This is a genomic window from Enterococcus sp. DIV1206, from assembly GCF_051712485.1.
GTDB classification, from domain to species: domain Bacteria; phylum Bacillota; class Bacilli; order Lactobacillales; family Enterococcaceae; genus Enterococcus; species Enterococcus faecalis.
Genome location: NZ_JBIOOZ010000001.1, coordinates 2470001 through 2585343 on the forward strand (window position 1 = coordinate 2470001; position 115343 = coordinate 2585343).

The window sequence follows — 115343 nt, forward strand, 5'->3', positions numbered from 1 at the left end:
GCTTTCGCTGCGGCTCCGTCTCTTCGACTTAACCTCGCATGCAATCGTAACTCGCCGGTTCATTCTACAAAAGGCACGCCATCACTCATTAACGAGCTTTGACTTGTTGTAGGCACACGGTTTCAGGATCTATTTCACTCCCCTTCCGGGGTGCTTTTCACCTTTCCCTCACGGTACTGGTTCACTATCGGTCACTAGGGAGTATTTAGCCTTGCGGGATGGTCCCCGCGGATTCCGACGGAATTTCTCGTGTTCCGCCGTACTCAGGATCCTCCTAGGTGTTGTTAGCATTTCGTCTACGGGGCTTTCACCCTCTTTAGCGGAATTTTCCAAATCCTTCAACTATACTAACAGACTACCATATTGGAGTCCTACAACCCCAACAAGCAAGCTTGTTGGTTTGGGCTCTTCCCGTTTCGCTCGCCGCTACTCAGGGAATCGAATTTTCTTTCTCTTCCTGCAGGTACTAAGATGTTTCAGTTCTCTGCGTCTACCTCTAATCAGCTATGTATTCACTGAAAAGTAATATCCTATAAAAGATATTGGGTTCCCCCATTCGGAAATCTCTGGATCATAGCTTACTTACAGCTCCCCAAAGCATATCGGTGTTAGTCCCGTCCTTCATCGGCTCCTAGTGCCAAGGCATCCACCGTGCGCCCTTATTCACTTAACCTTATCAACCTTACGGTTGGGTCTTGATCACTTCTTCTAGCGATAGAAGGTTAATCAATAAATAAGCAATTGAACTTATTAAAAAACTCATTCAACGCGGTGTTCTCGGTTTGTTTTGATTCTTTTTACTTCAATATCCAGTTTTCAATGAACGAATCTGATAGCAAAAGCTATCAATGGAGCCTAGCGGGATCGAACCGCTGACCTCCTGCGTGCAAAGCAGGCGCTCTCCCAGCTGAGCTAAGGCCCCGAATTTATTTGATTGAGAGTAGACCTCTCAAAACTGAACAAAGTAAAGACGAAATGTGTATTTCCGTAATATTCCTTAGAAAGGAGGTGATCCAGCCGCACCTTCCGATACGGCTACCTTGTTACGACTTCACCCCAATCATCTATCCCACCTTAGGCGGCTGGCTCCAAAAAGGTTACCTCACCGACTTCGGGTGTTACAAACTCTCGTGGTGTGACGGGCGGTGTGTACAAGGCCCGGGAACGTATTCACCGCGGCGTGCTGATCCGCGATTACTAGCGATTCCGGCTTCATGCAGGCGAGTTGCAGCCTGCAATCCGAACTGAGAGAAGCTTTAAGAGATTTGCATGACCTCGCGGTCTAGCGACTCGTTGTACTTCCCATTGTAGCACGTGTGTAGCCCAGGTCATAAGGGGCATGATGATTTGACGTCATCCCCACCTTCCTCCGGTTTGTCACCGGCAGTCTCGCTAGAGTGCCCAACTAAATGATGGCAACTAACAATAAGGGTTGCGCTCGTTGCGGGACTTAACCCAACATCTCACGACACGAGCTGACGACAACCATGCACCACCTGTCACTTTGTCCCCGAAGGGAAAGCTCTATCTCTAGAGTGGTCAAAGGATGTCAAGACCTGGTAAGGTTCTTCGCGTTGCTTCGAATTAAACCACATGCTCCACCGCTTGTGCGGGCCCCCGTCAATTCCTTTGAGTTTCAACCTTGCGGTCGTACTCCCCAGGCGGAGTGCTTAATGCGTTTGCTGCAGCACTGAAGGGCGGAAACCCTCCAACACTTAGCACTCATCGTTTACGGCGTGGACTACCAGGGTATCTAATCCTGTTTGCTCCCCACGCTTTCGAGCCTCAGCGTCAGTTACAGACCAGAGAGCCGCCTTCGCCACTGGTGTTCCTCCATATATCTACGCATTTCACCGCTACACATGGAATTCCACTCTCCTCTTCTGCACTCAAGTCTCCCAGTTTCCAATGACCCTCCCCGGTTGAGCCGGGGGCTTTCACATCAGACTTAAGAAACCGCCTGCGCTCGCTTTACGCCCAATAAATCCGGACAACGCTTGCCACCTACGTATTACCGCGGCTGCTGGCACGTAGTTAGCCGTGGCTTTCTGGTTAGATACCGTCAGGGGACGTTCAGTTACTAACGTCCTTGTTCTTCTCTAACAACAGAGTTTTACGATCCGAAAACCTTCTTCACTCACGCGGCGTTGCTCGGTCAGACTTTCGTCCATTGCCGAAGATTCCCTACTGCTGCCTCCCGTAGGAGTCTGGGCCGTGTCTCAGTCCCAGTGTGGCCGATCACCCTCTCAGGTCGGCTATGCATCGTGGCCTTGGTGAGCCGTTACCTCACCAACTAGCTAATGCACCGCGGGTCCATCCATCAGCGACACCCGAAAGCGCCTTTCACTCTTATGCCATGCGGCATAAACTGTTATGCGGTATTAGCACCTGTTTCCAAGTGTTATCCCCCTCTGATGGGTAGGTTACCCACGTGTTACTCACCCGTCCGCCACTCCTCTTTCCAATTGAGTGCAAGCACTCGGGAGGAAAGAAGCGTTCGACTTGCATGTATTAGGCACGCCGCCAGCGTTCGTCCTGAGCCAGGATCAAACTCTCATAATAAAAGTTAGAACAACCTTACGATTGTTAAGCTCAATTTGTTTGCTAGCATATTGCTTGCTTGTTAAAAATGTTTGTTGTCTTGAATTGAATCAAGACGCCCTACACATTTGGTTCGTCTATTCTTTGTTCAGTTTTCAAAGGTCTACGTTACCTCGCAGCAACTTTTATATCATAACAAACTTTCGTTTGAATGTCAAGAACTTTTTTAAAAAAAGTTTTTTTAAGTTGTTTTGCTCGGTTGTTGTTGTCTGTTGTGACAACTTCTATATCTTATCATCTCGTTTGTTATTTGTCAACAACTTTTTTGTTGTTTTTTCAAACTTTTTTCGAGAGATTTGAAATCAAGAATTGTTATTTAATTATTGATTTCTGAATCGCTCAGCTGTGTGACTCGCCTTGCGACATGTAATAATATATCAAGATTTTGATGTTTGGTCAACACTTTTTTTCAAAAAAATTAAAAGAAGTTTTCAATCTGTTTTCATTCTTTTCAATTATTTCGTTTTTAAACTTTTTAAATCCTAATTGTTTATCAAAACAGTTTAATTCCTTGCTAAAAATCGAACAATTTGAATCATATATTTGAAATAGTTCGATTAACTTTTTTACGTACAACTAAAAAAAAGAAAGAATCTGTTCGATTATCGACAGATTCTTTCTTTTTTGTTTAAAACATTGGGACACCTTCAATATGATATTTTGACCAAATCGTTTTTAATTCTGCAGGTGCTACCCATGTATAGTCTTTATCCATTTCATTTTTAAGTGCTTGTTCATCCATCTCGAAGACAAACAGCGGAACATTTTCTTTATTGATATGCGCGTTAGTTAATTCTACTAAGCTAATTGAAGTAACGTCCAATTGAACCTCTTCTTTGAACCATTGTAGCATACTAGCTAAACCCGTCATCTCATCAGAAACTTTTGCCATCGCAAACTCAATCGCTTCACCTATTGGATGCATCAAAAATTTTTTACTACCATCGTTTAAGTTCAGTATGATTGTTCCAGCGACTTTTTTGTTAGACACGACATCCACCTCAATTAATTTTTAGATTCACTAACAAAAGAAATTGTAACACACTTTCTGAAAAAATACAGAATTATTTTTCAAGCAATTTATCCATGGCTTCATCAATCCATTCTGGAAGTTCTTTGTCTAAGGTTGCAAAGCCAATTTTTTTATTCTTATCCGTAAAATATTTTTTGCGTCGATGGTTCACTGAATGAACTTTGTCTTCAAGGGTTCGTAAAGATAAGCTAATCTTTTGAGAATATTCATCAACATCAATAACTTGAACGGTTACTTTTTGTCCAACGGTTAAGAGTCCATGGATATTTTTAGTAAAGCCAGCTTGTACTTCCGAAACATGAATCAGTCCTTGTGTTTCTTCGTCTAAAGAAACAAATGCGCCATATGGTTGAAGTCCGGTAATTGTGCCAGAAAGTACCATACCAATTTTGTACTTCATCAAATTTCCTCTTTTCATACGATAAATTTCTTTTTCCGTTTCTACTCATTTAAAATAATAGCATTTTTTCAACGTTTGTGCATTATTTCTTCCCTAGTTGTTAAAACTATTGTTTCATCTTTTAAGCAAAATCTACTATACTATAGGAAGTAAGACTTTATATAGAAGAAAAGGAGTTATCTTATGTTTAATTTTAATGAAACCATTGATCGTCGCCACACGAATTGTGTTAAATGGGACACCGTTGAAACGAGTTACCACGAAAAAGATTTACTACCTTTATGGGTTGCTGATATGGATTTCAAAGTGCATCAGCCTATTCTTGATGCTTTGTCACAAGTTATTGAACAGGGCATTCTAGGATATGCGATTGCACCTAATGAACTGTATCAAGCAATTCAAGATTGGCAACGGCAACACCATCAATTGATTGTTGAAAAAGAAGAAATTTTGTTTAATAGTGGCGTGGTACCCAGTTTGGCCACAGCCGTTCAAGCGTATACAGCACCTGCTGATTCTGTCATGATTTGTGATCCAGTCTACCCCCCTTTTGCAGATGTGGTAAAACAAAATGAGCGTAGACTTGTGCGCCATTCTTTACTAGAAGTTAACGGACATTATGAAGTTGATTTGGTTAAAATGGAACAACAGATAATCGAAGAAAAGGTGAAACTGTTACTTTTTTGTAATCCCCATAATCCTGGTGGACGTGTTTGGACAAAAGAAGAATTGCTAGCAATTGGCCGTTTATGCCAAAAACACCAAGTAACTGTGGTTAGCGATGAAATTCATCAGGATTTGATTTTCAAACCGCATACCTTCACTTCCTTCACTGTCGCTGATGAAGCATTTAAGGAATTCACTGTTACCTTAACCGCGGCAACGAAAACCTTTAATTTAGCGGGGATTAAAAATTCAATGCTGTTCATTCCTAATGAAAAACTACGGCAATCTTTCGTATCTTTACAAGACAAAAATCATCAAGGCGGTATCAATACTTTTGGCTACGTGGGAACGGCAGCTGCCTATCAAACAGGGGAAGAATGGCTAACGGCGTTACTGGATTATTTAAAAGAAAATATTGATTTTGCCCTTTCCTTTTTCCGTGAAGAGATGCCTAGCGTTCGTGTAATGGAGCCTGAAGGAACCTATCTTTTATGGTTAGACTTTAGTTCTTATTCGCTAACGGATCGGGAACTTCGCGATACCTTAATTCATAAGGGGAAAGTGGTTCTAAATCCAGGAATTAGTTTTGGTCCCCAAGGTTCTCAACACATGCGTTTAAACTTAGCTTGTTCAAAAGAAACTCTCGAAGAAGGCCTTTTACGTATCAAAAAAGCCTTTAATTAAAAACAGCTGTCCTAGTTTTTAGGACAGCTGTTTTTAATTCTTTCTTTTGCGTTTAGCTAAATAAACTCTGACGAACCAGATACCTGAAAATAGAAGTAAAATTTCTCCAATTATTATTGTATAAAATCCTGGTTCATGAACGATTCCTTGCTGATCTACATACGTAAAAAACGTTCCTATAAATGGGAGTATTACTGCAAACAAAGCCAAGGCCATTGGATATCTGTATTTTTCTAACAAATTTGCTTCCTCTCCTTCTATTCTTTCACTCAGTATCCTATAAAGACTTCATTAAAAGAAGCGATTTGGACGCTTTTAAAAAAAAGTTAGTCGTTTTAAGAAAAAAATAAAGAGTACCAACGAATTTGTCCCTCGTTGGTACTCTCTTTTTCAATTGGTTAAACTTATTCACCAATGATTTCAACTGTGTCCATCACGACGTCAAATGTTGGACGGTCTTGGGCATCCCGTTGGACTCCACCAATTTCATCCACTACATCCATACCATCAACCACATGACCAAAAACAGTATGACGGAAGTCTAACCAAGGTGTTCCGCCTTGTTTGTAAGCTTCAATAATTTCTTCTGGAAAACCAGCATCTTCTAACTGACTCATCATTTGAGCTGGAACATTTTGATTAGTAACAACAAAGAATTGGCTACCATTTGTGTTAGGACCAGCATTTGCCATTGACAATGCGCCACGCAAATTGAAAACATCCCGAGAAAATTCATCCTCAAATGCTTCTCCATAAATACTTTCGCCGCCCATTCCTGTTCCGGTTGGGTCACCGCCTTGAATCATAAAATCAGGGATCACACGATGGAAAATAACGCCATCATAGTAGCCCTTTTTCGCTAATTCAACAAAATTTTCAACCGTTTTAGGCGCTTGTTCTGGGAATAATTGAACAGTGATGTCGCCGCGGTTTGTTTTAATGACCGCTTTTGGGCCTTTAGCATTTTCTAAATCTAATTGTGGAAATTGTGACATGAGAATGTCCTCCTAGATAATTATTTTATAGTTCCATCATATCGAAAAATGCTGAAAATTGCTATGATCTTTTTCCAATGATTAAAGAATGCTTTGATTCGTTAGCCAAACTTGCTTTTTTCGAAAAGCCGTGCTATTTTGTGAAGTGTTCGCAAAACGATCAATAGTTGTCTCAACCCTAAATGAATTAGGAGGAATTTTCAAATGTCTGATGAAAAAGATATTTATGATTTAACAATTATCGGCGGCGGTCCTGTTGGATTATTTGCCGCTTTTTATGCGGGAATTCGTAAAGCGAAAACGAAAATCATTGATAGCCTGCCGCAATTAGGTGGTCAGCTAACAATGCTGTATCCCGAAAAATATATTTATGATATTCCTGGATTCCCTGCTATTAAAGCCGGTGAGTTAATTGCCAATTTGGAAAAACAGATGCAGCCATTTCAGCACGATGTTTGCTTGGAAGAAGAGGTCACACACCTTGCACAGGAAGCAGATGGACTTTTGCGCTTAGAAACAACTAAAGGCACACATTATTCTAAAACGGTTATCTTTGCGATTGGTAACGGCGCTTTCCAACCTCGACGTTTAGCTATCGAAAATGTTGAAGCCTTTGAAGGTGAGTCAATCCATTATTATGTGACTGACATGAAAAAATTCGCTGGCAAAAAAGTTGCGATTGCTGGTGGCGGCGATTCCGCAATTGATTGGGCTTTAATGCTAGAAAACGTCGCAGAAGAAGTATCTATTATCCATCGTCGCCCACAATTTCGTGGCCACGAACATAGCGTGGAACAACTGGAAAAATCTAGTGTTTCTATCAGAACTCCTTATATCATTAGTGATATTTTAAAGGAAAATGAAACGTTCACAGGCATCCAATTAACGGAGACAAAAGGTGACCAAACATTGGATCTCCCTCTGGATGATTTAATTATCAATTATGGCTTCACCTCTTCTTTAACACACCTCAAAGAATGGGGATTAGACGTTTCTAGAAATGCTATTAATGTTCATTCCGATATGTCAACTAACATTCCTGGTGTATACGCTGTAGGGGATATCTGTTCCTATGAGGGAAAAGTGAAATTAATCGCTACAGGATTTGGTGAGGCACCTACTGCCGTAAATAATGCTTTACATTACTTACGGCCCGATGCTCGACGTCAACCAGTTCATAGTACAAGTTTATTTGAAAACGGCGTACCTAAATAAGGTTAGCACTGGACTTTAGCAGTTTTTAAGCCAAGGACAAAAATCTAAATCGGATTTTTGTCCTTGGTTTTCTGCTTTACTGAAAAGCCTTTCTTTTTCTCTTTTAAATTTATTTTTGATACAATAAAAAGTGCTAGGAGGAAGAAAGATGAACCAACCAATTATTTATTTAAATGAAGTATTCAACGAAGAACAACTGGAACAAGTGAAAGCTGTGGCACCCAATTATCTAGTTAAAACATCTACCGATTATTTATCCTCTGCTGAAGAAGAGGCCATCGAAATTATGTTAGGCTGGCATAAAGAAATTGGTCCGCGTTTATTAGCCTCTGATACTAGTCACCTAAAATGGATTCAGCTCATTTCTGCTGGTGCTGATTATATGGATTTTGATAAATTAAGAGAAAAGGGCATTCTGTTGTCTAATGGTAGCGGAATCCATAGTGTTTCTATCTCAGAACATGTTTTAGGCGTTTTATTAGCACATACCCGCGGACTGCAAGAAAGTATCCAACAACAAATGCAACACACATGGAATCAAACAGCCCCTTCCTATCAACAACTTTCTGGGCAAAAAATGTTAATCGTAGGCACCGGGCAAATCGGACAACAATTAGCTAAATTTGCTAAAGGTTTAAATCTTCAAGTTTATGGCGTGAATACCTCTGGACATGTGACGGAAGGCTTCATTGAATGCTATTCACAGAAGAATATGAGTAAAATTATCCATGAAATGTCCATTGTTGTGAACATTCTTCCTTTGACTGAAACAACAAAACATTTATACAATCAGGCACTTTTTGAAAAAATGGCTCCTGAAACAATTTTCGTAAATGTTGGTCGCGGCGCCTCAGTAGCAACGAACGATTTGATAACTGCCTTAAACAATAAAACCATTGCTTTTGCTGCCTTAGATGTCTTTGAAGAAGAACCTCTTCCCGAAGATAGCCCTTTATGGGAGATGAAGAATGTTTTATTAACACCTCATATTTCTGGCATGACACCGAAGTTCAAATCAAAATTACTGGCGATTTTTATTCCAAACTTAAATCAATTTGTGACGGATCAGACCCTCGTCAAAAACCAAGTTTCCTTAAAAAAAGGCTATTAACTCAAAAAAGGCCTTCAACCATCTTTCAAGTAATTGCATGGTTGAAGGCTTTTTTTGCTATTTTTTACCAGATAACCTTGAAGTTATCATTTGTCGACGCTTGAATGATTGGATGTTTTTTTAAATATTCTGCAATCAGTTCCGTCATATCAATTTGGATTTCTCGAATAATTTTTTCAGGTTGGAACATTTGATAGTTTCCGCCACCGACTGCACGGTATTGATTTGTCACGATTTCCAAAACATCTTCTGCTTGCACTGCATTACCATGATAATTAAGTTTCGTCACTCTTTCACCAAACGGTTGTCTTAAATCAAGCGTATACTCAATGCCTTCATACATATCATAATTATAGTATTGTGGTTTTGGATCAACATATTTCGGGTTAAAAATTGGTTGGCCTTTTTCTAACACAAAATAAGTAGCGCTTTGTTCTAACGCTTCACGGAGGTCTTGTCCAGTGACACGCAATACAGCCAAGGTATTTGGATAAATATAGTTAGTAATGATATCGCGCATCGTAATTTGGTTATTAAACCCTTTGCCTTCATTGTTAAAAAGTGCAGTCCCTGAAATATCCGTTCCGCTTGAAGCCATTTGGACGTTATTAATAAATTCTATATATGGATGTTCTTTGAGGCGTACGGCATTCGGATTTTGAATCGTCATATCCCCTTCCACATTTCCCACTGGTTGATCAAGCCACTCTTCTACCTCGTCATGTAACGCTGTTGTCAAAGCTAAAACTTCTGCATCTGGTTGTTCGTTTCCAACAGGATGAATAGCTGCGTCACTTTCAATAACGCGATAGCCTTTAGCCATAGGTTCAATTTCTAAAGTAATTTCTCCAACAAAAGCTCCTCGAAAACCTGGTTGAATCACAGGTATTCCATTCAGTTTTGTAGCAATTTCTCGATGTTGGTGACCCGTGACTAAGGCATCAATCCCAGGAACTTTTTCCAATAAATCGTAGCCTTCATTTTCTCCTGTTAGTAATTCCGTGGGTTCCCCTGTTTCTAAATCTTTTTCAAAACCGCCATGGTAAGCGACAACAACTAGGTCTGCTTCTTCCCGCAGTTTTGGCACGTATTCCGCCGCTGTTTCAACGACACTTTTAAACGTTAAATCTTTGACTGTTGCCGGCTGTTCCCAATGAGGAATATATTGGGTCGTCACGCCAAGAATGGCTACTTTAACCCCTTGTTTTTCTATGATGACATACGGCTGACCGAAATAAGGTTGTCCATCTTTACCAAGAATATTGGCAGCTAAAACTGGCTGTTGATAACTGGCAATTGTTTCCTTTAAATAATCTAATCCGTAATTAAATTCGTGGTTACCTAAAATGCTAACATCATAATTCATTTGATTAATGATTTTAGTGATGGCTTCCACTGAATGTGTTTCTGCTTTTCTTACGTAGTAACTAAGCGGCGAACCTTGAATAAAATCCCCATTTTCAATTTGAAAAACTGGTCCTTTGGCAGACGCCCGTAACTTTTTCAGCATGGTTGCTGCTTTTGCGGTTCCAAAAGGTAAATCCATCTTTTTTTCACTATAACTTGTTGGCATAATGTACCCATGCATATCACTTGTTGCTAAAATTTTTATTTGCATTTTGTTTCTCTCCTTCTTCCGCCCAAAAGAACAGGAAGGTTAGAACACGAGCCATAACGACTCAGATCCCAACCTCCCACGTCTGTTTATTTATTGATTATTGGTTCCATGCTTGTTCAAATTGTGATGTTGCATCTTTCAATAATTTTTTCGTGTCTTTATTTGATGAAGCAAAAATACTTTCCATAATTGTCCGCATTTCATTATAGGCTGAATCAGCATTTTCTTCTACTGGGATAGCGAATAAATCTTTTACTGCGTTTTCAAGTTGTGCAGGTACTTTGGTTGTCTTAGAGTTTTTGTACTCATCACTGTGTAAAACAGATTCTAAAATTGGCATATAACCTGTTTGTTGTGCCCAGTACAATTGTGAATCAGGAGTAGCTAAGAATTTCATGAATTCAAATGCCGCTGTCCGTTGTTCTGGCGTAGCACTATCGAACATATAAATATCTGTTCCTTGTTGTAAGTTGATTTTTTCAGGACGTGGTGCAACACCGTATTCATAGCCACCAGCTTCAGCATCTTTTTGAACAAAACCAGCACCAGCAATACTGCCGACAAACATTGCTACCTTTTTGTTTGCAAATGGGCCAGATAAATATTTATCTGAACCAGCTGTGCGGAAGTAACCTGCTTCGATACCATCACGGTAATAGTCCACGACTTCTTGTGAATCTTTGCTTGTTAAATCTAAATCTTTATTAAAATCAACGCCTTTGTTTTTCATTCCAATTGCGTAATAGTTATTTAACGAGTCAAAACCAGCACCAACGACTTCTTTGTTGGATTTTTCGTAAATTGTTTTAGAAGCTTCTTTTAATTCCTCTAATGTTTTCGGTACTTCAACACCATATTCTTTCAACAAATCAGCATTATAGAATAACATTTCTGTCGATTTATTAAATGGAATGCCGTATTGTTTGCCGTCGATTTTGGCGCCGTCTAACAATACTTCACGAATTGGTTCTGCATCTTTCCAGCCGATTGTGTCATCATCCATATATGGTTTTAAGTCCACTAACATTTCATCTTGTGCAGCATTCCATAACCAGCCTGGGTACGCTTGCGTAATTGTTGGTAAATCTTTTGGTGAAGTTAAAGTCGAATTGATTTTGGCTTGTAAATCAGGGTAAGCAGATTGATTTTGTAATTCCACTTTAATTTTTGGATTTTCTTTCATGAAGTCTTTCGTTAATTTTGTTAACGCTTCTTCTTGAACCCCATTCATTGCATGCCAGAAAGTGATTGTCGTATCTTCCTTCACTTCTTTCACAATATCGTTTGATTCTTTGGCCCCATTACCGTTACCACAAGCCCCCAATGCGAAAATAGCTGCGGTTGCTAACACTGTTGTTGCTAGAGTTTTGAACTTCATTTTTTTCTCTCCCTTAAAAAAATTTATAAAACAATTTGCTCGCCACGTTCTGGCAATATTCTTTCACCATACGGGTTTTCCAGTTTTTCTGGTTTTAACGTATGGATTGGAACCAATACTTGAGGTTCAATCAATGCAATAATTTTATCCAGATCTTCTGGAATTGCATGTCCTGAACAAGCTAAACGGACAAAAGTAATGTCTTTTTTAGCCAACAAATCTAAAAACACGCGATACTGTGGATCAAAGTCCCCTAACGGTTGCGCATCACTGTGAATGTATAAACTACCTTCTTGGAGGTTGTCAAACTGGTTCACAACTTGCCACAAATAGTCTGTTTTGTCCTTTAGTAACGTGTCATACGGGATTTCTAACGCTGGATTCAATTCTGGTATTTTACCAGATTCAGCATAATAATAACGAACTTCTATTCCAAATACTTCAAGTAACAACGCAGCCATATTTGCTTCTAAAACGACTGTACGTGGTGACTTTTCAATAATCTTAGCAAAACGTTCCACGTTTGCTGGATAACCATTAAAGGTAATTTGTCGATTCGGGTTTTCTAGTTCTAAACGAACCAAGTGCTGAACAAGATCTTCTTCACTGACAACCGCTATTTGGGCTGGATCTGGTTCACGTTCTGGGAAGCTAATGCTTACGCCTTCCATCATTAATAATTCAGTATGTTTAGCTTTTTCACAAAAAGCTAAAGTCTCTTCACGATTATGGCCATGTAAGCGCAAATCACCTGTGTATGTGATGAAATGGTCAGGCGTGCGAATCAGTAATGCCGAAGCACCGTACGCATCATGATCAACAGGCACGATTTCCACTGAAATTTCGCCAACTTTAATCACATCGTTTTTATTAAGACCAATCATTTCTCGGGTAAAATTCTTTTCTTCAAACGGTGATGGAATCAAAAAATCACCTTTGCGATTTAAACTATTTAGAATCATCTTCGTTTCTTTTAATGTGTACAACGGAACAGCTGGGTCTAAATAATTAATCATGCGCGAATGATCTAAATGGGCATGAGATAAGAAAACAGCGGTGTGTTGATACTCTTTGTCTTCTGCACCATGATATTCATAACCTAAACGTGGATCATATAAGTCTTTTAATTCTGGCACTAAACGATTATTAATTAAGGTTTCAATGTGATCATCGGGCAAATCTAATTCTGGTCGAAATTCTGTACCAAAATCAAAGAAGATGTGGGCATCTTTATACGCCACTTCAATCACGGTTCCTCCAATTGTTAAAATGCCACTGTGAAAAGTCACAGTTGTTTTAGCCTTTGATTCCATTTTTTGCAACTCCTCTGATAATTTCTTTTCTGAAAATCAAGTAAATAATTAAAATTGGAATAACGGTTAATGTTGCAGCAGCCATTTGCAAATGTACGTCACTACCGCTCTCTGTCGCAAAGGCCGATAGTCCATTATTCAATAGACGGTATTTTTTCTCGTTCGTCACCAACAATGGCCACAAGAAAGAATTCCAACTAGAAATGAATGTTAAAATCCCTACTGTTACCAACGCTGGTTTTGACATTGGTACTAAAATACGCCAAATATATTCTAAATCACTAGCGCCATCAATCTTGGCAGCCTTGTAAAAAGTATCAGGAATACCTTTTAAATACCCGTTTAAATAGTAAATATAAAAAATACTAGTTAAAAATGGAATAATTAAGGCGCTGTAAGTATTTAACAAACCTAATTGCGCAATCGTTTGATAATTGGTAAAAATAATAGATTCATACGGAACCATTAACAACGAAATCATCAAAGCAATGACCACATTTTTAAAACGGAACTTCAAACTCGTTAATGCGAATGAAGCTAACACGGCGGTGACTACCGTAGCAATCGTTGTAACGCCTGAAACAAAGACTGTGTTCAAGAAATACCGAAGAAAGGGTGCTTTTTGAAAGACCTCTGTGTAGTTTTGCCATTGTGGTTGTTTCGGAAACATGGTTGGCGGCATGCTGGTCGCTTCAGAGTAACTCATTAAACCAGCTAAAATCATATAGACAAATGGAAATAACGTAATAACGGCTAAAATGCCTAAGAAAACAAATGCGATAATCGTTAAAACTTTTTTCATTGGCTTATTGCCCCACTTTCTTTAAGAGTTTATTTTGTAAGAAAGTGACCACTAAAATAATCACAAATAAAATCACTGTGGCGGCCATCGCAATTCCGGGACGCCCTGCAATGTGGAATTTGTCATAAATATAGTACACTGCGGTTGTGGCACTGTTGGCAATCCCCGCACGACCACCGAATAAAGCATAAACTTGTGTATAAACTTTAAAGGCGCCAATTAAATTGACCGTTAATAAAAAGGCAATGGTCGGGACTAGCTGCGGAAACGTAATACGTCGGAAAATTTCGCCGTCTGAGGCGCCAAACATTTTTGCAATTTTAAAATGTTCTTCATCAATATTTCTCAAGCCCGCCAACAAAATAATAATATTAAATGCTAAACTCGTCCAAACCCCAAAAATAATCAATGTCGGCATACTCATTTGAACATTATCTAGCCAGTTGACAGAAGGAATGCCGAAAAAGCCTAAGACGTAATTGACAATTCCATAATCGCCATTAAAGAAGTAACGGAAGACAATCCCAATGGCAATCGTACTCGTTACATAAGGCATAAAGAAAATCGTTTCAAAGAAACTCTTATGTTTAACTTTTTCAAAGATAATCCAAGCAATTGCTAGGGAAATTATCAAGGCAATCGGTACCACAGCAAATGCATAGAGCGCTGTATTTTTTAACGCTTTATAGAAGATTGGATCATTCAATACACGTTGATAATTTTCTAAACCAGCGTAGCGTTGGTTAATTAAGGAACCTTTTTGGAAGCTCATCCACAAAGAACGAAACAGCGGATAAACGCTAAACAGTAAAATGATTCCTAATGATGGCAGAAGGAAGAGCCATGCTTTTGGTTGATTTTCTGGATTGTATTTTTTCATTAGTAAACCCGGTCTCCCGCTTCGTTAAAGATAAATACTTTTTTATATGAAAAATCAAAAGATAAAGTGTCTCCTTCTTCAATCGCTTCTTCTACACTTACAATTGATTTCACTTGTTCATTTCCTAATGTAAATCGTAAAATACGTTCTCGACCAATCAATTCCACTAAATCTGTCGTTGTGGTAAAGAGACCTGTTTCAGTTGGTACCACATCTTCTGGACGAGAAGCAAACGTATATTTCCCGTCAGTCATTGGCATTTTAAAGCGTGCTTGCTCAAAACGCTCAAGCGGAATTTCAAAACTTTCGTGGTACATTTTGCCGTCTTTCACTTCAACAGACAATAAATTAATAATTGGGTTACCTATGAACTGAGCAACAAATAAGTTATTTGGTTCTAAGTAAAGGTTTTGAGGTTCATCATTTTGTTGAATAACCCCTTCGTTTAATAAAATAATTTTATCACTGATTGATAGCGCTTCCTCTTGGTCGTGCGTTACAAAGATTGTTGTAATGCCTACTTCTTTCACCAAGCGGCGGATTTCTTCACGAATTTTCAAACGCAAACGTGCATCCAAGTTACTTAAAGGCTCATCTAATAATAAAACATCTGGTTTTTGAACTAACGCCCGGGTAATCGCAACACGCTGTTGTTGACCACCAGAAAGTGTGCCTGGCTTTTTATGGCTTAACTCTTCAATATTCGTTAGTTTCATATATTCTTCGGCAATAGCTTGTGCCTCTGCCTTGGGAACTTTCTTACTTCCTACCGTCAAAGGAAACATTACGTTTTCTAGAACAGTCATATGTGGATATAAGGCATAGTTTTGAAAAACGAACCCGATGTTCCGATCTTTTGGTGCTGTTTTGACAACCGACTGCTGTCGAAACTGAATATCTCCATCACTTGGATGTAATAAACCTGCAATTAAGTTTAAAATTGTGGATTTCCCACACCCACTTGGTCCTAACAAACAAACCAAGTCCCCTTGCTCAATCGTAAAATTGACCGATTTTAACGCTTCAAACCCATTATCGAATACTTTTTTCAAGTCGATAACTTCTATCATGACCCAACCTCCAAAAAAACATTTAATAGCATACCTTTTGATTTTAACATTTATTTCTTGCAACCGCGAGAGCAAAGCTGTTTCATTAAGATAAAAATAGGTAAAGTTAATGTATTTTTTATGTAAAAAATGTTGTTTTTCTGAAAAGTCTATTCACACTTTTTTTAATGCGCAACAAAAAAACAGAGAATTTTTCTCTGCTTTTTTGGTTATTTTTTAGAATCTTTTTCTGATTCCTTTACAATATAAATTGGTCGTTTTTTCGTTTCTAAGAAAATTTTGCCGATATATTTGCCAATAATTCCTAAACATAATAGTTGCAAACCACCTACAAAAAGTACAATACAAACCATTGAAGGCCAGCCGCTTGTTGGATCACCATTAACTAATGTTCGAAAGATAATCACTAACATTGCTAGTGCAGAACCAACACACGAAAAGGCGCCAACGTATGAAGCAATATTCAATGGTGTTTCTGAAAAATTGACAATCCCGTCAATTGAATAACTTAATAGACTCCAGAAAGACCAAGAGGTTTCTCCAGCAATTCGTTCTCGATTTTTAAATTCAATATATTCTGTTTTAAAGCCGACCCAACTAAAAATCCCTTTTGAAAAACGATTATACTCAGATAACTCTAAAATCGCATCGACCATTTGTCGGGTCATGACACGAAAGTCACGGGCACCATCCACCATTTCCGTCTCAGCAATTCGATTAATGAGTTTATAGAACATCCGTGCAAAAAAGCTACGAATGGGCGGTTCGCCGTCTCTTGTTATGCGTCGTGTGCCAACACAATCTAAATCTGTACTGGTTTCAATCATCTCAATCATTTGAGGTAATAACTCAGGCGGGTCTTGTAAATCAACGTCCATGACTGTCACTAAGTCACCTGTTGCTTCTTTTAAACCAGCGTATAAGCCCGCTTCTTTCCCAAAATTTCGTGAAAAAGAAAGATAACGGACCTTCTCTGGATGTTCGCGATAAAGCTGTCTTAAAACAGCTAACGTATTATCTTTTGAGCCATCATTCACAAATATATATTCTACTGAATGAGATAGTTGCTGGCTAATTTTTTCTACTTCTTCAAAAAACAGCGGAATCGCTGCTTCCTCATTATAACAAGGGACAACAATTGATAGCATTTTATTTCCTCCACACTTCAGTTAATTATCATTATACCATATGATAGCCTTATTAAATAACGATATCCAATTAAGAATAGCTTAATTAAATAGAAAGAACCTGAGAAAAAATCCAAAACGATTTTTTCTCAGGTTGACTAGCGGTTAAACGAAAGCAACAGAAATAGTCCTACGCACTACTTCAGCCTCTTTTGTTTAGCACTAAAATTATTTTGTTAAATCTTCTTGGTTTGCTTCAAATTGATAACGCGGTTCATCATTCTTTTCATCATAATCAACAAGCAAATCATACCCTTTAAAGAACCAATCATCTGTTTCTTCAATAAAATAGGTAATCCCATCTAGGTTCTCTTTAATCATTGGCTCATCTGGCGCTTCTACAGACATCGCAATGGAAAAACCATCATGAACAGGTGTTTTTCCATAAATTTTTCCGAAAAAACGAATGCCTGTCTCAGGCTGAACCCCGGTTTCTTCTTTAAACCATTGTTGGGCTTTCGGTGTCACTTCTAATTTCATTCTTTGTTCCTCCTTCACATCTCTGTCGCCATTTATTGTAGCACAGCGCAGTGCTTTTAGAGAATAAAGTGCTTAGCCATTCATTTTTTCATCTAATAAATCAACGTCTGCGGTATCACCGATAACTAATAAATTGTCGTTTTCTCGAACAATTTCAGAAGCATCTGGCGAAGCAATTACTTCTGTTTTCGAGCGGCGAATCGCTACCACAGTTAAACCAAATCGTTGACGGAAATTTAATTCTGCTAAGGTTTTATTGTAAAATTTAGGATTGGTGACCCGAACCTCAGCTAATGAAAATTCGCTAGATAATTCAATATAATCTAAAATATTGCGTGAAACAAGTTTGTGAGCAATTCGAATACCCATATCCCGCTCTGGGTGAACGACCATGTCTGCCCCAATTTTATCTAAGACACGGGCATGATATTCATTGACTGCTTTGGCTAAGACATTGGGAACCCCCATCTCTTTAACCATTAATGTTACTAAAATACTCGCTTGAATATCTTCACCAATTGCCACCACTACGTGATCAAAGTTCCGAATCCCTAAAGAACGCAACGTCATTTCATCTTGAGCGTTAGCCACCACTGCATGCGTTGCAATATTCATATATTCATTGACACGGTCTTCACTGCTGTCAATGGCCAAAACTTCTTGACCAGCTTCCACCAAAGTTTGGCATATGCTGCCGCCAAAACGTCCTAAACCAATAATTGCAAAATTTTGTTTCATTTCTTCTGACCGCTCCTGTCTGTTCGTTAAAATTAGTATAACAAATCCATAAATAAATTCCTAGAAGGATTTCCTAGAATTTATTTATGGATTTATCTGATATTTATTTGGCTAAACCATGTTGAAAAGCATAAATCGCCGCTTGGGTCCGATCATCCACATCTAGTTTTGCTAAAATGTTTGAAACATGTGTTTTAACTGTTTTCAAAGTGATAAAGAGTTCATCAGCTATTTCCTGATTACTTTTACCTTGTGCAATCAACATTAAAATTTCGTGTTCTCGATTTGTCAAATCTTCATGCAACACCGGCTCTTGTTTTTTTGTTAACCGTTCCATCATCTTATGCGTCACTTCAGGTTCCAACACACGCTCTCCGCGATAAGTCGCCCGAATTGCATCAGCAATCTCATGTGCTGTTGATGTTTTTAATAGGTAGCCCGCTGCACCAGCTTCAATCGCCGGATACACTTTTTCATCATCAATAAAACTCGTCACAATAATAATCTTGGCTTCTGGCCAATCTTTCAAGATCGCTTTTGTTGAATCAATGCCGTCCATTTCTTCCATTACCAAATCCATCAAAATAACATCTGGACGTAGTTCCAATGCTTTTTCATAGCCAATCTTACCATTTTCTGCTTCGCCTACGACTTCTATATCCTCTTGAATAGATAAATATGATGAAACGCCTAAACGGACCATTTCATGGTCATCCACTAACATTACTTTGATCACTTGCAGTTTCCTCCTTTATGACAGGAACTTTAATTTCAACGCTGGTTCCCTGCCCTTTAAAACTAATAATTTTAACTGTACCGCCCATGCCGACAACACGTTCTCGGATATTATTTAAGCCATAACTACCGGCTTTATTACTTTGTTCCTTCATATCAAAGCCGACACCGTCATCAACAATACGCAATAACACGTTTTTATCGACTTGGTGTAAGTATACCTCTAATTCCTTTGCTTTGGCATGTCTTAAGGTATTTGAAAGTAACTCCTGCACAATTCGGAAAAGATGATCCTCAATGCTGCTATTTAAATGAACATCTTCAACATCCCAAATCAATTCAATTTTAATTTTTGTTTGTAGTTCTTTCAGTAATTGTTCAATACCTTTACGCAAACTTTTTCCTTCTAGACTGATAGGACGCAAGTGCAATAGTAACGCGCGCATTTCCGATTGGGAGGCATTAATGATTTCTGCCACCATGGCTAGTTGTTTACGATATGGTTCCGGGGTTTCTGTTCGTTGTGCTTGTTCATTTAAGGCAGACAACATCATCATGGCTGCAAAAAGTTGTTGACTGACTGAATCATGCAACTCCCGCGCCAAACGATGCCGCTCGTTCTCTAAAATTTCTTCTTTTGTTTGCCCATCCATTAATTGCGGCCGACTGTTTAATAATTGCAATTCTTTAGACATCTCTAATAATTTATTTTTAATCGACCAAATATCTTGTTCGACTTCGGTTAGATAATGATCTTGATTTTCACTGGTCGTTGGTTTGTTTAAGACTGGACTTTCATAATTACCATTGGCCAATAACCGAAGTTTTTCTTCAATCCGTCCATATTGCCCTTTTTGAACCAATGAAATCAGTAAAAAGGTCAATAAGCCTATTAGTAAGGATATGAGAACAATGTGCACAATTAGTGGTAGATAAAAGACTTTTCTCTGAAGAAGCTCTAATAACCACCGGTTTTGTTTAATCGAATGAAAATATGAAAACAATGTAATTAAGATAACAATAAAGGTGCTAAGGGACGCATATAATGAAATCATGCGTCTTGAAATCCGATCGGTCATACACGGATCACCTCAACATCTCCTACTAAAGTGTTCGTCATAATTTTCAAACGACGAAGATTGGTATCGTAATCATTGCTGTAAATTTTTAATGATTCGTTTTTCAATTGATATTTTTCTTCTTCAAAACGTACCGTTCCGTAAAAAGTTGAATGTTCTAACAAAATAGCTACACCTAACGGCACTAGAATTCGCGTGCGGCCAAAACCTTTACGAATAATAATAATATTGTCTTCTTTCGGTAGTAGCGTATTACCTAAATCAATAATGGTGTCCCCAGAGATTAAATCAATATTGATATCGTCCCATTCATAGATATTGTTACCAATGCGTTCGTTGGCAAACCAGCGGCGTTTAAATCGTTTGCCATTTTTAGGTTCTTTTGCCGCCGTCTCCACCATAATCATTTGTTTTTTTCGCCAAGGTGCTCGCTCAGCTATATCCACGCCTGAAATCTCAAAGCCTTTTAAGCCGATAAAGAGTACGCCAAAAATCAACATAAACCAAACAGCCGTGCTGTTCATTGCACCAATGACAATAAAAACAACGCCGAGGACGAATTGAAAGTTGTTAAAATGTGTTTTAGATGCTTTCCTGGAAACGTAGGCCACAAGTAAAACGCCAATTGTTAATAAAACAGCTAATCCAGGATTATGTACAATTTGCCATAACGCCAGAATAAAAAGTAATGCTTCTGCGACGATAAAAAAGCGCCAAGGGTTATTCATAGATTTGCCTCCTCCCTATGTCATTTATTTTACTCGTTTATTTTATTTAATCATAGTGGTTTGCGCCTCAGGTTACCATAGGACTTTAGCCCTAAATATCTTAGATTGCGAAAGGACAGGCCTTGGAAGCTGCCTGCCCTACTCAATTATTTAGTTTGCTTCAACTTTTGTAATTTTAACTGTCATGTCGCCACCAGGTGTTGCAATAATCACTTGGTCGCCTAATTGTTTACCAATTAAGGCTTGTGCAATCGGTGAATCGTTAGAAATTTTACCAGAAAATGGATCGGCTTCGGCACTTCCTACGATTGTGTATTCCTCTTCTTCTCCATCAGGCAATTCTTGGAAAGTAACTGTTTTACCGATGGAAACTTCGTCTTGGTCCACGCCATCATTATCGATGATTTCTGCAAAACGAATCATATTTTCTAACGTTGTAATACGTCCTTCAACGAAAGCTTGTTCATCTTTAGCTGATTCATACTCTGAGTTCTCTGAAAGATCCCCAAAGCTACGAGCGATTTTAATACGCTCTACGATTTCTTTACGTTTAATTGTTTTTAATTCTTCTAGCTCTTGTTCTAATTTTTCTTTTCCTTCAAGAGTCATTGGATATACTTTTTCTACCATGTTAATTCTCCTTTTTCGCTTAACGATACGTAGTTCTTGGTTGGTTATTGAAAAAAATTCCGCTTTCAATCCACAAAAGAGTACCACGCTTTTTCTAAATTGTAAATATAATTATTGAATTTTTGTGATTTTGCTAAATTTTATTTATATAAATTTCTAGTTGCTACTCTTTCCCTCTGTTAAACAGATTACTTTTTGAGTATCTAAAAGCTTGGTGAATCATACAAAATTGATTCACCAAGCTCTTTTATGTTTTCATTTTATTCACTACTTGAATTATTGACATACTGATCTACTAATACTTGATGTTCTTCATATGTTTTTGAGAAGTATACTTTTCCTGTAGAAATATCTGCTACAAAGTATAAATAGTCACTTGGTGTCGGATTCAAGACTGCTTTAATTGACTCCTCACTTGGGCTATCTAATGGTCCTGGTCCATAACCAGTATTTTTATACAAGTTATAAGACGAGTCCACTTCCAAGTCAGCATACGTTACAGTTTCTTTGTGTTCTCCTAGAGCATACAAAATAGAAATATCTGATTGGATCGGCATATCGGCAGCCAAGCGGTTAAAGAATACTTGCGCAATTTGTTTGCGGTCTGCTTCTTTGACTCCTTCTTTTTCAACCAATGAAGCTAACGTTAAGACTTGCTGATTGGTTAAATTCTTTGCATGAATTGTCGGCGTATATTGTTCCATTACTGTGTTCATTTTAGCAACCATCTGTTCGACAAATTCAGGAAGTGTTGCTTTTTTGTAGTAATCATAAGTCGCCGGGAATAAATAGCCTTCTAAGCGATAACGAACACCTTCTGCGGTTGCAGCACTTTCAAGTAAATCAGGATACTTAGCCTTCATTTGATTGAAGAAGTCTTCATTTTTCATTAATGCAATGAAATCTGCTTTCTTGAAATCCGTATTTTTTTCAATAGCTTCGCCAATTTTATCTATATCGTAGCCTTCAGGAATCGTTACTTTGCCATCTGCGATTTTAGTTGGTTCTGGCGTGCCCCCTTCTTTTAGCATTTCACCAATTTCATCGAGTGTCATGCTTGGAGACATTTGATAATAGCCCGCTTGAAAATCTGTTAAGTTTTTAAATTTTACGTAGTAGTTAAAAACCATTCCGCTTTTAATGACGTTGCTTTCTTCTAAAACCGCAGCAATTTGCTTATTAGAAGATCCTTCTGGGATATGCACTTGAACAAGCTTCTTATTGTTCTTGTCTAGTGGTTGTAGCCCAGCGTCTACATATTTATAAAAAGTAAACCCAAAGATTGCCATCATTAAAACCAATACAGAAACTACAATTAACACGATACGACCGACTAAACGATCTTCTTTTTTACGTGTTTGTTTTTTTGTATTTGTTGGCTTTTCGTCTGTTTCAATCGGGGTTGGCTCTTCGACTGTCTGTGTTGTCTTGTCTTTCCCACGTCTTCGAGCAGCTCTAGAACCTGCACGTGTTTGTGTTGTGCGGCTCGCTGTTTCTTGTGATTCATCAGATGAAGGTTGGGGAGACCTATCATTTTTTTCAGAGGAATCAGGTTGATCGCCATCATTTCTACCTTTTAAAGACCCAGTTACTTGATCTCTAAGCGAAGATTTGGGATCTTGGTTATTTTGGTTATCATTAGCCAAAACTAACCCTCCTTACTATTCTATCGTTTATGACTGAAACTATTATACATGAAACCTCTTTAAAATTAAATGTTTTTAATAAAAAGACCGTCATTCCCCGATAAAAAATTCATCATTGACAACGTTTAAAGCCTATGATGGCGCTTTTCTATTGAAACGATAATAAATCTTAAAATCCTCCTAAATTTATCGAAAATCCATTTTCTATTAAGAATTTTGTAGCAAAATAGCACCTAAGCCTTTAGGTGATTGTACTAGGAATGTCGCTCCCGCCTCTTGTAATTCTATTTCTTCACCAAATCCATACAAGACACCTATACTATCTAAGCCATTTTGTTGAGCACCAAGAATGTCATGATTACGATCACCAACCATGATAATCGCTTCTTTGGTTGGGTCTAATTGAGCTTCCGTTAATGCATACTGAATCACATCTGCTTTTTTAGAACGATGACCGTCCATACTCGCTCCATAGATGCCTGTAAAATAACGATCTAAATCAAAATGAGTAATAATCTTTTTTGCAAATTCTTCTGGCTTGGAAGTCGCAATGTATAACTTTGCTCCCGCTTCCTTTAACCTTGTTAGTACCTCTGGGATCCCTGGATACACATGATTTTCAAACATACCTTTTCTCTGATAATACGCTCGATAATGACTCACGGCTTGTTGCGCTGCTTCAGCTGAAGGCGCCATGTGCAAAAACGACTCATATAGAGGCGGCCCTATGAAAGAACGTAACGTCTCCTCGCTAGGAGCTGGCCAGCCTAATTGTTCTGTTGCGTATAAAATAGAACGCATAATGCCGCTACCAGAATCCGTAATTGTGCCATCTAAATCAAATAAAATCGTTTGATACATCTTCACTTCACTACTTTCTAGCATTTTTTTGTCTAATTGATTCTTCAAAATTAAGATACGCAAAAGAAGCACCTTTTCAGCGCTTCTCTGCCTTTTTATTTATTTTGCTGTAAACGTATCTGGTTTTTTATCTGATTGCTGCATTTCATAGGCAATGGCTTCAACGATTCGGCGGCTAGCTTGACCATCCCCATACGGATTTTGTGCATGCGCCATCGCGTGGTAAGCATCAGAATCAGTCAATAATGTTTTCGCCTCTTGATAGACTACTTGTTCGTCTGTACCAACCAATTTCAATGTTCCTGCCGCTACGCCTTCTGGACGTTCCGTTGTATCTCGTAAAACTAAAACTGGCACACCTAAGGAAGGAGCTTCTTCTTGCACACCGCCAGAATCAGTTAAAATTAAAGAACTTTTCGCTGCAAAATTTTGAAAATCTTTGACATCCAATGGTTCAATTAAATGCACACGAGCTAATTCACCTAAGTGTTCCGCTACTATTTCACGGACTTTGGGATTTTTGTGCATAGGGAAAATGACTTCAATTTCTGGATGTTCCATTACAAGTCGACGAACAGCTTTAAACACATTTGCCATTGGCAGGCCTAAATTTTCACGACGATGCATTGTAATTAGCACGATGCGTTGGTCTGTAGGGATTTTTTCCAATAAATCATTTTGATAGTGGGCATCAACGGTGTACGCCATCGCGTCAATCGCTGTATTGCCAGTCACATAAATATGTTCTTCTGGATGATTTTCTTTGATTAAATTGTCCTTACTTTGAGTGGTTGGGGCAAAATAAATATCAGTTAACACGTCTACCAGTTGACGATTCATTTCTTCTGGAAACGGAGAATATTTTTGCCAGGTCCGCAATCCTGCTTCCACATGTCCCACTGGAATCTGTTGATAAAAAGCAGCCAATGCAGCCGCAAATGACGTGGTTGTATCGCCATGAACCAAGACAATATCCGGCTGTTCTGTCACAAGAACCTCAGTTAATAAATTCAAAACACGACTTGTAATATCTGTTAAGGTTTGCCCATCTTTCATGATATTTAAATCATGATTCGGTGTAATTTGAAAATCTTCTAACACTTGATCCAACATTTGGCGATGTTGCGCTGTTACGACTACTACAGAGTCAAATCCTTGACTTTGCTCTTCTAAAACTTTGATTAAGGGCGCCATTTTGATTGCTTCTGGCCGTGTTCCAAAAACCGTCATTACTTTAATTTTCTTCATCATTTTCCTCCTAATTCTATGTTAGTTTCGGGTATTTTTGTTGGCGAAATTCTTCTGCTCGTTGAACGTAATGTAAGGCGTTCGTATGATTACTGGCTATTTCTGCTGCCGTTAACGGACGGATAACCTTCGCGGGTCGACCAAATGCTAAAACATTTGGCGGGATAATTTTGCCTTCTGTCACTAAAGAACCCGCACCAATCAGGCTGTTTTCTCCAATAATAGCATTATTTAGAATCGTTGAACCCATGCCAATCAAAGCACCATCACCGATTTTACAACCGTGTAACATGCATTGATGGCCCACCGTTACATACTTGCCTACAATTGTCGGGGCATCTTCATCAACATGAATAATCGTGCCATCTTGAATATTACTACCTTCACCAATGGTAATTGTGTTACTGTCACCTCTTAAGACCGACTGAAACCAAATATTACTATCCTTCGCTAGTTGTACGTTTCCATAGACATCTGCACTAGCAGCAATAAAATACTCTTTTTTCAAACTCTGTCACCTCTTTTCATTAAGTATAGACAAGAATCCCTCACTTTCATAGTAAAAAAGACAAGAAAAGAGCGTGGGACAAAAATCACTTTGGATTTTTGCTCCACGCTCAAAAACTGATAAACGGCGGGAACAAAAGCAACTCCTTCGGAAATAAGCCGGAATTCTCCAAAAATTACAGAACAATTTTCGGAAATTCCTTCTTATTTCTCGGAGTTAAACGCTTCTGTCCCGACCTCTTTTTATTCCTCATAGTCGCCTTCTTCAGCAAATTGACTATTGTATAGTTTTTCATAGAAGCCACCTTGTTCCAGCAACTCATGATGCGTACCTTTTTCAATGATTTCTCCTTGTTTCATAACAAGAATTAAATCAGCTTCACGAATAGTTGATAGGCGGTGGGCAATAACGAAACTCGTTCGTCCTTCCATAACACGATCCATTGCTTTTTGAATTAAGGCTTCCAAGCGTGTATCGACTGAACTAGTCGCCTCATCTAAAATCAAAATTTTCGGATCAGAAATTACCGCTCGGGCAATGGTCAACAATTGTTTTTGACCAAGGGAAACGTTATCTCCCTCAGAATTGATTTCCATTTCATACCCATCTGGCATTGTCCGAATGAAGTGATCCACATTGGCCGTTTTCGCTGCATCCACAACTTCATAATCCGTGGCATCCAACTTCCCAAAACGAATGTTATCTGCAATGGTACCTTTATACAACCAAGCATCTTGCAATACCATTCCAAATACAGAACGGACATCACTACGGTTCATTTTTTTCGTGTCAATACCATCAATTTTAATGGCGCCTTCTGTTACATCATAAAAACGCATCAGTAAGTTGATTAAGGTTGTTTTCCCAGCGCCAGTTGGTCCCACAATCGCAACCATTTGGCCCGCATCAACTTTAAAGTTCAAATTACGAATTAACGGTTTTTCTGGGTCATAACTAAAGCTGACATTTTCAAATTCAACAGAGCCTAAAATAGGTTCTGGTAAAGGAACATCTTGTTCGTTAAGTTCTTCTTCTGGTTCATCTAGGATTTCAAAAATCCGCATGGTCGAAGCTGAAGCGCTTTGTAAAGCTGCAGACAACTGCGTAATATTCCCCATTGGTTGGCTAATTTGCCAAATATATTGAATAAACGCTTGTAACTGCCCCACTACGATCACACCAGCAACCACATAGTAACTACCAAGGACAGCTACCCCGATATAGGTCCCATAAGCGGTCATTTGAACCAATGGCAACATTAATCCTGAGATAAAGGATGCTTTGAAACCAAAACCATTTAAACGATGATTGACTTGTTTAAAGCCTTCAAGGGTTTCTTTTTCCCGACCATATAGTTTTAAAACACTGAACCCAGTCATATTTTCTTGGACATAACCATTTAAGTCTCCTAAAGAATTTTGCATTCCTTGGAAATATTTCTGGGAGATTTTAACAATTGTTCTTGAAATAATCAGAGACAACGGAATCATAATCACTGAAAAAATCGCCATCAGCGGATTGATTAAGAACATCATCACTACCGCCATCACAATACCTAAGACTGCCGAAACAATATTGATAAAACTTTGTTGCATCGCATTGCTGACAGCATCCACATCGTTCGTCACCCGTGACAAAATATTTCCTTGTTGGTTCTTATCAAAATAAGAAACTGGCAAACGATTGATTTTTTCTTCAATATCTCGACGTAAATCGCGCATGGATTGTTGAACGACATTCGTCATTAAAAAGCCTGACAAAAATTGTGCCACACAATAACCTGTTCCCACAACTAAAATCCAAATTAAACATTGGATTACATAATCAAAATTAATGGATTCGCCAGCCGCAATATTACGGCTAATTTCTGTCGTTGGTAATCCAGTCAAATAAGGCAACGCTGCATTAAAGGCAACGGTTAATATTGTAAATAAAATAACTAAATAAAACGTCACTCGGTACGGTTTAATATAGCGACCGATTCGTTTCATAGAAGAAAAGGCGTGTTTCATGCTAATTCCTCCTCTGACAATTGAGAAGCCGCAATATCATAGTAAATTGGACAAGTCTCAAGTAATTCACGATGTGTGCCAATTCCGACCACGTCGCCTTCGTTTAAAACAACAATGCGGTCCGCATGCATAATTGTTCCAACACGTTGTGCCACAATTAAAACAGTGGATTCTGTTGTTTCTTTTTTCAGACGCGCTCGTAAATTTGCATCTGTTTGATAATCTAACGCAGAGAAACTATCATCAAATATATAAATTTCCGGATTGCGAATAATCGCCCGTGCGATAGCTAAACGTTGTTTTTGACCACCAGAAAAGTTCGTGCCACCTTCTGAAAGAGGTTCATCATAGCCTTGCGGTTTTTGTGAAACAAATTCTGTAGCTTGAGCAATGTCAATTGCTCGTTCCATTTCTTCTAACGTCGCATCTTCCTTACCGTAGCGAAGGTTATCAGCAATTGTACCAGTAAAAAGTAACGCTTTTTGTGGAATATAGCCAATCTTATTGCGTAATGCACTAAGTTTGTACTCTTTTACGTTCACTCCATCGATTAAAATTTCACCTTCTGATACATCATAAAACCGTGGAATCAATTGAATTAATGTTGATTTCCCACTACCTGTGCTCCCAATAAAGGCCACTGTTTCACCAGGTGACGCCTTAAAACTTACATTGCGGATGACTGGGCTTTCCGCATGTCCAGGATAGGCAAAGGTTACATTTTTAAACTCTAGATAGCCTTTAGTAGCTGTTTCTGTTACGCCTTCTTCTTCACGAATAGCTGGTTCCATGTCTAAGGCTTCTTGAATCCGTGAAGCCGAAACCGCAGCCCGAGGATACATCATAAAGACACTGGCAAATAACATAAACGAGAACAGCGCATGGAAAATATATTCAATAAAAGCTATTAAATTCCCAACTTCTAAATCCCCGTGGCTGATTTGAACAGTCCCGCTCCAAATGATTAAGACCATCACAATATTAAATAAGAAAAAGAAGCCTGGTTGGGCTGCTGCCATTAAACGAAACAGACTTTTTGAACTTTTAGTGTAAGTTTCATTGACTTTATTAAAACGAGATTCTTCAAATTTTTCATTAACAAATGCACGTATTACCCGCAATCCAGAAAGATTTTCTCTTAAAATCCCATTGATTCCATCTAAGTTCTTTTGTTGCTTTTTAGATAACGGTTCTGACAAACGAGCAATTCCGACAACTGCTAGCAGCAGAAAAGGCAAGGCACCTAAAACGTACATTCCTAACGACGGACTCGTTCGCATCACCATGTAAAGACTGGCAATAAACATCACTGGCGTCATAAAGCCAAGACGTAAAATATTTCCCATGAAGAGCATAATTTGGTATGCATCATTGGTCGTTCGCGTAATTAAGGAAGAAACCCCAATACTTTCATATTCACTGTGTGAGAAAGTTTGAATCTTTTCAAATAAATCATCACGAATATCACGAACAATGTTTGTTGTAATTCTGGCACCAAAGTACCCCAGCAAAATATTCATTGCGACACCAATAATCGTAATTACAACCATCCAAATCCCTTGCTGATAAATATAGTCCATATCTTTAGGAATAATTCCTTTGTCAATCATTCGTGCTAAAATAGTCGGCAAGCCTAATTCAATTAAAATAAAACCAAACACACAAATAAAATCAGCGAAAAGTAATTTCTTATAACGCATTGTGTAACGCCACATTAACTTCAATTAATCATCTCCTTCTTATCTTACTTTAAATTTTCTAGTACCCCCACTGTATCAAAAAGAAATCGGTAATACAAGCTGTCTGACTAGAAAAAACAGCCTTTCTCTTTCTATCCTTTCTCTTTTAGATTTTCTAAAAAATAGATAATTTTAATGATTTACTTATACGATTAAAATTGCTACTTCCTTTTGATTGTGCCATAATTGGGAAAAACTGAAAGGACCCTTTGAATGAAAAAATTATTCTTCATTTTTCTCGGTTCCTGTACGTTTGCTTTAGGCACGTTAGGAATCTTTTTGCCGCTTTTACCCACCACTGGTTTTTATTTATTAACGGCCTTTTTTTGGATGCGTAGTTCAGATAAACTTTATAACAAATTTTTAGCTTCTTCTTATTATCAAAAATATATCCAAGAAGCCTTCTTTGAGAAAAAAATTACTCGTAAAGGCAAATGGAAACTATTTATTTCCATGTTTCTTTTATTTGCCATTCCGTGTTTAATTGTCCGAAATACGTTGATGACCACGACTTTAGCGATTGTTTATTTAGCTCACGTGATTGGCTTAAGTTGGTATTGGCGTCCTAAAAAAAAGGCACTCGAACTTGATCAAGAATAAGGCGAAACAAGAAGTTTGTTTTTTTTAAAAGTCCAGTGAGTGTTTCTATACTTCCTTATCATTCTATGATAAAATAAGCTTAATTGTTGTTATTCACAACACACGGGACGGTTGAAAAAAGAACACATAAAATCAAATACCCAGAATGAAGCAAAGTCGAGGCTTCATTTCATCATTAACAGATGTTTTTGATGAGCATTCTTTTTTAGGTGATCAGCACCTCGTTTTGTTGTGTTTAATTTTCTGTCTTAAAATGAAAAAAACTATAAATTGCTACTATTAGTAGCTGAAGGAGAAATGAATCGATGATTTACAAAGTATACTATCAAGAAACAAAAATCAGAAACCCAAAAAGAGAAGACACAAAATCTCTTTACATGGAAGCCGATAGCGATGTAATCGTGCGCCAATTAGTTGAAGAAAATACCCCATACAATATTGAATACGTTCAATTATTAGACGAAAAACATCTTGCTTACGAGCAAGAACATGCGGACTTCACTCTAACGGAGTTTTAACATGAAAGTAAACATAAAAAATAACGAAACTGGCGTTTTTGCAATCGGTGGTTTAGGCGAAATTGGAAAAAACACATATGGGGTACAATTCCAAGATGAAATTATCATTATTGATGCTGGGATCAAATTCCCAGAAGATGATTTACTTGGGATTGACTACGTGATTCCAGATTATAGCTACATCGTTCAAAATTTGCATAAAGTCAAAGCACTCGTTATTACCCACGGTCATGAAGACCATATTGGTGGCGTTCCTTATCTTTTACGTCAAGCGAATATCCCAATCTATGCGGGACCACTAGCCTTGGCTTTAATTACCAACAAACTAGATGAACATGGTTTATTGCGAGAAGCGGAATTACACGAAATTAATGAAGATACGGTGATTCGTTTTAGAAAAACAGCGATTAGCTTTTTCCGGACGACTCACAGTATTCCTGATGCCTTGGGCGTTGTGGTTAAAACGCCTTCTGGTAACATTGTCGCAACAGGTGACTTTAAGTTTGACTTTACACCCGTTGGTGAGCCAGCCAACTTACACAGAATGGCGAAATTAGGTGAAGAAGGCGTCCTTTGTCTTCTTTCAGACAGTACCAATGCTGAAATACCCACCTTTACAAAATCCGAAAAAACAATTGGGACCTCTATTTTAAAAATCTTTGAAAAAATTGATGGTCGGATTATCTTTGCCAGTTTTGCTTCAAACATTTTCCGTTTACAACAAGCTGCTGATGCAGCCGTGAAAACAGGTCGCAAAATTGCTGTTTTTGGTCGTAGCATGGAAAATGCCATTGTCAATGGCGAACGCTTAGGCTACATCAAAGTGCCAAAAGGAACGTTTGTCGATGCGGCGGAACTGAATCAATTGCCAGCAAATGAAACAATGATTTTATGTACTGGCTCTCAAGGAGAACCTATGGCCGCGCTTAGTCGGATTGCTAACGGTACACATCGCCAAATTAGTATTCAACCAGGCGATACGGTTGTTTTCTCAAGTTCACCAATTCCTGGGAATACGACAAGCGTTAACCGTTTAATCAACTTATTATCTGAAGCCGGTGCAGAAGTTATCCACGGAAAAATCAATAATATCCATACTTCTGGTCACGGTGGACAAGAAGAGCAAAAATTAATGCTTCGCTTGATGAAGCCTAAATATTTCATGCCTGTTCATGGTGAATTTAGAATGTTAAAAATCCATGCTTCGCTCGCTCAAGATACAGGGGTTCCTGAAGAAAATTGCTTTATCATGGGCAACGGCGATGTCTTAGCTTTAACGGCTGATAGCGCACGTCCTGCTGGTCACTTCAACGCTAACGACGTGTACGTTGATGGAAATGGTGTCGGTGATATCGGGAATGTTGTTTTACGGGATCGTCGTATCTTATCTGAAGAAGGTTTAGTTTTAGCGGTAGCAACGGTTGATATTAAAAATAAAGAAATTATGGCTGGTCCAGACATTCTTTCCCGTGGTTTTGTCTACATGCGTGAGTCTGGTGATATGATTCATGAAGGCCAACGTCTTTTATTCAATGCTCTACGTGAAGCAATGAAAGATAAAAACTGTACCGAAGCAAAATTAGGCGAAGCCATGACGACCGCTTTACAGCCTTTCTTGTTTGAACAAACAGAACGTCATCCAATGATTCTGCCAATGATTATGACTGCCACAGTTAGTGATCAATAAAGCTCTCATTTAATAGAGAAGAAAAATGTTTGTCCATTTTTCTTCTCTATTTTTTCTAACAAAAAAACACCTAACGCATGTTAGGTGTTTTTGGATTATTTTTTATTAGTTTTTTTCTACGTTAACTGCTTGAGGGCCACGGTCTGAATCTTCAACATCAAAAGTCACTGCTTGACCTTCTTCTAAAGTTTTGAAACCATCACCTTGGATAGCTGAGAAGTGTACGAATACGTCGCTTCCGTCTTCGCGTGAGATAAACCCAAAACCTTTTTCTGCGTTAAACCATTTTACTGTTCCTTGTTCCATTCTTTTGTTCCTCCTCGTGCATTTGCACATAAATAGTCGTAACTTTGCTCGCTTCCAATAGAATATTTAAAAAAATTTAAAAAGTCTACATAATTCCAAACAAGATTACCCTTTCATTTTACACGTGATAAAATATTTTTGCAAGAATTGTCCTCATTCTGAAGCAAAAAAATTCTCTTCTCTCAAACTAATGTATCCGCTATCACCAACAATAATATGATCCAACAATTGAATCCCCATCATTTCGCCACATTCTTCCATTCGTTTGGTAAATTGAATATCTTGTGGAGACGGTGTCGGATTGCCAGATGGATGATTATGAGCTAATAGTATGCGAGCAGAAGAATATTTAACCGCTTCCCGAAAAATTTCGCGTGGATGAGCAATACTTTGATTCAGTGAACCTTTGAAAATCGTTTTCTGTTGGATAATGTCATTCTTGGTATTCAAGTAAATACAAATTAAATGTTCTTGTTGCAGCCCCTTCATCTCTTGGAGTAATCGTTGAGCGACTTGTTGACTGGACGTAACTTTACCAAATTTGATTTGACTACTTTGATAAATTCGACACCCCAATTCAATGGCCGCACGTAATTCAATGGCTTTCACTTGGCCAATGCCTTTAATAGCCATTAACTCGTTCAACGTGGCTTGCTGCAAATAAGAAAGTTGCTTAAACTGTTTTAATAGCGTTGCGGCAACAGTCATCACGTCTGCTTCTTTTGAGCCAGTTCGTAACAGAATCGCCAACAACTCTTGATTCGATAATGCTTTTTCTCCTATCGCTAAGAGCCGTTCTCGTGGTAAACAATCACTCGGCATCTCGCGAATAAATAGATCCGATACTTGCATAAAAAACCTCCTTTGCTAGTCATTAATAAACTACGCAAAGGAGTGTTGTTTTTATTATTTTAAATAATGTGGCGCTTGATGTAAACTCTCCAAGACATGTAATGTTTTCTCTTGGATAACTTCAGTTGGTTGCAATAAATCAGGTACCATGATCACTGGAATGCCCGCACTATGAGCCGCACTTACCCCATGAAATGAGTCTTCGAAAATCAAGGTTTTCGGGGCTTCTGTTCCTAAAAGTTGACGAGCTTTTTGAAAAATTTCTGGGTCCGGTTTTGCTCGTTTAACATCCTCTGCTGAAACGATCCCTACAAAACGATCCTGAATCCCAGCATGGCTTAATAACATTTCAATTGCTGGACGGACGTTACTTGAAGCAACTAATCGAGGAATTTTTTGATCATCTAAAAAGTCAAGGAATTCCACCACCCCTGGTTTTAAAGGGACGTTACCAGATCGAAACTCTTGCAGGGTATCCTCATAAGAACGGCGGATAAATTCTTCCACTGTGTCGTGACCATAGGATGCATAAATACGTCGGTAATTCTCTTGTACTTCTTCATCGGAAATCCCAACATAGTCTAAATAGACTTCTTTACTATATGGTAACCCCATTGCATCTGCTACTTTTTGAGTAGATGTATAGTAAATCAACTCCGTATCAAAAAGCAACCCATCCATATCAAAAATTACGCCATCAAATTTCTTCATCATTTCCTCCTATAGTTAAAAGTAATTCTCTTACTTGAGAAACAAAATATAATGAACCTGTTACTAATAATAAATCATCTGTCGACATTTTTTCTAAAATTTCGCCTAAGCCAAATTGCCATAAAGACACAATTTCTGTTAAATCGTCTTCATATTTTTCCATTTCTGTGAGTGCAATAGCTTTAGGGTAATCAAAGCTAGTTAAGTAAAGATGCGCATTCGGTACTTGCTTTAAGTCCTGAATCATCTCATCCACATCTTTAGTTGCTAAAGCTGAAAATAAAATATGAATCGTGTGTTGTGGAAACTCTTTGCGCAAGTTTTCAACTAAGCGTTTTACTGCATGCTCATTGTGGGCACCATCTAAAACAATCAACGGTTCATCACTAAGACGTTCCATTCGAGCTGGCCATTGCGCTTTAGCTAACCCTTGAGTAATGTCTCGTTCTTTAAACGGCAAATGTTGTAGTTGGCAATACTTGTCAAATAATTGAATAGCTACCGCCGCGTTTTCTACTTGGTGACGCCCCAACAAGGGAACTTTAATTTTTGTCAGTTTGCCCATTTCTCCATAGAAATTAAATACTTCCCCCCATTGTGTATCAGGATGTAGATATTCCACTTGATACTCTTTGCCAAAACGAAAAATTGGACTCTGTTTTTCTTGTGCGACTTTTTCAATGACTGCTAGCGCATCAGCACAAATATTGCCTGTTACTACTGGGACTTTTTCTTTAATAATACCCGCTTTTTGATAGGCAATTTCAGCAATTGTTTCACCTAAAATTTCTGTGTGATCCTTCCCAATTGTTGTAATTCCCGTCAATAATGGCTTCACGACATTGGTGCTATCAAGTAATCCACCTAAGCCAACTTCAACAACTGCGATATCCACTTGTTCATTCACGAAATAGTCCAAGGCCATTCCTGTCAATGTTTCGAATTCTGTAATTCCAGCCACTTCAGTGATCTGGTCTAATTCTTTAATGATTGGTTGATACTTTTCCACATAGGTAATCAATTGTTCGTCTGAAATTGGTTGACCATTTATCGCAATTCTTTCATTAAATGATTCAATATAAGGAGAGGTAAAGGTTCCGACTTTCAAGCCCATTTCTTCTAATAGACAGCGTAAATATGTCACGGTTGAGCCTTTACCATTGGTTCCTGCGATATGAATCGTTGGCACTTTGTTTTCTGGATGATCAATTTTTTCTAATAACGCATTGATCCGATCCAAACCAGGTCTTGAACCAAAGGGTAACCGGCTATGAATCCATTCAATGGCTTCTTCTATTGTTAATTGCATCTTGTCCAACTCCTTGTCTTCTTCTACATTATAACTAAGTTAGGTGACTTTTTCACTAATAACCAATTGAAACTTTTTCTTGAAAACTTTTTGCATTTTTCATAATTTTGCGTTATTAGCGGATATATTAATGAACTTATGGTAAACTAACATTCTGGATGGTTCATTCCAGCCAGCCAATTAAAAACTATTTTTAGAGCGTTCAACACGCTTATTCATGATTTTTTTATAAAGGTGGACTTATTTTGATGAAAAACAAATCGAAGCTTTTATGGTTAGGAAGTTTTTTCTTGCCGTTTTTACTTCTGTTGCTTGTATGGATGACATTACAACTTGCGCCTTTTGGTGACAACAACTTATTAGTTAGTGATTTAGGCACACAATACATGCCTTTCTTGAGTTTTTTAAAACGCTCTTTTCACGAGGGAATAACTACATTCTACTCTTTTTCCAATGAGATTGGTGAGTCGATTGTTCCTTTGGCAGCCTATTACTTACTGAGCCCTTTTAATGTGTTGGCTTTCTTTTTTCCTTATGAACAATTACCTATAGCAATTTTATGGATTATTACCTTAAAACTTGCCTTGATGGGCACGACGATGTTTAGCTATTTAAAATACACCTATCAAAAAGTTGATGGCACCACGTTACTTTTTTCAACGTCCTATAGTTTCTGTGGCTTTGTCACCGTCTATAGCCAAAACTTTATGTGGTTGGATGCACTAATTCTATTCCCGCTTATCTTATTGGGACTCCAACGTTTATGGGATCAACGAAAATGGGGCTTATACAGTATAACCCTATTTTTAGCGATTGTGACAAATTACTACATGGGTTATATGATTTGTCTCTTTGCTGTTTTGTACAGTATCTATTGGTTCTTTAAAAAGAATACCCAAACCCATGCTATTCGGCAATTTTTTAAACAAAGTCCGTTATTCATCCTCGTTTCTTTTTTAACAGGAACCGCAACTAGCTTTTTATTATTACCTGCAGCAGAAGGGATGCTTTATACAAAAAAAGCAGATTTTGATGTCTCGACGTTCTTTTTAACGCCTAAGTTCAACACTTCGTTTTTCTCGCAATTAGGCTTAGGTTCTATTAATTATGAGTTGCGTTTAGACCATTTACCAACCGTTTTTGCTGGATTATTTGTGACACTCCTCTGTGTTGCCTATTTTCAAACGAAACAAATTGCGTTAAAAGAAAGAATAGCTTCAGCAATTCTTTTATTCATTCTCTTTTTAAGCTTTTGGTTAGAAGCCTTTAATACTGTCTGGCACATGTTTCAAAGCCCAGCTGGTTTCCCTTACCGAAATGTCTTTATTTTTAGCTTTTTATTGATTGTCTTTGCCTATGAAGTTTGGCTTAAAAAAGTGACCATTCCTTGGACCGCACCTATTATTTTTAGTCTGCTGTTAGTCATTGGCTACGGATCTTTGTATTATGGTCCACAAAAGAATCTCTTAATTTCGATCAATTATTTATGGCTAAGTTTACTTTTTATTTGGTTGATTTTCGTTTGCTTGCGTTTAGCACACAAAAAGGCCTTAAGAAACTATGTAGTCGTGGCTTTATTCTTACTGGTCAGCACAGAATTAACAACGAATTTCTGGATTTCTTTTAAACACATGCCCTTTGGTAGCCAAGCGACATTTGCCCAAGATTACCGAAAACACAGCCAATTAATCGATGAAAAAATGGCCTCAGCACCAGAACTTTATCGCATGAAACAAGTCATTCCTTCCAAAGAAACAGGGTTCCGTGAAATCAATAACGGCTACAACAATCCTTTACTTTATGGCTATGCTGGCGTTTCTAGCTATACTTCGACTTTAACTGCCACTACCCAAGACACATTAAGTGCGCTAGGTTTATATCGAAAAAATGATCGCCGGATTGCCTATGTGGATAATTCACAACTAACCAATTTACTTTTAAATGTGAAATATGACTTTTTACCAATTGAAAAACCTACGAGTGAAAAATTGCTAAAAACAGTTGGTTCCACGAAAATCATGGAAAATGATGAAGCGATCGGTATGGGCTTTTTGGCGCCAACCGCATTAACCAAGTTAAAATTAGCAAAAAATAATCCTTTAGATGCCCAAGAAGAACTCCTGCAAACGCTCGTGCCGACGGATAAACCTTACTTTAAAACAGCTTCGTTGATAAATGAACCTCATCATACTAACGAAACAATTGAAGCAACCTTTAAAGTGAATAGCACTGGTGACTTGCATCTTTATATTCCGAATTTAAAATGGAAAAAAGTTACACAATTGAAGGTAAACCAACAAGTTATCTCGACGCCGATTTATATTGCAACCAATCAACTGTTCAATTTAGGGCATTTTGAAAAAGGAACTACCGTGACCCTGTCACTAACTGCTGAACAAGTGGTTGATTTAACTAATTGGCAACTTCAAACTTTAGACCAAACAGCCTTTAATCGTGCGGTTGACAAATTACGCCAACAAGCTCTTCACGTGAATGCAACTAAAAAAGGCCATTTAAATGGCGCACTGAATGTACCTGGAAATGACACTCAGTTACTGTATACGTCCATTCCTTATGACCAAGATTGGCAAGTCAAATCGTCGCTACAAAAAGAACCATTAAAAACACAACGCATTCTAGGTGGCTTTTTAGCTGTTGAAGTCCCAGCTGGCAAACAGCAGTTAACCTTTACCTATCATCCAAGAATGATTTATCTCGGTACTGCCGTCAGCGGAACGGTTTTACTGGGAGCGGCTGGTTATCTTGGCTTTAAAAAATACCGTCGAAAACGTCAGGAGGCCACTCATGACTAATCAGAAAAAATTTTTAAATGGACTCATTCGGTGGTTACCCCTAGTTGGACTGGTGCTTTTCTTCGGCTTAATTTTATGGGGATATTCCAGAGGAATTTTTCATTCTGTTGCTTCCTTGCAAGCTTTTATTAAACAGTTTGGTAACTATGCGGTTCTATGTTTCATTCTTTTACAAATCGTCCAAGTGATTATCCCTATTCTACCTGGAGGAATTTCTTCTGTTGCAGGAATGTTGATGTTTGGCAATTTGCAAGGCCTTTTGTATAGCTATCTTGGATTGATTATTGGTGAGTTTATTGGCTTTTTACTGGTTCGTTACTATGGACGTAGCTTTGTAAAAATAATCCTTTCACCCAATAAATACAAAAAATTTGAAGAGATTTTAGACAAAAATGAACACAATGTCAAAAAGCTCTTAATCTTTACTATGTTAGTCCCCTTCGCTCCAGATGATATTGTTTGTTTAGTGGCGGGAATTACAGATATTTCTTTAAAAGAATTCATGAAAATTGTTCTTTTATTAAAATTCTGGTCTGTGGCTACTTACAGCTACTTAATGTTGTATTTGTTTCAATTATTTGGCAAATTATAACAAAAAGACAACAAAACCAACGTTTGGTTTTGTTGTCTTTTCTTTTTTAGATTGAACGTAATTGGGCAATCCGTTCTTTGACAGCCTCTTGTTTTTCAAGGTAGTCCTTTTCTTTTGCACGTTCTGCTTCCACGACCTCATCTGGTGCATTTGACACAAAACGTTCATTTGAAAGTTTGCCTTGCACACGTTTGACTTCTTTTGTCCATTTGTCTAATTCTTTTTCTAAGCGAGCAATTTCTTCCTCGATATTAATCAACCCAGCTAATGGTAGGAATAGTTCTGCGCCTGTTAATACAGCGGACATGGCTAATTCTGGCGCTTCTATTTCACGACTGATGACTAATTCCTCTGGGTTACAGAAGCGTTCTAAATAGCTAGTATTAGCTGTTAAAAATTCTTCTACTTCTGTATCGTTTGTTTTAATTAACAAGGTAATTGGTTTAGAAAGTGGTGTATTCACTTCTGCTCGAATATTCCGAACCGAACGAATAACTTCTTTCAGAACTTCCATTCCTCGAGCTGCTGCTTCATCGTTAAATTCTTCATGAACAACTGGGTACTCTGCCACAACCAATGACTCACCTTGATGCGGAATTTTTTCCCAAATTTCTTCTGTTACAAACGGCATAATTGGATGCAATAAGCGTAAGATTTGATCCAATGTGTACACCAAGATGCTCCGTGTTGTTTGTTTAGCTGCTTCATTTTCTCCGTAAAGAATCTCTTTACTCATTTCAATATACCAATCACAGAAATCATCCCAGATAAAGTTGTATAATTGGCGACCTGCTTCACCGAATTCAAAGCGATCAAATAATTCTGTCACACGGGCGACTGTTTCGTTTAAGCGCGTTAAAATCCAACGATCAGCGACAGTCTTTTCACCACTAAAGTCAATATCTGCAGCAGTCATACCTTCTACATTCATGATAACGAAGCGACTTGCATTCCAGATCTTATTGATAAAGTTCCAAGAAGCATCCATTTTTTCATAACTAAAACGAACATCTTGACCTGGAGCTGAACCATTTGATAAGAACCAACGCAATGCATCTGCGCCATATTTTTCGATGACATCCATTGGATCAATCCCATTCCCCAATGATTTACTCATTTTGCGTCCTTGCTCATCACGAATTAAGCCGTGAATTAAGACATTTTGGAAAGGACGTTCACCTGTAAACTCTAAGCTTTGGAAAATCATACGACTTACCCAGAAGAAGATGATGTCATAGCCAGTAACTAATGTGCTTGTTGGGAAGTAACGTTGATAATCTTCGCTTGCTTCATCTGGCCAACCCATCGTTGAAAATGGCCATAATGCAGAACTAAACCATGTATCTAAGACGTCACTATCTTGAACCCAGTTTTCACTGTCGGCTGGCTCTTCCATCCCAACATACATCTCGCCCGTTTCTTTGTGATACCAAGCAGGAATTTGATGGCCCCACCATAATTGTCGCGAAATAACCCAATCATGTACATTTTCCATCCAACGTAAAAATGTTTGATTGAAGCGTGGTGGATAAAATTCAACAGCGTCTTCTGTTTCTTGATTTTTCATTGCTTTTTCAGCTAGTGGTCCCATTTTTACAAACCATTGGGTCGATAAACGAGGTTCCACGACAACGCCTGTTCGTTCTGAATGGCCCACGCTGTGATTCATTGTTTCGATTTTAATTAAGCGACCTAGTTCTTTCAAGTCAGAGACAATCGCTTTACGTGCGGCAAAACGATCCATTCCTTCGTATTTTCCAGCCAGTTCATTCATCGTGCCGTCTTCGTTCATAACATTTACTCGAGGTAAGTCATGACGATTACCGACTTCAAAGTCATTTGGATCATGGGCAGGTGTGATTTTTACAACCCCTGTTCCAAATTCCATATCTACATAGTCATCTGCAATAATTGGAATTTCTTTATCGACTAATGGCAAGACAACTGTCTTACCAATAAGTTCCTGATACCGTTCATCTTCTGGATGGACCGCAATCGCCGTATCTCCCAACATTGTTTCAGGACGCGTTGTCGCAATTTCAACAACGCCAGAACCATCTGATAATGGGTAGCTCATGTGGTAAAAAGCTCCTTCAATATCTTTATGGATTACTTCAATATCAGACAATGCTGTTTTCGCTTTTGGATCCCAGTTAATGATATATTCACCACGGTAAATCAAATCTTTCTCGTAAAGAGAGACAAACACTTTACGAACGGCCTCAGATAGCCCTTCATCTAAAGTAAAACGTTCACGGCTGTAATCTAAAGAAAGGCCCATTTTTGCCCACTGTTCACGAATGTGAGAAGCATATTCTTCTTTCCATTCCCACACTTGATCAACAAATTTTTCACGACCTAAGTCGTAACGTGAAATTCCTTGTTGTGCTAGTTTCTCTTCTACTTTTGCTTGCGTGGCAATTCCGGCATGGTCCATTCCTGGTAGCCATAACGTATCAAAGCCTTGCATTCTTTTTTGGCGGATAATCATATCTTGTAATGTTGTATCCCAAGCATGCCCTAAGTGTAGCTTCCCTGTTACATTAGGTGGTGGAATAACAATTGAATAGGGCTTCGCTTTTTTGTCGCCACTTGGTTTAAATAAATCTTGATCTAGCCATTTTTGATAACGGCCAGCTTCGATTTCTGTCGGTTGATATTTCGTTGGTAAGTTTTTTTCTTCTGACATTTTTTCCCCTTCTTTCTTAAAATACGCGATTTGGAGCGGTAATTATTTTACAAATGAGTTTTTTTGGGCTAAACACTAAAATACGCCCTAAAATACTTTCGTATTTTAGGGCGTAGATTCATCTTATTTACGCGGTACCACCTAAATTGCATTTGAATTGAATTCATTCAAATGCCACTCATTCGTGAGATAACGTTCACGAAACGAATCGTTTTACTAACGTACTGTGTTCAAACCATTGACTCACAAGCTACCTTCTCACTGGTTGTGTAAAAGTCTTGCACCTGAACGACTTTTTCTCTAAAACGACGCCAATGATACTCCTCTTGTTCGCTGTCTTTGCTTCATTCTACAATGAAGCGCAAGCAAAGTCAATTTGTAATCTAGAGGGATTACACTTTTTTTGCAGCTTCTAACGCTTGTTGATAATCGGGTTCCGACGAAACTTCTGAGACGATTTCTTCATAAACTAACGTTCCTTCTGGGTCAATCACAAAAATAGCACGTGCTAAACGGCCCATTTCTGGAATATACAAACCATAAGCTGCACCAAATGAGTCTTCAGTATCATGAAGCATTTCCATTTCGACACCCTCAGCGGCACACCAATTTGCTTGTTCTTCAACTGTGTTATTGGAAATCGTGATAATCTGAACACCGTCTAATTTCGCCGCTTCTTGATTGAAACGTTTCGTTTGCAGTGAACAAACACGTGTGTCGATATCAGGAACCACACTAATTAAAACCGTTTTACCTTTATAATCTGCCAAGTTGATTTCTTGGTTGTTTAAATTTTTCAAAGAAAAGACGGGGGCTTTTGTGCCAACTTTAGGCTGCTCACCTGTCAATTCTAATACGTGCCCTTTTCTTGTAACATTCATTCTGAAATCCTCCTTTTCCACTTTCAATAATAAGTATAGTAGAGGATTTTTATGAAGACAATTTTATTGCTTTGGGCTATTTGCTAGTGAAAAAGTTTCATTAAAATAAATCAGTGTTTGCAGTTCCGTTGTTAAATCAATATACTGCACACTAACGTTGGCTGGCACACTGACACGGTCTGGCGCAAAATTTAAAATCGCAGTCACACCCGCTTGTACAATTTTGTCGATAGCTTTTTGGGCATGGTGACTTGGTACTGTAGAAATGGCTACCGTGACCCCTTCTTGTCGAACGAATGCTTCTAACTCAGACATATCATGAACTAATAATCCATTAATCGTGGTGCCAACTAAAGCCGAATCATTATCAAAAGCACAGACAATATTCAAATTCTCGTTGCGTCTAAAATTATTTTTTAATAATGCCTTGCCTAAATTGCCACAACCAATCAGAGCAATTCTTTTTTCTTCTTGCGTATTTAAAATATTACTAAATACCTCAATTAAATACGGCACATCGTAACCATAACCGCTTCGGCCCAGTTCACCAACGTGGGAAAAATCACGCCGAATCGTTGCAGAAGGAATCTGGATCATTTCACTAAACTCTCGTGATTTAATGCGTTTAACACCAGAATCCCCTAACATTTTTAAATAACGTAAATAAACCGGCAAACGTTTTGCCGTTGCTTTAGGCATTTTTTTCTCCATCCTCTGTCCTCCTTGTTACCTACTTCACATATTCAGTTTATCACGGTTCCCCTCTCCGAGCAACTTGTTTGTGAAATAAGTACAAAATAAATACAGTGACGTCTAAGCGACCGTCACTGTATTTATTTCTTATAGGAAATCTGCAAATTCGTCTTCTTGTTTATCTTTCGCTGTTTCTGCTGAAATCTCTGTAATTTTGAGTCCTTCTAAGGCCCGAGCCATTAAACCTTCCAAGTCTAAGCGCGCTTCATAATCTTGCGCTTTATCCAAGCGAGGTCGTGTTTTCGGTTGCGGTGGCGCAAAAATTGTACAACAATCTTCGAAGGGTTGGATGGCTAATTCAAACGTGTCAATTTTTTCGGCAATTTCGATAATTTCTGTCTTATCCATTGAAACAACAGGTCGAATTATCGGTGTTGAGGTAACCTCATTAATTGCTACCATACTTTGAAGTGTTTGCGAAGCCACTTGTCCTAACGATTCACCATTAATAATGACTAAACCTTTCCGCATTTCACGAATTGCATCTGTTAAGCGTAACATTAAACGTCGTGTAATGGTCATTAAGTAGCCTTGGGGAACAACTCGTTTTATTTCTTCTTGAATTTCTGTAAAGGGCACTTCAATAAATTGAATAGTTCCTACATAAGGGACTAATTTTTCAGCTAAATCTTTAGCCTTTTGTAACGCTTGTTCACTTGTATAAGGCGGACTAGCAAAATGGACAGCTTCCACTTCCACGCCACGTTTCATAGCTAAATAACCAGCAACTGGTGAATCAATGCCTCCTGACAACATCAACATACCACGACCACTGGTGCCCACTGGCAATCCACCCGCACCGCGAATCGTTTCATAAGATAAATACGCCGCGTCTTTACGAATTTCAATTCTTAAGTTAATATCAGGCTTTTTCATTTGTACTCGAATTTCCGGAATGGCTTCAATAACAGCCCCACCTAATTCTTGATTCAAGCCATTTGAATCAAGTTCAAATGAATGGTCCGAGCGTTTAGCAGTAATTTTGAACGTCTTACCTGGCGTATAAACTTCCCGAACAACCTCTTGAACCATTGCACGAATCGCTGGCATTTCTTTTTCAATACGAATACTTGGCGAAAAATTTTGAATCCCAAACACTTTACTTAGTTTCGGAATCACTTCTTCACTATCTTCCCCATTTAATAAAATATGCATTCTGTCTCGATCTGCATGGATTTTCAATGCTGGAAAATCAGCTAACGCACGTTTCACATTTTGTGCTAACTGCATGATAAACGTTTTACGATTTTTTCCTTTAGTTGATAATTCGCCATAGCGAACCATAATTTCTGTATATTTCACTCAATTAATTCCTCTCTGTTCCTGTATCTTCACAGGTCAATGTCTTTGCAAATTATACATCAAATAAGGGGCGTTTTTCTAGTGCTTAGTCGAAAAAAATAGTTGATTCATAAGTTCATTGTCTTATGAATCAACTATTTGATAACTTTCTCTCTTGCTTATTGCGCATTCAGGATCCACATGAATCCGACAAAAACAAAGAACAAGCCATACATAATTGGCGAAACTTCTTTCCCGCGTTTTGCCGCAATCATTGTAATTGGATAGAAGATAAAGCCTAAGGCAATCCCATCTGAAATGCTGTATGTCAATGGCATTCCTAACAAGATTAAGAAGGAAGGAATCGCAATTTCCATCTCGTTCCATTTAATTTTGCTTAAGGATTGTGCCATCAAAACACCAACAATAATCAACGCTGGTGCTGTAACTTGCGAAGTGACAACTGCTAACAAAGGAGAAAATAGCAAGCTGAAAATAAATAAAATCCCGGTTGTAATAGCTGTGATTCCTGAACGACCACCCACAGCAATCCCCGCAGATGATTCAACATATGCACCAACTGGCGATGTCCCTAGTAGAGAACCAGCTAACATCGCTGTTGAATCAGCGGCTAAAGCTTTCCCCACACGCGGCATTTTATTGTCCTTCATAAAACCTGCTTGATTGGCTAAGCCCACCAACGTACCAGCCGTATCAAAGAATGTTACTAATAGGAACGTTAAAACCACGACCCACATTTGAATCGTATTGATATCTTTCACATGTCCTAACGCCACTAAAAATGTTGGTTCTAAACTTGGCGCGCTTGAAATAATCTTATCAGGCATTGGAATAACCCCTGTCGCTAAACCAACAATCGTTGAAATCGCCATTCCAATAAAAATACCACCTGGTACTCGACGAACTAACAAAATTGCAGTTACGACTAAGCCGACAATGGTGACCCACGTTGAACCAACATTCAAAGGTCCTAAGCCAACAAGTGTCGCATCATTAGCCACAATTAAGCCACCTTGGCTTAAACCAAGAAAAGCAATAAACAACCCGATTCCACCTGAAATAGCAAATTTCAAGTCTGCAGGAATTGCATCAATAATTAGCTCGCGTAATTTAAAAATTGTAATTAAAATAAATATCAATGAAGCCACAAAAACGCCTGCTAATGTCGTTTGCCAAGGAATCCCCATACCAACAGAGACTGAATAAGCAAAGAATGCATTAATTCCTAAAGCTGGTGCTGTCGCAATCGGATATTTCGCCAACACACCCATTAAAATACAACCTAAAGCACTCGCTAAAGCGGTGGCAGTAAAAACAGCGCCTTCGTCCATGCCAGAAGCACCAAGTACGGTTGGATTAACGAACAAAATATACGCCATTGAGATAAATGTGGTGAAACCAGCTAACATTTCTCGTTTCATATTCGTATTCAATTGTTCAAGTTCAAAATATGAACTTATTTTTTCTTTCATGTTCCGTCCTCCTAAAATCTAAATATTTTACAATGTTCGTAAAATATTCAATTTATTAATGAAACAACGTGTTTAATCATATAATAAACCAACAAATAAGTAAATATCAAATTCTAAATTCTGTAAAAAACGAACAATCACGATTAAAAAAAGTATTCCTTTCTAGGAATACTTTTTAAATTAAATCGTTTGTGTGGTCGGGCGAACAACCATTTCACTGATTGACATACGATCTGGCGTGTCTATGGCAAAGACCACTGCTTGCGCAATGTCTTCCGCCTTTAAGCCCCAACTTAACTGTTCTAGATGTAACGTTTCAGCTACTACTCGATTAGAAATTGTTTGATAAAGTTCTGTTTGTACAGCACCTGGTGAAATAATCGTTGATTTAATGTTATTCTCTCTTTGTTCTTGTCGCAATCCTTCCATAATTGCTCGAACAGCAAACTTTGTTCCACAGTAGACAGCCGAATCTGGATAAACGACATGTCCTGCCACAGAATCAGTAGCAATAATCTGCCCTGATTTTTGTTCAACCATAATTGGAAGAACTGCCGCAATGCCATTTAAAACACCCATAATATTAATATCTAGCATTTGACGCCATTCTCCTTTTGGTGCTTCAATAAGAGGCGCCGTTGGCATAACTCCTGCATTGTTAAAAAGAACATCAATTCGTCCATATTTTTCCATTGTAAGCTTGATTACACGCTGAACTTCCTCTTCTTTCGTTACATCTGCTTGTTGCACGAGAATCGTTGCTTCAGGAAGTTCTTTTTTTATAGCAATTAAACGTTCTTGTCGACGTGCTGCAATGACTAACTTCGCTCCTTTTCTGGCAAGTAAACGGGCTGTTGCCTCACCGATGCCACTGGAAGCGCCCATGATAACAATAACTTTTTCTGATAATGATTTCATTATATTTCCTCCTTATCTTCCTGAATCCAACGAATAATTTTAGCTGGTGTTCCTGCAACAATAGCGTTAGCTGGCACATCTTTAGTTACAGTCGCATTAGCTGCTACGATAGCATTTTCACCAATCGTAATACCTGGTAAAACAGTGACACCCGCACCTAACCACGCAAATTTTTTAATGGTAATTGGTGCTAGCAATACGCCTCGCCGTTTCATTGGCATTTCCGGATGATTGACACTTAAGAGATTAACGCGCGGACCAATTAAAACATTGTCTTCAATTATAATGCCCCCTAAATCAACAAACATAGCTGCCCGATTAATAAAAATATTTTTACCAAAATGTATATTGCGTCCAAAATCTGTATAAAAAGGCAATAAAATCGTAACGGTTTCGTCAATTTTGTCTTGGATAATCGTGGCAAGAAGATTCCTTACTTCATTATGTGTATAGGCTTGTTGATTTAATTCTATTAAATAGCGACTATTTTCCTCTTGAATCTGATGAATAAGTTGAAATAGTGGTTCATCTTTATCAATGCTACCTGTTGCAATTAGTTCTTGGAGATTTTTTGTAAGCATTCCTAATCGCCTCCTTTTGCTAAATTTATCGTAATACGTGACAACTCCTCTGTCTAATACTTATAATAAATAGATAAGTATGCGTTTTAGTTATAGGAGGGAAAGTAATGGAATTACGAGTGATTCACTATTTCTTAGCAGTGGTCCAAGAAAAAACGATTAGTGGCGCAGCCAAACAATTGCATGTATCACAACCAACATTATCTAAGCAATTAAAAGAATTAGAGGAAGAATTAGGCGTGACATTATTTATACGAGGAAATCGACAAATACAACTAACACCTGAAGGAGAATATTTAGCTAAACAAGGGCAAGATATTTTAAGCTTAGCGAATAAAACAGTCACCAACTTGTCGCAAAATGAATTCATTAATGGCGAAATCACGATTGGTGGCGGCGAAACAAAAGCTATGTCTTTTTTAGCGAATGCACTACAACAAATAACAAGCCATCACTCAGCTGATATTCACCTTCATTTATACAGTGGGAATGCAGATGATGTAATAGAACGGCTAGACAAAGGATTATTAGATTTTGGTTTAATTATTGAGCCTGCACCTAAACAAAAATATAGCTATTTAACATTACCAATTGTAGATACATGGGGCTTAATTACTGTAAAGGACCATCCCTTAGCCACTAAAAATGTTATTACTGCAGCCGATTTAAAAGAAGAACCTTTATTTATTTCTCGACAAGCACAAGTTCCGAGCCAACTCTCTGATTGGCTCGAAGCAAGTCTAGATCAGTTCCGAATCGTTGGGACCTACAACTTACTTTACAACGCTTCACTGATGGTAGAAGCTGGGCTAGGTAGCGCCCTAAGCATTGATGGTATTCTAGAAACAAAGCAAACAAATTTACGTTTTATCCCGCTATATCCTGCTTTAACAGCCAAAATTAGTTTAATTTGGCGCAAAAATACGGTTCTTTCCACAGCTGCTGCATTATTTTTAGAACAAATAAAAAAAAGTATTCAACGCCCTGAATAATAGGTCGTTGAATACTTTTTTAAATCATCACTGTGATCGTAGCTGCTGCCAAAATCAAAACTAAGCCGATAATCGTTACGGTCATTTCCTTGGCTGTTTTCTTTTGACCTAAGAACCAAATACCTGTCAACGTTGCAAGCACAACTGATGTTTGGGATAGAATAAAGCCCGTTGCCAAGCCGTTCATATCTGGCTGCGCTGAAATTAAATAAGTTAACGCTGCAAAGGCGAAGAAAAAGCCTGAAAAAATTTGTTTGTAAGAAACAGCTTCTATAAATGGCGATATTTCCCCACCCTTAATAGTGACAACTGCTGAGTAAATAACTGCGACAATTACCATGCCTATTGCTTGTGGTAAAAAGGCATGCATGCCATCAATTGCCGTCGCTTGGGGTGCTGCAGAGTACGCCCAATAGCCGATTTCACCAACGGCTAATAGAAGAACTGCTTTTTTCATAATCCCAGCACTCTCAGCGGACTCCGTTTCCGACCAGACCGTCATTTTGGCACCAATCATGATTAACACTAAGGCAAATGCGCCTAACAATTTGGCTGTCGCACCTGGCCAGTTTCCTAAGAAAAAGACACCCCAGAGAGAAGCACCTAAAAGTTGGAACGCGGTCGTTACTGGCATAGCACGTGATGACCCAATCATCGTGAAGCATTTAAACGTAATGATTTGCGCACAGGCCCAACCGACACCAGATAAAATTGAAAAGAATAAATCCATGCCCGTTGGAAAAGCTAAACCATTAATCATTGAAAAAATAGCGGCAAAAATTAATGTTCCTAAACTGGTCCCGAGAATTTGATTCACTGGACGACCACCAATTTTGGAAGCGATTGTTGGGAAAAGCCCCCAACCTAGAAGCGGTCCTAAACCGATTAATAATGCAGTCGCATTCATCTCTATTTCCCCTCTCTCGTTTAAAAGACAACGTTACTTTCTAATAAAATATTTGCGTAAGGGGTCATTTCCCCTGTCCGAATAAATGCATGGCAGTTGTTTAATTCTTGTTTCATTTCTGTATGAGGAATAAAACTGATGGGAGTTTCTGGTAAACGAGTTTTAATTGCTGTCAACATATCAGGATTTTCTGTTTTAATTTCTTCTGCTAAATAAATTCGTTGAACTGCCAATTCCTCAAGAACATTGTTTAAAACTTCCATAAAACTAGGGACACCATTGGTAACTGCTAAATCAATTTTTTCTGTAGTTCGAGGCACTGGCATGCCCGCATCACCAATACTTAATTTATCAAAATGACCCATTTGTGCGATAACGCGGGAAATATCTGAATTAATAACTTTTGTTTTTTTCATGTCGCTCGCTCCTTTTTATTTGTCTGCCAATTCGTGTTGATAAGGAATCGAAGGTTGGGCTCCAAAACGTTGAACAGTCAGTGAGGATGCCTTGTTTCCATAACGAATAGCTTCTTCCAAATTGCTAAAGTCTTTCTCTAATATACTACTTAATGCGCCAATAAAAGTATCGCCAGCAGCCGTTGTATCAACCGCTTTCACTTTAAAAGCAGGCACAATACCACTTCGTTCATTGACGTCATAAAAGGCTCCTTTACTACCTACTGTAATAATTACTGCTTCAATCCCTAATTGATGAAGTGCTTCTGCGGCTTTACGCATACTCGCTTCATCTGTGATTTTAATGCCTGTTAAAATTTCGGTTTCTGTTTCATTTGGTACAATCATATCTGTCACGTTTAGTAATTCTTCAGGAACTTGTTCTAACGCAGGTGCGGGATTTAAAATCGTTTTGACACCTGCTTTTTTAGCAATTTTAAACGCTGCAATCGTACTATCAATCGCACTTTCAAATTGGGCAATCACAAAATCACTTTTTTCAATAATTTCTTGATGTTCCTGGACTTGTTTTGGCGTAAAGGCGTTATTGGCTCCCGCGTAAATCATAATGCTATTTTCACCAGCGTTATCTACCATAATAAAGGCTTGGCCAGTAGCTGTTTTCTCTAAAGTGGTGACCCCAGTTAAATTAATTTCATCTTGACTCATTAAATCAGTCATCATAGCTCCAGCGCCATCATTTCCCACAGCACCAATAAAATATGTTTCTGCACCTGAACGTTTCGCTGCGACTGCTTGGTTCGCTCCTTTACCACCACCCGCTGTAAAATGTTCAATGGCGTGAATTGTTTCGCCTGGTTTTGGCATTTCTTTGACTCTTAATGTTGTGTCTAAATTGATACTCCCGATAATTGTAACCGCGTTCATTTTCATCCACCTCAATAAAATTTATTTTTTCATTCTAATTAAAACGTTTTAGTAAAACGTTTTAATTCCACAACAAAAATATAGCACACCTTGAAAGCTATTTCAAGGGTGCTGTCGAAAATCGTTCAATCAGTTGGACCGGTAAGGTTTGCTCCTCCCAATCTTTTGCAGGCTGATGGATTCTTTCCAATAATAAAGTCGCCGTAGTTTGCCCCAATTGAAAAACAGGTTGAGCAATTGTTGTTAGCGGCGGCGAAACATACTCGCACATATCAACATTGTCATAACCAATAATACTATAATCCTCAGGAATTTTTTTGCCCGCTTCTGCTAATCCTCGATATAAACCAAAAGCAATTTCATCATTGATAGCAAAAATTCCGGTGCTCTCTGTTTTTAAAATTTCGGGGACAGCTTGGTAGCCGCCGGTTTTTGATAATTCTGTTTCGATCAACTGGACCTTTTCCGTATAAACAGAACAAAAACCTTTTAACCGTTGCTGAATATTGACTGGCGCATGTGGTGGCATTACCACGACGACCTGTTCATGTCGTTGCTCTTGTAAATGCTTTGCTGCTAGTTGCCCACCTCTATAATCGTCTGTCAAAACAGCGTCGCTAAAGCCTTCTGCTTTTTTTTGGTCAAGTACAATAAACGGAATCTTTTTCGCACGTAGCGTTTCATTAATCGTTTGATTGGAAATTTCAGAACTTGCAATCACAAAACCATCGACACTGCGACGAATCAACTCTGTTAAATATTCATGTTCTCTTGTAACATCTTGGTCCGCATTGCATAACATCAGTATAAAATTTTCTTTGTATAAAACACTTTCAATTCCTCGAATCAATTGCGCAAAAAATGGGTTGGTAATATCAGGTACGATTACGCCAATCGTCTTACTTTTTTTCATCACCATACGTTGCGCAAAATAGTCGGGTTGATAGTTTAATCGCTCTTTTGCAGCTAATACTTTTTCGACCGTTTTCCCACTAAACCGTGCCCCATTCCCGTTTAAAATTTGTGAAACGGTAGTAATAGAGACACCTGAGTCATTGGCAACATCTTTAATTGTAACCTTTTTATTTGTCATCCTACTTCTCTCCTTGCCGTGAACGCGCCCATTCACCGGACCTCTTAATCTCATTTAATTTACTACAATCATTTACTTTACGCAACCACAAATAAATACGTACATTCGTTTAAACCGTCCTTTCATCCCTTCAACAAATTTCGTTGTTCTACTTTTAAAATGTTATACTGTAGAAAAAATGATTTACTTTTTGCTGAATGGAGGGCCCTAATTGAAAAAGAAATCGATTGGTTTGTTGTTAGCTAGCGCATATTTGTTCCACGCACGTTCTCGTCAAAAATCCTTAAAAGCCTGTCTTTTTGAAGATTCTTTACGTCTTTCCCAAATTGCTCGACTTGAACGAAATCCGAAAGTCACCAAGGCTTTTTATCATTGGCAACGATCATTAAATGAACAAGTAACTTTGCCAAAACATTTACGTCATCTTTTTCCTCTTCAAGAAATAACTCAATTTCCTACGATGTATCGCATGTCAAACTCCGTTATTGCACCTACCAAGAAAGCTGTACTGTACCTGCATGGTGGGGGCTTTACATTGAATCTCGCCTATAGCCAATTAGACTTTAGTTATAAACTAATTGAAGATCTCTCTTTTGCAACAGATTATTTTATCCCTGTATATCCATTAGCACCAAATAAGTCTTTTGCTGATATTTATAATCATTGCTATGCTGCTTATCAAGAAATTTTACAGCATTATGATCCCGAAGATGTTATTTTATTAGGTGATTCTGCTGGTGGCACATTGGTTTTAAACGTATTGCAGAATTTAGCCACCGATTTCCCTGAACGCTTACCCAAAGCTGCTGTTTTAATTTCTCCTTGGTTAGATGGACATTTAGACATTCCTGTTGCCAAAAGTTATCAAAAAAAGGACAAAATGATTGGCATGAACTATTTACAATTAATTGCCCAAGAGATTGATGACACGGCTAATCACTCCACGCTTTCTTTAAATTGCTTGTCCTTTGATTATCAAAAATTTCCGCCACTTTTTTTCGTGGGCGGCACACATGAAGTTTTTTGTCCTTCCTATCACCAATTTTTAAAACAATTAGGGCCACGACCACAAGATACTTGCCGATTGGTGCCTGGCATGCAACACGTTTTCGCAATGAAACAATACTTGCCAGAAGGACGACAAGCGCGGAAACAAATTGCACAGTTTATCCAAGAACAATGGTAAAAGGCAAATGGGACAGAAGTCAAAACGACTTCTGTCCCACTTGCCTTTTTAGAACAAAGCACTTAGTTTTCTTCGGCGACTTTTTTCTCCCGCATAGTCAAAACAGCGCTAGCCAAAAGAACAACCACTACAAAAGCAATGATTCCTCCTACTAAAAGACTCGGACCTGCCTCACCTAATTTGCCTAAAAATAGGCCTGGGATTAAATAATCTGTATCCGCAAACGTTGAGGATGCTAACTGTAGATCACCCAAGACTGGTAAAATGAATAACGGTAACCAACTAATTAATAAGCCATTAAACGCAGCCCCTAAAATCGCTCCCCGACGTCCCCCTGTGGAATTTCCAAAAACGCCTGCCGCGGCACCACAGAAAAAGTGCCCGACAACACCTGGTATAATCACGGTGGTATTCAGACCAACCATCGCTAACATTGAAATAGTTCCCACAATAAAGCTCACAAAGAACCCAATCAAGACAGCATTTGGCGCATAAGGAAAGATAATGGGAACATCAAGTGCTGGTTTAGAATTAGGCACTAATTTTTTAGCAATTCCTTGGAAAGCTGGCACAATTTCTCCTAAAACCATCCGCACACCCTGTAAAACCACTACGAAACCAGCCGTAAAGGTTCCTGCTTGAATTAATGAAAAGATGATCGCATTTTCGCCATTGCTTAACTCATGCTCGACATAGCCTGTCCCAGCCAGCAAAGCCAAAATCACATAGACAATCGACATCAAAATCATAATTGAGATGGTTGAGTCTCTTAAAAAACCAAAACTTTTAGGAATTTTAATATCTTCCGTTGACTTTTCTTTATTCCCAAAGACTTTTCCAATAAAGCCACTTGCCGCATAACCAATATTCCCTGTATGCCCCATTGCTACTTTATCATTTCCAGTAATTTGTTTCATAAAGGGCTGACAAAGAGCAGGTGTCACTGTTAATAAAGTTCCTTCAAATAAACCACCTAAAAGAATCATTGGTAAACTAACGCTAAAACCGGCCCCCACTAAAATAACGGCTGTCAAACACGAAACGTACATCATCGCTTGACCTGTCAAAAAGATATATTTAAAACGTGTAAAACGCGCCAACAGAATATTAACAACCATGCCTACCAACATAATCAGAGCAGTTGGTGTCCCATATTGTTGCAAGGCAATCGCTACAACTGCTTCATTACTAGGCACCACGCCTTGTGTATTTAATGCGGTTTGAAACATCTCCGCAAAGGGCGTTAATGAGTTCGCCAATAGCCCTGCGCCACCAATTAAAACTAAGAAGCCGACGAATGTTTTCAACGTTCCTTGAACAACATCAGAAAATTTCTTTTTCTGTAAAACTAATCCCAACAAAGCAATTAATGAAACCAGAATCGCTGGCTGGCTAACAATTGAAACAAATAAATTCAATAAAGTTTCCATGTTTTTCCTCCTTCTTATTGATGTGCAATGCCATTGTCATCTAAAACTTTCAAGACTTTCTCCTTCGTTTCATCGTAATCAATAATCGCATTTAAAGGAATGATTTTTTCAGCAGGAATTGACCCTAAAGCATCTTGCAATGTTTTTTCGACAAAGAAGTAATCAGCCATATCACCACTGGCACTCCCGACATCTGTGTGATCAATTTGAAAATTATCTGTATCAACACCGACTTCCTCTAAAATTTGTTGGATATTCATTTGCACCATAAAACTTGTTCCTAAACCACTTTGACAAACTGTAAAAATCTTCATCTTATTTCTCTCCTTCTTGGATAATTGATAGTATTTCTGGGACGGTTTCAGCCGCCACTAAGCGATGTAATGATTCTTTTTTTGATAGAATTTTTGTCAGACTAGATAAGGCCCGTAAGTGTGTTTCGTTATCTGAAGCAGCTAAACAAATAAAAAGGTGAATTTCATGCTTAGGATCTTCTAATAAATCGACACTTTTTTGGATTTTTAGTAATGACATGCCTAACTGATTAACGCCATCTTCTGGTCGCGCATGAGGCAATGCTACGTCTGGACAGATATGGATAAATGGCCCAAACGATTCGACTTTTTGAATCATTGCATCAATGTACTTTTCCGTAATACTGCCATTTTTTAATAACGGCTTGGCAGCTTCTGTGATTCCCGCTCGCCAGTCTGCAACTTCAGGCAGGACTTGGACTGTTTCTGTTGTTAATAATTCCGATAACATTGGACGCAGATCCTCCTCTTTTTCTAAAATTTTGTTCATTTTACGATGCAAGACACGATATAACTGCGCTTCTGTGACTCCTTTTTTTAAGGAAATGTAAGGTTTTAACGCATCTAAAATATCTTTAACATCTGGCATGGAAATACCTGGCAATAACCAATCTGATTGAACTTGGTGCATCAATTGATTTTTCTCCAAAGAGCTCATAATGGGCTTGGTAAGATAAACCTTTTTGGCTGTTTCAATAGGGACCGTTGAGAAAATGATGTCATAACTTTTTTCAGATACATTCTCTATTTCCCTCACCGCATTCGTTTCTTTAAATTCAATCATTGGAAATAGCCGACGCAATTCCGATTGCAAAATCAACGAAGAACTGATACCACTGGGACAAACAATTAGCGCTTTTAGCTTTTCTTGCCGCTGTTCATTTTTTTGCCCGAAAATTTCTCCACCAAATAATATGGTGAAAAAACCGATTTCCTCTGGCGGGATTGAACGTTTCGTTAATTTTTCTAAAGGAGCTAACGCTTGTTCACAAAGATGATAAAGCGACCGATACGATTGTCGAATATCCTTGATTAAAACATTCGGCAAGTAAAAGCCATAGTTAATCCGAAAATAAGCAGGAACCAGATGATAATACACATTCATGAGCAATTCACGAGGCTGTTCAAATTGAACAACGGCCAACAATTCCATTTTCCGAATAATTTCACCAGAAATATCTAATAAAAACTCTAACTTCGTATCTCGCAATTCTCCTTGCAAGGCTGTCATTAAACAAATCGTGAAAAAAAGACTCTCAGTTTCTGCATTCGCCACTGGCCCAACTAAATCACTTAAAATACGACGACTGACGGGATAAGCGCGTAAGGACTGAATTAACTGGTTCTCAGGCCAGACGACTGTTTCATATTTGCCTAATCTTTTTTGAGAAAAAGCAAGAAAGTAACTAATTTCATCCAATCTGCTGGGTACCAGTTGAAGCTGCGCTTCCTGGACGGCTAATTGAATGCCGTCACGCATTTTTGCGTATTGGCTCATTTGATGCTGACTGAGCCAGCAAAATAAAGCAAAGGTGCCCGACTTTTGTTGTAAGAGGCGGGCAAGCCAATTTTTCCCGAAACGACGAATCCGAAATTCATCTCCTTCTAGGTAAAACCCTCGTTTTCGTTCGTAGGATAAAGCAATATTTTCAGTTGCTAGTTGGTGTCGTACTTTTTTGATGTCAGCTAAAATAGTACCTTTCGAAACATCTAAAAAATTTTGGTAATGATACACCGATAGTTCTTCGATTTCTGAATAAGTGAGCAAAAAAATAAGTGCTTGTCTTTCTGTTTCGCTATAAATCACTTGACGTTGTTGAAAAAGTTGTTTTCCCCATTCATTTGCGGAAAGGTTTGGAATGCTGACGATATTCTGTTGAACTTCTCCGCCTATTGTCGAAAGTTGCGTCACTAATTCTCGTTGCGAAAGATCGGTTATTTGTTGAGCCAAAGAGAGCGCAATTTTTTGCCCTGCATACTCGTCAAGGAGATAACTTATTTTATAATTCACAGCTGTGTCCTCCTCCTGTAATTATCATATAATGATAGCGCTTTATTTTCTATCTAAGTTGGGTACAAATGTCTACTGTACTTTTTTGATAAATTGTACCGTTCTTTATTTTAAAGTTAACAAAAACCCGTTGCAAGTTTCTCAAAAACTTACAACGGGTTGTCTTTATGTTAATTGTGTTTGTAATGCGATATTCAGCAAGATAGCTATTGCTACCCAGCCACCACACATCACCAGAAGCAGCCAACTAAACATTGATTGTTTTACTAAAGACTGCTTAGGCTTTGCTTGATGAACAAAATTCATGCTATTTACTAAGAACAGTAAAAATAAAGCAAAACAAAGGACGGCCAAGCCAGCACAAATCCAAATCCACATCGTAATCTCCATCTATATTCCTCCTTCTACAATTGACTCTGTTTATAAAAACAGCACATTATTTTTCCTTTTTCCTTTTTTTATTCAAATAATAGAAACTTATTAGTACTACGAGTAAACATGCAATACCAAGGCTGTAAAGCCACGTGCTATTTCGTTCACCTGTCCTTGGTAAGGACGTCTGTGCAGCTGTGGGATTCGTCTTAGCAGTGGTTTTTCTGCTCACTTTGTCTTGTTGTTGTGACGTTTTTTTACCTTTATTAGTGACTGGTTGTTCTGTTGACTTAGTGCCACCTTTCGTTTTTAGAGGTGCCTTCCCTCCATAAAACGTCACACCGATATTCGTTTGTCCCGCTTCTTCTGCAAAGCTCTCAGAAGAAGCGGTCAGAATCGCAATGCTGACGGTTAAAAGTATTCCCAATGTCACCAGAAGTGATCCTTTACTTTTCGCTGTCATCATCGCGCACTCCTTGTCTATTTTTCAAGGCTGCCTGTTTTTCTTGTTGTAAATAGGCTTGTTGTTTTAGTATCGCTTTCTGTTGTGTAAAACGCCAAATAGCTAGAATTAGACTCACAATTGTTGCAGCTAACAATCCATAAAAAGCTTGATTCCACCAAGTCGGTAGGACCAATTTCACTACTGCTTCTTTGTTTAATTTCTTGGCTTCTTGACTACTGATGGTAAATTCTTGCTTAAACGGCCACACTTGTTGTTCATCTTCTTTCAAGACCGCTTCTCCTTCAAAAATATAGGTTCCTGGACGTACATCTTCTTTTCCAAAATCTAAGTGGAAGTTCATCGTTGAATTCGGTGCAAAACGAACACTTGGTAAAATCCGTTTGGCATATTCTTTCGTTTCGCCTTTTTTCGTTACTTTTCCTTCTAAACGTACTTCAGGAAAAATAGCGGATGTCGGATTCTGAATAACCGCTTGGACCGATTTATTTCCTAAAGCAATGGTCGGAACTAATTTAACTAATTGAAGAGTCTCTGCTAGATACATCGGTGTATCTTCTGACATTCGTAAAGCAATTGCTACATTAAATCCATATCGACTGGTTAAACCCGTTGATTTTCCTTTTTCTTCCTTTTCATCTTCTGCAAGCGAAGCATAAACACCACCCAAAACTAATCCTTGGAAACCATTCGCTGGAATTTCGACAGTCATTTTGGCTGTTACGGTTTTCTTAGCGGGAACTTTTACATGTTCCTCAGGTAATTTAATTAATGTTGTCAATGGTACTTTTAAACTTGAATCTGGTTTTTTCTCAAAATCATTGTACACAATTAAACCATTGTCATTCGTCACAGCATTCGCCAAATTTAAATCAATCGTTAATTCTTCATTTGTTTTATTAATTAATGACAGTTCTACTTCTTGTTTCTGTCCTGGTTTCACAATGAGATCGTAGTAGGATTGCGTATTTTTCGCTTGATTCTCTGGAATATTGGGTTTAACTGTAAATTTTGTATTCATGTTGTCATCCGCTTCTTCTGCTTGTACAGCAGAAGGGATGCTTAATGCCATCACACAAATAAAAACTGTGACGATTAGCCAGCGCATTGTCTTCATTATTTGTTCCTCCTATGTATCGAAAAGGAGCCGTGCACCAGTGCGCAGCTCCTTTTCTAGTAATGCAGTATTCTCGTTAGTAACTGTTTATGGCGCAGCCACTAATGTCCAAGTTACGTTACCTGTATACGCACCATTTGTAATTTTTGAACTAGGTGTTGTAATGTTTAATTTTACATTTGATAATTCAGAATCCCATGTACCTTGACCTTTACCAACTGCTGCTGTAGCAATTGATACAGCTGCTCCACCTACTGGAATAGTTGTTCCAGCAAATTCAGGGCTTCCTGGGTCTGCTGCAAAGGCAGCCACATCACGTGAGTATGTTTTTGCTGTTTCATCGTATTTAGCTACCGCACCTGTTTGCGCAAAGGTAATTGAACCTTCTAAAGTAGCAGTACCATTTTTCATTTCAGCAACGCCTGCAGTAACTGACCAACCAGCTTGTGTTCCACGAACATCCCCGACCGCATAACGTTTTGTTTGTGTACCATTTGCATCTAATGAAATCGCTGATAAATCAGAACTAACTTCTGTCGAAGCAAATTTGAACTCTGTTGGAACATATAACAAATCAAAATTTGTATTCGAGCCTGGTTCTGGTTCTTGTGTGCTTCCGTCATCTCCATCACCATTACCACCTGGCAATGAACCACTTGTCATCTCTACGTTTGCTGGTGTTGTACCAGTCGTTGTTGCATGTGCTGCTGCAGGAGCGATGCTTGCCCCTAAAATTACCGTTCCTGCAAATAAAGTTACCAATGTTTTTTTCTTCATTTTACTCTCTCCTTTATTATCTTGGTTGATTAATGAATAAAAAAGTGAAAAACTTTTCTATCTCAGTAGAACGTAAACTAAGTATAGCGAAAAAAAGACTGCTTGTGATTTCAAATTTTAAACACCTCATGCAAAAAAAATGAATTTACTATAACATCACGGTTCCAACGACTTTTCGTGTCTTTGAAAACGTAATTTTCAAAAGAGATATTGTTTTTCCCCATTTATAAAGTGGTAATTTTATAAAAAAACAGCGAGAAAACGTCAAAACATTAGTAATGAACACTAACATTTTGACGTTTTCTCGCATTTATTAAATCAAAATTTCCTCAATATTTTAAAAAAAAATAGTGAAAACTAAAATTATATCGTTTTCATAGACAAAACGTACATTTTTTCTTACGAAAATTGATAATCACTCGCTGACTATTCTCTAATCAACGCTTGCGTTGTACAACGGAAAGAACCACCTAACATTCTAGAAACATGGTAATCAATTGCCTCAACTTTGATACCTTTTGCTTCTATTTGAGGAATTAAGGTTGTAAACGATTGGTCCGTTATATACGTTTCTTCGTTAAGCGGTAGACCATTTGTCACTAAATACGCTGCTTCTTGCAAAGTAACGTGAATTTTTTCCCAGTTTGCTAATTGCGCAGGAAGTCCATCCAAAAAGGCCTCTTCACAAACAATCATCAAGCCTTCTCTCAACAAGCTTAACGCACAATCTAAGTGGAGAATATGCGGATGTAACCGAACCGGTACCACTTCATAACCAAAATGACCAATCATATTGGCTAACCACTGAATTCCTGCTAGGTTACTTGCCAAGCCAGAGTAGCCCACAAAAATTGTTTTTCCTAGAACTAAAACATCGCCGCCTTCAATAAAGGGACCTGCTTCACTTAAAGCCCCTTCAGAAATGTCAGGTTGTGGCGCAGCAAAATAATAGCCTTCTGCTTCTTGTGTCCACTGCTGAATAATCGGACGAATTGGTAAAATTTCTTGTCGACGGTGTTGAAATCTTAAGTTTCCTTCTATTAAGAGATTGCCAATTGTAAAAAAAGGGTCTCGTGAAAAGAAGTTACTATATCCTACGCCCAATTCCTTGCCATGTTCTTTTTCATAGTTTGTCAATAAACGTGGACGAAATACTTCTACGCCATAAGATTCTAATACTCCTTGCATGACTTCTTTTTCTTTTTCCCAACGAACTTGTTGTTCTGGTGCAAAGTCTGCTAAATCACGCCCTTCATTATTCTGTGTTAAACGGGCATTTTCCTCTGTTAAAAAAGTCGTATCCGCTTCATCAAATTTATCTGGTAAACAAAATTGCGATTGTGCTAAAACAACTGAACGCAACGGTGCAAATTCACTTTCAACATGCATTTTTTTCATTATTTGACCTCACTTTTATCTGGTTACCTTCATTATAACAGAGATAAAATTTTTATGCCTTTAATGAAGAAAAAGCAGAACGTATAGAAGTTCTGCTTTTTCTTTATTTTGTTATTTGCCAATACCTTTATCTTTAATCTCAGCTTTTTGCCCGGTGCCATCTACTAAGCCAAAAATAATCTTAGCTTGGTCTGTATTATCAATTTGTCCTGAAAAAGCTTCTGCTTGTGGGCCATAAGCATAGACATTTACATCTTCTCCCGTGTGTCCGCCAGTAGTCCAACCAGTATTCGATCGTTCATCAAAAATCTTTCTTAATGCCTGAGCGATTTTTTCAACATCTTTTGACTCCGCAGCTGTTTTCACTGCTTTCAATTCAGCCTCACTTAATTGAAAATCAATATACTCAGTCACTGTTTTTTCCACATTACCATTTTTAATAATTTCTTCTGCCATGAAATCAGGCGTGCGTTTTGCCGCATGTAAAGGCTCCGTCAACCAGTTGTATTGATCTCCTTTGCCTAAAGACAAGCCACCTGTTGAATGATCTGCAGTTGTAACCACCAATGTTTCACCATCTTTTTTGGCAAAATCGATAGCCTTTTCAAACGCCGCTTCGAAATCTTGCATTTCGCTCATCGCGCCAACAATATCATTGCTATGCCCGGCCCAATCAATTTGACTACCTTCAACCATTAAAAAGAAACCTTTTTCATTTTTATCTAACCGTTGAAGAGCCGCTTCTGTCATATCAGCTAATGAAGGGACTTCTTCCGTTCGGTCAATCATTTTAGGTAGCCCGCCTGGTGCAAACAAGCCTAAAATTTTGTCGTCTTGGTTCTCATTTAACGACTTTTTATCTGTGACATGACCATAACCCGCTTGGGAAAATTCTTTGACTAAATCACGATCTTTCCGCGCAAATAATTCGGAGCCGCCGCCAAGTAACACATCGACTTTGTGTTGTCCGTCGATTTTATCATCAAAATAGTCATCGGCGATTTCTGCCATATTTTTGCGTGAAACATTATGTGCGCCATATGCAGCAGGGGTTGCATGTGTTATTTCAGATGTTGCTACAAGCCCCGTTGATTTCCCCACTTTTTTCGCACGTTCCAGCACTGTTTCTGTTTTGGACTTGTCATTATCGAGCGCTATAGCATTATTATAGGTTTTTACTCCGGCAGCCATCGCTGTCGCTGCGGACGCTGAATCGGTGACATTCTCTTCTTCATCTTCTGGATAAGTGGCTTGTTGCCCAACCAAATAGGTATCAAAAGCTGTTTGGGGAACACGCTTGTCTGAGTGATTGGCTTTGAAATAGCGATAGCCCGTTGTATACGGATTCCCCATGCCATCTCCAATCATAAAAATAACATTTTTTACTGGTGCTTTTTCAGATTCAGTTGCCTTCGCTTCAGCAACCTCTGTTTGTTTTTCGCCGCTTTTCTGTTCAGATAAATTTGTACAACCCGCTAATGTTGTGAATGTTAATAAGGTAACCCCTAGCAAAGCTCTTTTCTTCATTTCCTTGTTTCCTCCTTCATATCTACCCATACATTGACTATAACAAGTCTTAGTTGATTTCTGATAAATAACAAGTAAACAAAGTGTTAAGTTGTTGTATTGCTTCTGTTAAGTTCCTTATTTGTCGCGTCTTGCTGCTCTTTTTTCGGCCTCTTTGCGTAATTGTTTCTGCGCTTTTTTTGAGCCGCGTTCAATATCTTTGAGTTTCTTTCGTTCATGGAAATCTGTAAATAAACTTTCTAAATCATAGTCTTGCGGATATAGATCTTGTGCTTTCGCTTGTAATTTCAACCGTCTTCGTGGTACATTTTCAATTTTATCATTCACAAATACTTGGATTTCTTGTTCACCCTCATCTGTAAAAACCAACCCAATTTGTTGTGTTTCTGTCAATAGGACACGATCACCTTTTTGATAACGGTGTGTTTCTTCTACAAACGTGGCAAAGGTCGTTTCTTTTGCTTTCAGGGGTTTAAATAGACTTCGATTAGTAGGGTATTCTTTCCGCTGAATATAATGAGCCGCCTTTTCAATGAGCTGTGGCTCCATCTTCATTTTACGTGCAATCCAAAGCGCCTGACTATCGCCAACTTCACCAATTTTCAATTGATATTTGGGCGTTAATGTTTCACGATCGAAGGCCATTGCGGCGGGCACAAAATCGTCATGCTCTTGGGCAAAACGTTTAATTTCACCATAATGGGTCGTTGCAACTACCAAGGCTCCCTTTTGATACATCGTTTCCATGATCGCAATCGCTAAGCCAGCTCCTTCGTTCGGCTCGGTGCCACTGCCAATTTCATCTAATAAAACAAGTGTGTGTCGCTTAACGTTACGCAACATTTCCGCAATATTTTTCATGTGCCCAGAAAAAGTGCTTAACGCATTTTCCAGATTTTGCTGATCACCAATATCGACAAAAATTTCATCTAATACTGGAATCTCTGTGCCCGCTTGTGCTGGAATTTGCAACCCAAATTGTGTCATGACAGTCAATAAGCCCACCGTTTTCAAGACAACCGTTTTACCACCAGCATTGGCACCTGTAATGACAAGTCCTCGATACTCTGCTCCTAAAGAAAACGTCAATGGTACTGCGTGTTCTAATAAAAGAGGATGTTTTCCTTGAACAATGCGCAAGCGTTCTTCTTTGTTTACTTTTGGCGTAATCCCACCAATTTCGCGACTATACTTTCCTCGTGCAAAAATAATATCTAAGGTGGTCATTGTATCGACGGCTTGATCGACTAGTCGTTCTTGCTCATTGATTAACCCTGTTAGTTCTGCCAAAATTTGATATTCTTCCGCTGTTTCTTCCGCTTTTAAGAGTGTCAATTGTTCATTTAATTTACTAATTGCTACAGGTTCAATAAAGACCGTTTGTCCTTTATTGGATTGCTCAATGATTGTGCCTGAAACCTTATTTTTATAGCTAGCTTTGATTGGTACCGTGTAATGTTCCCCTTTTTTCACCATCATATTTTCTTGAATATACAGTTGATTATTTTTATTGCGTAAAAATTTGGTGACTTTTGTTTCAATGTCTTGTTGGCATTCATTGATTTGACGCCGAATTTTTCGAAGTTGACGGGAAGCATCGGTGGCAACTTTTTGGTTATGGATTTTCGTATAAATTTGTTCTTCGATTGCTCTGAAATCAGCTAAGTGCTGACTGTAACTAAATAGGCGTGGTGTTTGGTATTGATTTTTTTCAAAAAACTTCTGGATTCGCTGACTACTTCTTAAAAAGTCAGCCACCTCAATCAATTCGTTTGGTGTAAGGATTAAGCCTTTTTTCACTTGTTGAAGCAAGCGGGTAATTTGACTCAAGCCCATGAAAGGGACGTGTTGTCCGCTATCAATAATTAAACGGGCCTCGGTTGTTTCCGTTAAGCGGGACTGCACTGTTTCTAAACGTGTTGCAGGGACCATTTTCGCCAACCGTTCTTTACTATACTCGCCAATCGCACGTGTTTGAACTTCTTTAAGAATTGTTGTAAATTGTAATTTTTGAATGGTTTCATGATTCATTTGTTTTTTCTTCCTTTCTATCACGAAAAGAATACCTGGCGCCTTTAAATAAAAACCAGTTTCTACAGAAAAAAGAGGACAGCGTTCTACCGCTGTCCTCTTTATCATTGGATAAAGGTTACTAAAGAAACCTCTTCTAAAGGAGGTATTTAGTAAATGAGATGACTGACAGGTATCACTTTCTAAGCACACCAAATAAACCTTGCTTGGTTCACTGGTTATTCAACTTATCAATTAGATACCTACGACACTCACCAAAATACCCCACATTCATTTGTTGGTTTTTATTTATTCTCCACTTGAGAGTAGCAAATCTGGTGGAGAAAGTCAAATAAATAAAGAAATATGTATAGATACAAAATACCGCTCATCAATATGGCATTTATAATTTATCCAAAGTTTGTTGTTGCTCTTTCAATACTTCTGTGATTTTTTTACCAAATTGTCCTTTTAAGGAACCTTCCAAGGTTTGCTCAGTTGAAGAGACTGTTTTTTTAGCACTTTCAATTGCGACTTTTCCTTCTTTTTGTGCCTTTTGCTGATTCGTATAAGCCTTTTGTGCGTTCACCCTTCCAATTGTTTGAACACGAATTTTTTCTAAACTTTTTTGTAATTCTTTAAACAATTTTTCTACTATTTCTTCCAAATCGAACGCTCCTTACTAATTTTTGAGATTGCGAAGATCTTGGCGATATTGCTGCTCTAATTCGTCTTGCTGCCGCATGAGTTGTTTTTTCTTTTTGGCAATTCCTTCATTATATTCATATTCTAGGCGCATAATCGCTTGTTTTGCCTGAGCAAACACTTCACTGTCAACTTCAGCTTTCTGAACGATTCGTTGTAGCTTTGATAACGTCTCCTCAATTAACTGCTCACCTTTACGTTGATAGTTTTTCAAATAATTCTCCGCATCTTCTAATTGCCAACGTTCTCGTTGATAAGCAGCGATAATTTGTTCTTCTTTCATTTTTTCTCCTTTTACGTCCCTAGTTGTCGGGCTAAGGCTCGATCTCTTTGGACCAATTCTTGAATTTTTTGTTTAATTTCTTGAGCTAACTGCTGAAATTTTTCAGCCATCATTCGAATCTGATTAATTTTTTCTTGGAAAAATTCCGTTGGTTCACCAACTATTTTTTGCTGCGTTGCACCTGCTGTGGCTAAACACTCTCTCATCTCACCATCGGAGAGAATCGCTGTTTGGCTGTAGGCTTCTTTCAAGGTATTCTGCCATAATTCCTCGGCTTCTTGAATGGCTCGTTGGTAAATATTCATCACATTGGTCATGGCATTTTGAAACGCTGTACGTCCTGTGTCCACCGCTAATAGAGCCTGCTGGTCTTCTAAATAAATTCGCTCATTAACAGAAAGGACGCCACCGCTGGCTGTTAAGCGACTTTTTAATTGAGTTAATCTTGTAACTTGTGCCGTGTAGTGTCGCATGATTTGCGCCCCTTGCTGACGCATATAGCCTTCTAAATTCCCAGATTTTTCTGGAATTTTCAGCTGACCTGTTTTTTCATCAAACGACCAGCTATCTAATGCATGGCTTTTGCCTTCGACCCAAATAATCGTGCCAAAATCATCGCTATTACCCCAGTGTGAATTAAAGTCATTCCACTTTGTCACATCATCATTCTTTTGTCGATAATTCAAAAACAAATGCGGATTTCCTTTCATAAAATTCGCTTCTGCTTTGGTTAAAGAACCATATTGAAACCAACCGCTAAAAACCGTTGTAGCAATTTGAAAATGAGCGCCAACTTTCAGCATATATGCAGATTGTGAGTAACCAGTCAACTGCGTAATTATCCAGTCTGGATGCGTTTCAAGCAAAGTTCCAATATACTCAAGTGCTTCATCTGCTTATGGCGAACCATTTGGCGCCAGGCCTTTAGCAGCAGCTTTCAAGTCGTTCTCATCAGAAGGGTAAGTTCCTGCTGCGACAACTGTCACTTGCGAAACGTCTGGTTGTCCCTTCACAATTGGTGCAACAGCCATGGCTTGGAAACTATGGGCGCCGTTTTTGATGGAGAGGACTTTGAAATTTTGACCATTTTTTGTTTTAAATTCATTTCGCTCAAATTCTTTCAAATCTTCCATATTTTTATCTGTATATTTAAATTTAGTTTGTGTATCTTTATAATTTGAGTCAACTCGATAAACTTCATTATTCAAGTCTCTTAATTCTTCTTCTGTTATCACTATAAGCTCCTTTCTGTTTTATCAGAGAAAATAACGTTCACTTCATTCTCTGTTTTTCCTTCCTTTAATTCTGGTAATGGAGCCGTCCCTAAGTATGATTGACTATTATTATCATTAAGCGACATACTTACTCCGATTTCAGAAGTCACTCCGTAACTTGTAGCTATTGTTACATCAACTAGAATGTAACCAGTCAACGTATTTCTTCCATATTTTTCCGAAAACTCAATCTCAACTACATCCGCAAAAGTATTCTTAATTTGCTTCGCCGTCATCGTTTCCATTCGAATTAACTCTCGTTCTTTTCTCCGTTCCACACTTTCTCGATAACCAAACACGCTCACTCCTCCTATCAGCAAAATGATTCCGCTTACAATTATCCACCATTTTTTCTTCAACACTTCACCTCTTCTTATTCCGTTCCTTAATAATAGCTTACCATAGATTATAAAAAAATGTGAAGATAAGCTAAATATTTTTTAGTTATTATAATTATTTAGCGTATTGATTGTATCAGTAAAAAACAAGAAAGGAATGATTCGCTTCCTCTCTTGCTTCTTCTCATTAAACTAATGTCTTTTTCATCATGGTTAGTAACGTTTTCACGTCTTCTGTTCTAGTGTCCCCTGTTTCTTGATCGATAATTGAGCTGTAAACATGAGGAATGATTTTTTTAACGCCCGCATCCACCGCAATTTGAACAATTTCTTCAAAGTTTTCTAAATCAATGCCCCCTGTTGGTTCTAAATAAAAGTCATACTTGGCACAAGCTGCTGCTACTGCTTGGTATTCTTCTTTGTGAGCCAAGCCTTTCATCGGGAAATATTTAATGGAACTGCCCCCCATGTCTTTCAACAATTTGATGGCGGTTTCGATAGGTACTTCTGCCGCTGGCGCACCCGAGCTTAACGGACCTGTCGCAATGTTGACATAGCCAACTTTGCCTGTGGGTGAAACCAAGCCATTAATCACTGTTTCGTCTTGACGAAGTAAGGCCCGCGAAGCGCCGACACCTGTGAAGACTTGGTTCACGTGTTGCGGTTGTAAAACTTCTGATAAGCGAGCCACCATTTGACTTTGATTAGGATCGCCAGCCCCTAAGCCGACAGATAAAGCGTTGTTGGTTGCTGCTTGGTATTTTTTCATATCGTCAATGGCTGCCTCATCGGTTTCATAGTTTTTTGAAAGGACGCCTAACACAACATGCCCTTCTGCTGCTTCATAACAGGCTTGGGCATTTTCTACTGAATTGGCTAAGACGTTTAAACAAATGCGTTCTTCTAAATAATTAGGTTTTAATGACATGGCTTATTTCTCCTTTGTGTCCATAATTTCTTGTAATCGTTGCACGATTTTGTTCATTTCTTCTTGATTGACAGAACGAATGTCAAATTCAATGATGCCATTGTTGGCTTGATATTCACGCGTATAAATGGCTGGACTTTCTGCTTTTAATGCTTGGATGACTTCCTTAGCGGTTTTTCTGCCGTCTACTTTGACACTGGCGCGATAAATGTCTCGTCCAGCGCCATCTTGGACGATTTTAGCGGTTAAATCTGACAAGTTGTTGATGGCTTCAACAAACGGTTTTAAGCGTTCTTGCATCGAAGCCCCTGATTCACTGCCATGCGCCAAGTATTCTTCCACTGCTTGCGTAAAGCCCAGGATATTGTCTTTGCCAATTTTCATTGCTCGACCAATGCCTTTACCTTGTAGGCGCACCCAGTCAATGTATTCTTTTTTCCCGACCACTAAACCGGCACTTGGCCCTTCAATGGCTTTGGCGCCGCTGTAAATCACCAAATCAGCGCCTGCTTCAGTGTATTTGAAAAGATCTTCTTCTGCTGCCGCGTCAACAATTAGCGGCACCTTGTGGCGTTGCGCCACTTTGGCCGCTTCGGCCACCGTCAGCATACTTTTTTGCACGGTATGATGGCTTTTGATGTATAGAATGGCCGCTGTTTTTTCGGAAATCATCATTTCCACGTGTTCTGGACTGCACATGTTGGCGTAGCCAGCTTCCACCACTTGGCCGCCGCCTTGCGCTACCATGACTTCTACAGGCGTGCCGTAGTCCACGTTGTGCCCTTTAGGTAAAACAATCTCTCGCTGTTCGATTTTTTCTGTATAGGGATGATATGCGTGGTACAAGCTGCCTTTTCCAATCAAGGCAGCCACCGATTGGGCAATCCCCGCCGAAGCCGAGGAAACGATTTGGGCATCTTCTACCTTCAACAAGTTGGCTAAAAAGGCCCCTGTTTGCAGACTAAGTTCACTCATTTCAAAGAAATGTTCGCCGCCGAATCGTTGAGCCGCTAGGACTGCCTCCGAAACTTTGGAGACACCTAGAATGGTCATTTTCCCAGAAGCATTGATGACTTCTTTTAAGTGGAATTTTTCGTAACTATTCATTATTTTCTCCTTTATAACAAACCAAAGAATGAAGTGACCAAACTAACTAAGACTATCGTGCCGATAATGATACCGTAACGTGGGCCTTTTTTTACCATGAAAAAATAAATAGCCATGACTGCTGCTAAAGGAAGTAAGCCTTTCATAATTTGATCTAGGATATCTTGTAAAACAATTGTGGCACCGCCAGTAACTTTAAACGTCATCGGGCTAACAATTTTAACATAACTCGCACTTAAAGCGCCCATCATCATCATTCCTAAAACATTCGCTGAATAAATGACTTGCTTAATTTTGCCGTCTTTTAACAAACTTAAGATTGAATTACGCCCTAATGTATAGGACTTATTCACTAACGTCCAACTGATGTATAACGTAATGGCTGTGTACAGAACCAACGGACCGATACTTCCAATCACGTTACCTCCTTTAGCCATTGGAATAAAAATGGAAATGATTAACGGCATTAATGCTGCCCAAATAATTGAATCGCCAATCCCAGCCAGCGGACCCATCAGCCCAGTTTTAATCGATGTGATCGCCGTATCAGAGATCGCTGCGCCATTGGATTTTTCTTCCTCCATAGCAATTGCAATCCCTTGAATGGAAGCTCCTACTGTTCCTTCAGTATTAAAAAAATTCAAATGACGTTTCAGAGCTTCTCTTTGTTGTTCTTCATCGTCTGCGTAAAGTTTTTTAATTGCAGGAATCATCGATGCACAAAAAACTAAACTTTGAAGACGTTCATAAGAATTTGATAATTCACAGCCTAGTTGATAAATCCAAAAGGCTTTGGATAATTCTTTTTTAGTAATTTTTTTCTGTTCCAATTGTTGTTCATTTGCTTGTGTCATTTGTTCCATTATGCTGCCTCCTCACTCAATGCCTTGTTTCTAACTAAAAAGGCAATACAGATTCCTAAAATAGCGACGGCCATAACTTCTGCGCCAAAATATACTACTGCAACAAAACCGATTAAAAAATAAGGAATCAAATTTTTCTTGCCAATTACCATAATTGTTAAGGCGAATCCTAACGCTGGTAAAATACCACCCATTACTTCAAAGCCGTGCATCAACCATGCTGGGATAACTTCTAAGACTTTATTCACCACAGATTGACCAAAAAAGTTCGCCGCAAAAACCAAAGGAAAGCGAATTAAAAATCCCGCTAAAGCTGGATAAACAAACGCAGCTCGGTAAATCCCCCCATAATTTAACTCTTCTGCATATTTATCAGCCATATGCACCCACGTCGCATTGATGGTCCGCCGTAATTGATCCATAAAGACGCCTAACACACCAAAAGGAACAGCTAGTGCAACAGCCGCCTCGGCATTCATTCCCACACCTAAAGCAATTGGAATCGCAATTGCTGAAGCTAAAGCCGGATCACTAGGCACATTGCCGCCCGGTGTGGAGGTGACTCCTAGATAAACAAGTTGAATCCCCGCACCTACAACCATTGCTTCACTAAGTTTTCCTGTTGCTAAACCAGCCACCAACGCTGCACCTAATGGCTGAGACAGCATGCCTGAAAATGTGTACCCAAAACGCAAACGTGCAAACCAATAATAAAGTCCCATAATAATTGAAACACCTAAAACGCCCATATGATTCTCTCCTTTTTCTCTGATTATAGTGATTGATATTTTTCAATTAATTTTTGAATTGGTAGGGGATTTTCTTCGGGAATCGCTTGGAAGAAAACATGGATGCCCTTCGTTAAAAGTTCAGTCAAAATTGCAACATCTTCTTCAGATAAATTGATATTTTTTAAAACATTTTTCCGATTTGGTCCGCCACCTAAGCCACCAACTTGAATCTCCTCTTTAATAATTTCTTGGTCCACCATCGCTTTTAAGGTCGTTAAATCTGGCACTAAAAATAACACCTTTTTCTCTTCCTTTTCTTGCGATTCCCAATATTCTTTGGCACTTTCAATCCCTTTAATTACTACAGAAACCCCTGGAGGCGCCGCCATTAAATAAATACTTTGTAAAAATTCATCTTGCTCTAGTTCATCACTCACTACCAAAATTTCATTTGCACCTGATTGTTGTAACCATTTAGTCACTACTTGTCCATGGATTAAACGGCTATCGACTCTTGTTAATACGATTTTTGACATTCTGTTCACCTGTACTTTCTTATTTTGGAATTTCTAAAATTTGACAACTGTCTACTGCTGCTTGTTGAATCAGCTCTGCATCTTGTAAACGAAATCCAGGACCACTTTGTTTCATGACGGATTCTAATAATAACGATGTGCATAATCCGGACACAATCAGGAGGTCATAATCTTTTGATAAACGCAATGCAACATTACTAGGTGTGCCACCTTTAACATCTGTTAAAATTAGCAACTGGTTGTGCCACGTTAACTGGTCAATTTTTTCTGTGACTCGTTCTAAATAATCCCCCAGTGAATCCTCTGCTTGTAATGCTACTTCATGTACATTTGTGACTTCTCCAACAATCATCTGGACGCTTTTGACTAATTCCAAGCCCCAACCATTGTGTGTTAAAAGTAAAATTGGTTCATTTTCCATAAACAAACTCCTTTGCTAATTAATCATTTTATTAAAAGCAATAAGTGTGCCAACTTTCATTTCCGTTTGAATTAAGCCTTTTCAAAGAGCAATTCATAAATATAGCGCACTTCCAAAGGTGGAATCAACAAATTATAGGACACTTCAAGCGGTCGAAACGCCATTTTTATGACAGATACAGCTTCTGGCAACTCTCGATATGACACTTCATAAGCTGTCGGGTCATATTCTGGATTCAACAATTGCCGTTCTAACATACAAGCACAATGAATGATAAAACGAAGTAAAACCTTTTCGTCACTTTTTATTTTAGTTTGCAAGCAAATGTCTGAATAAATCTTAGCTAATTCGATTGAAATGGTTGTAGGATTCAAAACCGTTAGTAAGTCTGTAATAGCTTCGATTGATAATCCTTGAATATATTTAGCTGAAACTTTTTTTAGTAACTCTTGGTTTTGTTTTTCTTCTAAATGATGGCCTAATAATTCGAAAACTAGCTGAATGCCCCGCTTCGATAGTAAATCTTGTAAAGAAATAAACGGAATATCTGGCACTTCTGTCTTTACGGTGCCAATGATACCAACGATTTTCTCTTCTTTTCGAACAAAAGAATGCAAACGATCAATGTCTTCCACTTCTCTTTTCTCTAAAGTAATGATGCGTACATTCGTTAGTAATTCATTAGGAAAAGTTTTTAGTAACAACTGTTCAATTTTAATAGCAGTCCCCATGCCAGTTAGACAGGAAATAATGAGAACTTTTGCCTCGTTGAAGCGACCTTTACTGCAAATCAAGGCGCGATGATTTTTTTCTTTTAAGACTGGTAATAGATACTCAAACGCCGTCGATTCATAAATGACTTCTCGGGCCACTTCTAGCAATGTTAAGAGATTGATATTGCTAATTAGCAGCACTTCCATTTGAAACGTTTGACTGATAGCATTACCAAAGTAAACCAGGGAACCGATGTCCACCATTAAAATAATTTTTTTATACTGATTTTGCTTTACAATTGTACGGACTTTTTCTAATGTTTCTTCCACGGATTGATTAATCGGCATATCAACTGCACGCATGACCGTTGTTGAAAACAGAAGGTTGGTGTACTCAACCATACTGCTGGCCGTCGCGGTACCATGAGCAACGACGATAACGCCACAGTTTTCTTCAACTGAGTGCGCTCTTTTTTTAGCTGTGACTTTACGAATAAATAGATCAAAAAAGAGGATTTCCGTATCAGCAAAAGAAATCCCAAACAATGTTTGTAGAAAGTCCACCATGGTCTTAGCAGCTTGATACTGGGTGACTTTGCCAGAATAGATATTTTTGGTATCTGAATAAAATGTTTCATTCATTTGTGCAGAATAAAAAACAGCAGAATAAAGGTGGACAATTAAAATATTCTGGAAATCCTCTGTCAATTTTTCTTGGATTAATTGTTCAAAAAAGACAATGGCTTCTTGAATTTTTGGCTGCAATGTTTCGTCAATGGCCTCTAAGGCTAGCGGTTCTTGAGCAAAAATGTCCATATCATAAAGTTGCTCGACTTTGTTTTGCATGATTGCTAGCGCATCCTCTGTCGAAAGAGTTAATTTTTTCAAATCCGCATATTCTTTCAATAGAAAATTATAAAAACGATCATTTTTCAGACTTTCCGATTTGAGTAACTCTTGACTGCTTAAATAAAAATGGTTGTATTGAATCGTGAGGCCATCGTTAGGTATCCACTCATTAAAAGCCAGCAGACTTTCTACATCAGGTTGCTCTTTGACTGTCCCCTCGTTTGCTTCAATGCAAATAGTTTCCGTTAATTGATCGAACACTTCTAAATAGGCTTGTGCGCTCATAAATTGAATCGCCGCTTTCAATTCGCCAACGTTGGCTTCAAAATGAGTAAATGTTAATTGTTTCAACGCCTCATAACGAATATAGATATTCTTTTGAATCCGTTGACTTTCTTCTAAGAAAAAGGACAAAATCAATTGAATTTTTTCTTTCAAAGAGCGCTCGGCTAAAGCTGGAATGGCTAATGTCACAGGGATCCTTCTTAAAAACGTTTTCAAAAAATGTTGATTGACTGCTTCGGTTGTTGCAAAAATAAATTTTATCGATACATTTCTTTGTTTTTCGGCTTCACCCATCCGTGTAAAATACCCTTTATCCAAAACTGTAAACAATTTTTCTTGGCCTTCGCTCGTTAATCGATGGACTTCATCTAAAAATAAAAAACCGCCATCTGCCAACTCTACTAAGCCTTTTTGGTCATTGACGGCACCAGTGAAACTGCCTTTTTTATAGCCAAACAGATGAGAAGTTAATAATTCTGGATTGTTGAAATATTCTGCACAATTAAAATAAATAAACGGAACTTCTTGGTTCATTTTAACTTGATAAAATTGGTGTAATTGTTCTGCAATTAAGGTTTTCCCAACTCCAGATTCTCCAGTAAGTAAAATATTCAAGCCATTAGGCGGATATAAAATAGCGGCTTTCAACTTCTTGATGGCGTCTGCTAAGCTCCCATCAAAACCAATTACGTTCGCAAATGGATTCATTTTCAGTAGCTGCTTTTTCTTATGTATCTGTTCTGTCTGTTGATAAATGTCCTCTTGCAGCGAAGCGAGGGAATCGTAGCACGTGCTACTTTTAAAAAAAGGAAACTGTTCCTCTAAGTAGTCTTTATCAAAAAATAACACCGGTCTTGATTTAACTTTAACGACTTGGTCTTTTCTCACTAATTCTGAAAGCTCTTCACTAACAGCGGTTCGGGTATAGCCAGAGGCCTGACTTAATTGCGAAGCCGTTGCGGGCAACAAGGTTACTTTGCTACTTGGATTTTGTACGTGAAACTGTTTTAACGCTTGATGAATATTATCAATTCTCATAGTCTTTTCCCCATTTCTTTTTTGATCCAAAAGTTAATTTATTATACATTAAAACGGAAGCGGTTTCTTATTTACCATAAAAAAAATCAAGTCTTTAACCAAAAGATTAAAGACTTGATTTTTATTCTCCGTATTGTACAAGTTGTGTATTTTCACAATGAAAGTCCAAGAAATCTTGGATTTTTTTGCCATTGAAGTAGTTATCAATGACTCGCATAACCGCATTGTGGCAAACAAATAGGTAAGTTTCCTCTGAAGCCAAGGCTTCCTCAATCAAGGGATAAATTCGACCCGCGACATCTAGGACTGATTCCCCTTCTGGAAACGGCAAGGAAATCTCAGAACGATTTTCTTGGAAAGCCGTTGTTTCAATCGGTTCACCATCATAAATGCCAAAATTCATCTCAATTAAACGAGGTTCTGTTTCAATCGTCAATTGATTTCGTTCCGCAATTTTACGGGCTGTTTCTTGCGCCCGTTTTAAAGGGGATGCCAGTAAACGGTCGATTTGAATTCCTTGTTTGGCAATTTTTTCAGCTACCAATTCCGCTTGTTGATAGCCTTTTTCGGTCAATTGCGCTTCCGCATGACCACAAATTCTACGGGCCACATTATAATCTGTTTCACCATGTCTCACTACGTACAGCATTTTTCCACCTCAGTTTTTTGTCTTGTGTCTATTTTATCTGAAATTTGGTCACAATAACACCCTATTTAGCGGTAACTTTCTGGTAATTTAAATTTGCCTTCTTGCTCAAACTGTTCACCTACTTGGAACAAGAGATCTTCACGTCCACGAGCAGCCAACAATTGAATACCTAAGGGTAACCCCGTTGCTGTCACATGTGTGGGCAAGCTGATGGCTGGTTGTCCTGTCAAGTTAGCTAGTTGAGTATACGGTGTTAGCTGTAAACTTTTATCAAAATAATCATAGATTAATTCAGCTAGCTCTGCTTCTGTTAATTCTGCTGCTTGCGCCATTCGTTGACGAATGTGCTCACTTTGCAAATCTTCGTTAATTTTTGGTGCTGAAAAAGCCGTTGTTGGGGATAAAAACAGATCAAATTTTTGAAAAAGTTCTTCCATCGTTACTGCTGCTTGATCCCACAACTGTAATGAATGAACATAGGTGGCTGCTGGAATCTTTTGGCCAAATTGATGCATGGTCCATGAAAAAGGTTCGATTTCTTCTTTACGAATTGGGCGCCCGAGCCCCTGTTGAATGCTATTCATCATCGCTGTAGTTTCTGCGCCGTTCATTTGATAATAGGAGCGAATCAGCGCTGCACCATCGACTGGATAAGGAATCTCAATGATTTCATGACCAGCTGCTGCCAGAAAATCAGCCGCTTGTTTCGCCGCTTGTGTTGCTTCTGGCGAAATCAGTGAGCCGATAGGCGAAGCGGTACACAGAGCAATTTTTAGCCGTTGTTTTTTAGGGTGTGTTTGCCATTCTGCCAAGGGCGCTTGGTAGGGGGCGCCACTGTGGCTACCACGTAGGCCATAAAATAATGCTTTGGTGTCTCTCATAGAAATAGTCAACGCAAAGTCAATCGAGGCACCTTGCCAGCCCCGCCAGCCTTCTGGGCCGACAGGCATGGAGCCACGGCTAGGTTTTAAGCCAATTAAGCCACTAAAAGAGGCGGGAATTCGGATGGAGCCACCGCCATCACTAGCGCCGACGATAGGTACAATCCCGCTAGCGACAACTGCGGCAGCGCCGCCACTGGAACCGCCTGGCGAATGTTCCAGGTTCCAAGGATTGCGGGCTGGCCCGTAAAGCGCAGGATCCGTAATATTTTTAAAGCCAAACTCTGGGGCGTTGGTTTGTCCTAAGGGCATCAAACCAATCGTTTCTGCTTGTTTGACAAAGTTAGAGGTCGTTGTTGCAGTACTATTTTTAAAAAGTTGCGAGCCGGCCGTTGCCGACCACCCCGCTTTTTCTTGGCCTAACATTTTCAAAGGAAATGGCAAACCAGCAAATAGTGTGTCCTGCTGTTTATTTTTTTGATAAGTTGCTTCTGCTTCTTGGCTGTCAAAGGTTACAAAGCCATTGATCTTTGGATTTAACTTTTGGACTTTTTTCTCAATATCCTTTAAGAGTTCTGTGTGACTTACTTTCTGTTCTTTTAATTGTTGTACCCAATATAGTCCGTCTTTCATACAGACCCACCTCCTATACTATTCCTTATTAGTATAGCATGGTTTTTAGGGGTCATCCTGTGATGGTGATTTTCATTCGTCAAGAGTTTCTTTATTTTAAGTAAATAATTCGCCAATGTAAGGAAGCAACTGCGGATGCAGTTTGTAGCCTTTATACCGTGTATTTTGGATACCTTGTTTTTTAAAGCCCCCTACTTGAATTTTTTTATTTAATTTTGTCAGCTGTTTGGTCATTTTTTTTCGATTATTGGCTGTTTCTTCTGTGTCATATATTAATTTACAAAGGCGTTCCATTGGTAAGTGTTCTTTTGGCGTACTATACAAGACAGCCAGTAGTGCACGTTCTGTGGCTGTTAGCTTTATTCCCTCTACATCTAACTTTTCATCTTCTCGTTGGATGGGTTTATTTAATTCTGCCAAAAGGAGATTTTCTCTTAATGTATCCAAAGTCGCATCCAATCGTAACCAATTGAGAATGCCATATTGATAGCTAATGCTCAATTCTTCCGAGGTAGGAATGTCTTCCGAGCGAAGAAACAACGGCGTTTTAACTCTGGCTAATTCCTTTAGATATAAATATTGTTCTTTGCGAGGAATCGTTTCGCTGAGAATGATGGCATCAAATTTTCGATAAAACAAATGACTTTCCTTAATTTCACCAATCAAACACGTCGTACAAAAAACTTGGTGATCTAAATGCTGTAAGCGGTTTTGAAAAGCAGTTTCTGATAAAATATTTTTTGTGATGACCATTATTTTCATTCTTGATTCCTCCTTAATTCTTTTTTAGTTCAAAATTTTCTCAATTTTCGTGTTTTGTTTTGATATATTTAGTATACTGGAAATTTTTCGAATTAAAATTTAGAAATTTACAAGCAAATCAATCATTAACAGTCATTCCTATAATCCCTGATTTATAAAGGCTTTCTAATAGTCTTATTTAAAAAATATTTGTTATTTAATCCTCAACGTGCTATTTTTTCAATTTTTTTCTTTTTATTTAGCTGACAAACGTCAAAAGGTTGGTAGCTAATATCAACCTTTTGACGTTTGTCAGCTATTTTCTCTTGAAATCTTTGGATTTTTTTCTACTTTCACTAAAAAAAACAGCCAAAAGTGGCTGTTTTTTTGCTGTTTGTATTTATTTCATAATATCGATCAAGTCTTTTTTCGAAGCTGCCGAGGCAGGGAAATAGCTAAATACAACCCCGATAAAGACAGAAATCCCAATGGCTAATGAAACGGTCATTAAATCTGGACGAACAGAAAACGGTAGTGCCATTGATGCTAAGTAGGCAATAATCATTCCTAAAAGATAACCAGTAATTCCGCCGATTAAGGTCAAGGCAATTCCTTCTGTTAAGAATTGCTTTTTAATATCACTGGCTGTCCCGCCCAATGCACGTCGGATACCAATTTCCTTAATCCGTTCTGAAACCGAAATGTACATCATATTCATAACGCCGACCCCAGCAATTACCAGTGAAATGGCCGCAATTGCGGAAATAAACAAGGTTAAATTATTTAATAAAGAGCCCATTTCTTTGATGGTATCTTTAACATTATATTCTTGATACGTCCCGCTGTTTTTCATGGTTCCTTGTTGAGAGAGAGTTTTTATTGTTTCTTTCAATACTTGATCTGGTTGATAGCCAGGTGCTACTGTTAGCTTCAACGTAGATGTATCTTTTAGCTTGCCGAAATAATGTTCATAGGTCTTTTTGGGAAAATAAAGCAATGAGTCATCATTACCTGGACCAATGGCACCGCTGGTATTGGTTGTCACGCCAACAATGGTAAAAAGTTGATCTTTATACGGAAAAGTTCGATTAACTGCTGCAGTTGGGTCTTGGTAGAGTTCTTTGGCAACCAGTTCATCCACCACCACTGTTTTATCCAGTTTTGCATTGTCTCCATCATTCAGTTGGCGTCCCGCCAACAATTCTTTGGTGGTTTTGTTGGCAAGTTCATAGGTTACAGAAAGATTTTTCGGTCCTGCTTGAAAATTCAGTGTACCTTTTTGGGCGCCATCAACTTCTCTTTGATCAAAATCAATTTTTTCTACGCCAGGAACCATGCGCACGACCCCTAAATCATTGTCGGTAAACATCGCTTGGTCACTAAACATATCCGAAGTGTTGTAGGCCGAAAAAGAAATCTTTTTCACATTTTCTTTTTGTTTTTCAGTAGATAATTTATCGACCATGTCTTCTTTAAAGCCGTTACCGATAGCCACGATGGTAATCACCGAAGCGATCCCGATGACAATCCCTAGCATCGTTAACAAGCTGCGTCGCTTATTTTTCAAAATGGAACGGAAGGCGGTTTTCCAAATAATTGAACGTTTCATGTCAGCACCTCCTCTAAAATCTTTCCATCACGAACTTTAATCAAACGATTGCAGTATTCAATTGTTTCTTCATCATGTGTCACTAAAATAATGGTGACACCTTCATTGTTTAATTGCTGAAAGAGCGTTAAAATTTCTTCCGATGTTTTACTATCTAAAGCCCCAGTTGGTTCATCTGCAATAATAAAACTTGGCCGATTGACAATCGCACGCGCAATAGCCACACGTTGTTGTTGTCCGCCCGAAAGCTGTTTTGGATGCTTCTTGCCTTTATCTGGCAAGCCGACTTTTGTCAGAACTTCGTGGACACGATCTTTGGCTTCTTTTGGGGTTAACCCACTATATAAAAGAGGTAATTCAATGTTTTCTTCAACTGTTAGTGTTTCAATTAAACTAAAATTCTGAAAGACAAAGCCGACTGCTTCATTTCTAATTCGGGATAGTTCCTTATCAGAAAAGTCGCCAATTTCACGGTCTTCAAATAAATACGTTCCTTCAAACTTTTTATCAATAAAGCCTAGCAAATTAATCAAAGTCGATTTCCCAGAACCAGAAGGACCCATAATCGCTAAAAATTCTCCAGCGTCTACTTGGAGGTTAATATCATCTAACACATGCAGTGTTTCTTCTTCGGAATAATAATATTTATGAATATGGGATAGCTTAATCATTGGCAGCTACCTGAACATCTTGATTATCTTTTAATTCTTTATTGGGATTGGCAATCACTTGGTCTTTCCAATTCAAGCCACTTTTGACAACTTTACGACCTAAATTTGTTTCTGTTTCAATCGGTGTTTTTTTCGCTTTGCCCGCTTTGTAAACATAGACAAATTCTTTTTCGCCTTCTTTTTGGATTGCTGCTGTCGGTATAATCATTTGCTTTTGTGGCACAGCGATACTAGTAGACAAGCCTTCTGCCCAAGGAAAATCACCTTCTACTGTAAATTGATAACTCACTACTGGATTGCCTTCATTTTTAGCTATTGGGGTTTGCGCAATGGAAACAATTTTGCCTGGCGCTGATTTGCCTGAACCAACGGTCGTCACTGTTACTTCTTCCCCTGTCTGTAATTTATCGTAATCATATTCGGTTACTTTTCCTTGAATATTTTTCTTTTGTGTTGCAATTTTAATGACTGGTTTGTCGGTACTACTCATGGCACTAGCATCGACAGTGACTTGGCCATCAATTGGTGCTGTAACGACTGTGTTAACTTTGCCACGTGTTTGTTCAAGCGTGTTTGCTGCTCCGACGGCATCACTGTTGGCTAATTGAAGGGCTTGGTTAGCTTGGGCGACTTCACTATTCGCAGCACTAACGGCTTCATTCAATTGCTGAATTTCCGCATTTAGTGTTTCTTTCTCTTCAGCCTCTTTTGCGGTGTTTAATTTTTGCTTGGCTGCAGCAACTTTGTTTAACGCTTCATTGTATTTTTGAGTGGCTAAGTTAACGTTCTCTTGTGCTTGTTGAACTTGAAGATTGTTCCGATTAACGGCATTCGCTTGTTCTGTTTCTGTGGCTTGGATGTCTGAGTTATTGTACGTTAACAATGGACTATCTTTCTTGACTTCTTTACCATTTTCAACATTTATTTCGGCAATTTTTCCTAAAGAAGGATCAAAGAAAATATCCCGAGTATCTAGAAAACTCACTTGACCATCTAATTTTAATGAGGCCATTTCTGTAATGGTATACGTTGTGTATTCAGGTTCAACTTCTTTTGAAGAAAAAACTGTTTTTGCTCCGATAAATCCGACGACGACCACTGCGGCACCAATACCGAACCACACTTTTTTATTTCGCTTCTTCTGGCCTGACTTTTTCATTTATTTGTTCCTCCTTGATTTCTGTTGACGAGTTTGTCATTTTATTTAGTATATAATGAATAAAAAAACTGGTCCCTTCATCTTCCTATCATTCCTCTTACAGTTTTGACACATCTTTATCTAACAAAAAAACGTTTATCCTGTGTAAAAGGATAAACGTTTTTTGTTATTTTATTGTTCTAATTGACCCAACCAGCCAGATGTACCACCTAGAACATTGGTTACTTGATACCCTTGTTGACTGAGAAACGCACACGCTTGTGCGGAGCGCGATCCCATTTGACAAATCAGATAATAGGGTTGGTTTTTATCTAATTGCTGATAATTTTCGGTTAAAGTACTTAAAGGTAAGTTGATGGCCTGGGGGACATGCCCCAGTTGGTATTCCATTTCTTCTCGTACATCAATAATCGGTAATTTTTTTCGTTTTGCTTCCTGATAAAATTCAGGCATGCCAATCGTGTTATACATTTTCTAGTTCCTCCGGTTTTACCATTCGATATAGCGCAAAAGCACCATCTAAATTTTTGGCTGAGATGCCTGCTTGTTTTAGCATCCGTTCTGCAATATAACTACGCAAACCGCTGTGACAACTAACAATGTACTCCGTTGACTTGTCTAATTCCTCCAAACGTTCTCTTAACTCATTTAAAGGAATAGAGACAGCATTTTTAAATTGACCATTGGCTCGTTCGGCGGGATTACGGACATCTAATAAAACAGCCCCCTTAGCTAATTCGTTGGATAACTCATGCCATTGAACGTTTTCACTCAATCCTTCTACAAGGTTCATCGCTGCATAACCTAACATGTTCACGGGATCTTTCGCTGAACCAAACGGCGGCGCATAGGTAAACTCTAATTCAGGCAAATCAAAAATAGTTAACTGTCCTTTAATAGCGGTCGCAAGAATATCAATCCGCTTATCTACGCCCTTTGCCCCAATTCCTTGTGCGCCATAAATTTCCCCTGTCGTAGGATGGAAAACTAATTTTAACTGAAGATCTGTTGCACCAGGATAATACCCCGCATGGTCTTTTCCACTGATATGCACAACAGCTGTTGTTAGTCCAGCAGCTTTAGCAGCTCGTTCGCTTAAACCAGTTGAAGCGGCGGTTAAATCAAAGACTCGCACAATGGCAGTCCCAATGCTCCCTTGATTTTTTCTCTCTAACCCAGCAATCACATCCGCTACTTGACGTCCTTGGCGATTGGCAGGAGAAGCTAAAGAAATCAGCGCATCTTCTTGAGTGATTTGTTGTTTCACTACAATAGCATCCCCAACCGCATAAATATCGGGTTGATTCGTTTGATAGTGTTCATCAACAACAATACCGCCACGTAAACCAGTTGCTACACCTGCTTCAACTGCTAAGGTATTTTCTGGTTGGACACCCACCGACAAAATGGTTAAATCAGAAGCTAATGTTTGACCGTCTTCTAAGCGAATCACTTGCCCTTCTTCTTCAAAAGCAACCGCAGATTGTCCCGTAATTACTTGAACATTGTTTTTGCTTAATTCAGTTTTGACAAAAGCGGCCATTTCTTCGTCTAATGGCGGTAAAACATGGGGTGCCTTTTCCACGAGAGTGACTTCTAATCCGCGTTTTTGCAAGTTTTCTGCCATTTCCAAGCCAATGAAGCCTGCGCCAATCACGACGGCTCGTTTTGTTTCTGGTGTCAAGGCTGTCATAATTTGATCTAAATCAGGAACATTTCTTAATGAAAAAACATTTTTGGCTTCTGCCAATCCTGTAATTGGTGGCACAAAAGGTTTCGCCCCTGGTGATAAAATTAATTTGTCATAGTGTTCTGTTAAAATTTCTGTTTCATGTTTCACTGTGATCACTTTTTCTATTGGATCAATCGCCACCACTTCATGGTGAGGACGAACATCTAAATTAAACCGTGCCTTTAACGCTTCGGGTGTTTGAACAAGCAGTTGCTCTCTTTCTGCGATTTCGCCAGAAACGTAGTAAGGCAAACCACAGTTTGCAAATGAAACAAAAGGGCCTTTTTCCATGACAACAATTTCAGCATCTTCCATTAAGCGACGTAAACGTGTCGCTGCTGACATACCACCAGCCACGCCTCCGATAATTACAATTTTCATTTATTTTCCTCCTTTAATTTGACCAGACCATTGGGACATCCCGCCACGAACGTTAATCACGTAATAGTTTTTTCTCGCTAAAATTTTGGCCGCATTTTTACTGCGCATGCCGGACTGGCAAATCACATAGACCTCGTTAGCGGGTTTGTTGTAGGCGGGAATTTTGTTAAGTGGGACATTAATCGCTTGTGGAATATGCCCTGCTCGGTATTCGCTAGGTGTTCGGACATCTAATAACGTTATCTCTTTAGATAAACGTGACTGCAATTCCTTTGTTGAAATACTTGGCGTTTTTTTAAACAATTGAAATAACATCTTTTTCTCCTTCTCTTATATACCTTATGGGGTATATTTAACATAAAAAAGTTAGACTTGTCAACTGAAGAGATTTCTGCCATTTTTAGATTCAAAGAAAAGATAGTTGACAAAAATACCTCGTGTAGGTATATTTTAAACCAATCACTACTCTTAAGGAGGGGCAAAATGACTGAAGAAAAAAAGAAAGTGCTGAATCGTTTACGCCGCACAGAAGGTCAAATTCGCGGGATTCAAAAAATGATTGATGAAGAAAAAGAATGTATCGATGTTATCACTCAGTTGAGTGCGGTCCGTTCTAGTATTGATCGCGTGATGGGGATGATTGTTGCGGAGAATTTAAAGCATTGCTTTGAAAATCCTGAAAAAGATCCTAAAGAACAAAAAGAGCGATTAGCACAAGCAATCAATATGATTGTCAAAAAGTAAAACAACGCAAACTTATTCAATGAAAGATAAGTTTGCGTTGTTTTTTTTATTTATTAGACGAATCTGCCCCGCGTTTTTTTAAATTGACAAGCATAAAAAGAATCGTGCCAATTAGTAAAATCACGACGGCGATATAAAAGCCCATGACTTTCGAACCCGTTGTGTCAGAAATTTTCCCAGTCAAAGCTGGGGCGATCACAGATGACATCATGCCGAAAAAGTTAAACACGCCCAAAGTAGTGCCAATTCCAATTTTTGGTGCATTTTCACCTAGCCAAGAAATAATAATCGGTTCTACAGCTAATTTTCCTAAGAACCCATACATAATTAAAGCAATTAATAACAACGTCGCATTACTTACTTGTACAGTTAACAAAAGCATGGCTGTTGCTAAAAATTCTAAAACAACGATGAATTGAACTTTTTTATGCATGTACTTATCCGCCAACCGACTAAAAAATAACGCTCCTGGAATAGAGGCAAATGCGACCAGCGAAGAGGATAATCCTATCGCCGCTCCTTGGAAACCACGTTCGGTACTTAAAAAATTAGGTAACCAAGTCACAATCATATAATATGCATAACAAGTGCCAAAATATAAAATATACGCAAATAGCATATGTGGCGCAAACAGTTTTTTAAAGGGCACTTTTTCTTTTACCGCTCCGTTATCTTTTTCATCAACAACGGTTGGCTGAATCAAGGCCATGTCTTCTTTATGATTGCGAATAATCACTTGAAAAGCCACTAACATACAAATAATCATAAAGGCGGAAATGTACATCATCACTTGCCAAGGCAATCCTTTTTGGGCAACTAAATAACTAGATAAAATCATCCCTAAACCTGAACCAACGGCTGAACCACTGTTGACAATAGCTGTTGCAAAACTTTTTTTGGCTTGAGGAATGTTTTGCGACGTCAACGAGTAAGCCGAGCCATAGAAAGAACCACATCCTAAGCCTGCCAATAAGCTACCTAAGTAAATTGTTCCAATCGTTTGGGCTTGGGCAATCAGTAATGCTGCCAGCGCAAACAAGATAAAGCCTGGAATTAATACACGTTTTTTCCCAATCTTGTCTACCAAGAAGCCTGCAGGAATCTGCATGACTACGTAACCGAGAAAATAAAAGCTAGAAATGGACCCTAGGGCCGTATCGGAAGCGTTACCATTTAGAGACGCACGAATTTGTGGATAAACGGGAGAAAGCGCGGAACGATAAATCCAGATTGTTACCCAGCCCATACATAGTAAAATAACGATTTTTTTCCAATAAGCCAACGAACTTTTTGTCTTGTCTGTCATTTTCTTTTCCTCCACCAATCATTTTTTTGGTTAACGTTTCACAAGGAACAAAAGCACTACGCTTTTTTACGTAGTGACCTTTGTCCTACCTTCTTTTTTAGTTTAAATACTCAGCCAATGCATGAGTACTACCGCTACCGCCTTCAAATTGATAGCCTTGGTGTTTCAGTACAGTCTCAAAGGCACTTAAGAAATGCAACACATTGTCTTCGCGACTGCTGTAACCCATATTACCGACCCGCCAAATTTTTCCTTTTAAATCACCGAAGGAAGAGGCAATTTCAACTTTAAAATGATCCAGTAATAAGCTCCGCACTTTTTCACCATCAATTCCTTCTGGAATGACCACAGGAATGACTGTTGGTGTTTTTGTGTCTAACTTCCCGAAAATTTCTAAGCCCATTTTTTGCAGACTTTCAACTAAAATACGATCGTTTTTCCGATGGCGTGCGTAGACATTTTCCATGCCTTCTTGAAGTAACAAGCGCAACCCTTCATGTAGCCCATAAATCATTGTAGTCGCTTCTGTATGGTGATTTAAGCGCTCTGGTCCCCAATATTTTTCTAATTGCGATAAATCCAAGTAGTTACTTTGAATGAACCGTTCATTCCGCGCATCCGCACCAAGTCCTAACTCTTTTTGGTAACGGCCCGCCAGATAATCGGCCACACGTTGGTTGTAAGTAATCAAAGAAAGGCCTGAAGGTACACTGACACATTTTTGAGTGCCTGCTACCGCAATATCAATCTTCCAATCATCGACCTTTGTTTCGACACCGCCGTAAGTCGCCACCATATCTACTACGAAGAAAATTTCATTTTCCCGACAAAAGGCGCCAATTTGATCCAGCGGTTGCATTTGTGCATTCGCCGTTTCGCCGTGGACCATCGCAACAATTTTTGGTTGATGTTCTTTAATCGCTTCAATCACCGTTGTTTGTTCAAACGGTGCGAGCCAGTCCTTTTCTAAATAAATGACTTCGGCCCGGGCGCGTTCGCAAATTTCACCTAATAAATAAGCAAACCGGCCGTACGCAGGCACAAGCACTTTGTCACCTGGCTCAATCAATGCAAATAACCCCGCTTCTAAGCCTGAACGTGACGTGCCATCAATGGCAAAGGCTTGTTGATTCTTTGTGGCAAAAGGTACTTTAATCATTTCCCGAACTTCGTCCATAATCTGTAGAAATTCTGGATCAAATTGCCCTAAAATTGGTTGACCCATTTGACGAAGTACCGATGGATGGGCTTCGACTGGTCCCGGCGTCATGATTGTTCGCCGTACAAAATTTGGTTGTTGATACATAGTAATCCCTCACTTCATTTTTAATTCTTCTCTTTTATTATCTTTGGAAAAACCCAGAAATTCATTGTTCAATTTGCACTATTTTGACTTTGTTTTTTAGACATATTCAATAACTATCTTTTGTACTCCTTTTTATTCTTCGCTATACTATAAAAAAAGGAGGTTGTTGTGATGAAAATATTAGCTGAGGTCTTGGCTTTACCAAGATTTTCTGACTTACAATTATTATCGTCTCACTCAAACTTAACACAGCCCTTGGAAAGTGTAGAAATCACGGAAACACCTGATGTGGCTGATTTTATCCCTAAAAATGTCATGATTTTAACAACGGCAATGATTTATAAAGATGATCAAGAAAAATTGAAACCTTTTATTGACTCGTTAAAACAAGCAGAATGTACGGCTTTAGGAATCAAAGTTGGGCGGTTCCTTGACGAAATTTCACCAGAAATTGTTGCCTATGCCAGTGCCGTTGATTTGCCCCTGATTAAAATTCCTAGCACACAGCCACTAGGCGGGTTGTTGCATGAAATTGTAGGCTATCTTCGTGATAGCAAAACCGAACAGATGTCTGTAGCATTTGACATCCAAAAGCGTTTTTCAACATTATTAATGCAAGATGTTGATGCTACGCGTTTCATCGCTGAATTTGCGAAAATTTTAAATGCGCCAATTATTTTATTAAGTCCTTGGCAACAGGTGATTGCCCACTCGAATTATTTTTATGGCAATCAAAAATCGGCGGAGTTTTTCATCGAACAATTATCAAAAGACCACTTTCAACAATTGGCACAAGAAAAGAAAATCTTTCGTTTACAGGATGAGCGACAAGAAAACATTCAAGTAGCTGGCTTTCCAATTCGTGTGAACGATTATTTTCCCTATTATTTATTGGTTTTATCTCCTGAACAGATTCCTTATCCTATTTCTGAATTTGCCATTGATCAGGCCATTTTAGTTTTGACTTTTATGTTATTTAAAAACCAGAAAATTGCTGAATCTTTTGAGCATCTCAAAACAGACTTTTTGGACCGCTTGCTTGATACACATCAAGAAGCGCTGAGTAAACATCAAAATTGGTTGGAACTTTGGAAAAATTATCGTTTAATAAACAGTGATTATTATCAATTAGCGATTGTCTACGGCGTGACTAAACCAGAAAATGAAACCCATATTCGTTATCAACAAGCGGAAGGGCAACTAATTTTCCAATGGCTCAAAGAACAATTGCCGGAAATCCTGCCAGATGTCGCCTTGTTTAAATTAAAAAATCAAAATAAAAGTATCTTAATTTTTCAATCTAAGAAAAATGACCATTTGATGATTTTGCAAAACCTCGCTGAACGTTTGCAACAGGCTTTGCCTATTACCATTCGCTTTGCTTTAGGCAATGCTTATGAAAACCTAGAAGATTTGCCTAATTCTTATATTGAAGCTTCCTCGACATTAGAGGCTTCTTTACACGCTCAAAAACCAGCGACTGTGCAATTGTTCCATCCCAAAGGCCTAGCTGGACTTTTTGAAAAGATTGGCACTGAAGATGTTGAATACTTTTGCCAGCAACAATTGAAAGAGTTGGCCTATCCGACGGAACCGACGTTACAAGAATTACGAAAAACCTTGAAAGTTTTTTTAGATTTCAATTGCGAAATTACTAAAACGGCCAACGCTCTTTACCTTCACAGAAACACCATTAAATATCGCATGAATCAATGTGAAAAATTATTAGACACCTCTATTCAAGAGCCTGAGACGAGTTTACTCTTACGGGTAGCGCTAGAGCTTTCAGAAAAATAATTAACAGGAAAATAGCCGAATAAAAGTAACGTCTACCAAGAAAAAGGACTCTACCGTTCACCACTGCGTGTTCAAATCCTATTGTTCCGAGGTCATTACTTTACATTCGGCTTTTCGTTATAATTCTGGTTCACGATTGGCATCTTTGGAATAAACGTACATTAGCGGTTCTTTACGGCCAACCGCATAGGCTGCTTGTGGCACATAGGCACTCATGAAAATATAGTCCCCTTTTTCCACTGGATACCATTCATTGTCCAAATTGTACATCCCTTGGCCACTAATTAAATACGCACCATGCTCTTGGACATGCGTTTCAATATAGGCATGACTAGCGCCTGGTTCAAAAGATAAGATATGCATATTCATATCAAAGTCAAACTCTTTCGGCAATAAACTCCAAAGTAAAACGTCTGTCATTCCTTCATATTCTTCGGGTTGTTGGTCATGAATTGACCCAACCACTTTATAAGGTTGATGGCCCGCCAACGGCTGATAGCGTTTTTTATATAAGAAAACTTCTGTGTCCGCTTCCTGTGCGTTCGCTAAATACATTTTCATTTCAGGCGTAAAGTAGGCGTAGCCCCCGGCTTCAAGCTCATGGGTTTCTTGACCATCTGAAACGCGCAAACGACCGTCAATGACATAAACCAACGTTTGAATCCCGTCGCCACCAAAACCAGTTGTTTGTTGACCATTTTTATGAAACGTAGCAATGTAATCCACAAATGTCGCACCTAATTTAGGTGATCCCAAAATGGAAATATCGACATTTTCAAAACCAGGTACTGCATTTTGCACCAAACCATCATGGGGAATAATGGCGTAATTGTCTTTTTTTATCACAGCTCTTGATGTTAACAATTCTTTTTGGTAACCAACTCGATTATTTTTATAACCCATCACAATTCTTCCTTTTCTATCTTATTTATACGCTAATTCATATAAGGTATCTGCTAAAAGCTTGACGCCTTCAACCAAATCTGGAAATGCCGTTGCTTCTGCTGGATTATGACTAATCCCACCAATACTTGGCACAAATATCATCGCTGTCGGGTAATGGGGCGCAATAATTTGCGAATCATGCCCAGCACCACTATGCATCATACGATACTGATACTTGCCTTCTTTGGCTTTTTGTTCAATAACTTCTACAATTGCTTGATTCATCGGTACAGGGGCTTCATCCATCCAGCGGTCAATCGCAATCGTTAAGCCTAATTCTTGAGCAATTGTCTTCATCCGTTCTTCTAATTCACCTGTAAAATGTCGTAAAAAAGCAGCGTCGGTATGACGGCAGTCAATTGTAAATTCCACTTCTCCAGGCACCACGTTGACTGTATTGGGTTTCGGAATGACTTTGCCGAATGTTAAAACTAACGGATCACCAATTTCATTCGCACGATCAATGGCTTCTGCACAAATTTTAGCAAAACCGTACACCGCATCATGACGGTAACTCATTGGCGTAGTGCCTGCATGATTGGCTTGCCCTTTTAAGTTAACCGTGTAGCGACGTTGCCCCACAATACTATGAACAACACCGACTTGGAGCTTTTCGTTCTCTAAAATATTGCCTTGTTCAATATGAATTTCGACAAATGCTTCAATGTCCTCACGTCTAGTTTGCTCCTGCCGAAAATCAAAGCCTTGGCGATGCATCTCATCAACAAACTTTTTACCTTCGTTGTCAGAGATGTCGACTACTTCTTCACGTTTGGCTTCACCAACGACATTTTTACTTCCCCAGAAAACCGTTGGAAAACGACTCCCTTCTTCTTCAGCCATGGAAAGCACTTCTAAAGAACGCCGTGGTTTCCCATATTTGTCTAATAAATATTGAACAGCCGTCATGGAAGCAATGACACCATATTGACCATCTAAGGTCCCACCATTAACTACTGTGTCGATATGTGACCCAGTTAAAATCGTTTCCTGAGGAAATTCCGTTCCTGCCACTCGACAAAACAGATTCCCGACTTCGTCAAATTGCGTTTCCAGTCCAAACGCCTCAGTTTGGCTTTGCACATACTTTTGTGCTGCCAACCACGAATCTGTATAAAGTAAGCGTGTCATCCCTCCTGCAGGATCACTCCCAATTGCTGACAACTCTTCGATTCTTTGTTTTAAAACTTTTTCCAAGTCCATCACAAAACCTCCTGACTGATTACACTCTGATTGTAAACGTTTCCCTAGCTATCTTCATTGTACTTATCAAACAAAATTAAGCCTTTTTTTGTGCAAAACAGCCAACGAACATCCTCTAACTCGTGGACAGAGGCGCTAATTCAATCACGCTTCTGTCCCTTTCCATTTCTAAAATAGGTGTTTAATTTTTGATAAATACGCCGTTAAATGCCTCAGTTACTCCAGTTTCTTGTGCGTAAATTGTTTCGCCTCTTAAAATTGTTTGAATCACTTGGGCCCCAATTTCACGACCAATGTAAGGACTAATTTTATTTCGGTATTCTAAATCTTCTGCTTTTAAGATATACGGCGCATTAGGTTTAATTAGTACAAAATCGGCATCCTTACCAATGCTGATGCGGCCTTTTTGCGCTAAGTGATAACGGTCAGCTGGGTTTGCTGCAATCATATCCGCGAATTGTTTCAAGGATAAACCACGTTTTTGGACGGCTTCATCGAATAACACATCGACGTTATTTTGAACACCAGAAATGCCGCCCCAAGCTTCAAAAGCATTGGTTGTATCTTTTAAGTCTGGCGTACAAGGAGAATGGTCAGAGGTTACAAACGCGATGCCGCCTGTTTGCACGTGGTTCCATAAGGCGGCTTGTTGGTCCGCGTCACGAATCGGCGGCGAACATTTGACAACTGGACCAATGGCATCAAGTTCATCCGTGGTAAAATATAAATAATGCGTACATGTTTCACAAGTCACATCTACCCCTTCTGCTTGGGCTTTCAAAACTTCTTCCACGCCTTCTTGACAAGCCACATGGCAAATATGAATCCGACAACCTGTTTCTTTGGCAAATAAAATGGCTTTTTGAATCGCTTCAACTTCGGTAAACACAGGACGTGTAGCTACATATGCCGCTAAAGTCGTTTCGCCATTTTGATAAGCTAACGCGCCTAATTTATCCGTAATTGGCGCATTTTCTGCATGGATTGCTAGCACTTTGCCAGTCTTAGCAACTTGTTTCATTCCTTCATATAGTGAATAATCGTCGACATTTTGAAAATCTCCTTCAATTGAACGATCGCCGCACGTTCCTAAAAAGCATTTATAGCCGGAAACGCCTCCTTCATCAAGTTCCTGAATCCCACCAGCCAAATTGGTCGGGACCACGCCGCCAAATGACCCTACATCTACTTTTAGTTTATTTTCTCCTGCCTTGTATTTGATCTCAAGAGAGGTCTTATCCACAGTTGCTGGAATCTGATTTAAAGGCATTTCCATAAAGGTCGTCACGCCCCCTTTGGCACAAGCGGCCGTTCCCGTGACATACCCTTCCCATTCATCGCGGTAACCACCACCAGGATCGGTAATATGAACATGAGCATCCACCATCCCAGGACTAACGACTAAACCCGTCGCATCAATCACACGTTCTCCTGACAAGTCTTGCCCAATCGCTACGATTTTTCCTCCTTGAACGGCGACATCCGTAATGACTTCTCCAGTTTCTAAAATAACTAACCCGTTTTTAATCACTAACTCTGCTTGCATTTATTTTCCCTCCTGATAAGCTGTTTCTTTCACTTTTTTTGAATCCCAAGTCCATTTTTTTAACACTAAGTACAGCACAAAACCTGTGGCAAAGCCCACAAACCACGAAATATCAGCAATGATTTTAACCTGTGGAATAAATTGACCACTTAAGGAAAGAACCAACGCCAGAATAGTAGCGACATACGCCGGCTTGTTTAATCCGTAAAAAGGATTGGCTTCCTCTTTTTTGCGTTTATCTACATATAAAGCATTTAAATCTATTTGTTGCTTTTGAACAAAATAATAATTCGCAATCATCACGCCAGCGACTGGTCCTAAAACAGCCCCAATTGCGTTCAGAAAAATAAAAATACTATCGGCGTTTTCCATCAGTTTCCAAGGCATAATGAGAAAGCTGATAACACTGGCAATCATGACGCCTTTTTTATACGTCATTTTTTTAGGAAATAGCGCCGCCAATTGATAACCTGCCGGAATGATGTTCCCCGTTGCATTCGTTGAAATAGTCGTTAATAAGAAAACCGACATGGCTAAGACCACCACTGCCACATTATCTAAACGATCAATAATGTTTAAAATATTCCATTCTTGAATCCCAAAATACAGCGAACCACCTAACAGAATAACCACACTGGAAAAAGCGAAAATCCCATAACCAACAACTAAACCTGCTGTTTGCCCCACAACCTGAGCACGTGTCGAGCGCGCATTCTTAGTAAAATCCGCTACACTCGCACCAGGCGCTGACCAAACGGCCACAACCGAGTTAAAAATAATCAGATACGCCACCAGTGGATTGACTGAACGAATCGCACCAGAAACTTGATAAGACAAAATCGGTGTTAAACCGCCCCCAGCTCGAATGGCCCAAATCGTTAATCCAATAATAACGACATAAATCAACGGACTTAAAATGGCGGTAAACCGGTTCAAAATTTTGCTACCACCGAAACCTATTGCCACATTTAAGAGCCAGAAAAGAGTAAACGCCATTAATTCAGGTAGCCTGAGACCAAAAAACTGGAATGATCCACCAATTTCTAAAAAGTTCGGCCAAAATTTCCCGAGAATAATTAATAAAGCCAGCGATCCTGTAAATGTTTGCAGACCAAACCAAGCAATTGCGGCCACACAACCTCTTAAGAACCCTGGCAGTTTTGCCCCGAGACTGCCGTAAGTAGACTGTAAGTGCATCGCAAAAGGAATGCCATATTTAGAGCCAGCCACGCCATTCAAATTCATGAAGGCTGCTACAATGAATGAGCTTAGCACAACTGCCAGCATAACTTGCAGCGGCGATAAACCTAAGAAAATAAAGCCGCCCACTGCTGCATAATTCGGGATATTATGAATCGAACCCATCCATAATGTAAAAAAATTGCGCGCGCCCATTGTCCGTTGTTTCGGGCTACTTGGCAACAAATCCTCATTGTAGCCACGTGCTTTCAGCGCTGTTTCTTCTTGAGCTGTTACTTGAGACACATTTTTCTCCACGACAAACTCTCCTTTTTATTAAAATTTTTTTCTATTAAAACACCCTACCTTCTCTTTTTTGTCACTTTTGCACAAACATGCGTACTACTCTCATCACACGAATTGTAAGCGCTTTTTATAACAAGAATCATTAGTTACCCCAACTAAATAACAAACGATTCTTTGTTCACTTTGAACGAAAAAATAGCAACCTTTTTTATATCGTCTTCTCACTCTAGAAAATAAGAAACAAATCTTTTTATTCACATATTATGTACAACTTCTCTTTTCAAATGCTAAAATACGCTTATTATTAAAAATGACATAAATAAATTATACAGTTAAATGAAACCCAACACAACATTTTTTAATCAAACACACACAAAACAGATAAACTGAAGTGGATTTTCAGGAAGAGACCCATCCTGAAAAAAGACACTGACAAAAGAGTTTTCTCACAAGATCGACAACTTTTCACAGATTCAAAATCTTCTTTTTCAATTTTTACGTTTTTAAAAATAACATTTTGAAAATAAAAAAATGCTTAATTTTAGTCAAAAAAATAAACAAAGATTTCTGATTTTATCAGAAATCTTTGTTTCTAAATTTTCTTGCTACAATTCCTTTAACAAAATAAAATCCGTCTGTTCATCGTCTCCCATAAAAAACGAATGTTGACTGTAATAGCGGTAGCCAATCGTTTTATAAAATGCCCGCGCCGCATCATTGTGTTCCCAGACACCTAGCCACAGTGCGTTTTTACCAAATTCACGAGCTTTTTCTTCCGCCAGTTCTAACAATTGTGTCCCCAGCTTCTTTCCTTTAAACGCAGGCAAAATATACAATCGCTCAACCTCGAGCTTTTCTGGCCCCATCGGTTCCGTTTGTGCCGTCTCACGATTTAATTTCATGTAGCCAGCTAATTGATTATCGACAAAGATAAAATAAAAGTCAGAGTGGGGATTAGCCAATTCCTTTTGTAATTTTTCTAAATTGTAAGCTTCTACTAAATAGGCTTGCATATTTTCTGGGGTATTATATGGTCCGAAAGTATCTGTATAAGTTTCAATGCTGATTTCTTGTAACGCTGGTGCATCTTCTATTGTTAATTGTTTTATTTCTCCCATCAATCAGTCGTCCTTTCCTTAATAATTTCGAGTGTTCCCTTTTTTGACAAATTCCCAATCTTCGCTGACATTTTTACGCATCCGGACTAAGTACTCTGCCAATTGTGAAATTTCCACTTCTGACAAGCCTTGCAAAGCCACTTGATTCGAGTGTTGATTTTCGCGCACAATGATTGGATAAACGTTTTTCCCTTTTTCTGTGGCATAAATCCGCTTAATTTTTTTGTTGCTTGCATCTTCTTGACGATAAATAAAGCCTTGTTCTTCCAAACGCTTAATCGCCCGCGCCGCTGTGGTTCGATCAACTTTAATCAGTTCGGCGATCTTTTCTTGGATAATTCCAGGATTTTCACATACCCTGACCAAATAAAGATATTGTCCTCGTGTTAAAGATAATTCCTTAAATTCGATATTACTGATTGAATCTAAGGCCCGCGCAATCATGCCAATTTCTCTTAAAATATCTGTCACTAGGACACTTCCTTTCGCTAATATTTTATGATTGTCATTACTTTAACTTATTTTTGTTGCAAATGCAACAAAAATAAGTATAAAAACTATAGATTTAAACAATTTGAGCATTCGTGAAAATAAAATAATTATTTCTTTTGTTATATTAACAAGTAAGATAAAATTAGTTATAGCGTCTATAGGAGGAATAGTATGAAAAAATTATTTTGTGTTATTTTAGTTATTTTTTTAACAGGTTGTAGTTCTCAAAAAGCGAATGAACCTAAAAAACAAGAAAATTCTACCAATCATACAACATCAATAAAAAGCAGTACTAATCATTACAGTTCTAGCACAGAAACAAGCTCTAATAATAAACTAAAAGAAACTTCAGAAAGTGCCAGCACCACTCAAGCTTCGGCAAAGTCTAAAAATGAAGTATCCACAAATGTCGAAGAAGCAAATTCTTTAGAAGCAACACCTTATGCTGTCGATCTTAGTAGTTTAAACAATCCACTAGTATTTAATTTTAAAGGAATGAATGTGCCAACTTCAATTACGTTAGAAAACTTAAATTCAACACCAACTGCTACCTTCCGAACTAAATTGTTTGGGGCTGAAAATGGTCAAGTGAAAGAAGCCATTAATAAATATGAGCTATCTATAAATACAATTCCTACAAAAGAGATTAGAATATTCTCGGCGGGCGATAACAGTATTCGCACCGTTAAAGTAAATACAGAGTTAATTTTAGGAACTAATATTTCTTCAAACGATGAACAAAATAGATCGGGTACTTTATACTTATTCAACAATAAAAATGGTTCGATATCTTTAATCACTCCTAACTACGCAGGCAATGTTACGGATGATCAAAAAGACGTTATGCTAGAAGTAATTCAATAAATAACCTAAAAAAATAATAAAGAGAAAACTTCATACTGAGAAGTTTTCTCTTTATTATTTTTTAGGAACTCCTCTAGAAACTCGTTTTAGTCCCCACTTATTTTTCTTATTTCTTCACCCATTAAGCACGCAATAGAAAATAGAACATTTCATTTGAAAATGAATTATTGTTCTGCAACATGCACCGTTTGTAAAAATTCTGCGACTGAGAAATGGTATTCTTTCTCTTGATTTCCTTGAATGGTTCGAATCATTTTTTCAACTTCTGGTTGCAGAGCGGCAAATTGAACTTGTTGTCCACGACCTTCTGCTGCAAGACAAAATTCTTCTAAAATATCTAACGCCGTACTATCAATGCTAGGAACTCCTCGCATTGAAAATACTACACCACTTTTTGTTTCCAATTGCAGTAACGTTTGTTTCAATCGTTCAGAAGACATGAAAAATAACGGGCCACTCAAATAAACCACCACCCAATTTTCCGTACAATCGGTCGGTACTAGCCCCATTCTTGACCAATCAACTTCCTCGACATTAATCGTAATCACGGCACTTTTTGCAATGAAAAACAGGCAACCAGCTAAGACCCCTAAAACAATCGCTAAACTCAAGTCAAAAATAACGGTCGCTACCATCGTTAAAAAGAATAAACATAAGGCTGTGTGGAAACGTTTCTGGAAGAATTCTTTAATCACCGACCATTCATTCATTCGCCACGCTGTCACCACTAAAACACCAGCTAACGCAGGCATGGGAATTTTAGACATGACTGGCGATAAAAGCAACATCGATAACAATAAAAAGACTGCATGAAAAATACCCGCTAAACGTGTTTGTGCACCAGATTTAATCACTACGCTTGTGCGGGCAATCGCTGCTGTCGCAGGAACGCCACCGAAAAATGGCAAAATTAAGTTACCAATTCCTTGTGCCACTAGTTCCTGATTACTGTCTAATGGTTTCCCTGTCATGCGACCAGCCGAAGCGCCACAAAGCAAACTTTCAATCATACCTAACATAGCAATGCTAATTGAAGGCACCAAAATATCCTGAAACGCACTTAATTGAAGCGAACCAAGTTCTAAACGTGTATCACTAAAAATACTTGTCGGAATTTTCCCTACAGTGGCCACTGGCAGTTGAAAAACCACTGTTGCTAACGTAGCTAAAATAATCATCACCAATGAAGCTGGTATCATCGCATTCCACTTTTTCGGAAAGAATACTAATCCAAGCACCACTAAAATCGACATCACCGTCGTTGGTATACTTAAATCAAAGCCCAATGAACGATAACTGCTGATTTTCTCAATTAAATTGTGGCCTTCTGAACGAACCCCAAAGAAATTATCAAGCTGCCCCAACGCAATAATAATAGCAATTCCTGAAGTAAACCCGGTAATGACCGGTGACGGAATAAAAGAAGTCAAGCTCCCTAAACGCAAAATCCCTGCCAAAAGCAAGAAAATTCCCGCCAAAAAGGTGGCCAACAAAATCCCTTGCATGCCATGCACTGCCGCAATTGACATTAAAATAGCTGCCATCGCACCTGTTGGTCCTGAAATTTGATAAAACCCACCCGAAAGGCTCCCAATCACAATTCCAGCGATAATCGCCGTGATCATGCCAGCTGCTGCAGTAGCACCGCTAGAGACCCCAAACGCTAACGCTAATGGCAACGCGACGGCTGCAACAGTCAAACCTGCCAAGAAATCTTTTTTCAATTTTTTTTGATTATACCCTTTAAATTCATCCCTTATCATTTGTGTGTACTTTTTAAACATTCGCATCCTCTTTTCATGAAATTTCCATTCTAAAGATATCATATTTTCGGAAAGATAATAAGGTGTTTTGTGAAGGAAATCGCTAAAAAATTTTTTTCACCTCATTTAGACAAAATTGTCTAATATTTTAGGAATTTAGCCACCGCTGTTTCCTAGAGTATGATATGCTTAACTAGTAAACAGGCTTCACAAACTTACATTAATTGGGGGAAACTATTATGTGTACAGGCATCAAGATTATTTCCAAAACAAATGATATTTTTTATGGACGTACGATGGATTTTACGTTTGACTTTTTTGGCAACGAAGATCCAATTGCACCAAAAATCCCTACTCTAATTGCTCAATTTCCAAAAGGTACAGTTCTAAATAGCCAACTAAATCCTTGGACGGCAAAATATTCCTTTATGGGACTAGCAATGTCAGGCACAGATCAACCAGCGAACGATGGTAAAACCGTCAGCCTTGCTATCACAGATGGTATCAATGAAGCCGGCTTATCTGGTGATATTCAATATTTAATGGAATCTTCAACAGCACCTGCTGAAAGTTTAGCAGATCGTGGTTTAACACCTCATATTGCAGAAGAAGTACTTGCTTATATTTTGAGTAATTTTGAAAGCGTTGACGAAGTAAAAGTAGCTTTTGAAAAAATCGGCCTGTTAGATCAAAAATTCCAACTTGATTCATTGGGGGAAGTTCATTTCACCTTACACTGGACCATTAATGATAAAAATAATAATAGTATCGTTTTGCAACCAACAGATAACGGAGCGTTCGTCATTTATGATTCGATTGGCGTAGTCACAAACAGCCCAGAATACAATTATCATTTAACCAATGCACGAAACTATATCGGAATGCGCAACTACGCTATTAAAGAACCTTACACTTTAAAATCAGGCGCAACACTTGACCCAATTGAAGGCGGGACTTCTTACGGACTACTAGGAATCCCAGGAGACTTCACTTCGCCGTCACGCTTCATTCGTGCGTTATACTATTCTGACAATCTCCAAGAATTTGATAGCTCTGAAGGGATTATGCAACTCTATCGCGCCTTCCAAACAGTGATGATTCCTCGGGGGATTGGCCATTTAGGTCAAAGTAATTCTCTGTCTGATTTCACACATTATTGGTCAGGATATGATGTGACTAATCTAACCATGTATGTCCAACCAGAAAGTACTACCTCATTTACAAAATACACTTTGGATCCAGCTTTAACAGAAGTTACTACTTTTGCTGTTTCTAACGAGCTACTACTAACAGATTTAAATCAATAAAAACACAAACAACGTCTCTGACCAGGTAATTGGTCAGAGACGTTGTTTCGTTCATGCGTTTAGTCGTTCAGTTATTTTATCATACCACTCCGGAAAATAGAGCTTACAACTCTGCACCATTGGACTCAATGATCTTTTGATACCAATAAAAAGAGGCTTTCTTTTTTCGAGCCAGCGTCCCCTGACCTTCATCATCTAAATCTACATAAATCAAACCATACCTTTTACCAATTTCTCCAGTTGAAGCACTAATTGAGTCGATGGCACTCCAGACGGTAAAACCAATTACTGGCACACCATCTAAGACAATCGCTTGTTTCACTGCCAGCAAATGTTGTTGTAAATAATCAATGCGATAATCATCATAAATTTCACCATTTTCTGAACAATGATCAACTGCTCCTAAGCCATTTTCAACAATCATAATTTCTTTCTCATATCGTTGATACAAACGATTTAAACTAATCCGCAGTCCCAGTGGATCCACTTGCCAGCCCCATTCAGATTGCTCTAAAAATGGATTTTTCCCTCCTGTTGCCATATTTCCTGCTGCTGTTTCTGGTGCAGTAGTCCAACTCATATAATAACTTATACTAACAAAGTCCACCACACCTTCTCGTAAGTCTTGTTCATCTTCTTCTGTAATAACTAGTTGGACACCCAGTTGCTCCAACATTTTTTTAGCCCACGGAGAATAATATCCTCGAATCTGAATATCACCAAAATAATAGGTTTCCTCATCATCCATCATTGCTTGAAAAACAGATTCAGGGTGACAATTGTGCGGATAAGTCGGGCCATACATAAGCATTGTTGCAAAACGATAGTTACTTGAATATTTCCGACCTAATTGAACCGCTTTTGCACTTGCTACTAACTGATGATGCGCCATTTGGAAAATTTCTTGAGAATTTTCCGTATGAATCCCAGTAGAAAAATAAGGCATATACGTAATAACATTAATCTCATTAAACGGAATCCAATAGCGGACACGATCACTGAATCGTTGAAATAGCGCTTCACAAAAGCGTAAATAGAACGTAATGACTTGGCGATTTTTCCACGAACCATATTTTGTCACTAAATTTTCTGGTAAATCAAAATGTGAAATCGTTATAATTGGTTCGATTCGATGACGCTCTAGCTCGTCCAAAATTTTTTCATAAAATAATAAACCTGCTTCATTAGGCCGTTCCTCTTCTCCAGTTGGAAAAATGCGTGACCATTGGATTGAAAATCGAAGACTTTTAAATCCCATATCAGCGAACAGTTGGATATCTTTTTGATAACTTTCATAAAAGCCAATCGCTCGATGAGAAGGATAGTATTGATTTACATCCACTTGTTGAGTTATTTGACGTTTCTCCCCTTTTTTACAACGCAAAGCTAAATCTAAATTACTCAAGCCTTTTCCGTCACGGTTATAGGCACCTTCTACTTGAGTAGCAGAAATTGCACCACCCCACAAAAAATCATTTGGCATACTGCTCAATTGTTTTTTTTCGCTGCTACTCATTTTCTTGTTCTCCTGTCGCTAAGGTCTGCTCTTCTTTCACTGCTCGTTCATCAGCCATACGGAAAAATGGATAATATAACAACGTCAGAGCAATTACCACAGCAATCATTGCCAACCCAAAGCGAATGCCGCCATAGAAAGTTTCTGCAACAACTGGTGGTGTCACCCAAGGTAATTCAACCGTTGGATTATAGTAATTTAAGAAACCAACTTTATAGAATAAATGTAACACCAAACCACCGACAGCTGTTGAACTTACCAACGGAATAAAGAAAATAGGGTTCAGCATAATCGGAACACCGAAAATCAATGGCTCATTAATATTGAAAATACTTGGTACAACACCTAATTTACCAAGGGATTTGTATCGTTCTGATTTTGCTCTTAACATACAAAAGGCTAAACCAATCGTATTCCCAGTTCCGCCAACCATAATAATACTAGAGAAAAACATAATTTCTGGATAAGGCAACGCTTGACCAGCAATAAATGCATTAATATTAGCTAGAAAGACTGGCGCCATCACAGCAAAGAAAATATTAATAATTGGACTTGGATGAATACCAAAAAACCATAATAGATTTGCTAGTGTAAAGACTACAATAACCGTCATTGGTGATTGACCTAATGATGCAATTGGTTTACTCACTAGCTCGGTTAAAAAGCTCATCGCATCCCCCGAACCAGTATATGTGAAAATAGCTTTGACTAATAAAGCTACCACAAAAATTATCATGGCTACAAAGGTTGGACTTAACGAATCTGTCACCATCGTAGGAACGGAATCAGGTAATTTAATTCGTAAAAATTCTTTTTTCATTAAATAACTATATAACATAGTTACACCTAACCCGACTAGAATAGCTACAAAAATCCCGTCAGTCCCAATTGATGCTGTTTTAATGACAATTGTTTCTTCTCCACCTAATTTAACGGCAAACTGTGGTACCAAGATCAAGAAAAATGCCAAAGATAATATAACACTAGTGATGGGATTTTGTTTTTCAATCTTCGCAGTTTCATACGCAATGGTACAAACAATGTAAACAGCGTACAAGCCACTGGTCATAGCAATGACTTCTTGAATGATTGGAGCTAACCCAATGGATGTTAAAAATTCTTGCCAAATTGGAATAGGAAAATTCCCTACAATTGCGATAAAAGCAACCCCTAAAGAAACGGGTAAAACAGCCATCATCCCATTAGTTAGTGCTTGAATGACCTTACTTTTTTGCATTCTTTCAGCGATTGGACCAATAAACTTTTCTAAAAAACGTTGAAACTTATCAAACATACAATTCTCTCCTCTTTCTAATTTACGTTGAGTATACACCTTAAAGTTACTTCAAGGTAAAGCGGTTTTATAAACTAATTTTGTGTTATACTAAAATTGAGGTGAATGCTGATGAACCAAGACCATCTTTACTCGCTAGAAACGATTGCTTCCTTGTTGAAAATTCCTAAGTCCACATTGCGCTATTGGGAAAAAGAACGGTTGATTCATTCTGTTCGAGGCGATACAAATGATTATCGACAATACACAACAGAACAGCTGATTGCTATCTGTGAAATCAAGTTTTATCGCGACTTAAATTTTTCCATTAAAGAAATTAAAAACTTATATACCAACCCATTATCAGATACCCAGAAATTACTAGAAAATGCACGTCAAGATTTAGAAGAACGCATTACACAGTTAAAGCAAATCCACAGAAACTTAATCACTTATCAACAAAAATATGAAGAAGTCAGCCAACTACAAGAGGAAGTCTTGAAAGAAGAAATACCGCCGTTTAAAACTCTTTACTATTTCCACCCTGCTAAAGCAGAAAATCTTTTGCTTTACTTAAATGATCCAAGTATTTTAGGCTTTGTTTTATCACCAGATGAACAAACTATTGAACATTTTTCAACGACTAATAAAGACAGCGCCGCTTTCCCTTTAGCCTTACACTGGGAATTCGATGCTTCTAAAAGCTACTATAGTCAACTGATTCGTATAGAAGAAAGTAGCAATCAGTTGCAGCCACAACAAATTCAGAAAAATCTAATTTACTTAAAAGAACAAGGCTATCAAGTCCATCAACTATTGGGCCGCTATCTGCTTTCAAAAAAACATCAAGATTACTATCAACTATGGTTTGAGTGTTCTAATTAGAAAAACGTCAAATCGGCTTAATCCCCTAAGTCGATTTGACGTTTTTCTAGTTACTCTTAATGATTTTATTTTTCAATAGCCATTGTAAAAATAACACAAGGACTACAACTGGCCAAAGCGTGATTGGGAAAAAGAGCCCCACAAAAATGCCTGGTACAAGAATCGTCCCTAAAATCTGGGTTGTTAAACTCGTAGCAAAAATTGCGACAACAAAAAGCGAGTCAATTGTTGGGAAAAATTGTGCGACCGCAAACCCGATTAAAATAGCTGAAAAAACGACGGGAAAAATATCGCCACCTATCCAACCTGTCTGTAAACAAACTTGTAAAAATACTAGTTTCATTATCGCAGCGACCACCAAGATATACCAGGCTTGTTGACTACCAAAACTAGGAACTAAATGCATAAAAGATTGTCCTGAAAATAGTAATCTTGGCATTAAAACAACAAAGAGAAAAATACAAGCTGCACCAAAGCTTACCAGTATGCTTTGCTTTTCTTCAAAAGGTTGGCATAGTTTAGCCAGAGCAGCTTGCAACCATTGATAGGCGTTACCAATCACAAAAGCAGTTAATAAAGCGGGTAAAATCAGCCATAACGAAGCCATTTCAATTTTTCCAGTTCCTAACTTCGTAATAAACGATGGGTGTCCCACCAATTTCATTAAAAAGGTAAACACCACCAACCCGTTCACAATAAATAACCCGTTCATCACTTGTTTCAGTTTCTTTTTATCCGCAGGAGCGAGCCTCGTGTCGTAGCGCTGAACAAACTGTTGCGGATGTAGCAAGCGCTGAATTTTTGTCCAAAATACTTGCTGTTCTTGCTCGTCATAATGAAAATAAAGGTACCTTAACTTATCAGATTGCCAGACTGACAACGAAATAATTGCTCCCAACAATGCGGCTTCAGGACCGACACCAGCCCCGAAAATTAAAATTACCAAGGCGGCCAATAAATTTCTAAACACTCCTGAATAATCGACCGATTGTTTCGCCTTCAATTCTGTCAGAGCCTCATGCGCCGTTTGTGGTACTTGTCCGAAGCGTTTCTTCAGATAACTCAATACCAACGCTCCTAGCACACACAAGATAAAATAATAGAGGATTGGCCATTTCATTTGCGCTGGCAACACCTCCCAGAGCAGAGTTGTTAGCTCTCCTTCAATGATTAAAAACGCTCCTGAAATTCCCGCGATGATACTACTTAAAAATAACCCACTGACGATAATTGTCCACATTTTTCTGTTACGCATACTTCCTCCAAATGATAGTTGTTTCTTTTATAGTAGCAGATAGTTAGTGGTTTGTGTTTGAAGATTTTGGGAAGGATTTATTTTTTTGAAAAAATTGAGGTTATGAAAAGATTCCATTTTTTATTGATTAAATTATCCTTCTTGTATAATCGTTTCTTTTAGCTATATATATTCCATTAAATTAAAAACCGCCACTTATATTGCTTCTTAAGTTCCCACAAACAACGCCACTTCCAGTGCCAACAAGTCCACTTCCTTATCAAAATCCAACAGCACTAGCTGTTCAATTTTCTCCAATCGTTGTAACAAAGTATTACGATGAATAAAGAGCTTTTTGGCTGTTTGAGACAAGTTTCGTTTTGATTGAAAATAGACATTCAGTGTATGGACAAAGTCGGTATGTTGCTGTTGATCACTTTTCTGCAATGGTTGAAGATATTTGTTTCTGAGGGTTGCTTGTCCTTCTTCTAAAAAATAACGTTGTAGTGTCTGTCTAAAATGAAAATTCGCGTAGGAAGCAATCCTCATTTCAGGTTTTTCTGCAATGAATTGACGTTGAAAGGCTAAAACGTCAATCGCTTGTTGATACGATTCATGAATCTGGGTCAGACCTTGAATCTTAGGTCCTATTGTTAGGAAAAGTTCCACATCTTCTTGTACTTTCATTAACTGATTTATGCTACTTTGCGCTAGGCGTTGCATCATTTTCAGATAATCGCCTTCTTTTTCAGGTGGATCGTCAACTAATAAAATAAAGGAACTATCAATTTCAATACAAACAATTTTTTGTTTATCCCCTAAGATAACTTGGTTTAGCTGGTTACCTAAAATAGACATTCTTTCTTGCCTTTGGCGTTCATTTAAGGTTAATGAAATTAGCAAAATCGCATAGGGCTTATCTATTGCCAAGCGATAATATTGTTGAAATTGTTGGAAGACAGCTTGGTCCCTCTTTTCATGCGCAATCAGCTTAAAAAATAATTCGTTTCGTTGTTGGTATTCTTCAAATTTCCGTGAGTATTCCAATTGCAATTGTAAAAGTAAGTAATGAGCTGTGATTTTAAAATGAGCCACGTCGACTGGTCGTAATGGAGCCAAGGTGTTCCAGACGAGTAAATAATATAAAATAACATTTTTCTTTTTAATTGGATAAATTTCAATTGGCACCACTTGGTTCTGGAGTTTCAACTGTAAATGAATCGGTTCTTGATAAAAGCGTAATAATGGATGACTTTGTTCCAGTAATTGTTTTTGGAACTCTGAGGTTTCTTGTCTATCTTCTAAAATGCTAGAAATACGAATTGGATTTTTAGGCAAGTCAAAAAAATTAACTCCTTCAAAGTGGTCATTCAATAACAAGACAGGATTTTGAATGGTTTCTGCTAGATCCTGCAGCAAATGAAAACTGCTACTTCCCGTTTCTAAGATTTGATAAATTTTATTATGCAATGCGGTTTCTTGCGCATTCATGTCAAATTGTTCTAACGTGACACGACTTTTCAACACGTCAGCAATTTGCGAAAAGGTGTAATTGTAAGGAATTGCTAAAATAGGTACATTCATTTCATTTGCTAGTTTGATTAGGTCTGGTGGAACTTCTTCAAAATAACGTTGGGTTTTAAATCCTAAGGCAGCACAATGGTGTTTGGCTAGTTCTTTCAAAAAATTTTTCTGTAATTTCCGATCATCTTTAAATATGTACCCTGTCGTTAACAGCAGCTCACCTGCTGTTAGCCAATCTAAAATATCAGGATTTTCTAAAATATTGACTTTTAAAATCGGTTGGTCCTGATTTTTATGTCCTGCCACTAAGGTAATGCCAGGTAATTCTTCTAACGTTAATAAATCACTCACTTTTAACATCATTTATCCTCCCAATGTACAAATTGTCCATTCAAACTTGTAAATCAATGTCATTTTTAGCAATTGTTTAGCGTGCTGGATTCTTTTATTATGAAGTTGTGAAAGCGCTATTAAAAAGGAGGTCGTTGGAATGACAAAAATTTTAGTTTATGACCAAACGATTTTATCGAAACTCCCTCATCAAACATTGACTAGTTTGCAATGTTTTACGCACGCTATTAATTATGGTCATGTAGACACCCAAGAAATTCTCTTGACCATTTCAACGCATCCCGAACATATAGCACCTAACACGATTATACTCGATGAAAAAAAACTTAGCCATTTCGCTGATTTACCTGTCCAAATTGAGCCCCTGTTTATCCGGTTAGGCCGACGACAATTAACCCTAGCCGATGCCCAAATTTGGCAACCAACGCCACTTTATTTAACACCCAGTAAAATAAAGATAGCTATTTTTTTAACGTATATTCAGCAAACTCGTTTCAATCCTTGGCAAACGCTTTTTCCTGCTTCGTCGTCAACCTTTCTTTTTGATTCTTATAGTCGGACCCAGATTCAAAAAGAAATGGTTCATTTTCAACAAGCTTGGGAGCAAAAATCTTTTAAAATAGCTCTTGATTGTTTAACGAAGATTTTGGGATTGGGGATTGGTTTAACTCCCACTGGCGATGATTTTATCACAGGATTACTTGCTAGTTTTTCTGCATTACAGCAGCTTCCCTCGAATTTCCAACAGCTGGCTGTGCTAGCCAAGGAACGAACGAATGCGGTCAGTTATGCGGAAATCCATGAAGCAGTGAACGAGCGGTTTTCTCAGCTAGTTCAGCGTGTTTTTTTATCAATTGAAAGTGGAAATACAAACGAAATGGCTCAAGCGGTTTCAGCTTTAGAGGAGGTGGGCTCAACTTCAGGAAGCGACATACTTTGCGGCATTATTTTTGGTTTAAAACTATTTTGTGAGGAGAATAATCATGACAATTCAAACAGTAATTAAAGAGAACGCCTATTTTGATTCAGTTACTTTAATGACCATTTCAACACGAGCCAATGAACTGGCTGGAGTTAAAACCGCAATGATTGGGATGGGAACCGACATGAATCTTGAAGTGATTCGGAATGTTGGTTTATATACACCCGCCTTGGATCATGTTACAACGGGCGATTTATTAATTGTTTTAGATCTTGATGACCAAGCGAACTCAGAAGAAATTTTACAGCAAGTCGACGAGTTATTTACGAAGAAAAAGAAAACCGCTTCTTCTGAAGTAACCTATAAGACGTTAGATTCAGCCCTTCATGAAGAGCCTGATGCCAACTTAGTTGTAATTTCTGTCAATGGAAAATTTGCTGCACGAGAAGCGCATAAAGCTTTAGATCAGCAAAAACACGTCATGCTCTTTAGTGATAACGTGACGGTTAACGAGGAATTAGCGTTAAAACAAAAAGCACACGAAAAAGAACTGTTTGTGATGGGTCCTGATTGTGGAACAGCGATTATTAATGGTGTTGGGTTATGTTTTGCTAACGAGGTACGTTCAGGAGATATTGGAATTGTCGGCGCTTCTGGTACGGGTAGCCAAGAAGTTAGTGTTCAAATCCATAAATATGGTTATGGGATTTCACAATTAATTGGTACTGGTGGCCGTGATTTGTCTGCTGAAATTGGTGGGCTGATGATGCTTGACGGGCTGGATGCTTTAATGGCTGACGAACAAACTAAGGCAATTTTGCTTATTTCTAAACCGCCTGCTCCAGAAGTAACAGAGAAAATTTTAAAAAAATTAGCTGTTTCAACTAAACCAGTTGTTATTTATTTTATCGGCAGTGAACAAACGGAACGAAAAATAGACAACGTCACTTTTGCTACTTCTTCTCTGGATGCAGTTCAAAAGGTGATTCAATTTAGTCAAACACAGGAAGCGGAAACCAGCCTCTATCAAAATCCGACAGGCGCAACGTTAACAGCCATCCAACAGCAACAAGCCCCTTCTCAAAAATTTGTTCGTGGGTTGTTCTGTGGTGGCACTCTTTGTGATGAACTTTTATATGCTTTAACAGAAGTCTCTGATGATGTTTATAGTAATATTCATAAAATTCCTGAACGGCAATTAGCAAATCCTGACCACAGCCAAGCACATACATTGATTGATTTCGGTGATGATCGTTTCACAGAAGGACGCCCACATCCAATGATCGATCCGACTTCTCGGATTACTCGCATTCTTCAAGAAGCCAAAGATCCTGAAGTGGCAGTTTTAGCGTTAGATTTTGAATTAGGTTATGGTTCTCACGAAAATCCTGTTGGCGTGTTAGCGGAGGCGTTAAAGGAAGCCAAAGCAATAGCGAAAGCAGATGGTCGTGAGTTAGCCATTATTGGCTATGTTTTAGGGACCGAAGAAGATCCACAAGATATTCATGAACAGCGGAAAATTTTAGAAGATTTAGAGGTTCTCGTTGTCGACAGCAGTCATCAACTTTGCGAAGCCACCAAAACTTTTGTAAAAGGAGCGAACGAACATGAGCAGAAATGATCTTTTTAAACAGCCTTTAGATACGATCAATGTAGGCATTGACTTTATTCATGAAGATATGAAAAAACAAGGGATTCCTTCACATCAAGTAAATTGGGCACCGCCAGCCAATGGTGACCCAGAGCTATTGAAATTATTGGATCAATTAAAAAATCCAACACTTTATGAAAAAATCCAACAAGCCAACGAAGAAGCGGTTACCCGCATTATTCAATCAAAACCTATTTTAGTAGGATTTGATAAAGCAATTAATGTCATGCCCGATATGACTGAAACGACCATTTTACATGCTGGGCCACCCATTACTTATGAAAATATGTGCGGACCGATGAAAGGTGCCGTTCAAGGAGCGCTTGTTTTTGAAGGATTAGCAAAAGATCTAGCTGATGCCGATCGGGTTGCTCGTTCTGGCGCGATTACGTTTTCTCCTTGTCATGAACATGATGCCGTTGGTTCCATGGCTGGCGTGACTTCTCCGAATATGTACGTTCATATTATCAAAAATGAAACGTACGGCAACACGGCTTTTACTAATTTAAGTGAACAATTGGCGAAAGTTTTACGATTTGGTGCAAATGATCAATCCGTCGTGGATCGCCTGATTTGGATGCGCGATGTTTTAGGTCCATTACTTCATGATGCCATGACTTTTTGTCCAGAAGGCATTGATTTACGCTTAATGCTTTCGCAAGCCTTGCATATGGGTGATGAGTGTCATAATCGCAATGTAGCTGGAAGTACGTTGTTAGTCCAAGCATTAACACCTTACATGGTTCAAACTGATTTTTCTCGTGAACAATTAAAAGAAGTATTTGAATTTCTTGGCAGTTCTGACTATTTTTCTGGTCCGACTTGGATGGGCGCCGCTAAATGTGCGTTAGATGCTGGGCATAATGTGGAGAATAGTACAATTGTCACCACCATGTGTCGCAATGGGGTCGAATTTGGGATTCGTGTCAGTGGGATTGGCGGAAATCACTGGTTTACGGGGCCTGCCCAACGGGTGATTGGTCCGATGTTTGCTGGTTACACACAAGAAGATGCTGGTTTGGATATGGGCGATAGTGCTATTACAGAAACGTATGGTGTTGGCGGATTTGCTATGGCAGCTGCACCAGCAATTGTCCCATTAGTTGGCGGAACAGTGGCAGAAGCATTGAATTATTCAAAAGAAATGCTGGAAATTACTACGAAAGAAAATCCCAATGTCACGATTCCTGTTTTAGATTTTATGGGGATTCCTTCAGGCATCGATGTCTTAAAAATCTTAGAAACAGGGATGCTGCCTGTCATTAATACTGCTATTGCTCATAAAGAACCGGGGATTGGTATGATTGGCGCTGGATTGACTAATCCGCCAGCGAATGTCTTTAACGAGGCACTAAAAGCTTTAGTAGCTAAAATAAACTAATTTCAAAAACTTAGTAAAATGTCATTTTTTTTGGAGCGATCATATGAAAAATAAATCGATCAATTACGAAGCCGTTTTAGCTCTTGTTGTAAAAATTTTTTTGGGAATGTTCCTGTATTGGATCATGAATGGCTTTCGACATGTGTCTAACTTTTTTCCTTACAATGACGTAGTTACCAAAGTGAATCAGCAGGGATTTTACAAATTTATCTATTTTGTTATGAACTTCACGGAAGGGGAATTTTACGGTGGACTTTTTACAACGTTTTTCTTACTAATCGGCGGTCTGATTGCTTGGCAACTTTATCGAAAAAATTCAAAATGGCAGGGATTTGCAATTGCTGGTGGTTCTGGTGCTTGGCCTTGGGTACTTGCTTCTCAGCTACTTTCCCTCTTTTTAACTATTTATGTTTTTGATTTTACACGCTTTTTTACAAAAGAAGTGTTGTGGTTACCAACGTTTATTGTGGTGGTCGGCACGCCGCCAGCTTTAACGCTCGTTTATGGTCCTGGCTGGAAAAAATTAGGAACGATTTCTCTGTTGAGTGCGCTTTTCACCTTTCCGTTTGCCAATTGGCTGAATGCGCAATTGATGCCCCTTTTAAATGTACCTGGGACAGTTTCCAACGTTACCACAATGGCTTTTGTTGGCTGGATTGTTTCAGCCATCTGTCATCAACTTCCTTGGATGGTTCCTTCTGTTGCACCAATCGCTCAGAAGCGGCAAAAACAACCTAAAATTGAAAATACGCAAACCTTTCAATGGTCAATACGACGCACTTTTGCTGACTTCTCCGAAGCTTGGTTTTATGGAAATGAGTTAGTTGGAGGTTTGGTAATTCTAGGCGTTTTAACAGATTGGTTTGTCAATATTAATCATATTACAAATGGTTCTGGCTTGGTTCCTGACATTTTAATGGGACAAATGATTGCTTCGGCTGTTGGTGTTTTTCTTTATCGAAAACATTTCGCTGAAGAAGGTTGGTATCCAACGTTTATGCCACTGGTCAGCATTGTTCCTGGTGTGATTTTAATGATGGGTGGTGGCTTTTGGCTTTCCCTGACCATCGCCGTTTTAGCAGGAATCAGTGCGGCCCCTGTCGGTAGCTATATTGCTAAACGATTACCTCCGTTTGTTCCTGGTGCTGTCGGCTTTGTATCAGGAATGGCTGTTGTAACCATTTTATTGTCAGCCGTTTTGCATACATTTGATATTTTTGTATAGTGAATAAAAAGAAGCGAATGACGATTCGCTTCTTTTTTTAATTGACCAATCCCCTTTTTATCCGTATTCTTAAGCAAAAGGAGGTTTTGCCATGTACTCCATGTTAAAACGTGTGATAACGGAAAAAGATTTGCTTCGGCAAATTCGTTTGTTGGAACAGTTGTTAAATGTTCCTCAGCTGACAGCCAAGCGTTTAGCCACGCAAATCCAGACGACAGAGCGAACCGTTTTTTCGGATTTACAGTATATTCGCAGTCAATTACCCGCCGACTGGTCCATTGAAACCGATAGCAGTGGTATTCGGTTACGCAATCAGGGGAATGCGCAAACCAATGAGCTTTGGTCATTATTTTTACCTCAATCCATTAGTATTCAGCTATTAAAAGAGCTACTATTTACGAAAGAGTTGGTGACAACTTCTTTTTTGAGCACTAGTGGTGTTTCTTATGAAACTTTGAAGCGACATATCAAAAAAATGAATCTGGCCTTACGTGATTTTCATTTAACGATTCAACTAACCACGACGACCATTCAGCTAATCGGGGCAGAAAGCAATATTCGGATTTTTTATCATCGTTTGTTGGTGCCTTTTACTCATAATAATTATTTTTTTGACGATTATTCTATTCATGAGGAGCATTATTTCCAATTTTTGAAACAAGTTTACAGTAGTGAGTTGACGGTGGAAACGGAAGAAATTTTTGGTGCTTGTTGGTTTTTCATTAACACGATTCGCAACAAAGCCAATTGCCGAGTGAGTCAATTTTCTTTTGATTCAAAAGATGTCTTGTTTCAACTTTATCAACCGTCCTTGGCAAAACTTTATGCTTCTGAAGGCATCTATTTGCAAGGAGAGGAAAGTTTTTTTGCCTTCTTTTGTTTCTTAGAAAGCTGGAATTACGATAATGTCTATGGCGAAACGTTGGCTTCTGCGCTCCACACTCATTACAGTCAGCTGCGAAAGTCGTTACAACAGTTTGTCACTAATTTGTCCACTGAAGAAGCCCGGCCTGATTTAATCCAAACAAATTTATTGGATAATCTGTTATTGTTATTCATTAAATATACCGAGTCCCCAACACTTTCTGAGCAATTTCAATTGGAATATCAAGAATTAATGACCGAACAAGCCGCAGAGGACCTTGCGTTATCAAAGAGCAACCAAGAACTTTACTTTTGGAGATTTTATCTCGCTACACCACGATTGAAGAACCGACTTATTTTCTTAGTTTGGCTTCTTTGTTAGAAAAACAAGCCAGTTATTCCATTCAGGCGCAAACGATGACTGCCTATTTCCTCTTTCAAGGGGAACCTGCTTGGAAAGCTTTTTTACAACAAGAATTAGCTGCTTATTTAGGTACTCGTGTGAAATTACAAGCTATTGAATATGTGGAACTAAGCCAGTTGACGTTAAATGAAGCCGACATAATTATTTCCAATTTCCCCTTGGATCATCTTGATCTTCCTGTCTTTTATCTCTCTTTAATTCCAACAAAAAATGAACTCCGCCGACTAGCAGAGCTCACTCTTCATTCTTATTTTTAAAGGAACTAGCGAGGACATTCGCTAGTTTTTTGGCTTTCTTTCGTCATGAATCGTTTGGTTATATATTTTTCCCCTTCAACAAGGAAAAACAGACTCACAACATGGACGAAAATCATTGCTAATTGAAGGCCATTTAAAGAAGTTGTGCCAATTAATTGCTGCGCTACTGGCCAGTAAACTACTAGTGCTTGTAGTAAAAAGAGGATTCCTAATGAAGCAAACAACACTTTATTTTGGAAAAATCCTGTGCTTAACGACGGATCAACCAACTTACGACAGTTGATCATATACGCTGCTTGCGCTAAGACGATACTTTGTAAGAGGAACGTTTGCTGTAAGGCTTGGCCCTCAAATTGTAACGCCATGAGGTAACCTGGTACCATAATGAGTACCGACACATAGACGATTCTAAAAATACTGTACTTTGTTAAAATGCCTTCGTTGACATCTCTTGGTGGTCGTTTCATGGTATCAGCACTCGCTTTTTCAAAACCTAATGCATAAGACAAAGTAATCGTAGTTACCATGTTTACCCATAATATCTGGACAGGTGTCAACGGTAGAGGATGATTCATTAAAAGCGCCCAGACAACAATTAAGCCTTGTGCCAAAGAAGTTGGCAAGAAGAAAGTAATCGTCTTTTTCAAGTTATCAAAAATGCGGCGTCCTTCTTTCACAGCTTTAGCAATCGTATGGAAATTATCATCTGCCAAAACCATATCTGCGGCTTGTTTGGTTACTTCACTTCCTTTAATTCCCATGGCAATTCCGACATCAGCTTTCTTTAGTGCTGGCGCATCGTTCACACCATCGCCGGTCATTCCGACAATTTCGCCATTGTTTTGTAAAGCCGTGACAATTCGTAATTTATGTTCTGGTGTCGTTCGTGCAAATACATCGACTTTTTGAACGTGCTGAGCTAATTCTTCATCTGACATAGCATCAATTTCTAATCCTTCAAGGACTTTTTTCGTATGCTTTAAACCAACTTGCTCGCCAATGGCTTGTGCTGTATCTTTATGGTCTCCGGTAATCATTTTGACGGAAATACCTGCTTCTTGAGATTCTTTGACGGCTTGAATGGCACTTTCTTTTGGCGGATCGATGATGCCTGCCAGTCCAGCAAACGTCAATCCTGACAATGCTTCATGTGTCAGTTCCTGTTGTGACGTAACTGTCTTATAAGCGAAACCTAATACCCGTTGTCCTTTTTGCGCTAATTGCGCAGCTTGTGCTTGCCAAGCACCTTTTTGATTATCAGATAACGTAGAAAGTTGTAACAATACTTCTGGCGCACCTTTGACATAAATAATTGAACCTTCTGCTTGCGGATGGCGAGTGGCCATGTATTTGTAACTTGAACTAAACGGAATTTTCTTTTCTACAGGGCGTAAAGACAGTTGATCCTGATCAACATATTGTAGTAAAGCTAACTCGGTAGGATTCCCTTGTAAGTCGGCGATTTTTTGTTGGTCTTGTAATTTCAATTCTTGACAGTTGGCCATAATCTCTTTGACAATGGTCATTTCTTCAGTCACTACATCCATTACCGTCATTTCGTTTTTAGTTAGCGTTCCTGTTTTGTCTGAACAGATAACTGTCATTGAGCCTAATGTTTCAACGGAAGGCATGCCTTTAATAATCGCATTTTCTCTAGCCATCTCATGAACACCCATCGATAAAATCATCGTTAACACAGCAGGTAAGCCTTCTGGAATCATTGCTACAATTAATGCAATCATCGCAGAAAATAAGAGGTTCCATTCCATGCCATGACGAAAAGTGGTAAACAAAATCAGAAACACGATCAAAACCATAATCCCTTGGAAAATTTGCTTGTTTAATTGGTGCATTTTCCGCACGAGCGGCGTTGTTTTTTGATCTACTGACTGCAACGCGTGATTAATTTTTCCAACTTCAGTGGAATCTCCTGTTTCTACTACAACGCCCAAGGCTGAGCCCGCTTGGACAAGAGTTCCTGAAAAAGCCAAATTCTTTTGATCGCCTGTTGGCAATTCTTCATTCAAGGAACCGGTAATTTTCTCCACGGCTTCTGATTCGCCTGTCAAAATTGATTCTTCAATCATCAGATTATGAACATCAAATAAGCGCAAATCTGCTGGAACTACATCGCCAGCTTGTAACGTGACTACATCTCCCAGAACCAACGTTTCAGAAGAAACGGTTGTTTTTTGTCCATCAATTAGAACGACTGCCTCTTGGCCCATCATCTGTTTCAGGCCGTCTAATGATTCTTCTGCTTTACGCTCTTGCCAATAACCGACAAAGCCATTGACAAGCACCACTAGAAAAATGATACTTCCTTCGACCACTTCGCCTGTGGCAAATTTTAGAATTGCGGCAGCGAGTAAGACCACCATTAGTAAATCTGTAAAATGTTTGGCTAGCTTTTGCCACGTTTTCAGTTGTTGTTTTTCTTCAATTTTATTTGGACCATTCGTTTGTAAACGTTGCTGACGTTCTTTGCTAGAAAGACCCGTTTGCTTCGTCTTAGTCTGCTCGATTACTTTTGTTGAGGAAAGTTGATACCATTTCATTTCGTGTACCTCCTATTTACTTGATACCTTTATTATAGAGAGGATTTTCTTCACAAAATGGTCGATAATTTCAGTGGCCCCTGAAAAAAATGGGGCCGAGATTATTAAAGAAAGGAACAACCCGCATTTTAGCGGGTTGTTCCTTTCTTTTAAATATTTTCTTGTTCGACCACCAATTGACTTTTGCCAATTAACGCTTTGACATCAATACTTTCACCATTTTTACGTCGGTCTGCTAACTCAACTGAGGTGGTAAACAACAAGTCACTAGAAGAGTTCAACGCTGTTTCAATGGAATCTTGGACTACGCCGACGATAAAGCCAACGCCGACGACTTGCATGGCAATATCATTGGAAATGCCAAACAAACTACATGCAAGCGGAATTAACAACAAGGAACCACCAGCAATTCCTGAAGCCCCACAAGCAGAAACAGCGGCGATGATGCTCAACAATAAGGCTAAATAGATTGGCACGGACATTCCTAATGTGTGGACTGCCGCCAATGTCATAATGGTAATCGTAATGGCTGCGCCGCCCATATTAATCGTTGCGCCCAGCGGAATAGAGACCGCATAAGATTCTTCATTTAAA

The 115343-nt window shown here is 38.6% G+C and carries 103 protein-coding genes, 1 tRNA gene, 2 rRNA genes, 2 pseudogenes and 1 other annotated feature (2 of these 109 running past the window's edge); of the genes and pseudogenes, 20 read left to right on the top strand and 88 right to left on the bottom strand.

What is annotated here, in order from left to right:
• The 6 genes and pseudogenes from IGK86_RS12275 to IGK86_RS12300 form a co-directional block, all read right to left on the bottom strand.
• Nucleotides 1-673, bottom strand: a 23S ribosomal RNA gene (locus tag IGK86_RS12275) (it extends 2240 nt beyond the left edge of the window).
• Nucleotides 674-849: 176 nt separating this feature from the next.
• A tRNA-Ala gene (locus tag IGK86_RS12280) sits at nt 850-922 on the bottom strand.
• 79 nt (nt 923-1001) lie between these two features.
• Nucleotides 1002-2562, bottom strand: a 16S ribosomal RNA gene (locus IGK86_RS12285).
• The 16S and 23S rRNA genes sit together here with 1 tRNA gene alongside, the layout of an rRNA operon.
• Before the next feature lie 435 nt (nt 2563-2997).
• Nucleotides 2998-3246 (bottom strand): annotated as a pseudogene (locus tag IGK86_RS12290) (hypothetical protein).
• On the bottom strand, nt 3230-3601 hold the full coding sequence (locus IGK86_RS12295; RefSeq protein WP_002385270.1) for a hypothetical protein: 372 nt from the start codon (nt 3599-3601) through the stop codon (nt 3230-3232). The pseudogene IGK86_RS12290 and the gene IGK86_RS12295 overlap by 17 nt, the downstream one beginning before the upstream one ends.
• A gap of 64 nt (nt 3602-3665) precedes the next feature.
• On the bottom strand, nt 3666-4034 hold the full coding sequence (locus IGK86_RS12300) for a CvfD/Ygs/GSP13 family RNA-binding post-transcriptional regulator (protein ID WP_002365178.1): 369 nt from the start codon (nt 4032-4034) through the stop codon (nt 3666-3668).
• A 183-nt stretch (nt 4035-4217) separates the two neighbouring features.
• Between IGK86_RS12300 and IGK86_RS12305 the strand changes: the two genes are divergently transcribed.
• Entirely contained in the window at nt 4218-5384 is a 1167-nt protein-coding gene (locus tag IGK86_RS12305; RefSeq protein WP_002368299.1) for a MalY/PatB family protein, read from the top strand.
• 33 nt (nt 5385-5417) lie between these two features.
• Here IGK86_RS12305 and IGK86_RS12310 read toward each other — a convergent pair whose 3' ends face one another.
• Both IGK86_RS12310 and IGK86_RS12315 read right to left on the bottom strand, forming a co-directional pair.
• Nucleotides 5418-5624: a DUF3955 domain-containing protein gene (locus tag IGK86_RS12310; RefSeq protein WP_002355151.1), complete on the bottom strand. Its 207-nt coding sequence runs from the start codon at nt 5622-5624 to the stop codon at nt 5418-5420.
• A gap of 164 nt (nt 5625-5788) precedes the next feature.
• Entirely contained in the window at nt 5789-6379 is a 591-nt protein-coding gene (locus IGK86_RS12315) for a peptidylprolyl isomerase (RefSeq protein WP_002361120.1), read from the bottom strand.
• 204 nt (nt 6380-6583) lie between these two features.
• Between IGK86_RS12315 and IGK86_RS12320 the strand changes: the two genes are divergently transcribed.
• Together IGK86_RS12320 and IGK86_RS12325 are read left to right on the top strand one after the other, a co-directional pair.
• Nucleotides 6584-7594, top strand: a complete 1011-nt coding sequence (locus tag IGK86_RS12320; RefSeq protein WP_002355149.1) for an NAD(P)/FAD-dependent oxidoreductase — start codon at nt 6584-6586, stop codon at nt 7592-7594.
• 148 nt (nt 7595-7742) lie between these two features.
• A complete protein-coding gene (locus IGK86_RS12325) occupies nt 7743-8705 on the top strand; it encodes a phosphoglycerate dehydrogenase (protein ID WP_010707121.1) in 963 nt (320 codons plus the stop codon).
• 64 nt (nt 8706-8769) lie between these two features.
• Here the strand turns inward: IGK86_RS12325 and IGK86_RS12330 are convergent, their stop codons facing one another.
• The 19 genes from IGK86_RS12330 to efrA form a co-directional block, all read right to left on the bottom strand.
• Nucleotides 8770-10323 carry a bifunctional metallophosphatase/5'-nucleotidase gene (locus tag IGK86_RS12330; protein ID WP_016616792.1) on the bottom strand — a complete coding sequence of 518 codons (1554 nt, stop codon included), beginning with the start codon at nt 10321-10323 and terminating at the stop codon, nt 8770-8772.
• 97 nt (nt 10324-10420) lie between these two features.
• A complete protein-coding gene (locus tag IGK86_RS12335; RefSeq protein WP_002359172.1) occupies nt 10421-11701 on the bottom strand; it encodes an extracellular solute-binding protein in 1281 nt (426 codons plus the stop codon).
• A 23-nt stretch (nt 11702-11724) separates the two neighbouring features.
• Complete coding sequence (locus tag IGK86_RS12340) at nt 11725-13014, bottom strand: MBL fold metallo-hydrolase (RefSeq protein ID WP_002359171.1); 1290 nt, start codon at nt 13012-13014, stop codon at nt 11725-11727.
• Nucleotides 12998-13816 carry a carbohydrate ABC transporter permease gene (locus tag IGK86_RS12345; RefSeq protein WP_002355144.1) on the bottom strand — a complete coding sequence of 273 codons (819 nt, stop codon included), beginning with the start codon at nt 13814-13816 and terminating at the stop codon, nt 12998-13000. The genes IGK86_RS12340 and IGK86_RS12345 overlap by 17 nt, the downstream gene beginning before the upstream one ends.
• A 4-nt stretch (nt 13817-13820) precedes the next feature.
• Entirely contained in the window at nt 13821-14696 is an 876-nt protein-coding gene (locus IGK86_RS12350; RefSeq protein ID WP_002355143.1) for a carbohydrate ABC transporter permease, read from the bottom strand.
• Entirely contained in the window at nt 14696-15829 is a 1134-nt protein-coding gene (locus tag IGK86_RS12355; protein ID WP_002385276.1) for an ABC transporter ATP-binding protein, read from the bottom strand. The genes IGK86_RS12350 and IGK86_RS12355 overlap by 1 nt, the downstream gene beginning before the upstream one ends.
• A 146-nt stretch (nt 15830-15975) precedes the next feature.
• Nucleotides 15976-16914, bottom strand: coding sequence for a glycosyltransferase family 2 protein (locus tag IGK86_RS12360; protein ID WP_010707118.1), 939 nt, complete (start codon nt 16912-16914; stop codon nt 15976-15978).
• Between the two features lie 207 nt (nt 16915-17121).
• The gene (locus tag IGK86_RS12365) at nt 17122-17451 is read right to left on the bottom strand and encodes a HesB/YadR/YfhF family protein (protein ID WP_016616794.1); all 330 of its coding nucleotides are present in this window, start codon (nt 17449-17451) and stop codon (nt 17122-17124) included.
• A gap of 54 nt (nt 17452-17505) precedes the next feature.
• Nucleotides 17506-18171 (bottom strand): potassium channel family protein, encoded by a 666-nt coding sequence (locus IGK86_RS12370; RefSeq protein ID WP_002355139.1) that lies wholly within the window; start codon nt 18169-18171, stop codon nt 17506-17508.
• A 103-nt stretch (nt 18172-18274) separates the two neighbouring features.
• Entirely contained in the window at nt 18275-18907 is a 633-nt protein-coding gene (locus IGK86_RS12375; RefSeq protein WP_002355137.1) for a response regulator, read from the bottom strand.
• The gene (locus IGK86_RS12380) at nt 18882-19985 is read right to left on the bottom strand and encodes a sensor histidine kinase (protein WP_002365182.1); all 1104 of its coding nucleotides are present in this window, start codon (nt 19983-19985) and stop codon (nt 18882-18884) included. Before IGK86_RS12380 ends, IGK86_RS12375 begins: the two co-directional genes overlap by 26 nt.
• Nucleotides 19982-20713, bottom strand: coding sequence for a cell wall-active antibiotics response protein LiaF (gene liaF, locus IGK86_RS12385; protein WP_002381168.1), 732 nt, complete (start codon nt 20711-20713; stop codon nt 19982-19984). The genes IGK86_RS12380 and liaF overlap by 4 nt, the downstream gene beginning before the upstream one ends.
• Before the next feature lie 150 nt (nt 20714-20863).
• Nucleotides 20864-21343, bottom strand: a complete 480-nt coding sequence (greA, locus tag IGK86_RS12390; RefSeq protein WP_002355133.1) for a transcription elongation factor GreA — start codon at nt 21341-21343, stop codon at nt 20864-20866.
• 260 nt (nt 21344-21603) lie between these two features.
• Nucleotides 21604-22989 (bottom strand): endolytic transglycosylase MltG, encoded by a 1386-nt coding sequence (gene mltG, locus IGK86_RS12395; protein ID WP_002415850.1) that lies wholly within the window; start codon nt 22987-22989, stop codon nt 21604-21606.
• A 207-nt stretch (nt 22990-23196) separates the two neighbouring features.
• Entirely contained in the window at nt 23197-23874 is a 678-nt protein-coding gene (locus IGK86_RS12400; protein ID WP_025192103.1) for an HAD family hydrolase, read from the bottom strand.
• Between the two features lie 75 nt (nt 23875-23949).
• Nucleotides 23950-25101: a non-hydrolyzing UDP-N-acetylglucosamine 2-epimerase gene (gene wecB, locus IGK86_RS12405; protein WP_002385282.1), complete on the bottom strand. Its 1152-nt coding sequence runs from the start codon at nt 25099-25101 to the stop codon at nt 23950-23952.
• Nucleotides 25102-25114: 13 nt separating this feature from the next.
• Nucleotides 25115-25606, bottom strand: a complete 492-nt coding sequence (locus IGK86_RS12410; protein ID WP_002367316.1) for a gamma carbonic anhydrase family protein — start codon at nt 25604-25606, stop codon at nt 25115-25117.
• Between the two features lie 242 nt (nt 25607-25848).
• Nucleotides 25849-27618 (bottom strand): multidrug efflux ABC transporter subunit EfrB, encoded by a 1770-nt coding sequence (gene efrB, locus IGK86_RS12415; protein ID WP_002365186.1) that lies wholly within the window; start codon nt 27616-27618, stop codon nt 25849-25851.
• Nucleotides 27615-29342, bottom strand: coding sequence for a multidrug efflux ABC transporter subunit EfrA (gene efrA / locus IGK86_RS12420; protein WP_010708444.1), 1728 nt, complete (start codon nt 29340-29342; stop codon nt 27615-27617). The genes efrB and efrA overlap by 4 nt, the downstream gene beginning before the upstream one ends.
• 228 nt (nt 29343-29570) lie before the next feature.
• Here efrA and IGK86_RS12425 point away from each other — a divergent pair, with 228 nt between their 5' ends.
• From IGK86_RS12425 to rnjA, 3 genes are all read left to right on the top strand, one after another.
• Nucleotides 29571-29957 carry a YbaN family protein gene (locus IGK86_RS12425; protein ID WP_002355126.1) on the top strand — a complete coding sequence of 129 codons (387 nt, stop codon included), beginning with the start codon at nt 29571-29573 and terminating at the stop codon, nt 29955-29957.
• A gap of 305 nt (nt 29958-30262) precedes the next feature.
• Nucleotides 30263-30475 carry a DNA-directed RNA polymerase subunit epsilon gene (locus tag IGK86_RS12430; protein ID WP_002355123.1) on the top strand — a complete coding sequence of 71 codons (213 nt, stop codon included), beginning with the start codon at nt 30263-30265 and terminating at the stop codon, nt 30473-30475.
• 1 nt (nt 30476) lies between these two features.
• Nucleotides 30477-32162 carry a ribonuclease J1 gene (gene rnjA, locus IGK86_RS12435; protein ID WP_002355122.1) on the top strand — a complete coding sequence of 562 codons (1686 nt, stop codon included), beginning with the start codon at nt 30477-30479 and terminating at the stop codon, nt 32160-32162.
• A 105-nt stretch (nt 32163-32267) separates the two neighbouring features.
• Here the strand turns inward: rnjA and IGK86_RS12440 are convergent, their stop codons facing one another.
• The 4 genes from IGK86_RS12440 to IGK86_RS12455 form a co-directional block, all read right to left on the bottom strand.
• Nucleotides 32268-32468: a cold-shock protein gene (locus IGK86_RS12440; RefSeq protein WP_002355121.1), complete on the bottom strand. Its 201-nt coding sequence runs from the start codon at nt 32466-32468 to the stop codon at nt 32268-32270.
• Between the two features lie 153 nt (nt 32469-32621).
• Nucleotides 32622-33320, bottom strand: a complete 699-nt coding sequence (gene radC, locus IGK86_RS12445; protein WP_002365188.1) for a RadC family protein — start codon at nt 33318-33320, stop codon at nt 32622-32624.
• Between the two features lie 54 nt (nt 33321-33374).
• Nucleotides 33375-34034: an HAD family hydrolase gene (locus IGK86_RS12450; RefSeq protein ID WP_016616796.1), complete on the bottom strand. Its 660-nt coding sequence runs from the start codon at nt 34032-34034 to the stop codon at nt 33375-33377.
• Entirely contained in the window at nt 34018-35340 is a 1323-nt protein-coding gene (locus IGK86_RS12455; protein ID WP_016616797.1) for a bifunctional folylpolyglutamate synthase/dihydrofolate synthase, read from the bottom strand. The genes IGK86_RS12450 and IGK86_RS12455 overlap by 17 nt, the downstream gene beginning before the upstream one ends.
• 248 nt (nt 35341-35588) lie before the next feature.
• Here IGK86_RS12455 and IGK86_RS12460 point away from each other — a divergent pair, with 248 nt between their 5' ends.
• Nucleotides 35589-38153: a YfhO family protein gene (locus IGK86_RS12460; RefSeq protein WP_016616798.1), complete on the top strand. Its 2565-nt coding sequence runs from the start codon at nt 35589-35591 to the stop codon at nt 38151-38153.
• Nucleotides 38146-38745, top strand: a complete 600-nt coding sequence (locus IGK86_RS12465) for a TVP38/TMEM64 family protein (RefSeq protein ID WP_002355114.1) — start codon at nt 38146-38148, stop codon at nt 38743-38745. Before IGK86_RS12460 ends, IGK86_RS12465 begins: the two co-directional genes overlap by 8 nt.
• A gap of 46 nt (nt 38746-38791) precedes the next feature.
• Here IGK86_RS12465 and IGK86_RS12470 read toward each other — a convergent pair whose 3' ends face one another.
• From IGK86_RS12470 to IGK86_RS12500, 7 genes are all read right to left on the bottom strand, one after another.
• The gene (locus IGK86_RS12470; RefSeq protein WP_002397611.1) at nt 38792-41434 is read right to left on the bottom strand and encodes a valine--tRNA ligase; all 2643 of its coding nucleotides are present in this window, start codon (nt 41432-41434) and stop codon (nt 38792-38794) included.
• A gap of 103 nt (nt 41435-41537) precedes the next feature.
• Nucleotides 41538-41777: a binding site (T-box leader), on the bottom strand.
• Nucleotides 41778-41826: 49 nt separating this feature from the next.
• A complete protein-coding gene (tpx, locus tag IGK86_RS12475; RefSeq protein WP_002355111.1) occupies nt 41827-42315 on the bottom strand; it encodes a thiol peroxidase in 489 nt (162 codons plus the stop codon).
• A gap of 63 nt (nt 42316-42378) precedes the next feature.
• Nucleotides 42379-43026: a redox-sensing transcriptional repressor Rex gene (locus tag IGK86_RS12480; RefSeq protein ID WP_002365189.1), complete on the bottom strand. Its 648-nt coding sequence runs from the start codon at nt 43024-43026 to the stop codon at nt 42379-42381.
• A gap of 129 nt (nt 43027-43155) precedes the next feature.
• Nucleotides 43156-44370: a tRNA uracil 4-sulfurtransferase ThiI gene (gene thiI, locus IGK86_RS12485; protein ID WP_010707108.1), complete on the bottom strand. Its 1215-nt coding sequence runs from the start codon at nt 44368-44370 to the stop codon at nt 43156-43158.
• 158 nt (nt 44371-44528) lie between these two features.
• Nucleotides 44529-45842, bottom strand: a complete 1314-nt coding sequence (locus tag IGK86_RS12490; RefSeq protein WP_002355107.1) for an NCS2 family permease — start codon at nt 45840-45842, stop codon at nt 44529-44531.
• A 180-nt stretch (nt 45843-46022) separates the two neighbouring features.
• Complete coding sequence (locus IGK86_RS12495; protein WP_002359155.1) at nt 46023-46760, bottom strand: SDR family oxidoreductase; 738 nt, start codon at nt 46758-46760, stop codon at nt 46023-46025.
• Nucleotides 46760-47341, bottom strand: a complete 582-nt coding sequence (locus IGK86_RS12500; RefSeq protein WP_002375707.1) for a DapH/DapD/GlmU-related protein — start codon at nt 47339-47341, stop codon at nt 46760-46762. The genes IGK86_RS12495 and IGK86_RS12500 overlap by 1 nt, the downstream gene beginning before the upstream one ends.
• A 107-nt stretch (nt 47342-47448) precedes the next feature.
• On the opposite strand from IGK86_RS12500, the gene IGK86_RS12505 reads away from it, so the two are divergent.
• A complete protein-coding gene (locus tag IGK86_RS12505) occupies nt 47449-48333 on the top strand; it encodes a LysR family transcriptional regulator (RefSeq protein WP_010776129.1) in 885 nt (294 codons plus the stop codon).
• Between the two features lie 19 nt (nt 48334-48352).
• Here the strand turns inward: IGK86_RS12505 and rbsU are convergent, their stop codons facing one another.
• The 4 genes from rbsU to rbsR form a co-directional block, all read right to left on the bottom strand.
• Nucleotides 48353-49240, bottom strand: a complete 888-nt coding sequence (gene rbsU / locus IGK86_RS12510; protein WP_002414144.1) for a ribose/proton symporter RbsU — start codon at nt 49238-49240, stop codon at nt 48353-48355.
• A 20-nt stretch (nt 49241-49260) separates the two neighbouring features.
• A complete protein-coding gene (gene rbsD / locus IGK86_RS12515; RefSeq protein ID WP_002355102.1) occupies nt 49261-49656 on the bottom strand; it encodes a D-ribose pyranase in 396 nt (131 codons plus the stop codon).
• A 15-nt stretch (nt 49657-49671) separates the two neighbouring features.
• Nucleotides 49672-50589, bottom strand: a complete 918-nt coding sequence (gene rbsK / locus IGK86_RS12520) for a ribokinase (protein WP_016616800.1) — start codon at nt 50587-50589, stop codon at nt 49672-49674.
• Nucleotides 50590-50680: 91 nt separating this feature from the next.
• On the bottom strand, nt 50681-51676 hold the full coding sequence (gene rbsR, locus IGK86_RS12525) for a ribose utilization transcriptional repressor RbsR (protein ID WP_002359151.1): 996 nt from the start codon (nt 51674-51676) through the stop codon (nt 50681-50683).
• A gap of 211 nt (nt 51677-51887) precedes the next feature.
• Between rbsR and IGK86_RS12530 the strand changes: the two genes are divergently transcribed.
• The gene (locus tag IGK86_RS12530; protein WP_016616801.1) at nt 51888-52862 is read left to right on the top strand and encodes an alpha/beta hydrolase; all 975 of its coding nucleotides are present in this window, start codon (nt 51888-51890) and stop codon (nt 52860-52862) included.
• Nucleotides 52863-52924: 62 nt separating this feature from the next.
• Here the strand turns inward: IGK86_RS12530 and IGK86_RS12535 are convergent, their stop codons facing one another.
• The 31 genes from IGK86_RS12535 to IGK86_RS12685 all read right to left on the bottom strand — a co-directional run bounded on the left by IGK86_RS12535 (nt 52925) and on the right by IGK86_RS12685 (nt 83123).
• Nucleotides 52925-54292 carry a PTS ascorbate transporter subunit IIC gene (locus tag IGK86_RS12535; RefSeq protein WP_002355097.1) on the bottom strand — a complete coding sequence of 456 codons (1368 nt, stop codon included), beginning with the start codon at nt 54290-54292 and terminating at the stop codon, nt 52925-52927.
• 14 nt (nt 54293-54306) lie between these two features.
• Complete coding sequence (locus IGK86_RS12540) at nt 54307-54606, bottom strand: PTS sugar transporter subunit IIB (RefSeq protein ID WP_002367331.1); 300 nt, start codon at nt 54604-54606, stop codon at nt 54307-54309.
• A 1-nt stretch (nt 54607) separates the two neighbouring features.
• The gene (locus IGK86_RS12545) at nt 54608-56617 is read right to left on the bottom strand and encodes a BglG family transcription antiterminator (protein ID WP_010823962.1); all 2010 of its coding nucleotides are present in this window, start codon (nt 56615-56617) and stop codon (nt 54608-54610) included.
• 165 nt (nt 56618-56782) lie between these two features.
• Nucleotides 56783-57007, bottom strand: coding sequence for a hypothetical protein (locus tag IGK86_RS12550; protein ID WP_002378909.1), 225 nt, complete (start codon nt 57005-57007; stop codon nt 56783-56785).
• Between the two features lie 46 nt (nt 57008-57053).
• Entirely contained in the window at nt 57054-57455 is a 402-nt protein-coding gene (locus tag IGK86_RS12555; protein ID WP_016616802.1) for an LPXTG cell wall anchor domain-containing protein, read from the bottom strand.
• Entirely contained in the window at nt 57436-58569 is a 1134-nt protein-coding gene (locus IGK86_RS12560; RefSeq protein ID WP_010707083.1) for a DUF916 and DUF3324 domain-containing protein, read from the bottom strand. The genes IGK86_RS12555 and IGK86_RS12560 overlap by 20 nt, the downstream gene beginning before the upstream one ends.
• A gap of 87 nt (nt 58570-58656) precedes the next feature.
• Nucleotides 58657-59346: a WxL domain-containing protein gene (locus IGK86_RS12565; RefSeq protein WP_016616803.1), complete on the bottom strand. Its 690-nt coding sequence runs from the start codon at nt 59344-59346 to the stop codon at nt 58657-58659.
• 426 nt (nt 59347-59772) lie between these two features.
• On the bottom strand, nt 59773-60744 hold the full coding sequence (locus IGK86_RS12570; RefSeq protein ID WP_010713775.1) for a dimethylarginine dimethylaminohydrolase family protein: 972 nt from the start codon (nt 60742-60744) through the stop codon (nt 59773-59775).
• Nucleotides 60745-60855: 111 nt separating this feature from the next.
• Nucleotides 60856-62301: an alkaline phosphatase gene (locus IGK86_RS12575; RefSeq protein WP_016616805.1), complete on the bottom strand. Its 1446-nt coding sequence runs from the start codon at nt 62299-62301 to the stop codon at nt 60856-60858.
• 87 nt (nt 62302-62388) lie between these two features.
• The gene (locus tag IGK86_RS12580; protein ID WP_010776133.1) at nt 62389-64302 is read right to left on the bottom strand and encodes an endonuclease MutS2; all 1914 of its coding nucleotides are present in this window, start codon (nt 64300-64302) and stop codon (nt 62389-62391) included.
• Nucleotides 64303-64684: 382 nt separating this feature from the next.
• On the bottom strand, nt 64685-64948 hold the full coding sequence (locus IGK86_RS12585) for a hypothetical protein (RefSeq protein ID WP_002408975.1): 264 nt from the start codon (nt 64946-64948) through the stop codon (nt 64685-64687).
• Between the two features lie 15 nt (nt 64949-64963).
• A complete protein-coding gene (locus IGK86_RS12590) occupies nt 64964-65269 on the bottom strand; it encodes a hypothetical protein (RefSeq protein ID WP_002408974.1) in 306 nt (101 codons plus the stop codon).
• 11 nt (nt 65270-65280) lie between these two features.
• A complete protein-coding gene (locus IGK86_RS12595) occupies nt 65281-66135 on the bottom strand; it encodes a hypothetical protein (RefSeq protein WP_258150200.1) in 855 nt (284 codons plus the stop codon).
• A gap of 30 nt (nt 66136-66165) precedes the next feature.
• Nucleotides 66166-66504 carry a hypothetical protein gene (locus IGK86_RS12600; RefSeq protein WP_016616808.1) on the bottom strand — a complete coding sequence of 113 codons (339 nt, stop codon included), beginning with the start codon at nt 66502-66504 and terminating at the stop codon, nt 66166-66168.
• Nucleotides 66504-66842, bottom strand: coding sequence for a hypothetical protein (locus tag IGK86_RS12605; protein WP_227301158.1), 339 nt, complete (start codon nt 66840-66842; stop codon nt 66504-66506). Before IGK86_RS12605 ends, IGK86_RS12600 begins: the two co-directional genes overlap by 1 nt.
• Before the next feature lie 226 nt (nt 66843-67068).
• On the bottom strand, nt 67069-67809 hold the full coding sequence (gene dagF, locus IGK86_RS12610) for a 2-dehydro-3-deoxy-phosphogluconate aldolase (protein ID WP_104877057.1): 741 nt from the start codon (nt 67807-67809) through the stop codon (nt 67069-67071).
• A gap of 3 nt (nt 67810-67812) precedes the next feature.
• Nucleotides 67813-68916: a DgaE family pyridoxal phosphate-dependent ammonia lyase gene (locus IGK86_RS12615; RefSeq protein ID WP_104877056.1), complete on the bottom strand. Its 1104-nt coding sequence runs from the start codon at nt 68914-68916 to the stop codon at nt 67813-67815.
• 11 nt (nt 68917-68927) lie between these two features.
• Nucleotides 68928-69779, bottom strand: coding sequence for a PTS system mannose/fructose/sorbose family transporter subunit IID (locus IGK86_RS12620; RefSeq protein WP_010713771.1), 852 nt, complete (start codon nt 69777-69779; stop codon nt 68928-68930).
• Entirely contained in the window at nt 69779-70528 is a 750-nt protein-coding gene (locus IGK86_RS12625; protein ID WP_002355079.1) for a PTS mannose/fructose/sorbose/N-acetylgalactosamine transporter subunit IIC, read from the bottom strand. Before IGK86_RS12625 ends, IGK86_RS12620 begins: the two co-directional genes overlap by 1 nt.
• Before the next feature lie 23 nt (nt 70529-70551).
• Nucleotides 70552-71046 (bottom strand): PTS system mannose/fructose/N-acetylgalactosamine-transporter subunit IIB, encoded by a 495-nt coding sequence (locus IGK86_RS12630; protein ID WP_002355078.1) that lies wholly within the window; start codon nt 71044-71046, stop codon nt 70552-70554.
• A 19-nt stretch (nt 71047-71065) separates the two neighbouring features.
• Entirely contained in the window at nt 71066-71467 is a 402-nt protein-coding gene (locus IGK86_RS12635) for a PTS sugar transporter subunit IIA (protein WP_010713770.1), read from the bottom strand.
• Between the two features lie 71 nt (nt 71468-71538).
• Nucleotides 71539-74352: a sigma 54-interacting transcriptional regulator gene (locus tag IGK86_RS12640; protein ID WP_025193930.1), complete on the bottom strand. Its 2814-nt coding sequence runs from the start codon at nt 74350-74352 to the stop codon at nt 71539-71541.
• A 121-nt stretch (nt 74353-74473) separates the two neighbouring features.
• On the bottom strand, nt 74474-75001 hold the full coding sequence (locus IGK86_RS12645; protein WP_002359138.1) for a histidine phosphatase family protein: 528 nt from the start codon (nt 74999-75001) through the stop codon (nt 74474-74476).
• Between the two features lie 65 nt (nt 75002-75066).
• Nucleotides 75067-76515, bottom strand: coding sequence for an amidase (locus IGK86_RS12650; RefSeq protein WP_010707075.1), 1449 nt, complete (start codon nt 76513-76515; stop codon nt 75067-75069).
• A gap of 96 nt (nt 76516-76611) precedes the next feature.
• Nucleotides 76612-77277 (bottom strand): helix-turn-helix domain-containing protein, encoded by a 666-nt coding sequence (locus IGK86_RS12655; RefSeq protein WP_010713768.1) that lies wholly within the window; start codon nt 77275-77277, stop codon nt 76612-76614.
• A 379-nt stretch (nt 77278-77656) separates the two neighbouring features.
• Nucleotides 77657-78865 carry an ABC transporter permease gene (locus tag IGK86_RS12660; RefSeq protein WP_438742541.1) on the bottom strand — a complete coding sequence of 403 codons (1209 nt, stop codon included), beginning with the start codon at nt 78863-78865 and terminating at the stop codon, nt 77657-77659.
• Nucleotides 78862-79536 carry an ABC transporter ATP-binding protein gene (locus IGK86_RS12665; RefSeq protein ID WP_002367351.1) on the bottom strand — a complete coding sequence of 225 codons (675 nt, stop codon included), beginning with the start codon at nt 79534-79536 and terminating at the stop codon, nt 78862-78864. Before IGK86_RS12665 ends, IGK86_RS12660 begins: the two co-directional genes overlap by 4 nt.
• Entirely contained in the window at nt 79529-80695 is a 1167-nt protein-coding gene (locus tag IGK86_RS12670) for an efflux RND transporter periplasmic adaptor subunit (RefSeq protein ID WP_002361088.1), read from the bottom strand. Before IGK86_RS12670 ends, IGK86_RS12665 begins: the two co-directional genes overlap by 8 nt.
• Before the next feature lie 171 nt (nt 80696-80866).
• A complete protein-coding gene (locus tag IGK86_RS12675) occupies nt 80867-81166 on the bottom strand; it encodes a rhodanese-like domain-containing protein (protein WP_002355066.1) in 300 nt (99 codons plus the stop codon).
• A complete protein-coding gene (locus IGK86_RS12680; RefSeq protein ID WP_016616573.1) occupies nt 81159-82808 on the bottom strand; it encodes an FAD-dependent oxidoreductase in 1650 nt (549 codons plus the stop codon). Before IGK86_RS12680 ends, IGK86_RS12675 begins: the two co-directional genes overlap by 8 nt.
• Nucleotides 82809-83123 carry a rhodanese-like domain-containing protein gene (locus IGK86_RS12685; protein ID WP_016616574.1) on the bottom strand — a complete coding sequence of 105 codons (315 nt, stop codon included), beginning with the start codon at nt 83121-83123 and terminating at the stop codon, nt 82809-82811. It lies immediately after the preceding gene.
• 168 nt (nt 83124-83291) lie between these two features.
• Between IGK86_RS12685 and IGK86_RS12690 the strand changes: the two genes are divergently transcribed.
• The gene (locus IGK86_RS12690; RefSeq protein ID WP_016616575.1) at nt 83292-83552 is read left to right on the top strand and encodes a metal-sensitive transcriptional regulator; all 261 of its coding nucleotides are present in this window, start codon (nt 83292-83294) and stop codon (nt 83550-83552) included.
• A 46-nt stretch (nt 83553-83598) separates the two neighbouring features.
• On the opposite strand, the gene IGK86_RS12695 is transcribed toward IGK86_RS12690, so the two are convergent.
• Together IGK86_RS12695 and IGK86_RS12700 are read right to left on the bottom strand one after the other, a co-directional pair.
• A complete protein-coding gene (locus tag IGK86_RS12695) occupies nt 83599-84858 on the bottom strand; it encodes an MFS transporter (protein WP_002368361.1) in 1260 nt (419 codons plus the stop codon).
• Nucleotides 84859-84955: 97 nt separating this feature from the next.
• Entirely contained in the window at nt 84956-86164 is a 1209-nt protein-coding gene (locus IGK86_RS12700; protein ID WP_002355061.1) for a pyridoxal-phosphate-dependent aminotransferase family protein, read from the bottom strand.
• Nucleotides 86165-86335: 171 nt separating this feature from the next.
• Between IGK86_RS12700 and IGK86_RS12705 the strand changes: the two genes are divergently transcribed.
• A complete protein-coding gene (locus tag IGK86_RS12705; protein ID WP_002371698.1) occupies nt 86336-87961 on the top strand; it encodes a PucR family transcriptional regulator in 1626 nt (541 codons plus the stop codon).
• 117 nt (nt 87962-88078) lie between these two features.
• On the opposite strand, the gene allE is transcribed toward IGK86_RS12705, so the two are convergent.
• The 6 genes from allE to sylA form a co-directional block, all read right to left on the bottom strand.
• Entirely contained in the window at nt 88079-88864 is a 786-nt protein-coding gene (allE, locus tag IGK86_RS12710) for a (S)-ureidoglycine aminohydrolase (protein WP_010713760.1), read from the bottom strand.
• A 21-nt stretch (nt 88865-88885) separates the two neighbouring features.
• The gene (allC, locus tag IGK86_RS12715) at nt 88886-90109 is read right to left on the bottom strand and encodes an allantoate deiminase (protein WP_002383320.1); all 1224 of its coding nucleotides are present in this window, start codon (nt 90107-90109) and stop codon (nt 88886-88888) included.
• 181 nt (nt 90110-90290) lie between these two features.
• The gene (gene allB / locus IGK86_RS12720) at nt 90291-91655 is read right to left on the bottom strand and encodes an allantoinase AllB (RefSeq protein ID WP_002367359.1); all 1365 of its coding nucleotides are present in this window, start codon (nt 91653-91655) and stop codon (nt 90291-90293) included.
• Nucleotides 91656-93152 (bottom strand): allantoin permease, encoded by a 1497-nt coding sequence (gene allW / locus IGK86_RS12725; protein ID WP_010713759.1) that lies wholly within the window; start codon nt 93150-93152, stop codon nt 91656-91658.
• A gap of 593 nt (nt 93153-93745) precedes the next feature.
• Nucleotides 93746-94258, bottom strand: coding sequence for a GNAT family N-acetyltransferase (locus IGK86_RS12730; RefSeq protein WP_002399070.1), 513 nt, complete (start codon nt 94256-94258; stop codon nt 93746-93748).
• An 18-nt stretch (nt 94259-94276) separates the two neighbouring features.
• Entirely contained in the window at nt 94277-94729 is a 453-nt protein-coding gene (gene sylA / locus IGK86_RS12735; protein ID WP_002383314.1) for a transcriptional regulator SylA, read from the bottom strand.
• A gap of 192 nt (nt 94730-94921) precedes the next feature.
• On the opposite strand from sylA, the gene IGK86_RS12740 reads away from it, so the two are divergent.
• Nucleotides 94922-95614: a hypothetical protein gene (locus tag IGK86_RS12740; RefSeq protein ID WP_010713757.1), complete on the top strand. Its 693-nt coding sequence runs from the start codon at nt 94922-94924 to the stop codon at nt 95612-95614.
• Nucleotides 95615-95778: 164 nt separating this feature from the next.
• Here IGK86_RS12740 and IGK86_RS12745 read toward each other — a convergent pair whose 3' ends face one another.
• Nucleotides 95779-97440, bottom strand: a complete 1662-nt coding sequence (locus tag IGK86_RS12745; RefSeq protein WP_002396652.1) for a SulP family inorganic anion transporter — start codon at nt 97438-97440, stop codon at nt 95779-95781.
• A gap of 176 nt (nt 97441-97616) precedes the next feature.
• Between IGK86_RS12745 and IGK86_RS12750 the strand changes: the two genes are divergently transcribed.
• Nucleotides 97617-98684: a choloylglycine hydrolase family protein gene (locus tag IGK86_RS12750; protein WP_002384771.1), complete on the top strand. Its 1068-nt coding sequence runs from the start codon at nt 97617-97619 to the stop codon at nt 98682-98684.
• A 103-nt stretch (nt 98685-98787) separates the two neighbouring features.
• Here IGK86_RS12750 and IGK86_RS12755 read toward each other — a convergent pair whose 3' ends face one another.
• Nucleotides 98788-100200 carry a glycoside hydrolase family 1 protein gene (locus IGK86_RS12755; protein ID WP_016616576.1) on the bottom strand — a complete coding sequence of 471 codons (1413 nt, stop codon included), beginning with the start codon at nt 100198-100200 and terminating at the stop codon, nt 98788-98790.
• Nucleotides 100193-101494 (bottom strand): PTS sugar transporter subunit IIC, encoded by a 1302-nt coding sequence (locus tag IGK86_RS12760; RefSeq protein WP_010713755.1) that lies wholly within the window; start codon nt 101492-101494, stop codon nt 100193-100195. Before IGK86_RS12760 ends, IGK86_RS12755 begins: the two co-directional genes overlap by 8 nt.
• Nucleotides 101495-101605: 111 nt before the next feature.
• Here IGK86_RS12760 and IGK86_RS12765 point away from each other — a divergent pair, with 111 nt between their 5' ends.
• Nucleotides 101606-102358 (top strand): MerR family transcriptional regulator, encoded by a 753-nt coding sequence (locus tag IGK86_RS12765; RefSeq protein ID WP_010709058.1) that lies wholly within the window; start codon nt 101606-101608, stop codon nt 102356-102358.
• Between the two features lie 46 nt (nt 102359-102404).
• Here IGK86_RS12765 and IGK86_RS12770 read toward each other — a convergent pair whose 3' ends face one another.
• Both IGK86_RS12770 and IGK86_RS12775 read right to left on the bottom strand, forming a co-directional pair.
• Nucleotides 102405-103613: a chloride channel protein gene (locus IGK86_RS12770; RefSeq protein ID WP_016616577.1), complete on the bottom strand. Its 1209-nt coding sequence runs from the start codon at nt 103611-103613 to the stop codon at nt 102405-102407.
• A gap of 207 nt (nt 103614-103820) precedes the next feature.
• A complete protein-coding gene (locus IGK86_RS12775; RefSeq protein ID WP_049095613.1) occupies nt 103821-105479 on the bottom strand; it encodes a PucR family transcriptional regulator in 1659 nt (552 codons plus the stop codon).
• A gap of 127 nt (nt 105480-105606) precedes the next feature.
• On the opposite strand from IGK86_RS12775, the gene IGK86_RS12780 reads away from it, so the two are divergent.
• From IGK86_RS12780 to IGK86_RS12800, 5 genes and pseudogenes are all read left to right on the top strand, one after another.
• Nucleotides 105607-106473 carry a DUF2877 domain-containing protein gene (locus IGK86_RS12780; RefSeq protein ID WP_016616579.1) on the top strand — a complete coding sequence of 289 codons (867 nt, stop codon included), beginning with the start codon at nt 105607-105609 and terminating at the stop codon, nt 106471-106473.
• On the top strand, nt 106451-108010 hold the full coding sequence (gene fdrA, locus IGK86_RS12785) for an acyl-CoA synthetase FdrA (RefSeq protein WP_010713750.1): 1560 nt from the start codon (nt 106451-106453) through the stop codon (nt 108008-108010). The genes IGK86_RS12780 and fdrA overlap by 23 nt, the downstream gene beginning before the upstream one ends.
• Nucleotides 107997-109421, top strand: coding sequence for a DUF1116 domain-containing protein (locus IGK86_RS12790; protein ID WP_016616580.1), 1425 nt, complete (start codon nt 107997-107999; stop codon nt 109419-109421). The genes fdrA and IGK86_RS12790 overlap by 14 nt, the downstream gene beginning before the upstream one ends.
• Before the next feature lie 43 nt (nt 109422-109464).
• Nucleotides 109465-110646 (top strand): hypothetical protein, encoded by a 1182-nt coding sequence (locus IGK86_RS12795; protein ID WP_002367380.1) that lies wholly within the window; start codon nt 109465-109467, stop codon nt 110644-110646.
• Nucleotides 110647-110746: 100 nt separating this feature from the next.
• Nucleotides 110747-112191: pseudogene (locus IGK86_RS12800) on the top strand (helix-turn-helix domain-containing protein).
• Nucleotides 112192-112196: 5 nt separating this feature from the next.
• Here the strand turns inward: IGK86_RS12800 and IGK86_RS12805 are convergent.
• Entirely contained in the window at nt 112197-114749 is a 2553-nt protein-coding gene (locus IGK86_RS12805) for a cation-transporting P-type ATPase (RefSeq protein WP_016616582.1), read from the bottom strand.
• Between the two features lie 149 nt (nt 114750-114898).
• Nucleotides 114899-115343, bottom strand: partial view of a serine/threonine transporter SstT gene (gene sstT, locus IGK86_RS12810; RefSeq protein WP_002359106.1) — the 3' portion only. It continues 818 nt past the right edge of the window; only the last 445 of its 1263 coding nucleotides appear in the window; its start codon lies off the right edge, out of view — the gene reads right to left on this strand; its stop codon occupies nt 114899-114901.

Excerpts from the sequence above, each read along its gene's own strand:
- IGK86_RS12300 (WP_002365178.1), bottom strand. The coding sequence starts at position 4,034 with ATGAAGTACAAAATTGGTATGGTACTTTCTGGCACAATTACCGGACTT.
- IGK86_RS12305 (WP_002368299.1), top strand. The coding sequence starts at position 4,218 with ATGTTTAATTTTAATGAAACCATTGATCGTCGCCACACGAATTGTGTT.
- IGK86_RS12315 (WP_002361120.1), bottom strand. The coding sequence starts at position 6,379 with ATGTCACAATTTCCACAATTAGATTTAGAAAATGCTAAAGGCCCAAAA.
- IGK86_RS12320 (WP_002355149.1), top strand. The coding sequence starts at position 6,584 with ATGTCTGATGAAAAAGATATTTATGATTTAACAATTATCGGCGGCGGT.
- IGK86_RS12325 (WP_010707121.1), top strand. The coding sequence starts at position 7,743 with ATGAACCAACCAATTATTTATTTAAATGAAGTATTCAACGAAGAACAA.
- IGK86_RS12330 (WP_016616792.1), bottom strand. The coding sequence starts at position 10,323 with ATGCAAATAAAAATTTTAGCAACAAGTGATATGCATGGGTACATTATG.
- IGK86_RS12335 (WP_002359172.1), bottom strand. The coding sequence starts at position 11,701 with ATGAAGTTCAAAACTCTAGCAACAACAGTGTTAGCAACCGCAGCTATT.
- IGK86_RS12340 (WP_002359171.1), bottom strand. The coding sequence starts at position 13,014 with ATGGAATCAAAGGCTAAAACAACTGTGACTTTTCACAGTGGCATTTTA.
- IGK86_RS12345 (WP_002355144.1), bottom strand. The coding sequence starts at position 13,816 with ATGAAAAAAGTTTTAACGATTATCGCATTTGTTTTCTTAGGCATTTTA.
- IGK86_RS12350 (WP_002355143.1), bottom strand. The coding sequence starts at position 14,696 with ATGAAAAAATACAATCCAGAAAATCAACCAAAAGCATGGCTCTTCCTT.
- IGK86_RS12360 (WP_010707118.1), bottom strand. The coding sequence starts at position 16,914 with ATGCTATCAATTGTTGTCCCTTGTTATAATGAGGAAGCAGCGATTCCG.
- IGK86_RS12370 (WP_002355139.1), bottom strand. The coding sequence starts at position 18,171 with ATGAAACAAAATTTTGCAATTATTGGTTTAGGACGTTTTGGCGGCAGC.
- IGK86_RS12380 (WP_002365182.1), bottom strand. The coding sequence starts at position 19,985 with ATGACCGATCGGATTTCAAGACGCATGATTTCATTATATGCGTCCCTT.
- liaF (WP_002381168.1), bottom strand. The coding sequence starts at position 20,713 with ATGAATAACCCTTGGCGCTTTTTTATCGTCGCAGAAGCATTACTTTTT.
- greA (WP_002355133.1), bottom strand. The coding sequence starts at position 21,343 with ATGGTAGAAAAAGTATATCCAATGACTCTTGAAGGAAAAGAAAAATTA.
- IGK86_RS12400 (WP_025192103.1), bottom strand. The coding sequence starts at position 23,874 with ATGCTAGAAAGTAGTGAAGTGAAGATGTATCAAACGATTTTATTTGAT.
- wecB (WP_002385282.1), bottom strand. The coding sequence starts at position 25,101 with ATGATGAAGAAAATTAAAGTAATGACGGTTTTTGGAACACGGCCAGAA.
- efrB (WP_002365186.1), bottom strand. The coding sequence starts at position 27,618 with ATGAAACACGCCTTTTCTTCTATGAAACGAATCGGTCGCTATATTAAA.
- IGK86_RS12425 (WP_002355126.1), top strand. The coding sequence starts at position 29,571 with ATGAAAAAATTATTCTTCATTTTTCTCGGTTCCTGTACGTTTGCTTTA.
- IGK86_RS12430 (WP_002355123.1), top strand. The coding sequence starts at position 30,263 with ATGATTTACAAAGTATACTATCAAGAAACAAAAATCAGAAACCCAAAA.
- rnjA (WP_002355122.1), top strand. The coding sequence starts at position 30,477 with ATGAAAGTAAACATAAAAAATAACGAAACTGGCGTTTTTGCAATCGGT.
- IGK86_RS12440 (WP_002355121.1), bottom strand. The coding sequence starts at position 32,468 with ATGGAACAAGGAACAGTAAAATGGTTTAACGCAGAAAAAGGTTTTGGG.
- radC (WP_002365188.1), bottom strand. The coding sequence starts at position 33,320 with ATGCAAGTATCGGATCTATTTATTCGCGAGATGCCGAGTGATTGTTTA.
- IGK86_RS12450 (WP_016616796.1), bottom strand. The coding sequence starts at position 34,034 with ATGATGAAGAAATTTGATGGCGTAATTTTTGATATGGATGGGTTGCTT.
- IGK86_RS12455 (WP_016616797.1), bottom strand. The coding sequence starts at position 35,340 with ATGCAATTAACAATAGAAGAAGCCATTGAATGGATTCATAGCCGGTTA.
- IGK86_RS12460 (WP_016616798.1), top strand. The coding sequence starts at position 35,589 with ATGAAAAACAAATCGAAGCTTTTATGGTTAGGAAGTTTTTTCTTGCCG.
- IGK86_RS12465 (WP_002355114.1), top strand. The coding sequence starts at position 38,146 with ATGACTAATCAGAAAAAATTTTTAAATGGACTCATTCGGTGGTTACCC.
- IGK86_RS12470 (WP_002397611.1), bottom strand. The coding sequence starts at position 41,434 with ATGTCAGAAGAAAAAAACTTACCAACGAAATATCAACCGACAGAAATC.
- tpx (WP_002355111.1), bottom strand. The coding sequence starts at position 42,315 with ATGAATGTTACAAGAAAAGGGCACGTATTAGAATTGACAGGTGAGCAG.
- IGK86_RS12480 (WP_002365189.1), bottom strand. The coding sequence starts at position 43,026 with ATGGAGAAAAAAATGCCTAAAGCAACGGCAAAACGTTTGCCGGTTTAT.
- IGK86_RS12490 (WP_002355107.1), bottom strand. The coding sequence starts at position 45,842 with ATGAAAGAAAAAATAAGTTCATATTTTGAACTTGAACAATTGAATACG.
- IGK86_RS12495 (WP_002359155.1), bottom strand. The coding sequence starts at position 46,760 with ATGAAATCATTATCAGAAAAAGTTATTGTTATCATGGGCGCTTCCAGT.
- IGK86_RS12500 (WP_002375707.1), bottom strand. The coding sequence starts at position 47,341 with ATGCTTACAAAAAATCTCCAAGAACTAATTGCAACAGGTAGCATTGAT.
- IGK86_RS12505 (WP_010776129.1), top strand. The coding sequence starts at position 47,449 with ATGGAATTACGAGTGATTCACTATTTCTTAGCAGTGGTCCAAGAAAAA.
- rbsU (WP_002414144.1), bottom strand. The coding sequence starts at position 49,240 with ATGAATGCGACTGCATTATTAATCGGTTTAGGACCGCTTCTAGGTTGG.
- rbsD (WP_002355102.1), bottom strand. The coding sequence starts at position 49,656 with ATGAAAAAAACAAAAGTTATTAATTCAGATATTTCCCGCGTTATCGCA.
- rbsK (WP_016616800.1), bottom strand. The coding sequence starts at position 50,589 with ATGAAAATGAACGCGGTTACAATTATCGGGAGTATCAATTTAGACACA.
- rbsR (WP_002359151.1), bottom strand. The coding sequence starts at position 51,676 with ATGACAAATAAAAAGGTTACAATTAAAGATGTTGCCAATGACTCAGGT.
- IGK86_RS12535 (WP_002355097.1), bottom strand. The coding sequence starts at position 54,292 with ATGGAAACTTTATTGAATTTATTTGTTTCAATTGTTAGCCAGCCAGCG.
- IGK86_RS12540 (WP_002367331.1), bottom strand. The coding sequence starts at position 54,606 with ATGAAGATTTTTACAGTTTGTCAAAGTGGTTTAGGAACAAGTTTTATG.
- IGK86_RS12550 (WP_002378909.1), bottom strand. The coding sequence starts at position 57,007 with ATGGAGATTACGATGTGGATTTGGATTTGTGCTGGCTTGGCCGTCCTT.
- IGK86_RS12555 (WP_016616802.1), bottom strand. The coding sequence starts at position 57,455 with ATGATGACAGCGAAAAGTAAAGGATCACTTCTGGTGACATTGGGAATA.
- IGK86_RS12560 (WP_010707083.1), bottom strand. The coding sequence starts at position 58,569 with ATGAAGACAATGCGCTGGCTAATCGTCACAGTTTTTATTTGTGTGATG.
- IGK86_RS12565 (WP_016616803.1), bottom strand. The coding sequence starts at position 59,346 with ATGAAGAAAAAAACATTGGTAACTTTATTTGCAGGAACGGTAATTTTA.
- IGK86_RS12570 (WP_010713775.1), bottom strand. The coding sequence starts at position 60,744 with ATGAAAAAAATGCATGTTGAAAGTGAATTTGCACCGTTGCGTTCAGTT.
- IGK86_RS12575 (WP_016616805.1), bottom strand. The coding sequence starts at position 62,301 with ATGGGTAGATATGAAGGAGGAAACAAGGAAATGAAGAAAAGAGCTTTG.
- IGK86_RS12580 (WP_010776133.1), bottom strand. The coding sequence starts at position 64,302 with ATGAATCATGAAACCATTCAAAAATTACAATTTACAACAATTCTTAAA.
- IGK86_RS12590 (WP_002408974.1), bottom strand. The coding sequence starts at position 65,269 with ATGAAAGAAGAACAAATTATCGCTGCTTATCAACGAGAACGTTGGCAA.
- dagF (WP_104877057.1), bottom strand. The coding sequence starts at position 67,809 with ATGTCATTAAAACCTAATTATTTAGAAGAACGCATTTGTTTAAACGTC.
- IGK86_RS12615 (WP_104877056.1), bottom strand. The coding sequence starts at position 68,916 with ATGAATAGTTACGAAAAATTCCACTTAAAAGAAGTCATCAATGCTTCT.
- IGK86_RS12620 (WP_010713771.1), bottom strand. The coding sequence starts at position 69,779 with ATGGAACAAATGACACAAGCAAATGAACAACAATTGGAACAGAAAAAA.
- IGK86_RS12625 (WP_002355079.1), bottom strand. The coding sequence starts at position 70,528 with ATGGGCGTTTTAGGTGTTTCAATTATTATGGGACTTTATTATTGGTTT.
- IGK86_RS12630 (WP_002355078.1), bottom strand. The coding sequence starts at position 71,046 with ATGTCAAAAATCGTATTAACAAGAGTCGATAGCCGTTTAATCCATGGA.
- IGK86_RS12635 (WP_010713770.1), bottom strand. The coding sequence starts at position 71,467 with ATGGAAAATGAACCAATTTTACTTTTAACACACAATGGTTGGGGCTTG.
- IGK86_RS12640 (WP_025193930.1), bottom strand. The coding sequence starts at position 74,352 with ATGAGAATTGATAATATTCATCAAGCGTTAAAACAGTTTCACGTACAA.
- IGK86_RS12645 (WP_002359138.1), bottom strand. The coding sequence starts at position 75,001 with ATGCTGTACGTAGTGAGACATGGTGAAACAGATTATAATGTGGCCCGT.
- IGK86_RS12650 (WP_010707075.1), bottom strand. The coding sequence starts at position 76,515 with ATGAAAGACGGACTATATTGGGTACAACAATTAAAAGAACAGAAAGTA.
- IGK86_RS12655 (WP_010713768.1), bottom strand. The coding sequence starts at position 77,277 with ATGAAAATAATGGTCATCACAAAAAATATTTTATCAGAAACTGCTTTT.
- IGK86_RS12660 (WP_438742541.1), bottom strand. The coding sequence starts at position 78,865 with ATGAAACGTTCAATTATTTGGAAAACCGCCTTCCGTTCCATTTTGAAA.
- IGK86_RS12665 (WP_002367351.1), bottom strand. The coding sequence starts at position 79,536 with ATGATTAAGCTATCCCATATTCATAAATATTATTATTCCGAAGAAGAA.
- IGK86_RS12670 (WP_002361088.1), bottom strand. The coding sequence starts at position 80,695 with ATGAAAAAGTCAGGCCAGAAGAAGCGAAATAAAAAAGTGTGGTTCGGT.
- IGK86_RS12675 (WP_002355066.1), bottom strand. The coding sequence starts at position 81,166 with ATGTATAACACGATTGGCATGCCTGAATTTTATCAGGAAGCAAAACGA.
- IGK86_RS12680 (WP_016616573.1), bottom strand. The coding sequence starts at position 82,808 with ATGAAAATTGTAATTATCGGAGGCGTGGCTGGTGGTATGTCAGCAGCG.
- IGK86_RS12685 (WP_016616574.1), bottom strand. The coding sequence starts at position 83,123 with ATGTTATTTCAATTGTTTAAAAAAACGCCAAGTATTTCAACAAAGGAA.
- IGK86_RS12690 (WP_016616575.1), top strand. The coding sequence starts at position 83,292 with ATGACTGAAGAAAAAAAGAAAGTGCTGAATCGTTTACGCCGCACAGAA.
- IGK86_RS12695 (WP_002368361.1), bottom strand. The coding sequence starts at position 84,858 with ATGACAGACAAGACAAAAAGTTCGTTGGCTTATTGGAAAAAAATCGTT.
- IGK86_RS12700 (WP_002355061.1), bottom strand. The coding sequence starts at position 86,164 with ATGTATCAACAACCAAATTTTGTACGGCGAACAATCATGACGCCGGGA.
- IGK86_RS12705 (WP_002371698.1), top strand. The coding sequence starts at position 86,336 with ATGAAAATATTAGCTGAGGTCTTGGCTTTACCAAGATTTTCTGACTTA.
- allE (WP_010713760.1), bottom strand. The coding sequence starts at position 88,864 with ATGGGTTATAAAAATAATCGAGTTGGTTACCAAAAAGAATTGTTAACA.
- allC (WP_002383320.1), bottom strand. The coding sequence starts at position 90,109 with ATGGACTTGGAAAAAGTTTTAAAACAAAGAATCGAAGAGTTGTCAGCA.
- allB (WP_002367359.1), bottom strand. The coding sequence starts at position 91,655 with ATGCAAGCAGAGTTAGTGATTAAAAACGGGTTAGTTATTTTAGAAACT.
- IGK86_RS12730 (WP_002399070.1), bottom strand. The coding sequence starts at position 94,258 with ATGGGAGAAATAAAACAATTAACAATAGAAGATGCACCAGCGTTACAA.
- IGK86_RS12740 (WP_010713757.1), top strand. The coding sequence starts at position 94,922 with ATGAAAAAATTATTTTGTGTTATTTTAGTTATTTTTTTAACAGGTTGT.
- IGK86_RS12745 (WP_002396652.1), bottom strand. The coding sequence starts at position 97,440 with ATGATATCTTTAGAATGGAAATTTCATGAAAAGAGGATGCGAATGTTT.
- IGK86_RS12750 (WP_002384771.1), top strand. The coding sequence starts at position 97,617 with ATGTGTACAGGCATCAAGATTATTTCCAAAACAAATGATATTTTTTAT.
- IGK86_RS12755 (WP_016616576.1), bottom strand. The coding sequence starts at position 100,200 with ATGAGTAGCAGCGAAAAAAAACAATTGAGCAGTATGCCAAATGATTTT.
- IGK86_RS12760 (WP_010713755.1), bottom strand. The coding sequence starts at position 101,494 with ATGTTTGATAAGTTTCAACGTTTTTTAGAAAAGTTTATTGGTCCAATC.
- IGK86_RS12765 (WP_010709058.1), top strand. The coding sequence starts at position 101,606 with ATGAACCAAGACCATCTTTACTCGCTAGAAACGATTGCTTCCTTGTTG.
- IGK86_RS12770 (WP_016616577.1), bottom strand. The coding sequence starts at position 103,613 with ATGCGTAACAGAAAAATGTGGACAATTATCGTCAGTGGGTTATTTTTA.
- IGK86_RS12775 (WP_049095613.1), bottom strand. The coding sequence starts at position 105,479 with ATGATGTTAAAAGTGAGTGATTTATTAACGTTAGAAGAATTACCTGGC.
- IGK86_RS12780 (WP_016616579.1), top strand. The coding sequence starts at position 105,607 with ATGACAAAAATTTTAGTTTATGACCAAACGATTTTATCGAAACTCCCT.
- fdrA (WP_010713750.1), top strand. The coding sequence starts at position 106,451 with ATGACAATTCAAACAGTAATTAAAGAGAACGCCTATTTTGATTCAGTT.
- IGK86_RS12790 (WP_016616580.1), top strand. The coding sequence starts at position 107,997 with ATGAGCAGAAATGATCTTTTTAAACAGCCTTTAGATACGATCAATGTA.
- IGK86_RS12795 (WP_002367380.1), top strand. The coding sequence starts at position 109,465 with ATGAAAAATAAATCGATCAATTACGAAGCCGTTTTAGCTCTTGTTGTA.
- IGK86_RS12805 (WP_016616582.1), bottom strand. The coding sequence starts at position 114,749 with ATGAAATGGTATCAACTTTCCTCAACAAAAGTAATCGAGCAGACTAAG.